Here is a 107858-nt window from a genome sequence, read left to right on the forward strand (position 1 = left end):
GAGCACAGCACTCATAATGCTGGGGTCACAGGTTCGATTCCCGTCGTAGCCACCACATTCAGGGACTGACGCAAAGACTGCGTTAAACCTTAAAAAGAGTTGTTGGGGTATCGCCAAGCGGTAAGGCAGTGGATTCTGATTCCACCATTCCGAGGTTCGAATCCTCGTACCCCAGCCATCTTAAAAGACGTTTGCTTTTGCGAACGCACTTTTGGGGTATCGCCAAGCGGTAAGGCAGTGGATTCTGATTCCACCATTCCGAGGTTCGAATCCTCGTACCCCAGCCACTCAAAACAAAAAAGCTCGCTTCGGCGGGCTTTTTTGTTTTCTGCACTTCCCTGGAGTGGGTAGTGAGTAACGGCTTAAACCGTATGGTAACTTAACGCTCTCTCTCCTTTGAGTCCGCAAGATGAACTATCAAACCACCGCCCTGTTAATATATGCCCCCCTGTATGTGCTCTTTGTTGTCGCCTGCTTCGGCCTCGCCTTTATCGGCCTTTCCGCGCCGATCTTTTATGGTCTCTTTATGGGTCTTGTCTTTCCGGTGTCCATTTCAATGCGTCTGCATACGCTGAGCGAAAGCGGCCAGGCTCTGCTGATGAAAGAAACCACTCACTGGACGGTCTACGTGCAGGGTATTCCGGTGCAGGAAACACGGTCATCGCTGAAAAACCCCTGCTTTCGGACTCCCGAACGCCTGCAGCAATTTCTGTTGCGGGGATTTATCGCCAGGATCTTTTTGCAAGTCGCTGCCGTAGCCCTGCTTGTGCAGCAGGCCAGTGCGGAACCGCTGTTCAGTTATTACGGGCTGGCTGCCCTCGGCGCATTGATTATTCTGCTGGTGCCGCTTTATCGCACAGTGCAACTGCTGCGTAAAATGCGTAACGGCGCACTGGCGTTACAACAGGTTGAGGGGTTTGAGGGTTATCAGGCCTTTTTTATCGACAAAAAGGGCGCGCACACGGCGCTCGATAAGTTGTTATCCGTCCTTTGAGAAAGGCGGGCACTGCGCCCGCCCGCTTTACAGCCCCAGGGCATATTTGAGCGCCTGGCGTTTTAGTACACCCGCGCGGTCAGCCGCCATCAGGCCAATGTTACGCAGCAGGCGTACCGGGCCAAGCGTGTTGCTGAACCCGGCATAGAACAGATCCATCCCGCTTTGCATAATGAAGTTATCTGCCATACGTCGCATCTGGTAGCGTTTTAAAACAGGCAGACTGGCCCAGGCTTCACCGTGGGTACGCGCACTGGCAAGGACATCTAATAGCGCATCCACATCGCGATACCCTAAATTCACCCCCTGCCCGGCCAGCGGATGGATGGTATGCGCCGCATCGCCCACCAACGCCAGTCCAGGACGCACATACTGCAATGCATGCCGACGCGCCAATGGAAATGCCGCCGCCGCAACCGGTTTTACACGCCCCAGCCGTGGCGGGAAATGTCGCGTAATTTCCTGTTCCAGTTGCGCCATACTCATCGCCTGCAACTGGCGAATGCGTGCTGGTTTGTCATACCACACCAGCGATGCCCAGCGGTCAAAGAGCGGTAAAAAGGCATGCGGCCCGTCTGGCGTAAAGTGTTGCCAGGTGCGGTCCCCCGCCTCTTCTTCACACTCCACGGTGATTAACATGCATGACTGATGATACTGCCACGCGTGAATACCAATGCCTGCGGCCTGGCGAACACGTGAATTGCCGCCATCCGCGCCAACCACCAGCTTCGCCAGCAGCGTTGAGCCATCATCGAAGGTTAACTGGTGCTGCTCCTTATGGGCGTGCATTGTGCTGAGCGCGGCAGGTGTGCGCAGCGTTACCTGAGGATGCGTTTCCAGCGCCTCCCACAGCGCGCGCTGCAAAACCGTATTCTCAACCATGTAACCAAGCAGAGGAAGTTTGAGATCCCGGGCATCGAATTCAACATGGGCATTTTCCCACTCCCAGGTTTCCAGTCGTCGGTATGGGTGGCAACGCATCGCCTGAATACGATCCCATACGCCCAGGCCGCGCAATAACCCGACAGACGCGGCACTGATTGCCGAGATCCGCACATCCGGGTGTGCGTGCGCCTCAAAAGGCGAAGGGGCCTGTTGTTCAATCACCGTCACTGAAAAACCCTGCTGTGCCAGCCCCAGCGCCAGTGCCCCGCCGACCATGCCGCCGCCGACAACGGCGACCTCAGTGGATTGATTTATCATGGCTCACTATCCTTAAACGAGAATCCGTTAAGTTTACCGGATTTTTTACCCCTTGAGTCGGACAACCGTCAGACTGGTCAGCACGCGACCAAAGCATTACAATACGCGCCCTGCAATCCTGGCTTATATCCGTTATTTTAGGGTATACGAACCTAAGCAAGAGCAAGTCGATGACAAAAAAACTCCACATAAAAACCTGGGGCTGTCAGATGAACGAATACGATTCATCCAAGATGGCCGATCTGCTGGATGCCACGCACGGGTATCAATTGACCGAAGTGGCGGAAGAAGCGGATGTGCTGCTGCTTAATACCTGCTCCATCCGCGAGAAGGCACAGGAAAAAGTATTCCATCAGTTGGGCCGCTGGAAGTTACTGAAAGAGAAAAATCCCGATCTGATTATTGGCGTCGGCGGTTGTGTGGCTTCGCAGGAAGGCGACCATATCCGCCAGCGCGCGCACTATGTCGACATTATTTTTGGGCCACAGACCCTGCATCGCCTGCCGGAAATGATCAACTCTGTTCGCGGCACCCGCAGCCCGGTGGTGGACATCAGCTTCCCGGAAATCGAAAAATTCGACCGCCTGCCGGAACCACGTGCCGAAGGCCCGACCGCATTCGTCTCGATTATGGAAGGCTGTAACAAATACTGTACCTACTGCGTGGTGCCTTACACCCGTGGTGAAGAGGTCAGCCGTCCGTCTGATGACATCCTGTTCGAAATCGCGCAACTGGCGGCACAGGGCGTACGTGAGGTGAACCTGCTGGGGCAAAACGTGAACGCCTGGCGTGGTGAGAACTTCGACGGCAGCACAGGCACCTTCGCCGAATTGCTGCGCCTCGTGGCGGCGATTGACGGCATCGATCGTATTCGCTTTACCACCAGCCACCCCATCGAATTCACCGACGATATCATTGAGGTTTATCGCGATACGCCGGAACTGGTGAGCTTCCTGCACCTGCCCGTACAGAGTGGTTCCGACCGGGTGCTGAATCTGATGAGCCGCACGCACACCGCGCTGGAATATAAAGCCATTATTCGCAAACTGCGCGCCGCGCGCCCGGATATCCAGATCAGCTCTGACTTCATTGTCGGCTTCCCGGGTGAAAGTCAGGATGATTTTGAAAAAACCATGAAGCTGATTGGCGAAGTCAATTTCGACATGAGCTACAGTTTTATTTTCTCCGCCCGACCGGGGACGCCTGCTGCCGATATGGTGGATGACGTGCCGGAAGAAGAGAAAAAACAGCGTCTGTACATTCTGCAGGAACGCATTAACCAGCAGGCGATGGCCTGGAGCCGCCGTATGCTCGGCACCACCCAGCGTATTCTGGTTGAAGGGACTTCTCGCAAGAATATCATGGAGCTTTCCGGTCGTACGGAAAACAACCGCGTGGTGAACTTCGAAGGCACGCCGGAGATGATCGGTAAATTCGTGGATGTGGAAATTGTCGACGTTTATACCAACTCCCTGCGCGGCGTCGTCGTGCGTACCGAAGACGAAATGGGGCTGCGTGTTGTGGAGTCCCCGGCATCGGTTATCGCCCGCACCCGTAAAGAGAATGACCTCGGCGTTGGCCTGTATCAGCCATAATGCAACAGGCCTGCTATTTCTGGCAGGCCTTGCTTTTCCTCGCACTGACCCCAACATCATCCGCAACGCTTGCGCCTTCCTGCTATGCCGTGAATAATTCCTTAACAGGCATCGCCCTCGACACACCTAAAAGAGGAACAGTTTGAATATAGATACGCGTGAAATAACCCTTGAGCCGGCGGACAATGCACGTCTGCTTAGTCTGTGCGGCCCGTTTGATGACAATATCAAACATCTGGAGCGGCGACTGGGTATCGAAATCAACCGTCGCGATAACCACTTCAAACTCACCGGACGCGAAATCTGCGTCAGCGCCGCTGCGGATATTCTGCGCAGTCTGTATGTCGATACCGCGCCGATGCGCGGCCAGACGCAGGATATCGAACCGGAACAAATCCACCTGGCGATCAAAGAAGCCCGCGTGCTGGAACAGAGCGCTGAGAGTGTTCCGGAGTATGGCAAGGCTATCAACATCAAAACCAAGCGCGGCGTTATTAAGCCTCGCACGCCAAACCAGGCGCAGTACATCGCCAATATCCTCGACCACGACATCACCTTCGGCGTTGGCCCGGCCGGTACCGGTAAAACGTATCTGGCGGTTGCCGCCGCTGTCGACGCGCTGGAGCGTCAGGAAGTGCGCCGTATTCTGCTCACGCGCCCGGCGGTAGAGGCGGGTGAAAAACTGGGCTTCCTGCCTGGCGATCTCAGCCAGAAGGTCGATCCTTATCTTCGCCCCTTGTATGACGCATTGTTCGAGATGCTGGGCTTTGAACGCGTAGAGAAACTGATCGAGCGTAACGTGATTGAAGTTGCGCCGCTGGCTTATATGCGTGGCCGTACGTTGAACGATGCTTTTATCATTCTCGATGAAAGCCAGAACACCACCATCGAACAGATGAAGATGTTCCTTACGCGCATTGGCTTTAACTCCAAAGCCGTGATCACCGGCGATATCACGCAGATTGACCTGCCGCGTAACACTAAATCTGGTTTACGCCATGCCATCGAAGTGCTGGCCAATGTTGACGAAATCAGCTTTAACTTCTTCCACAGCGAAGATGTGGTGCGCCACCCGGTGGTAGCCCGTATCGTGATTGCGTATGAGGCCTGGGAAGAAGCCGAACAAAAACGTAAAGCAGAACTGGCCGCCGAGCGCAAACGCGAAGCCCAGGAGCAGGAGCAGAAATGAGTCAGGTGATCCTGGATTTACAACTGGCATGCGAAGACAACAACGGCCTGCCGGAAGAAGCGCAGTTCCAGAAGTGGCTGGATGCGGTGATCCCGCAGTTCCAGGAAGAAGCAGAAGTCACTATTCGCCTGGTCGACAGCGCCGAAAGCCACGAGCTAAACCTGACTTATCGCGGCAAAGATAAGCCGACCAATGTGCTCTCTTTCCCCTTCGAAGCGCCGCCGGGTATCGAGATGCCGCTGCTCGGCGATCTGATTATCTGCCGCCAGGTGGTTGAACAGGAAGCGCAGGAGCAAGAGAAACCCCTGGAGGCGCACTGGGCACACATGGTCATCCACGGTAGTTTACACCTGCTCGGTTACGATCATATTGCAGACGATGAAGCAGAAGAGATGGAAGGGATCGAGACAGAGATAATGCTTGCTCTGGGCTATGAGGATCCGTACATTTCCGAGAAAGAGTAACCCGTGCGCGACGCAGGTCGCGTACAAACCCCAAAATGCCGTCCGGCGCTGTGTTTACGCGTGACGAGCGACAATTCAACCAACATGAGAACCCACACGACGCCATGAGCGACGATAACTCACACAGTAGCGACAACACCAACAATAAAAAGGGATTCTTTTCCCTTTTGCTGAGCCAGCTTTTTCACGGCGAGCCGAAAAACCGTGATGAATTGCTGGAGCTGATCCGGGACTCCGGGCAAAACGAGCTCATCGACGAGGACACGCGCGATATGCTCGAAGGGGTGATGGACATTGCGGACCAGCGTGTACGCGACATCATGATCCCCCGCTCGCAAATGATCACCCTGAAACGTAACCAGGCGCTGGACGAATGCCTTGATGTCATCATCGAGTCCGCCCACTCCCGCTTTCCGGTGATCAGTGAAGACAAAGATCATATCGAAGGGATCCTGATGGCAAAAGATTTACTGCCCTTTATGCGCAGTGACTCTGAAGCATTCAGCATGGAAAAAGTGTTACGCCCCGCGGTGGTGGTGCCGGAAAGCAAGCGTGTAGATCGCATGCTGAAAGAGTTCCGTTCGCAACGCTACCATATGGCGATCGTTATTGATGAGTTCGGCGGCGTCTCCGGTCTGGTCACTATTGAAGATATCCTTGAGCTTATCGTCGGCGAAATCGAAGACGAATATGACGAAGAAGAGGATATCGATTTCCGCCAGCTCAGCCGCCATACCTGGACGGTGCGAGCGCTGGCGCCGATTGAAGATTTTAACGACACCTTCGGTACCCACTTCAGTGATGAAGAGGTCGACACCATCGGCGGGCTGGTGATGCAGGCGTTTGGTCACCTGCCTGCGCGCGGGGAAGCCATTGAAATTGATGGTTACCAATTCAAGGTCGCGATGGCCGACAGTCGACGTATTATTCAGGTTCATGTCAAAATGCCGGATGATTCCCCGCCACCGAAACTGGATGATTAATGTAAATGGTATTTGCCTCACTGTTTGAGCGTCAGCGCGTACGTTTGCTGCTGGCGCTGTTATTCGGAGCCAGCGGAACGCTGGCTTTTTCTCCTTATGACATCTGGCCTGCTGCGGTTATCTCCCTGATCGGTCTGCAAGGATTAACGTTCAATCGCCGCCCGTTACAGGCTGCCTGGATTGGCTATTTCTGGGGGCTGGGTCTGTTTGGCAGTGGCATCCACTGGGTTTACGTCAGCATCGCGCAGTTCGGTGGCATGCCGGGGCCGGTCAACGTCTTTCTGGTGGTACTGCTGGCAGCCTATATGTCACTGTATACCGGCTTGTTTAGCGGCATCCTTGCGCGTTTATGGCCAAAAACCGACTGGCTGCGTGTGGCAATTGCCGCGCCGGTTGTCTGGCAAATCACTGAATTTTTGCGCGGCTGGGTTCTGACCGGCTTTCCGTGGTTGCAGTTCGGCTACAGCCAGATTGATGGGCCACTCAAAGGTCTGGCACCGATACTGGGTGTTGAAGGCATCAGCTTCCTGTTGATGATGGTCAGTGGTTTGCTGGCACTGGCGCTGATCACGCGCACCTGGCGTCCGCTGGTAGTCGCGATCGTCCTGTTCGCCCTTCCCTTCCCGCTGCGCTATATCCAGTGGTATCAGTTGCTACCGGCACGCACCACCCAGGTATCTCTGGTGCAGGGAGACATCCCCCAGGCGCTGAAGTGGGATGAAAACCAACTGCTGAATACGTTAACGATTTACAGCAACGCAACAGAAAAGATGATGGGGAAATCGCAACTGATTATTTGGCCTGAATCCGCTATTCCGGATCTGGAAATCAATCAGCAGCGCTTTTTAAATGCCATGGACGATCTGCTGCGGGCAAACGGCACGACCCTGGTGACCGGGATTGTGGACGCACGGTTGAACAAACAAAACCGTTACGACACGTACAACACCATCATCACATTGGGTAAAGACAGCGCCTACAGTTACAGTTCAACCGATCGCTATAACAAAAATCATTTGGTGCCGTTTGGTGAGTTTGTCCCGCTGGAGTCGATTCTGCGTCCGCTGGCGCCGTTCTTTGATTTGCCAATGTCCTCCTTCAGTCGCGGCGCCTATGTGCAGCCGCCGCTGCAGGCGCATGGCTTTAATCTGACGCCGGCAGTCTGTTATGAGATCATTCTTGGTGAACAGGTACGCGATAATTTCCGTCCGGATACTGACTTCCTGTTGACCATCTCTAACGATGCGTGGTTTGGCAAGTCGATCGGGCCGTGGCAGCATTTCCAGATGGCGCGGATGCGTTCGCTGGAGCTGGCGCGTCCGTTGTTGCGCAGCACCAATAACGGCATTACCGCCGTGATTGGCCCGCAAGGCGAGATCCAGTCTGTGCTCCCACAATTCACCCGCGATGTGCTTACCGCTCAGGTGACGCCGACCCGGGGGTTAACGCCGTATGCGCGCATGGGCAACTGGGCAATTTGGGGCATTACTGCGCTGCTCGGCTTTGGTGCGCTGGTAATGAGCCTGCGTCAACGCCGTCGTTAATCTTTCTCTGTCATTGGCCCGGTGCTCTCCGGGCCAACAGTTCCTTGCTTTACCTGCCCTTCTGCCACACACCATTATGGCATGCCATTTGCTTATATTTATCAGGTCACTATGAAAGCTGCTTATGCGTTCTGAGATCGCACTGGCAGTGAACATCAGACGCACCAGACTGGTGCAATGTAAGATTTTTGCCTGCTAATGGTGCGGCGCGTCTCGCAAAAATAAACAATGTTGCAGCAAAACCTTTACATTAAGCCATGCTGAATGTAACAAACATACACAACACTGCACGAATATGTAGCAGGCCATAAAAACAACACAACGTACACACAACGGGTATCAACGTGCTTTCGCACTGACGATAAAGGAGTCTGGAAATGCAATTACGTAAACTGGCCGCCGCGATGCTGGTGATGGGACTGTCAGCCGGTCTGGTCCACGCTGAAGATGCTAAACCGGCGGACGCCGCGCCGGCAGAGCAACAGCAATCTACGCTGGATAAAATTGCCAAAAACGGCGTCATCGTCGTTGGTCACCGTGAATCTTCCGTACCGTTTTCTTACTACGACAATCAGCAAAAAGTGGTGGGTTACTCTCAGGACTACTCCAACGCTATCGTTGAAGCGGTGAAGAAAAAACTCAACAAGCCGGATCTGGCTGTGAAGCTGATCCCTATCACCTCTCAGAACCGTATCCCACTGCTGCAAAACGGCACGTTCGATTTTGAGTGCGGCTCGACCACCAACAACGTTGAGCGCCAGAAACAAGCCGCCTTCTCTGACACTATTTTCGTGGTAGGCACCCGTCTGCTGACCAAGAAAGGTGGCTCGATCAAAGATTTCGCCGACCTGAAAGGCAAAGCCGTTGTGGTCACCTCTGGTACCACCTCAGAAATTCTGCTCAACAAGCTGAACGACGAGAAAAAAATGGACATGCGCATTATCAGCGCCAAAGACCATGGTGACTCGTTCCGTACGCTGGAAAGCGGTCGTGCGGTGGCCTTTATGATGGATGACGCACTGCTGGCGGGCGAGCGTGCAAAAGCGAAGAAACAGGATAACTGGGAAATCGTGGGGACGCCGCAGTCCAAAGAAGCCTATGGCTGCATGCTGCGCAAAAACGATCCGGAATTCAAAAAGCTGATGGATGACACCATTGCGCAGTACCAGACTTCAGGCGCGGCGGAAAAATCTTTCGATAAATGGTTCAAAAACCCCATTCCGCCTAAAAACATGAACCTAAGCTTCGATCTCTCTGACGATATGAAAGCGCTGTTCAAAGAACCGAATGACAAAGCCTTGAACTAATTAAAACCATTAGGGGCGGGGTTTCCTGCCCTCTCGATTGTCGAAGCAGCACGGACAGACTATACGTTGAAGGGTCGTTCCCCTTTCAGCAAGAAAACTCGCTCTTCATACAATCTTCGAGGGTAGCGCTGCTACCCTTTTTTTTCCGGAGTAGATTTATGTCCATAGACTGGAACTGGGGAATCTTCCTGCAACAGGCCCCGTTCGGCAACACAACCTATCTTGGCTGGTTATGGAGCGGCTTTCAGGTCACCATCGCACTGTCAGTGACGGCCTGGATTATCGCGTTTCTGGTTGGCTCTCTGTTTGGCATTTTGCGTACCGTACCTAACCGTTTATTGTCCAGTATCGGCACGTGTTACGTTGAGCTGTTCCGCAACGTGCCACTGATTGTTCAGTTCTTTACGTGGTACCTGGTGGTGCCGGAACTGCTGCCTGAAAATCTCGGCATGTGGTTCAAGTCGGAACTCGATCCCAATGTGCAATTCTTCCTCTCTTCAATGATCTGCCTGGGCCTGTTCACCGCAGCCCGCGTTTGCGAACAGGTACGTGCAGCGATCCAGTCACTGCCGCGCGGGCAGAAAAATGCCGGTCTGGCGATGGGGTTAACGCTGCCGCAGACCTACCGTTATGTGTTGCTGCCTAATGCGTACCGCGTGATCGTGCCGCCGATGACTTCCGAGATGATGAACCTGGTAAAAAACTCCGCTATCGCGTCGACCATCGGCCTTGTGGATATGGCGGCACAGGCGGGGAAACTGCTGGATTACTCAGCTCATGCCTGGGAATCCTTCACTGCTATCACCATCGCGTATGTCTTCATCAACGCCATCATTATGCTGGCGATGAACCTGGTTGAACGCAAAATCCGCCTGCCGGGCAATATGGGAGGCAAATAACAATGTACGAATTTGACTGGAGTTCTATCGCGCCCTCCCTGCCCTATTTACTGGCCGGGCTGGTTGTTACGCTGAAAATCACCGTGATCGCCATTGTGGTCGGTATTATCTGGGGAACGCTGCTGGCGGTAATGCGTCTGTCCACGTTCGGGCCGCTGCGCTGGTTCGCCAAAGGCTATGTCAACGTGTTTCGCTCCATCCCGCTGGTGATGGTGCTGTTATGGTTCTATTTGATTGTGCCAGGCTTCCTGCAAAACGTGCTCGGGTTGTCGCCGCAGACCGATATTCGCCTCATTTCGGCGATGGTCGCCTTTTCCATGTTTGAAGCGGCTTACTACTCTGAAATTATCCGTGCGGGTATTCAGAGCATTTCCCGCGGGCAATCCAGCGCAGCGCTGGCATTGGGCATGACCCACTGGCAGTCAATGAAATTGATCATTCTGCCACAGGCGTTTCGCGCCATGGTTCCGCTGCTGTTAACGCAGGGGATTGTGCTGTTCCAGGACACCTCTCTGGTGTATGTCCTGAGCCTTGCGGATTTCTTCCGTACGGCTTCCACTATTGGCGAGCGTGACGGGACGCAGGTCGAAATGATCCTGTTTGCCGGCGCCGTGTATTTTGTTATCAGTCTCAGTGCTTCGCTGTTGGTCAGCTGGCTGAAGAAAAGGACCGTCTAATGATTTCCCTGAAAAATGTTTCGAAATGGTATGGCCACTTTCAGGTGCTGACCGATTGCTCCACCGAAGTGAAAAAAGGCGAAGTGGTGGTCGTGTGCGGCCCGTCCGGTTCCGGGAAGTCGACACTTATAAAAACCGTAAATGGCCTCGAACCGGTGCAGAAAGGCGAGATCACCGTCAATGGCACCATAGTGAACGACAAGAAAACCGATCTGGCAAAATTACGTTCGCACGTGGGCATGGTGTTCCAGCATTTTGAGTTATTCCCGCACTTGTCAATTATCGAAAACCTGACATTGGCGCAGGTCAAAGTACTAAAACGGGATAAAGCCGCAGCGCGGGACAAAGGGCTGAAACTGCTTGAGCGTGTCGGCTTGTCGGCGCATGCCAACAAATTCCCTGCACAGCTATCTGGCGGTCAGCAGCAGCGTGTCGCCATTGCCCGCGCGCTATGCATGGATCCGGTAGCCATGTTGTTCGATGAACCGACCTCAGCGCTCGATCCGGAAATGATCAACGAAGTGCTGGATGTCATGGTGGAACTGGCCAATGAAGGGATGACGATGATGGTCGTTACCCATGAAATGGGCTTTGCCCGTAAAGTGGCCAACCGGGTGATCTTTATGGATGAAGGTAAAATCGTGGAGGACTCCGAGAAAGACGCGTTCTTCAACAACCCGCAATCCGAACGTGCAAAAGATTTCCTCGCCAAGATCCTGCATTAAGCCACGCAATGCCTGCCCTGAACGGGCAGGCGTTTTTCCTTTTACGGTTCAAAAGGCCGACGCTGAAACTGATCATGGCCGCATTTCGGGCAAAGCGGCAACACGTCTGGTGTGTAGACAGCCAGGTGAAAATGGCATTTCTCACAGACCAGATTTCCCAGCCCGACAACCTCGCCGCTGTGATAAACCCCATGGTGATTAAGATCCTGGAATACTTCCCGCCATTCCAGCTGTGTTTTGTCCGTAATATCCGCCAGCTCCTGCCAGATGCTCTCTTTAATCACCCGCATAAACACACTGTCGGCCACTTCTTCCTGGCTTTCGCCGTAGCTGCGGGCGAACTCTTCTAAATCCCGGCGAATGGCCCGCATCAATTCATCAATTTCCGTGCGAGTTAACTCACCGGTCTGCAAGACATGCTGACGTGCCTGGCCGACTAATGCGTCAATATCGCGCTCTCCGTTGCGCAAACGTTCGGTCAACGTGGCGACCAGTTCACGGTAAAAATGAGCAACCTTGTTCATCGTTTCGCCTCCCGGTTAAGTAACCCTCTCTAATGATAGACGTTATTTCTTTGTCGCAGTGTCGACAGCCCGACAGCGTCAACAAAAAGTCACCGTGAAAAAGGCGGGGCTATTTCATCCGCGTCTCGCGGAAAGGCTGTTTTGAGGCGGGCGTTTGGGCTATGCTATGCCTCTTGAAAAACCACGTAACGACGCTACATTCGTAGCGGTATCAAAAACAGGACTACTGGTGCCATGCAAGAGCAATACCGCCCGGAAGAGATAGAATCCAAAGTACAGCTTCACTGGGAAGAGAAGCGCACATTCGAAGTCACTGAAGACGAGAGCAAAGAGAAGTACTATTGCTTGTCGATGCTCCCCTATCCTTCTGGCCGACTACACATGGGCCACGTTCGTAACTACACCATTGGTGATGTGATCTCTCGTTACCAGCGCATGCTGGGTAAAAATGTTCTGCAGCCGATTGGCTGGGATGCATTCGGTCTGCCGGCTGAAGGTGCGGCGGTGAAAAACAACACCGCCCCGGCGCCGTGGACTTACGACAACATCGCCTATATGAAAAACCAGCTCAAAATGCTGGGCTTCGGCTATGACTGGAGCCGCGAGCTGGCGACCTGCACCCCGGAATACTACCGCTGGGAGCAGAAGTTCTTTACCGAGCTGTATAAAAAAGGCCTCGTGTACAAGAAAACCTCGGCAGTGAACTGGTGCCCGAACGATCAAACCGTGCTGGCCAACGAGCAGGTTATTGATGGCTGTTGCTGGCGCTGCGACACCAAAGTTGAGCGTAAAGAGATCCCGCAGTGGTTTATCAAAATCACCGCCTATGCCGACGAACTGCTGAACGATCTGGACAATCTGGACCACTGGCCAGATACCGTGAAAACCATGCAGCGTAACTGGATCGGCCGCTCTGAAGGTGTGGAAATCACTTTCGACGTACAGAACAGCGATCAGAAACTGACGGTTTACACCACCCGTCCGGACACCTTTATGGGCGCCACTTACCTGGCCGTTGCCGCGGGTCACCCGCTAGCACAGCAGGCAGCGGCGAACAACCCGCAACTGGTTGCCTTCATCGACGAGTGCCGCAACACCAAAGTGGCCGAAGCCGACATGGCAACGATGGAGAAAAAAGGCGTCGACACCGGCCTGAAAGCCATTCACCCGCTGACTGGCGAAGCCATTCCGGTATGGGCGGCTAACTTCGTGTTGATGGAGTACGGCACCGGTGCGGTAATGGCGGTGCCGGGTCATGATCAGCGCGATTACGAATTTGCCAGCAAATATAACCTGACCATCAAGCCGGTTATCCTCAATGCTGACGGCAGCGAGCCGGATCTGTCGGCGCAGGCGATGACCGAAAAAGGCGTGCTGTTTAACTCGGGTGAATTTGACGGTCTCGATTTTACCGCTGCTTTCAACGCCATTGCCGACAAGCTGGCGGCCAAAGGCGTGGGCGAGCGTAAAGTGAACTTCCGTCTGCGCGACTGGGGCGTTTCTCGTCAGCGTTACTGGGGTGCCCCGATCCCGATGGTCACGCTGGAAGACGGCACCGTTATCCCAACCCCCGAAGATCAACTGCCAGTGATCCTGCCGGAAGATGTGGTCATGGACGGCATCACCAGTCCTATTAAAGCGGATCCTGAGTGGGCCAAAACCACGGTTAACGGTCAACCTGCACTGCGTGAAACGGATACTTTTGACACCTTTATGGAGTCGTCCTGGTACTATGCGCGCTACACCTGTCCGCAGTACAGCGAGGGTATGCTGGATCCGAAAGCCGCCAACTACTGGCTGCCGGTCGATATCTACATTGGCGGCATCGAACATGCCATCATGCACCTGCTTTACTTCCGCTTCTTCCACAAACTGATGCGCGATGCGGGCATGGTAACTTCCGACGAGCCGGCTAAACAGCTGCTGTGTCAGGGGATGGTGCTGGCAGATGCCTTCTACTACGTCGGTGAAAACGGTGAACGTAACTGGGTTTCTCCGAAAGACGCTATCGTCGAACGCGACGAGAAAGGCCGCATTGTCAAAGCGACCGATCCGGCTGGCCACGAGCTGGTCTACACCGGCATGAGCAAAATGTCCAAGTCCAAAAATAACGGTATCGACCCGCAGGAAATGGTTGAACGTTACGGCGCGGACACCGTTCGTCTGTTTATGATGTTTGCTTCTCCGGCCGACATGACGCTGGAGTGGCAGGAATCCGGCGTTGAGGGGGCAAACCGCTTCCTGAAGCGCGTCTGGAAACTGGTCTACGAACATACATCATTAGGCGCAGTCGCTGCGCTGGATGTGGCCGCACTGAATGAAGATCAGCAAGCCCTGCGTCGTGACGTACACAAAACGATTGCTAAAGTGTCCGATGATATTGGTCGCCGTCAGACCTTCAACACCGCTATTGCGGCGATCATGGAGCTGATGAACAAACTGGCGAAAGCGTCGCAGGAAAGCGAGCAAGATCGTGCGTTGCTGCAGGAAGCGCTGCTGGCAGTGGTGCGTATGCTCAACCCGTTCACCCCGCACGCCAGCTTCACGCTGTGGCAAGCGCTGGGTGGTGAAGGCGATATCGACAACGCGCCGTGGCCAGTTGCTGACGAAAAAGCGATGGTGGAAAACACCACGCTGGTCGTGGTGCAGGTTAACGGTAAAGTGCGCGGTAAAATTACCGTCGCTGTTGACGCGACTGAAGAGCAAGTACGTGAACGCGCGGGCCAGGAACACCTGGTGGCGAAATATCTTGATGGCGTTACCGTGCGTAAAGTGATTTACGTACCGGGTAAACTGCTCAATCTGGTTGTTGGCTAAGCGCGGGAGGAAGCGTGCGACATCTGGCTACATTGTTGTTATCCCTGGTGGTGCTGGTCACCGCCGGATGTGGCTGGCATCTGCGTAGTACCACGCAAGTGCCGGCTGAGATGAAAACGATGATCTTCGACTCCGGGGATCCCAACGGCCCGCTGAGCCGCGCCGTCCGCAGCCAGCTGCGCCTGAATGGCGTTGAGCTGGTTGAAAAAGGTTCGCTGCGTCAGGATGTACCGTCATTGCGCCTTGGCGCGGTGACGTTCTCCCGCGACACGGCGTCGATCTTCCAGGATGGCCGTACTGCGGAGTATCAAATGGTACTGACGGTGAATGCGAGCGTATTGATCCCGGGGCATGACATCTACCCGATCAGCACCAAAGTGTTCCGTTCGTTCTTTGATAACCCGCAAACGGCACTGGCAAAAGATGCCGAGCAGGAGATGATCATTCAGGAAATGTATGACAAGGCCGCAGAACAGCTGATCCGTAAGCTGCCGAGCATCCATACCGCCGATGCTGAGCAAACGCACGCTGCCGGTAAAGCTCCTGCCCCCTCTGTTTCGGCAAAACCGGGTAGCTAATGCTCAGGTTGTATCCGGAACAACTCCGCGCGCAGCTCAATGAAGGGCTGCGCGCGGCTTATCTGCTGTTGGGCAATGATCCTCTACTTCTGCAAGAGAGCCAGGATGCCGTGCGTCAGGCCGCTATCTCGCAGGAGTTTATTGAACACCACACTTTTACGCTGGATGCCAGCACCGACTGGGATGCGATATTTTCCATCTGCCAGGCGCTCAGTCTGTTTGCCAGCCGCCAGACGCTGCTGTTGCAACTGCCGGACAATGGCCCCAATGCGGCAATGAACGAACAGCTTGCAAAGCTGGTCAGCTTGCTGCATAGCGATCTGTTGCTGATTGTTCGCGGTAATAAGCTAACAAAAGCGCAGGAAAACGCAGCCTGGATAAGCCAGCTAAACCAACATGTCGTCCAGGTCAGTTGCCAGACGCCAGAGCAGGCAAACCTGCCGCGCTGGGTTGCCTCCCGCGCGAAGCAGAACAAACTTGAACTGGACGACGCCGCTAACCAATTGCTTTGCTATTGCTATGAAGGCAATCTGCTGGCGCTGGCGCAGGCGCTGGATCGCCTGGCCCTGCTGTGGCCGGACGGCAAGCTGACCCTGCCGCGTGTAGAGCAGGCGGTCAACGATGCCGCGCATTTTACGCCATTCCATTGGGTCGATGCCCTTCTGGCTGGCAAGAGCAAACGCGCGCTGCATATTCTCAACCAGTTACGACTTGAGGCCTGCGAGCCGGTGATCCTGCTGCGAACGGTGCAGCGCGAACTGCTACTACTGGTCACGCTGAAGCGGCAATCGGCGCATACGCCGCTACGCGCGCTGTTTGATAAACATCGGGTCTGGCAAAACCGTCGCGGTATTACCGGCGACGCCCTCACGCGACTGAGCCTGGATCAGTTACGGCAGGCCGTGCATCTGCTGAGCCGCATTGAACTGGTAGTGAAGCAGGACTTTGGTCAGTCGGTATGGGCCGAGCTGGAGAGGCTTTCTCTGCTACTCTGTCATAAGGCACTGGCAGACGTTTTTATTGATGGGTGATATGAATCAGTTGCAGGCATTGTTTGGCGGAACATTTGATCCGGTTCATTACGGGCACCTGAAGCCGGTAGAAGCACTGGCAAATCAGATTGGGCTGTCGAAGGTCATTATTATGCCCAACAACGTGCCGCCGCACCGTTCGCAACCGGAAGCCAGCAGCCAGCAGCGTAAAACCATGGTGGAACTGGCAATTGCCGACAAACCTCTGTTCACCCTTGATGAACGGGAACTTCGCCGGGACACCCCCTCTTATACCGCGCAAACGCTACAAGAGTGGCGGGAAGAGCAAGGTCCACAGCGTTCACTGGCGTTTATTATCGGCCAGGACTCCCTGCTCTCTTTCCCCGGCTGGCACCGCTACGAAACCATTCTGGATAATTGCCATTTGATTGTCTGCCGCCGTCCCGGTTACCCGATGACCATGGCGCAAGAAGACCATCAGCAGTGGCTGGAAAAACACCTCACTACCGATGCCGATGCCCTGCACGCGCTGCCGGCAGGCAAAATTTATCTGGCGGAAACCCCGTGGTTTAACATCTCGGCGACGCGGATACGTGAGCGGCTGGAGCGTGGTGAGCGCTGCGACGATTTATTGCCTGCCGCCGTACTCGACTACATCAACGCGCAGGGGTTGTATCGCTAAGTACGGCATGCAGTGCCGCTATCAGCCGATCGTTTTCTTCCCCGCTACGCACCGCAACGCGAAAATAACGCCCATCCAGCCCCGGATAATTTTCACAACTTCGGATCAGAATATAGTGTTCCAGTAAAGCACGCTGGAGCGCGACCGAGGGCGCATCACAACGCAGGAAAAGGTAGTTCGCCTCCCCCGGCCATACCGTTAATGCAGGCAGCGCCTGCAATGCCGTTAACAGACGTGGCCGCTCGGCCGCCAGCCACTGCCAGCTGGCCTGTTGATAGACGTTGTCGTGCAAAATCACTTCCCCTGCCAGCGCCGCAAAGGCGTTGATTGACCATGGCATCTGTGCCGCTCGCATTCGCGTCACCGTCTCTGCATCACTGCCGAGCACATACCCCAACCGCAGGCCAGGGATGGCGTAAAACTTAGTGAGCGAGCGCAACACCCACAGATGGGGGTTGCCAGCCAGATGGGGGATAAAACCTGTACGATGAGGGATAAAATCCATAAAGGCCTCATCAAGGATCAGCGCGATGCCGAGCGTTTTACAGCGCGCCACAATCGCATGCAGCAAGGCATCGTCAGGGAGCAATCCGGTTGGATTATTGGGCGTGCACAAAAACAGGCAGTCCAGCGAGGGCGTAAGCGCATCCAGCAGACGCGCCGTTATCTGCCAGCCTTCCTCTTCACGCAATGCAAATTCGGTGATGCGGCTCCCGCCCAACGTTAATGCACGGCGATACTCGGCAAAGCCCGGTGTTACCAGCATGGCGTTACGCGGTGCCAGCGTGTTCACCAGAGCGAAGATGGCTTCCGTTTCGCCATTGCCGGCAACCACCCATGAAAGCGGAACCTGATGGTGCTCCGCCAGCTCCTGATGCAGACGCAGGTACTCCACATCCGGGTAACGCTCTGCCAGCGACAAATTATTGCCCAGCGCCTGCCTGAGCGAATCCGGCATCCCTGCCGGATTGATATTGGCGCTAAAATCGAGCAGTTGCTCCGGGGCGATACCCAGTAATGCAGCCGCTTCATGTGTATTACCGCCATGCGCACTATGAAACAAAGCCATCTCCCGCTCCGGCTAAAAGCCGTTATCTTAAACGAAAAAGACAGGTGGATTCAGGATGCAGTGTTAAACTTTGCGCAGAAATCGAGACGGGAGAGAACAATGCGACTCTGGCTGGTACGTCACGGAGAAACAGAAGCAAATGTCGCCGGACTTTACAGTGGTCATTCCCCTACGCCGCTGACGGCGAAAGGGGTGCGCCAGGCGCAAACCCTGTGCGGACTACTGCAACATGTCCCCTTCGACTATGTATTGTGTAGCACGCTGGAGCGGGCGCACATCACCGCGCAGCATGTGCTGGAGGGTCGCGAAATGGCTGTTCACACTACCCCGCTGCTCAATGAGATGTTTTTTGGTGACTGGGAGATGCGCCATCATCGCGATTTGACGCACGAAGACGCGGAAAGTTACGCCGCATGGTGTACTGACTGGCAGAACGCCGTTCCTACCAACGGCGAAGGCTTTCAGGCATTTTCTGCCCGCGTTGAACAGTTCATCGCCCATCTCGCCGGACTGCGCGAGCACCCCAACGTGCTGGTGGTGAGTCATCAGGGCGTACTTAGCGTGCTCATTGCCCGATTGCTCAAGATGTCAGCCTCTTCGCTATGGCATTTTCGGGTTGATCAGGGCTGCTGGAGCGCGATAGATATTCATGACGATTTCGCTACGCTACGGGTGCTGAACAGCCGTGCTATCTGGCAGGCTGACGAAACATAGTCTGTTTTTTCCCCTCTCCTCTTCGCGGTGGTGATGAGGTCATTGACACGCCATGGCAGGCTGCTATCCTCCGCGCGCAGAATTGTTTTACAAAATTGGCAATGCAATCGCGCGCGCGTGATGGGATGATAGCCCGCTTTAAAAGAGTGGGATCGGACATTTGTCCCGACAATCCGCGCAGTTCAGGTATAATGTCAGGCCATTTACTAATAGCTCACTTTTTACTCACCCAGGGGGAACACTTGCAGGGTAAAGCACTCCAGGATTTTGTTATCGACAAAATTGATGACCTGAAAGGTCAGGACATTGTTGCCATTGACGTTCAGGGCAAGTCCAGCATCACCGATTGCATGATTATTTGCACCGGGACATCCACGCGCCATGTTATCTCCATCGCGGATCACGTTGTTCAGGAATCCCGCGCAGCCGGAATGTTGCCGCTGGGTGTGGAAGGCGAAAGCGCCGCCGACTGGGTGGTGGTCGATTTAGGCGATGTCATCGTCCATGTCATGCAGGAAGAGAGTCGCCGCCTGTATGAACTGGAAAAGCTCTGGAGTTAATGCGTGAAGCTGCAACTGGTCGCCGTCGGCACGAAAATGCCGGACTGGGTACAGACAGGTTTTAGTGAGTATCTGCGTCGTTTTCCAAAAGATATGCCCTTCGAACTGGTGGAGATCCCTGCCGGAAAGCGCGGCAAGAACGCAGATATCAAACGTATTCTCGATAAAGAGGGTGAACTGATGCTGGCTGCGGCGGGCAAAAATCGGATTGTCACCCTCGATATCCCTGGTAAACCCTGGGATACACCGCAACTGGCCCTTGAGCTGGAACGCTGGAAGCAGGACGGGCGTGACGTCAGCCTGCTGATCGGCGGGCCGGAAGGATTATCTCCGGCCTGCAAAGCGGCGGCAGAACAAAGTTGGTCCCTCTCTGCGCTGACGCTTCCTCACCCGCTGGTGCGTGTGCTGGTAGCCGAGAGCCTCTATCGCGCATGGAGTATTACCACCAACCATCCTTATCACCGTGAGTAATAACACGTCTTGGGCAGATTAAGCAGCGGATGAAATTACAGAATTCTTTTCGCGACTATACGGCTGAGTCCGCGCTGTTTGTGCGCCGGGCGGTGGTCGCCTTCACCGGGATTTTGCTGCTTTCCGGTGTGCTGGTCGCTAACCTTTATAATCTGCAAATCGTCCGTTTTGCGGACTACCAGACCCGCTCCAACGAAAACCGCATCAAACTGGTGCCAATCCCACCGAGCCGCGGCATTATTTACGATCGCAACGGCACGCCGCTGGCACTCAATCGCACCATCTACCAGGTCGAAATGATGCCGGAGAAGGTTGACGATGTGCAGCAAACGCTGGATGCGCTGCGCGATGTGGTCGATCTGAACGATGACGATATCGCCAACTTTAAGAAAGAACGCGCACGTTCACATCGCTTTACCTCCATTCCGGTTAAAACTAACCTCACGGAAGTGCAGGTCGCGCGTTTTGCCGTTAACCAGTACCGCTTTCCTGGCGTGGAAGTAAAAGGCTACAAACGCCGCTACTATCCGTATGGCTCAGCGCTCACCCATGTTATTGGCTATGTTTCCAAAATTAACGATAAAGATGTCGAAAGACTGGATAAAGATGGAAAACTTGCCAATTACGCCGCTACGCATGATATCGGCAAACTCGGGATTGAACGCTACTACGAAGATGTACTCCATGGCCAGACGGGCTATGAAGAGGTGGAAGTAAACAACCGCGGGCGGGTTATCCGTCAGTTGAAAGAGGTGCCGCCGCAGGCCGGGCACGACATCTATCTGACGCTTGATCTTAAATTACAGCAGTACATTGAAACGTTGCTGGCGGGCAGCCGCGCCGCCGTCGTGGTTACCGATCCCCGTAGCGGTAGTATCCTCGCACTGGTTTCCATGCCAAGTTACGATCCCAACCTGTTTGTCGATGGGATATCGAGCAAAGATTATTCGTCGCTGCTTAACGATCCCAACACCCCGCTGATCAACCGCGCGACGCAAGGTGTTTACCCTCCGGCGTCCACCGTGAAACCTTATGTTGCGGTTTCTGCGCTGAGCGCAGGGGTGATCACGCGTAATACCAGCCTGTTCGATCCTGGCTGGTGGCAGTTGCCTGGTTCTGATAAGCGTTACCGTGACTGGAAAAAATGGGGCCACGGCCACCTGAATGTCACCAAATCACTGGAAGAGTCGGCGGATACTTTCTTTTACCAGGTCGCCTATGACATGGGGATTGACCGCCTGTCCGAATGGATGAATAAGTTTGGCTACGGTCATTACACCGGCGTTGACCTTTCGGAAGAGCGCTCCGGCAATATGCCCACGCGCGAATGGAAACTGAAACGCTTTAAAAAACCCTGGTATCAGGGCGATACCATTCCGGTCGGGATTGGTCAGGGCTACTGGACCGCGACGCCGTTGCAGATGAACAAAGCGATGATGATCCTGATCAACGACGGCATCGTCAAAGTCCCGCATCTGCTGATGAGCACGCTTGAAGACGGCAAACAGGTCCCGTGGCAACAACCAGCGCAACCGCCAGTGGGCGATATCCATTCTGGTTATTGGGAAATCGCCAAAGATGGCATGTACGGCGTGGCAAACCGGGCTAACGGCACAGGTCATAAATACTTTGCGAATGCGCCTTATAAAGTGGCGGCAAAATCCGGTACGGCTCAGGTTTTTGGCCTGAAAGCGAATGAAACCTACAACGCTCACCGCATTGCAGAGCGTCTGCGCGACCATAAACTGATGACCGCATTTGCCCCCTACGATAATCCGCAGGTCGCCGTGGCGATGATCCTCGAGAACGGCGGCGCAGGCCCGGCAGTGGGGACCATTATGCGCCAGATCCTCGACCATATTATGCTTGGCGATAACAACACCGATTTGCCGACGGAAAACCCCTCAACATCGGCAACGGAGGACCAATAATCATGACGGATAATCCGAACAAGAAATCGTTCTGGGATAAAATCCATATCGATCCGGCGTTGCTGCTGATCATTCTGGCGCTCCTGTTTTACAGCGCCATCGTTATCTGGAGCGCCAGCGGTCAGGACATTGGCATGACCGAACGCAAAATTGGTCAGATTACAATGGGCCTGATCATTATGGTGGTGCTGGCGCAAGTTCCACCGCGTGTGTATGAAGGCTGGGCGCCCTACCTCTATATTTTCTGCGTTATTCTGCTGGTGGCGGTAGATGCCTTTGGTGCAATTTCGAAAGGCGCGCAACGCTGGCTGGATCTGGGCATCGTGCGATTCCAGCCCTCGGAGATTGCTAAAATCGCCGTACCGTTGATGGTAGCGCGCTTTATTAACCGTGATGTTTGCCCGCCGTCGCTGAAAAATACCGGCATTGCGCTGGTGTTGATCTTCGTGCCCACGCTACTGGTAGCAGCACAACCGGATCTGGGAACGTCCATTCTGGTTGTGCTCTCCGGGCTGTTCGTGCTGTTCCTCTCTGGCCTGAGCTGGCGGTTGATTGGTATCGCCGTGGTGCTGATTGCTGCGTTTATTCCGGTGTTGTGGTTCTTCCTGATGCACGACTACCAGCGTCAGCGGGTAATGATGTTGCTCGATCCGGAAACCGATCCGCTGGGCGCGGGCTATCATATTATTCAGTCGAAAATTGCGATCGGCTCCGGGGGACTGAGCGGTAAAGGCTGGTTGCACGGCACCCAGTCTCAGCTGGAGTTCTTGCCTGAACGCCATACCGACTTTATCTTTGCGGTGCTGGCGGAAGAGCTCGGTCTGGTTGGCATTCTGATTTTGCTGGCACTCTATTTATTGTTGATTATGCGTGGGCTATGGATTGCCGCCCGGGCACAGACCACATTTGGCCGGGTCATGGCCGGTGGTTTAATGTTGATTTTGTTCGTCTATGTGTTCGTAAATATTGGTATGGTGAGTGGTATCCTGCCGGTGGTGGGCGTACCGTTGCCGCTGATAAGTTACGGGGGGTCCGCCCTGATCGTACTCATGGCCGGGTTTGGTATCGTGATGTCGATCCATACCCACAGGAAAATGTTGTCCAAAAACGTATAACGATATGAGGTGCGCAATGCGTAAGCAATGGCTTGGGGTCTGCATAGCAGCAGGATTACTGGCGGCATGTTCAAATGATGATGGTCAGCAACAGACGACCGTAGCGCCTCAACCTGCGGTGTGCAACGGCCCTGTCGTTGAAATCAGCGGCGCGGAGCCTCACTACGAGCCGCTCAATGCGACGGCGAATCAGGATTACGAACGCGATGGGAAACGCTATAAAGTGGTCCAGGATCCCTCCCGCTTCAGTCAGGCAGGTCTTGCTGCCATTTATGATGCCGAGCCGGGCAGCAACCTGACGGCATCTGGCGAAGCATTTGACCCGATGCAGCTAACGGCAGCCCACCCGACGTTGCCTGTCCCAAGCTACGCGCGTATCACTAACCTGGCCAACGGTCGCATGATTGTGGTGCGCATCAACGACCGCGGGCCGTACGGCAACGACCGTGTTATTTCGCTTTCCCGTGCGGCAGCGGATCGCCTGAATACCTCAAACAACACCAAAGTGCGCATCGATCCGATTCTGGTGGCACAGGACGGTTCGCTTTCTGGTCCAGGCATGGCCTGTACCAAGGTTGCACAGCAAACGTATGTCCTGCCGGCACGCCCTGACCTTGGCGGTGGTTTAGGCAGTGCGACTTCTACGCCTGCTCCGGCTGCACAACCACAGAGCAATGTTCAGGCGATCAGCAACGATACCCTGAAAAGCGACGATACTACCGGCGCACCGGTAAGCGGTGGCGGTTTCCTTGGCGCGCCAACGCCGCTGGCATCCGGTGTTCTTGAAGGGAGCGATGCCGCTAGCGCAACGCAAGCTGGCGCAACAACTCCGTCTACCTCGATGACCCAGACTGTGGCTCCGGCCCAGCAATCCGCAGCAGTCATGCAGACCAGCGCACCGGCAACGCGCAACGCACCGGTCACCGCGCCAGGTTCTGTGCAGGGGCATGTTGCAACCAGCACAGCGACAGCCAGCACTGCAGTCGCTGCAGCCAGCGGCAGTTATATGGTGCAGGTGGGTGCGGTCAGCGATCAGGCTCGGGCTCAGCAATATCAGCAGCGCCTTGCGCAGCAATTTTCCGTTCCAGGCCGTGTCGTACAAAACGGCGCAGTCTGGCGCGTGCAGTTAGGGCCGTTCAGTAATAAAGCCGATGCCAGCGCATTGCAGGGGCGTTTGCAAAACGAAGCGCAACTCCAGTCGTTTATTACTAACGCGCAGTAACCGGGTAAGGCGTCTGACTCTGTCAACTTGTGTAAGCAACATTAACAAAGTCATGCGGAAAGTCAGATGCCTGCCGATATAGCTTTTGCTATAGTAAGGCACTTTTTTTAACTCCATCACGGATGTCGTTGTTCGACCATGAAGACCACTCTCTCCGTTCGTTTTGTGCAGCGCCTGGCGCTCACCACAGCGCTGACCGCAGCCACACTTTCTGCCGCTCACGCTGATGACCTGAATATTAAAACCATGATCCCTGGCGTTCCGCAGATCGATGCGGAGTCTTATATCCTGATCGATTACAACTCCGGCAAAGTGCTGGCGGAACAGAACGCCGATGCGCGCCGCGATCCTGCAAGCCTGACAAAAATGATGACCAGCTATGTTATTGGTCAGGCGATGAAAGCCGGCAAGTTCAAAGACAGCGATCTGGTGACTATCGGTAACGACGCATGGGCAACCGGCAACCCGGTTTTCCGCGGTTCTTCGCTGATGTTCCTGAAACCGGGCATGCAAGTTCCGGTTTCCCAGCTTATCCGTGGGATTAACCTGCAATCCGGTAACGACGCCTGTGTCGCTATGGCGGATTACGTGGCAGGCAGCCAGGATGCGTTTGTCGGTCTGATGAACAACTATGTCAACGCGCTTGGCCTGAAAAACAGCCATTTCCAGACCGTACACGGCCTGGATGCGGACGGTCAGTACAGCTCCGCACGCGATATGGCGCTGATTGGACAGGCTCTGATCCGTGATGTGCCGAACGAATACTCTATCTATAAAGAAAAAGAGTTTACCTTTAACGGTATCCGCCAGACTAACCGTAACGGCCTGCTTTGGGATAACAGCCTGAACGTAGACGGCATCAAAACGGGCCATACCGACAAAGCAGGCTATAACCTGGTCGCATCGGCAACCGAAGGCCAGATGCGCCTGATCTCGGCAGTTATGGGTGGGCGTACCTTCAAAGGCCGCGAAACCGAAAGCAAAAAACTGCTGACCTGGGGCTTCCGTTTCTTTGAAACAGTGAGTCCGCTCAAAGCCGGTAAAGAGTTTGCCTCCGAGCCTGCGTGGTTCGGCGACAGCGATCGTGCTTCGCTTGGTGTGGATAAAGACGTGTATCTGACCATCCCGCGCGGGCGTATGAAAGATTTGAAAGCCAGCTACGTGTTGAGTACCAGTGAGCTGCACGCACCGCTGCAGAAAAATCAGGTTGTGGGGTCAATCAACTTCCAGCTGGATGGCAAAACCATCGAGCAACGCCCGCTCGTGGTGCTGCAGGAGATCCCAGAAGGCAATTTCTTCGGCAAAATCATTGATTACATTAAATTGATGTTCCATCACTGGTTTGGCTAAAAATTGAACACTTGAAAGTGTGATCTTCGCCCCCATATACTAGGTATCCTAAAAAACTCCTGCCCTTGTGGCAGGAGTTGTTATTTTTTACGCCGGAGCTGACATGAAAACCAATCTCAAAGAACTGCTTGAATTCCCGACACCCTTTACCTACAAAGTAATGGGTCTGGCGAAACCTGAGCTGGTTGATCAGGTGGTTGAAGTGGTACAGCGCCATGCGCCAGGTGATTACTCTCCGCAGGTAAAACCAAGCAGCAAAGGCAATTACCACTCGGTATCTATCACCATTACTGCCACCCACATTGAGCAGGTTGAAACGCTGTACGAAGAGCTTGGCAATATCGAAATTGTTCGTATGGTGCTGTAACTCTTAGAGACGTTATCCGGAAACATTCGGGTAACGTCTTCCCTATGATATACTTCCCCCACTCTTTTCTCCCCTGGAGATGCCGTTTTGTCTCAGGATACAATCCTCATCCGCAACCTGGGCTTGCAGCCTTACGATCCCGTGTCCCGGGCGATGCATGAATTCACCGATACCCGCGACGACACCACGCCCGATGAAATCTGGCTGGTCGAACACCCCCCGGTCTTTACCCAGGGTCAGGCAGGCAAAGCCGAACATCTGCTCGCACCTGGCGATATTCCTGTGATCCAGAGCGATCGGGGGGGGCAGGTCACTTACCACGGCCCCGGCCAGCAGGTCATGTACGTGCTGATCAACCTTAAGCGCCGCAAAGTTGGCGTGCGCGAGCTGGTGACATTGCTGGAAAACACCGTGATTAACACCCTGGCTACGCTGGATATTGCTGCGCAGGCCCGCGCAGATGCACCGGGCGTTTACGTCGACGGAAAAAAGATCTGCTCGCTGGGATTGCGGATACGTAAAGGCTGCTCATTCCATGGGCTGGCGTTAAATATTGCGATGGATCTCACGCCATTTCTGCGTATCAACCCCTGTGGTTATGCCGGCATGGAAATGACTCAGGTGAGCCAGTTCAGCGCAGAACCCGATAAGGATAAAATAAGGACAATTCTTATCCGTGAGTTTTTAGCGTTACTAAACAATCCACCACATCAATATATGGGCGCTTAATATATGATGTATTACGACCCGCATTTCGTGCGGGTCGTTATTTATTTGACCTGTTAGCGCTTTACAATAGAGGCCATATTCTCTATTTTCAACCTACCTGCCTTGTCGGGTTAATAAGCATTACGATGCTTTCCCGGGCTTCGTATTCATGCTTATGGCCAAACGTCTTTTGAGTGCTTGTCTGCCATCGCGATGAAAAACCTACGTAATGATGATATGAGACAGGACGTTAACTCAAATTAATAATCAACAAAAAAAACAAATTCAACTATCATTCATATTGCGAATGATTACGGAGCAGAAGCGTGGATAATAATAACCTGCCGGCGAAGCGAATAACCGGGCGACCAGAGGACGACAAACCGCAAATCTTCCGGACACTGCGTAATATTGATCTCAACTTATTGACTATTTTTGAAGCAGTATATGTCCACAAAGGGATCGTTAACGCGGCAAAAGTGCTGAACCTCACGCCTTCTGCTATTAGCCAGTCAATTCAAAAATTGCGCTCAATATTTCCCGATCCGCTTTTCATTCGTAAAGGCCAGGGCGTTACGCCGACGGCTTACGCTTCGCACCTGCATGAATATATTAGTCAGGGACTGGAATCTATTCTTGGCGCGTTGGATCTCACCGGCAGCTACGATAAGCAGCGTACTATAACGATTGGGACTACCCCTTCTATTGGTGCATTAGCCTTACCTGTTATCTACCAGGCAATAAAGGCCAGCGCCCCGCACCTGATGATACGCAATATTCCGGTAAAAGATGGCGAAAGCCAACTGAGTCAGTTTCAGACGGATTTAATTATTGACACCCATCTTCCTGCGTCACGCGCGATTAACAGCCATGTGCTGTATACCGATCGCCTGATGCTGGTGTGCCGTAAAGGGCATCCTTGTTTGAACGGGCCGATTAACGAAGAGGTTTTGCAGCAGTATGAGCACACGATGGTGATGCTGGAAGCGCAAAATCTGAGCGGCTTACGTCAACGGGTGCAGGATCTCTTTCCAGAGCGCCAGATCAGTTTCAGCAGTTACAATATGTTTACTATCGCAGCACTGATCGGCAACAGCGATCTGCTGGGATTGATGACCACGCAGTTGTTCAAATTATTCAGCGATTGCTGGCCACTGGTCGAGATCGACTTCCCGCCTGTTAGCTCAGAAAACCTCGATATTTCTGTGTATTACAACAAGTTGAGTCTGCGGGATCCGGTGCTGGAAAACGTTATTGATGTCATCCGACGGGCTTTTTAAAGCCCGTTTTCACCTGTCCATTGTACTTACCCTTTCTGGTCATTCTGCACAAAACAACAACTATTTTACAAATAGGCAGGTTGTCAGGCTGCTTTCCGCCCGCCATCAATGGTATACTGCGCGCACGTTAATTCAAAAATAGTTGATAAATACAACATTCCCTTGAATTGAAATGCTGACTTCGTTACCCGCAACTGGAACACGCACGCTATGAGTAAACCCATTGTGATGGAACGCGGTGTTAAATACCGCGATGCCGATAAAATGGCTCTTATCCCGGTTAAAAACGTGGCCACAGAGCGTGAAGCTCTGCTGAGAAAACCGGAATGGATGAAAATCAAACTTCCGGCCGACTCTTCCCGTATTCAGGGTATCAAAGCGGCCATGCGTAAAAACGGCCTGCATTCTGTTTGCGAAGAGGCATCCTGCCCGAACCTCGCTGAGTGTTTCAACCACGGTACCGCAACGTTTATGATCCTCGGTGCCATCTGTACACGCCGGTGCCCGTTCTGCGATGTCGCCCACGGCCGCCCTGTCGCACCTGATGCAAATGAACCGCAGAAACTGGCACAGACCATTGCCGATATGGCCTTGCGCTATGTGGTTATTACTTCTGTCGACCGCGATGATCTGCGCGACGGTGGCGCTCAGCACTTTGCCGATTGCATTACCGCGATCCGTGAAAAAAGTCCGTCGATTAAAATTGAAACGCTAGTGCCGGATTTCCGCGGTCGTATGGATCGTGCGCTGGAGATCCTGACCGCAACGCCGCCAGACGTGTTTAACCACAACCTGGAGAACGTGCCGCGCATTTATCGCCAGGTACGCCCGGGGGCGGACTATAACTGGTCCCTTAAGCTGCTGGAGCGTTTTAAAGAAGCGCACCCCTCAATTCCGACCAAATCAGGTCTGATGGTAGGTCTGGGTGAAACCAATGCAGAAATCATTGAAGTGATGCGCGACCTGCGTCGCCACGGCGTGACCATGCTGACGCTGGGCCAGTACCTGCAGCCGAGCCGCCATCACCTGCCGGTTCAGCGCTATGTCAGCCCGGATGAATTTGACGAGATGAAAGAAGAAGCGCTGGCGATGGGCTTTACCCATGCCGCATGCGGTCCGTTCGTTCGCTCCTCTTACCATGCCGACCTGCAGGCAAAAGGTGAGGAAGTGAAGTAACACTTGCTTACACCAAAAACAAAAAAACCGGCTTACTGGCCGGTTTTTTTTCGCCTGTCGGGGGCGGTTACTCTTTGTGAGAGAGTTTTTCTGTCGCGCCTCCGCCTTCGGCGTCTTTTTTCGCGGCGTCATCATCGTTCATGGCTTTTTTGAAGCCTTTGATGGCTGCACCCAGGTCACCGCCCAGCGTGCGCAATTTCTTGGTTCCGAACAGCAGAACAACCAGTGCCGCCACGACCAGCAGTTTGGTAATACTAATCTCACCCATAGATACCTTCTTTCGTAAAACAGGCTGCATAAAGCACCATTATAACCGGATTTCATTAACGGTCATTCGGCGCGCGCACACAATAGCAATCTGTTACGAGATGAATCAAGCATTGTTTAAAAAAACATCACAGCAATTGCGGTGCAGCGAAACGTCGATTCCGTAAAACGGGTAGTTTCTCTCGTGTTTCTGCCAGTCGCTCCGGGTTGACGTCGGCAAAAATCAAAGCAGGGGCTTCTGCCGCAGCGGCAACCGTAACACCCTGTGGGTCAATTACCCGACTTTGCCCGATATTTTTATTGCCACACTCGCCAGCTGCCACCAAATAACAGGTGGTGTCGAGCGCCCGCGCCGACAAGAGCGTCGCCCAGTGCTGCTCTTTTAGCGGGCCACGCACCCACGCTGCCGGTAATACCAACACTTGCGCTCCGCCCAGCGCCAGCTTCATTGCCAGCTCCGGAAAACGAAGATCGTAACAGGTCATCAGACCGACTTTGAAACCGTCCACATCAATCAGCGGCGCGACTTCATTCCCTGCATCCACACGCGCGGACTCCTGTATATTAAAGGCATCGTACATGTGCAGCTTGGCATATTGCGCGATGATCTCCCCGCCGCGCAGTACTACCAGCGTATTTACTGCCCGCCCTTGCGTCGACGGTACATGCACGGTGAGTACCGTCGTCAGCCTATTGCGCCGACTTTCATCAAGCAGTACTCGCAGGAAGCCGCCATTAAGCTCCTGAGCGGATTTCACCGACAGATGAGGGTCATTATCGTCCCGCGCCAGTAAAGCCTCTGGCAGAACCAATAGCGACGCCTGACGGGCAGCGGCTTGCGCCATCAACGATACGCAGGTTTGCGCATTGCTTTCCCATCCGGGCGTGACAACGAACTGCCCAGCCGCAACTATCATCTCGTCTCCTCCACGTTTGCCGTCATAGCCATTAAGAGGCCGTAGCGCTAAACTCACACTCTTACTAATCAAATAGCAGGATTTCACGGTGTTACAACTTCTTTTAGCAGTATTTATCGGCGGAGGCACGGGCAGCGTCGCGCGGTGGATGTTGAGCATGAAGCTTAACCCGGCGCATCAGGCGATCCCGCTGGGTACCCTGACAGCTAACCTGCTGGGGGCTTTTATTATCGGTATGGGGCTGGCGTGGTTTAACCGTATGACGCATATTGACCCGATGTGGAAAGTCTTGCTGACCACCGGGTTCTGCGGTGGGTTGACTACGTTCTCGACCTTTTCTGCGGAAGTGGTGTTTCTGTTGCAGGAAGGGCGTGCAGGCTGGGCATTACTCAATGTTGCCGTTAATTTATTGGGTTCGTTTGCGATGACGGCGCTGGCGATGTGGTTATTTTCAGCGGCGAATGCAAACTGAGACCACAAAAAAAACCCGCCTTTCGGCGGGTTTTGAAATTCTTGCTCAACGCAGCTGATTAGACAGGCATTACGTTAGCAGCAGATGGGCCTTTGGCACCGTTAGTGATTTCAAACTCAACGCGCTGACCTTCAGCCAGAGTTTTGAAACCATTGCTCTGGATTGCAGAGAAGTGTACGAACACGTCTTTGCTGCCATCTTCCGGAGTAATGAAACCGAATCCTTTGGATTCATTAAACCACTTAACGTTACCTTTAATCTTAGACATCAAAATTACCTTTACATGAAAAAACGACACAAATGCTGTGTCGTGTATCAGTACAACAATTGTGACGACTTTTGTCCAGTCGTTATTCAAGAAAAAGTGATAAATGTCGCGAAGTTTTTTTCGATAGCGGGTTTATCCCGCGTTTCGCCACTGTCTAAAAACTGTTCGCCACGTCAAATCACTTGCCTCTCGTGGAAAGCATTAAAACTGAAAACGCATCCAGGCGAAGTAGACGTTCCCATTGTTGTACGTACCAGGGATGTAGGTCATCTGGAACGTTGCCGGGCCATAGCCAATCGATGCCAGCGGCAAAACCAGCGGAATGGGTATGTACTTCCAGTTATCACGCGCAGTCACACCAGCCGTGTACCCCAGGCCAAGGTGAAAGTTGTCGTCAGCCAGAGGACGCCAGGTTTTCTCCCAACCATAGCCACCAATCGGCTCCCATTTGTTGTACGAATCTTTAAACACCATCAAATAGAGGCCATGCCAGTTTCCATCTTCATCCCAACGGGACTGACCAAAACCAGCCCCCCAGGGGCGCTCGTTATAACGATCAGTTTTCTCTTTGTCATAGGCAAAACGCGCATGCCAGGTGATGGCGGGCACATAGAGATCGTAATGCTCAGGTTGCTGCCAGGTTTGCTTTACGTCGTCAGTAAACTCAGAAAACCAGCCCTTTTCTGCTGCGTGTACTGTGTTAACCACCGAAAGCTGACAAAATAAAGATAATAAAATACAAAAAAACTTCTTATTTACAGACACTGTAGTTATTCCATATTACGAAACAGGATATATTCTCGGGTATGCTATCTGAATATTCCCTTAACGAAATCGGATTAATACTGAAAAGATTGGTAAGGAATTTATTTTTTAAGTTATTTCTTAATAATAATGAATGAGCGCCCCGATATTGGGGCGCAAATTAATCTACCGTTTTCTATGCAGCAGCAAATACACTGCGGGGATCACAAACATCGATAGCAACGGGGCAGTGACCATACCGCCAATCATTGGCGCAGCGATACGGCTCATCACTTCAGAACCACTGCCACCGCCCCACATAATAGGCAAAAGCCCCGCCATGATGGTCGCGACGGTCATCACTTTCGGGCGTACGCGCAACACTGCGCCCTCATGAATGGCACGCATCAGTCGGCTATTTTCCTCCCCACCGCCAGGCTGCCGGTATTTTTCCAGCGCCTGGTTAAGATACAGCACCATAATAACGCCGAACTCTGCCGCCACGCCAGCAAGGGCAATAAACCCGACCGCCCCGGCAACAGATAAATTATATCCCAGCAGCCATAACAACCACACACCGCCAATCAATGCGAAGGGTAAAGTCCCCATTATTAATAAGGCATCTGACACACGTTTAAAGGTGATAAATAACAGCACAAAGATAATCATTAGCGTTACCGGCAGGACGACTTTTAATTTTGCCGTGGCTCGCTCCAGGTATTCAAATTGACCTGACCATGACAGCGTCACCCCCTGCGGCAGTTGTACCTGCTGCGCAACCCGCTGCTGCATCTCATCCACCGCTGACTTCAAATCACGTCCGCGCAGATCGACATAGATCCAGTTCGACAGCCGTGCATTTTCACTTTTCAACATGGGCGGGCCTTCCGTCACCACAATATCCGCCAACTCACCCAAGGCGATTTGCTCGCCGTTGGCGGTGATCACCGGTAAATTCCGTAGGGAATCAACACTATCACGCACTTCACGTGGATAGCGCACATTAATGGGGAAACGCTCGCGACCATGTAACACCTCGCCAATGTTTTCTCCACCGACCAGGGTTGAAACCAGCGATTGCAGCTCTTTAACTGATACGCCATAACGTGCGGCTTGCTGGCGGTTAATCGTTATATCGACATAACGGCCACCTGCCAGACGTTCCGCCAGCGCGGAAGTCACGCCCGGAACGCGCTTCACCACCTGCTCAATGTGCTGCGCCACACGCTCAATATCTGCAATGTTATTTCCGTTCACCTTTATCCCCACCGGGCTTTTTATGCCGGTTGCCAGCATATCCAGCCGGTTACGGATCGGTGGCACCCAAACGTTAGCGATACCTGGCACGTTGACGGTTTTATCCAACTCTTCCACCAGTTTTTCCGGTGTCATCCCGGCCCGCCACTGATCGCGCGGTTTAAAACGAATGGTGGTTTCCAGCATGGTCAGTGGCGCAGGGTCGGTGGCACTTTCTGCCCGTCCGGCTTTGCCGAACACGCTTTCCACTTCTGGCACGCTTTTGATAAGCCTGTCGGTTTGTTGCAAGAGACGCCCGCTTTCACGGGCAGAAATCCCCGGCAAAGTCGACGGCATATACAGCAAGTCGCCTTCATTGAGGGGAGGCATAAATTCACTGCCTAACTGGCTTAGCGGCCAGAATGTTGCGATCAACAACGCCAGTGCAACGGCCAGCGTCGTTTTCGGCCATGCCAGCACCCGATCCAGTAGCGGCTCGTAAATGCGGATCAGGAAGCGGTTAATCGGGTTGGCTTTCTCGTCGGGTATATTGCCGCGAATAAACAGCCCCATCAGTACCGGTACCAGCGTGATACCCAGCCCGGCCGCCACGGCCATGGCCCAGGTTTTGGTGAAGGCCAGGGGGGAAAACATGCGCCCTTCCTGCGCCTCCAGCGAAAACACCGGAATAAACGACAACGTGATGATCAACAGACTGCAAAACAGCGCGGGGCCGACTTCAACGGCGGCTTTTTCTGAAAAGCGCCAGTAATCAGCGCCCGTCGGTTGCTGGCCGGGGTTATCATGCCGCCACTGCTCCATCACCTTATGCATGTTCTCAATCATTACAATGGCTGCATCTACCATCGCGCCAATAGCAATTGCAATGCCGCCGAGGGACATAATATTGGCGTTAATGCCCTGATAATGCATCACGATAAACGCACCCAAAATCCCCAACGGCAGAGAGACAATGGCCACCAGCGCTGAACGAAAATGGAACAAAAACAGCGTGCAAACCAGCGCCACGACAAGAAACTCTTCAATCAGTTTATGGGTCAGCGTTCCGACAGCATGTTCAATCAGCGTCGAACGGTCATAGACCGGCACGATTTCAACGCCCGCAGGTAAGGTTTTTTGCACCTCGCGGAGCTTTGCTTTCACTGCATGAAGGGTTTGCAGGGCATTTTTGCCGTAACGCATCACGATGATACCCCCCGCAACCTCCCCTTCCCCGTTAAACTCCGCCACACCGCGACGCAACTCAGGCCCAAGGCGCACCGTCGCCACATCGGACAGCATTACAGGCACTCCGTCGCGACTGGCGATGACTGTCTGGCGAAAATCCGCCAACTGGCGCAAATAACCGGTCGTACGCACCATATATTCAGCTTCGCCCATCTCCAGCAACGCCCCACCACTCTCCTGATTGGCCGCCTGTACCGCACTGACCAGCTGTTCATGCGTAATAGTGAGCGCCCGCATGCGTGCCGGATCGGCGACGATCTGGTACTGGCGCACCATACCGCCCACGCTTGCCACTTCAGCAACGTTCGGCACCGTTTTCAGCTCAAATTTTAGCGTCCAGTCCTGCAACGCCCGCAAATCCGCCAGATTGTGCTTCCCACTGCGATCCACCAGCGCATACTCATACACCCACCCTACGCCGGTCGCATCCGGGCCCAGGCCGACGTTCACCCCGGCAGGCAGAGAAGACTGGATTTGACTTAAATTTTCCAGCACGCGCGAGCGCGCCCAGTAGAGATCGGTATCATCATCAAACAGGACATAGACATAGGCATCGCCAAACATCGAATACCCCCGCACCGTTTTTGCGCCCGGCACGGACAACATGGCGGTTGTCAGAGGATACGTAACCTGATCTTCGATAATTTGCGGCGCCTTGCCTGGATAGCTGGCGCGAATGATAACCTGCACATCCGACAGATCCGGCAACGCATCCAGCGGTGCGCGTTGTAGCGACCACAACCCCCAACCTGTGAGCACCACGGCGGCCAGCAAGATCAGTAAGCGGTTACGCAGCGATGCGCGAATGACAGCAGCAATCATTTCATTGCCTCCTGCACCGGCATCAGATGCGTGATCACCGCCCCTTCCTCATCATCCAGCGTAAAACTGAACATCACCTTGTCTCCAACGTTGATCGCCGGTTGCGGTGCTTTCATCACAAAATCCATGGTCATCGCCCCCCAGTTGAGCGCCGGTACAGGCTGGTGCGCCAGTGTGATACTGCCGTTATCGATGGCCTTCACTACGCCCGTAGCATCATATTCCTGCACGCTTTTTTCCGTTGCAGCCGAAGAGTGCTGAGCCGGCAACGCGCTGCGCAGACTGGCTTCTGAATCAATCAGGAACTGACCCGATGTCACGACACTGTCGCCCTCTTTTAACCCCGACAGGACTTCGACCCAGCCTTGTGCTGTGCGGCCAACAGTGACATTCACAGCCTGGAAATGGCCCTCCCCGGTCGCCAGCAATACTCTGTTGGCCGCTCCGGTGGTAATCAGCGCCTCCTCTGGCATGGCCAGTACTGCGGCCTGCTGCGTGGATTGTGCTGCGGTAACGGTAAGGAACATGCCTGGCTTCAGTTTTTGTTGGCGGTTGTCGAGCACGATACGAGCTTTCAGCGTTCGGGTGGCGGTCTCCAGTTGTGGCAATAATTCACTGACCCGACCGTGGAACTGCTCCCCCGGCCAACTGGCGGAGGTGGCGAAAATTTCACTGCCTGCCGCCAGCGCATATGCCTGCGTTTGCGGGTAATCCACTACCAGCCACACCGGATCGAGGCTCGCCAGTTCAAAAAGACTCTGTGTGGCAACCACCTGCGCCCCTTCACGGGTGTCCAGCTTCACCACATAGCCCTGTTCCCCGGCACGCAGTATCAGGCGGGTTTGTGGTTTCCCGCTGCGCTCAACGGCGCGGATAATTGCCTCCGGCATAAACTGCAAGGCCAGCCGTTCGCGGGCTGCCCGTGTCAACGCGGCATCGCCTAACTGACGCACCGCCAGATATTCCTGCTGGGCCGCCGTCCACTGCGGGATCCACAACTGTGCCAGCGCCTCACCTTTTTTCACCCACTGCTGCGGCGCCCGGACATACAGTTTCTCGACCACGCCTGCCGCTGGCGACGGCACACTACGGACACTGCGTTCATCAGTGGTGACAGTGGCGAAAGCTGAAAACGCGCTACCGAGAGTGCGTTTCTCTACACGGGCGGTGGTCATTCCGAGGTTTTGCTGTTGTTGCGCACTGATACTCACGCCCCCGGTGGCGGGTGCCTCATCGGCGTAGCGCGGCACCAGCGGCATATCCATAAACGGGGATTCCCCCGGCTTATCAAAACGCTGATCCGGTACCATCGGATCGTACCAGTACAGCACCTTACGCTCCGGCGCAGGTGCGCCCGCCGTTGCCGGGACAACATGTTGGCGACCCGCAAAATAGCCAATGCCGGCTGCCGCAACGGCAGCAACCAGGAGCGCTAAAATGGTTTTATTCATGACATTAACTCCTGCGGGATCAACCAGCGGATCGCGGCCCACGTCCGTGCCATGGCTTTTTCAGCCTGGTTAGCAGCAAGCTCACCATCGAGAACATTACGCCGCGCTTCCAGCAACTCCGGTAAGCCGGATTGCCCGGCACGATACTGTGACGCCAGCAAACTGGCGCGTTGGCGTAACAGCGGCAGCACCTCATCACGCTGACGGGTCCACAAGGTTTGAGCGGCATGGTACTCCGCAATCAGCGCGTGCAGTTGCGCCACGTGATCCCGCTCGGTCAGCGCAAGTTGATCATTGGCCTGCAACGTCCGGGAAACATCCGCAGCATGATCCTTGTCCTGACGACGGGACTGGAACAGCGGCAAGTCGACGGTAAACATGACTCCGGCCATATCTTCGTACCCCTCGGCACGCCGGCCATACCATACTTCCACTTCCACATCCGGAATGGCCGCAATAGCAGACTCAGCAGAACGGGCTTTGGCGCTGTTGGCGGCACTCGCAGCGGCCATCACATCTGGATGCCGGGAAATGGCCTGTTCCAGCGTGTTTTCATCGGCGGGTAGTCGTTGATAGCGGGGGATCTCACCGGCCACATCCGTCACGTTTTGCCCGGTCAGTTGCAGCAGGCGGGTTTGCGCCAGTTGCACATCGCGTTCGGCTAGCGTGACTTTGTCGCGCATGGCGCTCAATCCAACCCGAAAGGCAAGAACACTGTCTGGCGCGGCATCGCCTGCACTCACGCTGGCGTGCTGCGCACCCTGCTGTCGTTCCGTCTCCGCCAGTAACTGGCGCGCAGTGTGTAAGGCCTTTTCCGACAACGCGAGTTCCAGCCAGGCCTGAGCGGTATCGCGCTGAAGCGTGGCACGCACCACTGCTGATTTGGCGTTTACACTACGGGCTTCGGCAAGCAGGGTATCGGCTTTGCGATCGCGTTTTTCGGCGCTGACATACTGCTGCATGATGCCCACCCGTTGCATGGTCATGCCTTCTCGGGTTAAACGGCGATCGTTGTTGCCCTGTACCGGGACGTTTTCAATACCGAATTTCAGCTTTGGATCCGGCAGCTGGCGGGCAGAATCCGCCATCGCATCCAGCGCGCGCGCCTCATTGCGATTTGCAGAAAGTTCAGCAGAGTAGCGCTCCGCGGCGGCCAGGGATTGCGTCAGCGTCAGTGGCTCCGCCTGTACGGCAGAGCACATCAACCCGAGCAACACCCCACCAAGCCGCAGGCTCAGTGTGCATCGTTCCATGTCTGCCCCCGGTTACTGTTGCGGCGTCAACGAAACGAGCTGGTAACCGTTCTCGCTTTGCATAAAGGTGAAACTGACATTGTCGCCAGGTTGCACGACGGGCAGGACCTTGCCCTCCGCCAGCGAGAACTGCATCGTCATGGGTGGCCAGTTGAGCGCGGGCACAGACTGGTGCGCGATAGAAATGGATTGCGGGGTGATTTTTTTCACTACGCCCTGGCTTTGGTACACGTCAATGGGCATGACGTTATGCTGCGACATATCGTGCGTGCCGTGCATATCGTGCGGGGTTTGCGCCTGAGCGGCGGAAAAAGAGAACAGCATTGCGCCGGCAAGCGCATAAAGGACATAAGAACGCATAGTAAGACTCCTGTTAATCATAAAATTTTTAAATTCAATGGATTAACAGTTATCTATTCCCGATACCGGCAAAAACGGATCGTTGCCGGCGGGCCTGCGGCGGGCGGGGTTAATGACCATCCCTCTCGGGACATTTCATGACAAACCGGTCTGACGACCGCAACAGAGAGGCTAACCGGCAACGCCACCAGCGGCGGGTGCGGCGTCTCTTTTTGCGCCAGGTCCGGAACACAATGCTTTTCGCACAGCGGCGTTTTCAGGGTGTTTGTTTGCGGCGCGCTGCCTGCCATCATCCTGTGGTCCATATGCTGAACCATAACATTGCCGCTCTGCACGCTTAATGCACAGTCATGGGAAGCGACCGCGACCTGGCTCTGTATCAACAGCCAACCGAATGCTATCAGCAGCATCAAAAGATGCCGCTTAATAAAGCGCAATCGGTATAGCCAGCCTGCGTACATAAAGCACCAGAAGGTGAAAAGAAATTAACGGCGAGTATAAGCAGGCCAATTTTTATTTTTAAAGTTTTTTTTGACAAATTTACGTCCGGCTGCAAACAGAAACCAAATCACCCAAAGCAATTAACTATTTTGCATCATTTAAAAAACAATCACCGTTTTTTAAATCGATGGCCTTTATTGAATGTCTTTTTTTATTTCGTTTCCGGATAATTATTTACCGCGATTATTCCCTCAAAGCGCTGCTTTGTTGATTTTAATCATCTACTGAAAAGGTGTTATTCGGCACATTGCGTTGCTGTTTTTTTACTTACTTATCTTTCGGGCCAACCTGCGGAACCCATAACATGATTTCTATACTCGTTGAACTGCTGATCGGCGTAGTGGTGATTGTCGGCGTTGCACGCTACATCATCAAAGGTTACTCCGCCACCGGCGTGCTGTTTGTTGGCGGCCTGGCACTGTTAATTGTCAGCGCGTTAATGGGGCATAAAATTTTACCCGGTAGCGCCACCAGCACCGGCTATAGCGCAACTGATATTGTCGAGTATGTGAAAATCCTGCTGATGAGCCGCGGCGGCGATCTCGGCATGATGATCATGATGCTGTGCGGTTTTGCCGCTTATATGACGCACATTGGCGCTAACGACATGGTGGTGAAACTGGCCTCCCGCCCGCTGCGTTTTATTAACTCGCCATATATTCTGATGATTGCCGCCTATTTTGTGGCCTGCCTGATGTCACTCGCCGTCTCTTCGGCAACGGGCCTGGGCGTTTTGTTAATGGCGACGCTGTTTCCGGTAATGGTGAACGTCGGTATCAGTCGCGGTGCCGCTGCGGCGATTTGCGCCTCTCCTGCCGCCATTATTCTTTCTCCGACCTCGGGAGACGTGGTACTGGCGGCCAAAGCCGCTGAAATGCCACTGGTGGATTTCGCCTTTAAAACCACCCTGCCTATCTCCATTGCAGCCATTGTGGCGATGGCGGTGGCGCACTTCTTCTGGCAGCGCTATCTGGATAAAAAAGAGCATATCGTCAGTGAAATGCTGGACGTAAAAGACATCACCACCACGGCGCCGACGTTTTATGCCCTCCTGCCGTTTACTCCGATCATAGGGGTGCTGATTTTTGACGGTAAATGGGGCCCGGAGCTGCACATCATCACCATTTTGGTGATCTGTATGTTGCTGGCGGCCGTGCTGGAATTTATCCGCGGGTTTAACACGCAGAAGGTGTTTTCCGGCCTGGAAGTCGCTTACCGCGGCATGGCAGATGCCTTTGCAGGCGTGGTGATGTTGTTGGTTGCCGCCGGGGTCTTTGCCCAGGGTCTGAGCACCATTGGCTTTATTCAAAGTCTGATTTCCATCGCTACCTCGTTTGGCTCAGCGAGCATTATTCTGATGCTGGTGCTGGTGATCCTTACCATGCTGGCGGCCATGACCACCGGTTCCGGTAACGCGCCGTTCTATGCTTTTGTCGAGATGATCCCCAAACTGGCACATGAATCCGGCATTAACCCGGCATATCTGTCGATTCCTATGTTGCAAGCCTCCAACCTTGGCCGCACGATTTCACCGGTTTCTGGCGTGGTGGTTGCCGTCGCCGGGATGGCGAACATCTCTCCGTTTGAAGTGGTGAAACGCACCTCTGTGCCGGTCGTCGTCGGGTTGATAGTGGTGATCATCGCCACAGAACTCCTGGTGCCCGGCGTTGTCGCACATTAAGCCTTTTCACTGATGAAAAAGCGCCTTTACGGCGCTTTTTTTATGGTTTAATAGCCTATGACAATAAGCAGGGCTTACCCATCAGGAATTGAAATGCTTAAAAAGGGACTCGCTATCATCAGCATGGGCATGGTCGCAACGTGGCTTTCCGTTGCTGACGCCGCCCCTCTGCAACCTACACAGTACGGTGACTTTGATCGGTATGTGCTGGCGCTCTCCTGGCAAACCGGGTTTTGCCAGAGTCTGCATGACAGCGGCCGTAGCGAACCCGATGAGTGCCGTCTGCAAAAAGAGCCGGCAAACAAAGCCGATTATTTGACGGTGCATGGCCTGTGGCCGTCGTTACCCAAATCGATTGCCGCCCGCGGTGTCGATAACAATCGCTGGATGCGTTTTGGCTGCGCGACGCGCCCCATTCCCAACATGCCGGAAGCCAAAGCCACCCGAAAATGTGCTGCGGCAGAAACCGGGCTATCGCTGGAAGTTGCCAACAAGCTCAATGCCGTGATGCCCGGCGCGGGAAGCAATACCTGCCTGGAGCGGTACGAATATGCCAAACATGGCGTGTGCTTTGGTTTCGATCCAGACGATTATTTTGGTGCAATGGTACGGATGAACACCGAAATCAAACAGAGTGCACTCGGCGTTTTCCTCGCCGACAACTACGGCAAAACGGTCACCCGCGACGCGTTTAACAACGCCGTGGCACACGCTTATGGCCCTCAGAGCGTAAAAGCCTTCAAACTGACCTGTAGCGGCAATCCGGCCTGGCTCACAGAGATGCAGATCGCCATCAAGGCCGATGCCATCAATGCCCCATTAGCCGCAGGCTCACTGTTGCCACAGCCGCATCCGGGTAACTGTGGCGATCGTTTTGTGATCGACAAAGCGGGTTATTAGCACGCAGAAATCCGGCAAATGTGCGCGGGGTCACTTCACAGTACGTCACAGGGTCAGTATCATCACCGGTAGACAAACCCTCGCTGCCCGTCGGCGAGGGTTTTTCTTTGGATCAATCAAATGTCATGGAGTAACAGATGCCCAGACCTGCCATTATTATTAATGAGCGAGACGCTGAGCGCCTCGACAGCCTGCTTGAGCAACCCGCTTACGCCAGCCTGCCGGTCGCGGATGCGCTAAATGAAGAGCTGGATCGTGCGCAGATGTGCGCGCCGGAAGCGATGCCACATAACGTGGTCACGATGAACAGTACGGTGAAGTTTCGCGAGCTGAAAAGCGGTGAAGAACGCGTGCGCACGCTGGTCTACCCGTCGCAGGTGACAGACAGCGCAACTCAGCTTTCTGTGCTGGCCCCGGTCGGCGCCGCACTGCTGGGCCTGCGCGTGGGCGATACCATTCACTGGACATTACCGGGCGGCACCACAGCCGACCTTGAAGTGCTGGCGTTACTTTACCAGCCTGAAGCTGCTGGCGACTTTATGCTCTAATCCCCGCCGCTGCGCTGTTTAGCAGAGGATGCATCCGCATCCTCTTTCCGCTCTCATCCATTCATCATATTTGCCAGCCAGGCAACAAAATATTTCTCCCCTTTATGCTTCAATCAGATGGACATAATCTACAGGGAGAAGCGTTTATGTATCAGACACTCATTATGCCGGTCGATGTTTTCGAAATGGAGTTAAGCGACAAAGCCGTGCGACACGCTGAATTTCTGGTCCAGAGCGAAGGCGTTATTCATCTTTTGCATGTGTTGCCCGCCTCCGCCAGCCTCAGTCTGCACCGTTTCGCTGCCGATTTGCGCCGTTTCGAAGAACATCTGCAACACGAAGCGCAGACGCGCCTGAGTACCATGATCACTCACTTTCATATCGACTCGTCACGCATTCATACCCATGTTCGCTTTGGTAACGTGCGTGATATGGTCAACGAGCTGGCGGAAGAAAAGCATGCCGATATGGTGGTGATTGCCTCGCGTAACCCGTCTATCTCGACACACTTGCTCGGCTCCAATGCCGCCAATATCGTGCGCCACGCGCATATTCCGGTGCTGGTCGTCAGGTAAGCGGTCAAGTCGCCAGACGCGCAGCGTAAAAAAAGAGGCTACCCGAAGGTAGCCTCTTCATATGTGCAGGTAATGCCTTACTTTCTTATTGTGAGTTATGCCGTTTTCGTGCGAATGAGGTAATCGAACGCACTGAGTGAGGCTTTGGCACCCTCACCGGTAGCAATAATGATCTGTTTGTACGGCACCGTCGTACAGTCGCCCGCCGCAAAGACGCCTTTCACGCTGGTTTCGCATTTGGCATCGATAATGATCTCGCCCATGCGGTTACGCTCAATGGCGCCTTCCAGCCAGGTGGTATTAGGCAGCAACCCAATTTGCACGAAGATCCCGGCCAGCGCGACCTGGTGAATATCGCCGTTCACACGGTCACGGTACTCCAGCCCGGTGACTTTACTGCCGTCGCCTTTCACTTCTGTGGTTTGCGCGTTCAGTACGATATCGACATTTTTCAGGCTGCGGACTTTATCCTGCAGAACCTGGTCTGCTTTCATCTCTGGCGCAAACTCCAGCAAAGTGACGTGCTCAACAATACCGGCCAAATCGATAGCCGCTTCAACACCGGAGTTACCGCCGCCGATCACCGCAACACGTTTGCCTTTAAACAGCGGGCCGTCGCAGTGCGGGCAGTAAGTCACGCCTTTAGTGCGATATTGATCTTCACCCGGCACATTCATGTTGCGCCATTTTGCCCCGGTAGCAATGATAACGCTGCGTGCTTTCAGCACTGCGCCAGAGGCGGTTTCGATCTGATGCAGGCCGCCTTCAACGCTTGCCGGCACAAGCCTGCTGGCGCTCTGACTGTCAATCACATCCACTTCGTAATCCGCAACGTGGGCTTTCAGCGCGCCGGCCAGTTTCTGGCCTTCGGTTTTCGGCACGGAAATGTAGTTCTCAATATCGACCGTATCCAGTACCTGGCCGCCAAACCGTTCCCCCATCAGACCGGTACGAATACCTTTACGCGCCGAATAGACTGCGGCTGCCGCACCCGCCGGGCCGGAACCCACAATCAGAACATCGTAAGTTTCGCGTTTGTTCAACGCTTCCGCCGCGCGTTTTTCTGCACCGGTATCGATTTTGGCGACGATTTCCGTCAGCGTCATACGCCCCTGACCAAACTCTTTACCGTTCACGTACACTGCCGGCACGCCCATCACGTTACGATCGGTGATCTCGTTCTGAAAAGTACCGCCATCAATCGCCGTATGTTTGATACGCGGGTTAAGCACTGCCATCAGGTTCAGCGCCTGCACCACATCCGGGCAGTTATGGCAGGAAAGTGAGTAATAGGTTTCGAATTCAAAATCACCGTCGAGATCGCGGATCTGCGCCAGCAGCTCTTGCGCCTCTTTAGACGGATGTCCACCGGTCCACAGCAATGCCAGCACCAGCGAAGTAAATTCGTGACCCAGCGGCGAACCGGCGAAGCGCGGGCCGTTGTTCGAACCTGGGTTAGTGATCAGGAATGAGGGTTTACGCACCGTAAGGCTGTTGTCTTCTTTAAAAGAGACTTTCTCAGACAATTCAGCGATTTCTGCCAGCAGTTCTTTAATTTCTGCCGATTTCGCGCTGTCATCCAGCGTGGCAATCAACTCAACAGGTTTGGTCAGTTTCTCAAGGTACGCCTTGAGTTGCGTTTTCATTGTGGTGTCGAGCATCGTTATTCCCTCTCGTAAAACATCATCATGCAAGCCGACAGTGTGGCTGCACTAATGCAACTTGCATCATGGTGCTGAATAAAACGGGCGCAAAAAAGCACCCGTATCAGAGACAATTTCCAGCAATTTCGCGACAGAGCAAGGCGGCTAGCGGGTAATTCCCCGGGAGCTTACACAAGTAAGTGACCGGGGTGAGCAAGCAACGCCAACAGCGCTATGGCGCGATATGCGCAGAAATTTAGATTTTGCCAACCAGGTCCAGGGACGGAGCCAGAGTCGCTTCGCCTTCTTTCCATTTAGCCGGGCACACTTCACCTGGGTGAGATGCCACATACTGTGCTGCTTTGATTTTACGCAGCAGGTCAGATGCGTCGCGGCCGATGCCTTCAGCGGTGACTTCGATAGCCTGGATGATGCCCTGCGGGTCAACGACGAAGGTAGCACGATCGGCCAGCCCTTCATCTTCACGCATGTTGTCGAAGTTACGGGTCAGGGCGCCAGTCGGGTCGCCGATCATCGCATATTTGATTTTTGCGATAGTCTCGGAGCTGCTGTGCCACGCTTTGTGGGTGAAGTGAGTGTCAGTAGAAACAGAGTAAACATCCACACCCAGTTTCTGCAGTTCTTCGTAGTGATCGGCCACGTCGCCCAGTTCGGTCGGGCATACGAAGGTGAAGTCAGCCGGGTAGAAGAAGAAGACGCTCCAGCGGCCTTCAGTATCTTTCTCGGTTACTTCAATGAACTCACCGTTTTTGAACGCCTGGTTTTTAAAAGGTTTAATCTTGGTATTAATTAAGGACATCTATACTTCCTCCGTGTTTTCGATGGGGTGTAAGGTAACGAACTTTGTTTGATAGGGCTAATGCGTTTGCTTTATCAAATCAATAAGCGTTAGCTAACAACCCGCAACGAACAACCATGTGAACGGCTGGTATGCCAAAAGTAAAAAGGCCACCGCGACGGGTGGCCTCGATACCTGAAATACCCGTGGGTAACTTCAGCGCCAGCAAGCTGGCAAAGTGTTGCGCTCATAACCTTAGGTCATCAAGCCTGATGATTACACCACTGCTGGCCGCCCGCGACAATGCTCTGAGCTGAGGTCTTACCGATGATTGTAATAGGTTTGCCCTAAGTTCATTTTTATCCGTTGATTTAATAAGGATTTTTATGTGTAAACGCCTGTTAATGCTGACACTGCTCCCGCTTACCCTGCACGCCGAAGAGCTGCCCGCACCGGTCAAGGCCATTGAAAAGCAAGGCATCACTATCATTAAATCCTTCGACGCGCCAGGGGGAATGAAGGGCTATCTCGGCAAATACCAAGAAATGGGCGTTACCATTTACCTCACGCCGGACGGCAAACACGCAATTTCTGGTTATATGTACGATGGCGCTGGCAATAACCTGAGCGAGAAACTGATCGCTAAAGAGATCTATGCTCCGGCGGGTCGCGCATTATGGCAGCAAATGGAAAAAGCCGACTGGATCCTTGATGGTAAAAAAGAGGCTCCGCGCGTGGTTTATGTGTTTGCCGATCCTTACTGCCCGTATTGCAAGCAGTTCTGGCAACAGGCTCGCCCGTGGGTGGAAGCCGGCAAAGTACAGATCCGCACGCTAATGGTCGGGGTGATCAAACCCGAAAGCCCGGCAGTTGCGGCCGCGATCATGAGCGCGAAAGATCCCGCGAAAAGCTGGCACGACTATGAGCAATCGAACGGCAAAATGGCGTTAACTCTGCCAAAAAACGTGCCGCCGGAAATCCTGAAAAAGCTCAACATCAATCAAAAGATCATGGACGATCTCGGCGCAAACGCCACTCCGGCTATTTATTACATGAATGAAGACAACGTGTTACAGCAGGAGGTGGGACTGCCGGATGCAGAAAAACTGCACGCCATAATGGGCGAGAAGTAAGGCGGCGCAGGCAGCACCGCCCGAGGCGCATTACAGTTTACAGAGGCGCTCTGCCGCAGCCAGTAGCGTCGACTCCTGTTTTGCGAAACACAGGCGAATCAGTTTGTGCGGGAACGGATCGGCGCAGAATACCGACAATGGGATGGCCGCCACCCCGACCTCTTTGGTCAGCCACTGGCAGAAACTTACGTCATCAAGATCGGAGATCGCGCTGTAATCCGCCAGCAGGAAGTAGGTGCCTTCACACGGCAAAATCTCCAGCTTGCTCTGACTGAGGGCCGCGATCAGCACATCGCGGCGGGCGCGGTAAAACCCCGGCAAGTCGCGATAATGCTGCGGCTCGGCGCGCAGCATGTCTGCCAGCGCCAGCTGTGCCGGGGTATTAACCGAAAAGGTCAGATATTGATGTACTTTGCGCAGTTCCGCGCTGATGGCGGCAGGCGCCACGCAGTAACCCACTTTCCAGCCGGTCATATGATAAGTCTTACCGAATGACGACACCGCCACCGCACGCTCACGCAGTTGTGGGTGCGCCAGCACGCTGGCATGCCCCTCTTCGGCAAAGCAGATGTGCTCGTAAACCTCATCACTCAGCACGTAAATTTCCTGCCCGGCAATAGCCTGCCACAGCGCGGAAAAATCCGCATTTCGCCATACCGTTGCGGAGGGATTATGCGGCGTATTTAAAATTACCAGACGCGTACGCTCACTCAACAGCCCGGCAAATGCCTGCCAGTCGACGCGAAAGTGCGGCGGCTGTAACGCAATGCGCTTCAGCACACCACCGGAGAGCGCCACCGCTGGCGCGTAGCTGTCGTAACTGGGATCAAAGCAGATCACTTCATCTCCCGGACGCACCAGTGCCGTAATCGCCGCATACAGAGCTTCGGTTGCCCCAGCGGTAACGGTAATGTCGCTGTTAATATCCGGTTTATGGCCGTACAGTGCCTCGGTTTTCTCCGCAATCGCTTCGCGCAACGCTTGTACACCCGTCATCGGCGCGTACTGATTCGCTCCCTGCGCCACATGGAAAGCCAGCCGCTCCTGCAAATAGCGTGGACCGTCAAAATCCGGGAACCCCTGCGACAGGTTAATGGCCTGATGCTGCTGCGCCAGTGCGCTCATTTGCGTGAAGATCGTGGTGCCAAGCGAGGGCAGTTTACTTTGTGGAATCAGTGCGTTATTGCTCATTATCAGCTGCCTGGTTGTTATACGCATGTTGCCGCCACTATAACACGATGCTAGTATTTGGCAATCAAGACGCTTAGACGTCTATACGATAACAATATTCCTTATAAGGAAGCGTTATGACCGACAACCTGCAACTCCATGAACTCGTTTCTGCCTGCCACTGGCTGGGGGCAAAAGGCTGGGCCCCCGCAACCGGTGGCAATATGTCTGTACGTCAGGACGCCGACTGGTGCTGGCTAAGCGAATCCGGCAAAGATAAAGGCAGCCTGACCAGCGCAGATTTTTTGCAGGTTTCTATTGCCGACAATCATGCGCCTTCCGGCCGTAAACCCTCGGCGGAAACCGGGTTGCACACCTTGATCTACCGTCTCTACCCCGAGGCCAGCGCGGTGCTGCACGTACATACCGTTAATGCCACCGTGCTTTCGCGAATCGAAAAATCCGCCGCCCTGTTGCTTGATGGCTACGAAATGCAAAAGTCGCTCAGCGGCCAGACCACACACCTGGATACGGTGCCAGTGGCGATTTTCGATAATGATCAGGACATCGACGCGCTGGCAACACGCATTGAGGACTATGCGCAGACCCACGGCTTACGTTATGGTTTTCTGCTGCGCGGCCACGGGCTGACCTGCTGGGGGCGCAATGTCGCCGAAGCCCGCCGTCATCTGGAAGGGTTGGAATTTTTATTTGAATGCGAACTGCAGCGCCGCCTGCTGGAGAGACTATGATCCGCGCTATCGTTACCGATATTGAAGGCACCACCAGTGATATCCGCTTTGTGCATAACATACTGTTCCCCTACGCCCGTGAACGGCTGGTCGGGTTTGTGACGGCGGAGCAATACAAAGAGCCGGTGAGTACCATCCTGAATAATCTGCGTGAAGAAGTCGCGCAACCGGATGCCAGCACCGCCGAACTCATTGATGTACTGTTCGCGTTTATGGATGAAGACCGAAAATCCACCGCACTGAAAGCGTTGCAGGGGATCATCTGGCGCGATGGTTATGTCAACGGCGACTTTACCGGCCACCTTTACCCGGACGTTTTGCCGCAGCTTGAAAACTGGAAGGCGCAGGGCCTTGATCTGTATGTTTATTCCTCGGGCTCAGTGGCAGCGCAAAAACTGTTATTTGGCTACAGCGACGAAGGTGATATTACTCATTTGTTCAGCGGGTATTTCGATACGCTGATCGGCGCGAAACGAGAGGTGCAGTCATACCGCAATATTGCGACGCAACTGGCACTGCCGCCCTCTTCCATCCTGTTCTTGTCGGATATTCACCAGGAGCTGGACGCCGCAGAAGAGGCCGGTTTTCGCACCGTACAACTGATTCGTGACGATGAAGACCCGGCCAGTCATCATCATCAGGTTTCCTCTTTCAGCACCATTAAGCCGGAGCAGATCCCTTCATGAGCGCACTGACAATTTATACCGATAACGATGCCAGCGCACCGGTGTGGCACAGCACCGACGCTGCAGAGATCCAGCAGCAACTGAATACCAAAGGCGTGCGTTTTGAACGCTGGCAGGCCGACCGCGATCTGGGTGTGAACCCGACGCCAGAAACTGTGATCACCGCTTACCAGCACGCTATCGAGAAACTGGTCGCCGAAAAAGGTTACCAGAGCTGGGATGTGATCAGCCTGCGCGCCGATAACCCGCAAAAAGAAGCGCTGCGCGCGAAATTCCTTAACGAACACACCCACGGCGAAGACGAAGTGCGTTTCTTTGTAGAAGGCGCCGGGTTGTTCTGCCTGCATATCGGCAACGAGGTTTACCAGGTGCTGTGCGAGAAAAACGATCTGATCTCCGTGCCTGCCGGTACCCCGCACTGGTTTGATATGGGCTCAGAGCCAAACTTTACCGCTATCCGGATTTTCGATAACCCCGAAGGATGGATCGCGCAGTTTACGGGTGATGCGATAGCGGACCAGTATCCAAGGTTGCGCTAATGGTTTAAGCCCTCCCCTCCCTGGATTAATGAGGGGAGTAGCTCTTACGTGACAGACATTTTCATTTAATTATCTGCCCCACTGCGTATGCAAAATCAGGCACGTCGCGCGCCGTTTGCGAAATATAGCAACCTGAACACGCCATTATCAGTCCACTTCACTGGCAATACGTTGCGCGGATTGTCTGCCTCACCCTGGAAATAATCCTCACCCCAGGCAACACTCGTTAAGCCGCTTAATGGGAGAAGGAGCGAAACATGTCGGACGATTTTTACTGGATTAACGCGCCGCAAGTCTGGCGCAAAACGCCGGACGGGCTTAGCGTGGTGACCGATGGCAATACCGATTTCTGGCAAACCACCTGGTACGGCTTTGAGCGCTTTAGCGGGCATGGTTTTGTGCGCGACGTAACGGGGGATTTTACCTTTCAGGTGCGGATACGGGCGCGCTTCTCGGCCCTGTACGATCAGGCGGGCATTCTGCTGGTGGCAGACAACCAGCACTGGCTGAAAGCCGGGATCGAGTTTAACGACGGTGCGCCGGCGATGGGCAGCGTGCTGACGCTTGGTCAGTCTGACTGGGCAACAGGTCTGTTTCCTGGCGATGCCGGGGACTTCTGGCTGCGCCTGAGCCGCAAAGGGGATGCGCTGCGGCTGCAGTACTCCACCGACGGGCAGGTGTGGCCGCTGTTACGGCTTTGCCCTTTCCCACATGCGCAATGCGCCGTTGGCATGATGTGTTGCACCCCCGAACGCCAGGGGCTGGAGGTGCATTTTAGCGATATTGCCCTCACGCCCTTGCTGGAGAAAGATCTCCACGATCTCTCCTGAGCGTGAAGGCGCGCCGTAGCCCGTTAACCGCACGGGCTACGGTCAGGCTCAGAAGGTTTCCCAGTCGCCATCACCTGCGGGTGCCGTCGCCTGCGTCACAGGGCGAGCAGTAACTGCACGCGTTTTTGGCGTTTTATCCACGGTGTCGTTGTTCAGTTTAAACAGCGAAACCAGACGGCTTAGCTGGCCGGATTGTTGCTCAAGCGAGCCAGCAGCAGCGGAAGACTCCTGCACCAGCGCGGCGTTTTGCTGTGTTGTGGTGTCCAGCTCACTCATGGCTTTACTGATCTGATCAATACCGCGGCTCTGTTCATCGGAGGCATGAGAAATTTCTGTCATGATGCCACTCACCCCTTCCACGGAAGAGACGATCTCTTTCATCGTTTCCCCGGCTTTGTTGACCATTTCCGAGCCGGAGCTGACCCTGTCGACCGACTCCTGAATTAGCCCTTCAATCTCTTTGGCGGCCTCGGCGCTACGCTGCGCAAGGTTTCGGACTTCTCCCGCCACCACGGCAAAACCGCGCCCCTGCTCGCCAGCGCGGGCGGCTTCGACGGCTGCGTTAAGGGCGAGAATATTGGTCTGGAACGAAATGCCGTTAATAACGGTAATAATGTCTTTAATTTTGTTAGAGCTTTCGGTGATGTTATCCATCGTCGTCACCACATCCGACACCAGTTTGCCGCCTGCCTGCGCGTTTTTCGCAGCAGTCTGCGCAAGGTTGCTGGCCTCGCGGGCATTATCTGCGTTGCGTTTTACGGTAGAGGTGAGCTCTTCCATACTGGCGGCAGTTTCAACGACCGCCGCCGATTGCTCCTCCGTACGGGAGGCAAGATCGGTATTACCCGCCGCAATCTGCGATGACGCCGACGCCACATTCACCACCGAAGCTTTAATCTGCGAAATCAACTCACGCAGTTTCTCATTCATGGCCGCCATAGCGGCACTCAACCGACCCAGCTCATCGTTGGACTCCGCCTCAATCACGGCCGTGAGATCGCCCTGGGCAATGCTTTCTGCCAGCGTCAGGTTATAACGGATCTGCCGCGTCATCTGTCGGGTAATCAGCCATGCGGTAACCATTCCGACCAGCACTGCGCACACAGTGACCACCAGCAAAATGTAAATCACGTTACCGATTGAAGCATTGCTCTTTTCGGTCTGTAATTTTGCCAGACTCGTGGTGGCGCTATTGAGTTTCTCAGCAATGACCGAAAGGGCATCAGAGGTGGATTTGGCTTTTGCCAGTGCGGCAAAATAGGCATCCACCTGACGATCCAGGTTTTGCAACTGGTTGTGCACATCATCCGCCAGCACGGTGTTTGCCGCCCCTTCCCCCTGCTTCATCAGGGCGTGGAGCGCGTTAGCACTTTGCAGCGCCCCGGCGAACATGCTCTTATCTTCTTTACCGCGAGAGTCGACAATACCGTCTGCATCGGCCCGTAATTCCGCCAGTAACATCACGTAATTGACATCATTTTTTTGCGGCGCCTCACTCCCTTTCACCACATCGCGGTATTCGGTGAACACCGGGTGATTCAGCGCTGCCAACACTTGCCTGGACTGCTCTGTGGCGGCATTTTCATCTGCCACCAGCTTATCGCGGGCTTCGGCATACTGCGGCAGCGTGGATTTCAGATTGTCGAATAACAGCCCGGTGTCCTGTTCCCAAACGAAATGGCTACCCTGTTCGATACTGGCCAGCATTTTTTCAATGGCGACATGGTTGGCCTCCATCGTTTTCGGGTCATGGCTAAGCTGAAAAACAAGGCGATTGCGTCGGGCGGTATTCAGATCATCGCTAATCTGGGTGACCAGCCGCGCTTTATCGGAGTGATCGCGAATGACTGATAGCTGATAGATACTTAATACGGATGAAAGAATGATAATGGCGAGCAAAACAGAAAAACCGCCAAATAACTTTGCCGCGACGGACAGATTTTTAAAGAGAGTAAGCTGACGTGCCATCTGATGGTTCCTCGACGCCCTGTATGGGAATGATGACGATAAATAAATGCCAACAACACCAAATTAGCCTGCTTAGCATTATCAGGCTAATTAATGGGTGTTAAGACATTACTGCTGTGTGCTCCGGTGCTATATCTACTATCGGCAATCAGAGATGTTTTAATAAGTCGAAAAACGCATAAAAAAATGCCATTTATGTTTTTCATCATTAAATATAACGATGATCACGCTTTATTTTATATGATATATCATCGCCATGAAATCCGAATATATTATATATAAAATTGACAATTATTAATAAATATTACCCGTTGAATTTTAATACTATTTTTCGCCATTTCCTTATAACCCGAACACAGATCAAAAAAGATCTTTTTTTATCTCGTTCCACGTGAAGATTTTAGTTAGGACGCCGATAAAAATAATGTTCACCTGGATATGGATCGCACTTGAGGCCGTTATGACCATTTTAAAAAAACTGACTTTCGTATTTTCAATCACCTTCCTGGCAATGCTGATACTGGGCGGTTTAAGCATTCGCGCTTTAGATCAGGCTCAGGAACGCTTTGATTATGTTATTGATAATAGCCTGCCGAGTATTAGCAAGCTCAGCGAGGCCGTTCAGCATCGCGAAGAGGCAAGGCGGCAAATTTTAATGTCGCTATTGAACAATGACGAAGCCGTGTTTATCAAACATATGACACAGGCGCGCGATGAGCTGAATAAAACCAATGAGATATTTAAGTATTATCGCGAAAATTTGGTCAGCGACTCGACGGATGCTGAGTTACTGAAAAAAACGCAAGACGCGTTTGATGATTACCGGCAAAAAGCCGAATCCATGGTTGGCGTTTATCACAGCGAGGGGGTAGAAGCCGCGCGGAAAATGGTTTCCGATGGCGGTATCACTGCGAATGCTTCGGTCGCACTGAGCGCGAATTTAAAAGAGATGCTGGCGTTAAACTATAATATAGCGAAACGCTATGCTGAAAATAACCATCAGCAATACCTTAATACGTTCTGGCTGTTACTTGGCACCATTATCTTTTTGCTGGCATTAATTGCCGTATTTGCCACCTCTATTCTTAGCTACTTAAGTAAAGGCTTAAAAAGCCTGCAATCCAGCATGGGCGTTATCAGCAACTCACTGGATTTAACGGTAAAAGTTGATCTGACTAAAAACGATGAACTGGGCGCAACAGCCGCCAGTTTTAACAACCTGATGGATAAAATCCGCGCGGTATTAACCAGCGTAAAAGATGCCAGTAATGAAGTGGATACTGCCGCCAGCGAAATTGCCAAAAGTAATGATGATCTCTCGTCGCGTACGGAATCGCAGGCCTCTTCTCTGGAGCAAACCGCTGCCAGCATGAACCAGTTGTCAGCCACGGTGAAACACAACAGAGATAATGCCCATGAAGCAAACACCTTTATTGGCCGTGTTCAGGCTATGGTCAATGAGAGTCATCGTGAACTGAGCGCACTGCAAAAATCGATTGATGATATCTCCGCCTCGTCGGCAAAAATTTCTGAAATTACAGACATTATTGACGGCATCGCCTTCCAGACGAACATCCTGGCACTCAACGCTGCGGTCGAAGCCGCCCGCGCTGGCGAGCAAGGTAAAGGCTTCGCGGTGGTAGCCGGTGAAGTTCGCTCGCTGTCACAGCGTTCGTCCGTCGCTGCGCGAGACATTCGCGGGCTGATTGATGAAGCCATTAAAAATGTCGGCGATGGGGTCAGTTACGCGGCCAACGTCACCACACGGATGAACGAGGCGCTGGGCGCAGTAGACGAAACCACGGTATTGATCAATCAGGTCAACAACTCCTCCACCGAGCAGAGCCACGGTATTGATCAGGTCAATATAGCCGTCAGCCAGATGGAAGGGAACCTGCAGCAAAACGCCGCAATGGTGGAGGAGATGGCCACCGCCGCCAACTCACTCAGCCACCAGGCCGGTAAGTTGCTCAACGATGTTAATGCCTTCCGCTTGTAACCTTCTCTTACCCGGGGGCTGAAAGAACGTTTTTCTGACAGCCGCCCGCTCTGCAACTTACCCGCAGACCACAGCGAAAAGGAATTGAACTTCCCTCTGAAAGCCGTTCTTATATACCCGGTAAAAATGCGGGTAACGGGACTGACCAACTGATGGATTTCGCAAAAGCAACGGTAATGATTTTGTCGCTGGCAACAGCTAATGCCATGGCGGCAACACTGAATTTGGGGAACGAGGTTAAACATTGCCTCTCTTTGCCAGCCTGGGGTGCAGGCCAGAACCAGGCGCAGTGTAAAGAAGAGGCCATAAAACGCTCGGAAAAATCGTTAAGCGCGACAATCGCCCAACTGCATGCTGTGATCACGCGCGACTACAACACGCCTTATCATCTTAACGATCCGGATGGCGTCAAAATAAACGATATCTTCTGGGAGAAGTTCGCTAAAGCGCAAAAATTGTGGCTCGCATCCCGAGATGAAATGTGCGCGGCCTCCGCCGCTTTAATGGGCGAATGGGCCACCAGCCAGGATGATATTCACACCCAATGCCTTATCGATCAGAATAAAAGCCGCGAACGTTATGTGCATGACACCTGGTTGCAGTAATGCCGCCCGTCGCGGTCATTATGCTACAAAATAACGTGGGTGCCCTGTTCAGGACGCGCTCTGCTGCCGACGTAACTGGCTGAGTTTGCGGTATTTCTGCGGCGGCATACCGACATATTTCTGAAAAGTGCTGTAAAAACGGCTGCTGGAACCAAAGCCGGCGGTCAGTGCAATATCCAGAATGGTTTTGTCCGTGTCGCTGAGCAGCGCGCGCACATGGTTAATGCGCATAGTGGTGATGTACTGCTTCATGGTGAGTTGCATCACCCGCTGAAAAATCCCCATCGCATAATTTGGATTGAGCTTTACATGCTCAGCGATGGCGTCAATGGTCAGCACCTGATCATAATTCAGCGCAATAAATTCCAGCATCTGGCTAACGTAAAACTGCGCATGGCGCGAGACACTGTTTTTATGGGTCCGCGACGTCTTATTTACCAAAATAGGCTGCCAGCCGGAGAGGCTAAAACGCTTGAGCATGAGCGCAATTTCATCGATCGCCAGTTGCCGTAATTGTTCATTAGCGCTGTTAAGCTCATTCTGCCAGCGCTGCACCTCAAAGGCGCTAAGCTGCTGGGCAGCAAGCGATTTAATCACCATGCCGTGGGTAACATGGTTAATCAGTTCGCGATCGAGCGGCCATGAGAGAAACAGGTGCATCGGCAGGTTAAAAATCGCCATCTGCTTGCAGTCACCGGGGCGCGTCAACTGGTGCGGCGTACAGGCCCAGAACAGAGTGATATAGCCCTGTTTAATGCGCACCACTTCGTTATTAATCAGGTACTCCACATCGCCGTCGAACGGCACATTGACTTCCACCTGGCCATGCCAGTGGCTGGCAGACATCGCATGCGGCGCGCGCAGCTCGATCTCCATGCGCTGGTACTCCGAATAGAGCGACAGCGGCCCACGGGTGGTCTTCTCATCGCCACTGCACATATCCGCTCTGATCTGCTCTTTTGCCATCCTGCCCTCGTCCTGAATCATCACTTTTCACGCTTCGCTTTGCGCCATCCTGTTCTATTTTAGTTAAAGGTATTGCCGTTAACTCTGCTTAACTGCTTATTTTTTCCTGGAAACTCAGATTCAGCGCGATGCATAGCGAGATCTGAGTTTTCGGGAATGCACCTGCGGGAAGAAGGCAGATGGCAAACAAGGCGCGTGCCACGCTCAGGACGTACAACCACTCTCAAGGAGAACGCACATGTCTGCCGCAAAAATTACCTTTATCGGCGCCGGCTCTACGGTGTTTGTCAAAAACATCCTGGGCGATGTCTTCCAGCGTCCGGCGCTAAAAGATGCGCATGTCGCGCTGATGGATATTGATGCCACGCGGCTGGAGGAGTCGCACATTGTGGTGCGTAAACTGATGGATTCGGTCGGGGCTTACGGCCAAATCAGTTGCCATACCGATCAAAAAACCGCACTTAAAGATGCCGATTTTGTGGTCGTCGCCTTCCAGATTGGCGGCTATGAACCCTGTACGGTGACAGACTTTGAGGTCTGTAAACGCCACGGTCTGGAGCAGACCATCGCCGATACGCTCGGCCCTGGCGGCATTATGCGCGCGCTGCGCACCATCCCTCATTTGTGGCAGATTTGCGAAGACATGACCGAAGTCTGCCCGCAGGCCACTCTGCTCAACTACGTCAACCCGATGGCGATGAACACCTGGGCAATGTACGCCCGTTACCCGCACATTAAGCAGGTTGGGCTGTGCCACTCCGTACAGGGTACCGCAGAGGAGCTGGCGCACGATCTCGATATCGACCCGGCCCTATTACGCTACCGCTGCGCTGGCATCAACCATATGGCGTTTTACCTGTCGCTGGAGAAAAAACAGCCGGATGGGAGCTATACCAACCTCTACCCGGAACTGCACCAGGCGTATGCCGACAAACGAGCTCCCAGGCCGAACCTTCACGGCAACCCACGCTGCCAGAACATCGTGCGTTATGAAATGTTCGAAAAGCTGGGCTACTTCGTGACCGAATCTTCTGAACATTTTGCCGAATATACCCCGTGGTTTATTAAACCGGGACGTGAAGACCTGATTGAACGCTACCAGGTTCCGCTGGATGAGTACCCGAAACGCTGCGTTGAGCAACTGGCGAACTGGCAAAAAGAGCTCGCCGAATACAAAACGGCCGAACGCATCGACATCAAGCCGTCGCGGGAGTACGCCAGCACCATTATGAACGCCATCTGGACCGGCGAGCCGAGCGTGATTTACGGCAACGTACGTAACGATGGCCTGATCGATAACCTGCCGGAAGGCTGCTGTGTCGAGGTCCCGTGCCTGGTGGATGCCAACGGTATTCTGCCAACGAAAGTGGGCAAACTGCCCGCGCACCTTGCGGCACTGATGCAAACCAATATCAACGTTCAAACCCTGCTGACGGAGGCAATCCTCACCGAGAACCGTGACTATGTGTATTACGCAACAATGATGGATCCGCATACCGCTGCCGTTCTGGGTATCGAAGAGATCTACGCACTGGTGGATGACCTGATCGCCAGCCATGGCGACTGGCTGCCGGGCTGGCTGCACCACTAATGCAGACAGCCGGGCATGCCCGGCTGTTGGCGACCTTCCGACACTGAAAGAGGCAATCGGTACCCTATGAGTATTTCAATGACAACAAAGCTCAGCTACGGATTTGGCGCGTTTGGTAAGGATTTTGCGATCGGTATCGTCTACATGTACCTGATGTATTACTACACCGATATTGTCGGCCTGTCGGTCGGTATGGTCGGCACGCTATTTCTGGTGGCGCGTATTCTCGATGCGCTGGCCGATCCGATTATGGGCTGGATCGTGGACTGTACCCGCTCGCGCTGGGGGAAGTTTAAACCGTGGATCTTAATCGGCACCCTGACAAACTCCGTGGTGCTGTACATGCTGTTCAGTGCTCACCACTTTACTGGCACAACCCAATTGATCTGGGTCTGGGGGACCTACCTGCTGTGGGGCTTCACTTACACCATTATGGATGTGCCATTCTGGTCGCTGGTGCCGACCATCACGCTGGATAAGCGCGAACGCGAACAATTGGTGCCCTACCCGCGGTTTTTTGCCAGTCTGGCGGGCTTTGTCACCGCCGGGATTGCCTTGCCGTTCGTTAATGCCGTGGGCGGCGCGGATCGTGGCTTCGGCTTTCAAATGCTGACGCTGGTGTTAATTGCTTTTTTTGTGCTTTCCACTATTGTCACGCTGCGCAATGTGCATGAGGTTTACTCCTCTGACAAACAGCCCACCGCCGACAACACGCCGATGAGCCTGAAACAGATGGTTCAGCTGATTTTTAAAAACGATCAACTGGCCTGTTTACTGGTGATGGCGCTGGCCTATAACACCGCAGCGAACGTCATTGAAGGGTTCGCGATTTATTACTTCACGTATGTCATTGGCAATGTCGACCTGTTCCCCTACTACATGTCTTACGCCGGGGTCGCCAACCTGCTGATCCTCATTTTGTTCCCGAAACTGGTGAAAGTTTTCTCGCGCCGTATGCTATGGGCTGGCGCATCGGTGTTGCCGATTGTCAGCGGCGGCGTGTTGCTGTGGATGGCCCTTATGGGCTTTACCAACGCCTGGGTGATATTGCTGGCCGGGGTGCTGTTCAGTATTGGCAAAGCGTTTTTCTGGGTGTTGCAGGTGATTATGGTGGCCGACACCGTCGATTACGGCGAATACAAGCTCAATGTGCGCTGCGAAAGCATTGCGTATTCGGTACAGACACTGGTCGTGAAAGCCGGCGCCGCGTTTGCCGCATACTTTATTGCAGTGGTCCTCGGTGTGATTGGCTATGTGCCGAACGTTGCGCAGTCCGCCAGCACGTTAATGGGGATGCAAGTAATTATGCTGGCGCTGCCGGCCTGCTTCTTCCTCATCTCGCTGCTGATCTATTTCCGTTTCTACAAACTCAATGGTGATCTGCTGCGCCGGATCCAAATCCACCTGTTGGATAAGTACCGGCATGTTGACAAACCCACAGCAAAAACCGCCCAGCCGGTAATAGTGGATCAGATTCGCGTGTAAAGGTTGATGATGCCGGGCAAGTCAGCTTGCCCGGCGACTGATGCATCCCTGCCCCCTGCAATCCCTGTTCTAACGCCGTTTCATTGCAATCAGTTTCAAAAACGTCATCGCCACAGGCACAGAAACTTCAATGAGAAACAACACAAGAGTGACGTTAGCGTTACCGTCCCCCCTACGCCAGGTGCCTGACAAGGCTGACACAATAAAAAAAACCACCGCAGAGACAATCATGAACAGGCCATAAAAACGGTTTGCCCGATACCAGATCAGAGGATTGTTTAAAGTGAACGCGGTTCTGACGCCGTACCATCGATTGGGTTTAATTTTTTGTAGCGCAAGAGGAATCGCAATAGCCACCAGGAGCACACTCCCAAAGGTGAGGTAAAAAAAATTCTCGTTCATAGGATCCCTAATTCTCTGTGTGTCTCAATCACGCCCTGGAGTACACCGCTTTTTTAGCCCGGTCAAGAACGGTTATGCCGGGTTTTCATCGGGTCGATTTATTCCCATCGCCATGACCTGGGCAGGATCAAATAACGACAAACTTTCAACCTGCGAGAGTAATAACACTTTGCGAAAATCCAATGCCGAGCGCGGCGTGGAAGACAAGTCGATGTCGTGCGACGCATACCAGGCACTGTAATTGTGCTCAACATGCAGATCGAGTGTGGCGTCATCACGGTAACCGCTCAGCATCGGGATCAGCACAATGTTGTTGGCATCGCCGCTATCGAACGTTGCGGTGTGGATCATGCCAATATAGATGCGCTGCGATTTGAGGGTGATCCAAGCTAAATCGCCCTTTTCCATACATTGATAGATCAGCCCTTCTACGCCATTCGCCCGCGACAAATGTTTATACAACTCCCGGCGACCATTGCTGTCCAGCCGGGCGCTGCCTGCCCAGTTGGAGCGCCAGAGACAGAGAAATACCGCAAAGGCGAGCATGATCACCACCGGCGCCTGGATGCCTAAAAAGCTCCAGTTCATAAAGACCATATGCAAATGGTGATGTTCCGCGCCAAAAAATGACGGCAGCGCATTCATCACCGCAGAGGCGATCAGCAAACCCAGCCACAGCAATGCCGTCGCCAGTATCCCCTGCAGGACAAAGACACAGCCATAAAGGGCCACCAGAAAATAGACATCCCAGCCGAAGCTGCGTTTGAATTTGAATCGCGTGGAGAGATCGTGCGAGGTATACCAATAGCCACACACCATCAACACCATAAAGATAGCTGTTCCCATCGTTAAGCCCTCTTCAGCGCATCAACATGGCGTTTGAAATCGTCCTGCACTCGCTGGCAACGAATATTGACCGAGGTATTACCGTCGGCATCCACCAGGATCCGTTCCCCATCTTCTATCGCATCCTGAATCTCGCCGTGGCTCATCACCTGTAATAATCTGTCGGGACTTGCGAACAATGAATACAGCATTTTTTTCATAGCTTACCTCCGCAGCCAAGTATAGAAACCGCAGGCCCGCTATGCGGAACTTTAACCTTTTTCTTACTAACGAAGCGGCGGAGGCAGTCTCGGTTTTGCCTCGTTTTCCACGCGAGTGCACGCACGTTGTCACTTTTACATACGACATTGTCATCTGCGCGTGCGCACGCCGACGCGTCTCTGTGGAAACTGGAAGCCTACCCCAAGGAGAGACGCATGATGTTAACCAACCCTTCTGAAAAATATGCAGGTCATCCCCCTCTGCCACTGCGCGATCGCCGCTGGCCGGATAACACCCTGACGCAGGCACCGCGCTGGCTTTCAACAGACTTGCGCGACGGTAACCAGGCGCTGGCCGAACCGATGGACGCTGCGCGAAAGCTGAAATTTTGGGATTTACTGCTCGCCTGCGGTTTTAAAGAGATTGAAGTCGCGTTCCCATCGGCCTCGCAGACGGACTTCAATTTTGTGCGCCAGTTGATTAACGAGCAGCGCATCCCGCACGATGTCACCCTTCAGGTATTAACCCAGGCACGGGAAGATTTGATCGCCCGTACGTTTGAATCTCTGCAGGGCGTACACCGCGCCACGGTGCATTTATACAATGCGACAGCGCCCGTGTTTCGCGAGATCGTCTTTCGCCAGAGCCGCAACGAGATCGTGGCGCTGGCGGTGAAAGCCGCCACGCAGATCCGCCGCCAGTGCGAGGAGGCAGCAGGCACCGAATGGGTGTTTCAGTACTCGCCAGAAACGTTCTGCTTTACCGAAGCGGAATTCGCGCTGGAAATTTGCGAAGCCGTGGCCGATGTCTGGGCACCCTGCGCGACACGCCCGATGATCATCAACCTGCCGGCCACCGTCGAAGTCAACACACCCAATGTCTATGCCGATCAGATTGAGCACTTTTGCCGGCATTTCAGCCGCCGCGAACAGGTATGCATTAGCATTCATCCGCATAACGATCGTGGCACGGGCATTGCCAGCGCGGAACTCGCTCTGCTGGCGGGTGCTGAGCGCGTGGAAGGCTGCCTGTTCGGTAATGGCGAACGCACCGGGAACACCGATTTGGTCACGCTGGCGCTAAACCTCTATACCCAGGGGATTCCGCCAGGTCTGGATTTCAGCGAGATGAAAAAAGTCGTGGAGATTGTCGAGGAGTGCAATCAGTTACCCGTTGCGCCCCGCCATCCGTATGCCGGGGAACTGGTCTTCACCGCTTTTTCGGGGTCGCATCAGGATGCGATTAAAAAAGGCTTCGCCGCCCGACAAAACAGCCCGCACGCCTGCTGGGAAGTGCCCTACCTGCCGCTGGATCCTGCCGACATTGGCTGCAGCTACGAAGCGGTGATCCGCGTTAACAGTCAGTCCGGCAAAAGCGGCGCAGCCTGGCTGCTGGAGCAAAACCACGGCCTGACACTACCGCGCAAACTGCAGCAAGCGTTCAGCCAGCTCGTCCAGGAAGCGGCGGACTCAGCGGGAAAAGAGATGTCGCAGATGGCAATCTGGAACCTGTTCCGCCAGCGCTATGGTCTGGTAGAGCAGCCTGCGTTACAGCTGATCGAGTACGCCTGTACCAATCAGCCAGGGCAAAATACGGCGCTGCTGGCCGAGATCCGCTGTGCTGGCAAAACGCTGAAGATCGGAGCAACCGGCAACGGCTTTCTCTCCACGGCCATTACGGCCTTGTGCCGCAATCTGCACATTGAAATCAACATTGAAAGCTACCACGAGCATACGCTGGGGAAACACAGCGACAGCCGTTCTGTGGCGTACATCTGTTGTGAAAATAAACATGGCGATCGTGCCTGGGGTGTCAGCATTGATAGCGACATTACCCGCGCTTCGTTGCAGGCCTTGCTAAACGCTGCGGCCCCGTTTACCGCACCGTAAAGTAATCGCCGGGCGAGACACCCATTACCCGGCGAAACATCGCGCTAAACGCGCTCGGGTTGGCATAACCACACTCCAGCGCCACCTGGATGACCGGCTCGCCATGCGCCAGCCGGGTTAAGGCCACCAGCAACCTTGCCCGGCGGACCCACTCACTAAATTGCAGGCCAGTCTGCTGGTAGAAATGGCGCGACAACGTGCGTCCGCTCATATTGACCTGGCGGGCCGCACTCTCCAGCGACCAGGCCCCGGCAGGCGTTTGCCGTACCGCATCACACAGCTGTTTTAAGCGTGGCGATGTGGGTTCGGGTAAACAAAATGGCAGGATGTTCATCAAACGGATTTCATCGAGGATCAGTTCATAAATACGCTCTGCGCGACTGCCGGCCTGATACGCATGCGGCAGTTCCAGCGCATTAAGGATCAGCGCCCGTAACAGATCGCTGACCTGCACCACCTGGCAAATAACCGGTAAATCCGCCCGCGCCAGCGGTTGAACAAAAACACCACGGGCACGCACATCACCCTCAATATGCAAAGCATGAGAAATGTTCGCCGGGATCCATACGCCCCGCGCGGGCGGCACTACCCACATCCCCTGGCGCGTCTCCACGCGGATCACCCCGCTTAAGGTGAGGATCAATTGATCGCAGGGATGCGTATGCCAGTGCTCATGTTCACCGTGCCGGTAATCATGCGCATAAGGAATCAATGCGCGATGAGAGAAATCTAACGCGAAGGTCTGTTTCACAACGAGGCCGCCCGGGGATAAAAGGTTCTCTTACCTTAAACAGCGCCGCGTTTTCTGTCATCCCTTTGTCTGCGTCGCTGACGGAACGCAGGCCCGGTAAGCGCAGCGCTACCGGGCATGAGGATAAGCATCTACTGCCCGTAGTAGGCCTTTGCACCATGTTTACGCAGATAGTGTTTATCCAGCAGAGGTTGCTGCATATCCGGCAATTGCGGTGCCAGCTGGTGGGAGAACAGCCCCATATACGCGCACTCCTCCAGCACCACGGCATTGTGCACAGCATCGGCCGCATTTTTGCCCCAGGCGAATGGCCCGTGTGAATGCACCAGCACTGCCGGGATCTGCATCGGGTCAATATCGCGCTGCTCAAAGGTGCTGATAATCACCTCCCCGGTTTGATACTCGTAGTCGCCGTGGATCTCCGCGTCGGTCATTAACCGGGTGCAGGGGATCGCGCCGTAGAAATAATCCGCGTGGGTGGTACCCCACGCCGGCAGATCACGCCCGGCCTGCGACCAGATCGTGGCATGGCGCGAATGGGTATGCACAATGCCGCCAATCTGCGGAAAGCGGCGATAGAGCGCCAGATGTGTCGGCGTGTCCGACGAGGGCTTTTTGCTGCCTTCAACCACGTTACCGCTGGCGATTTCCACCACCACCATATCGTCGGCGGTCATCACCTCATACTCCACGCCGGAAGGTTTGATCACCATCAGTGTGCCGCTCGCGTCAACGGCGCTGACATTCCCCCAGGTAAACGTCACCAAATGATGGGCTGGCAGCGCCAGGTTAGCGGCCAGCACCTCAGCTTTGAGTTGCTCTAACATACAAATCCTCCTTCCTGCATACGGGCTTCAATCCAGCGGCGGGCCTGAATAATCTCCAGCACCGGCTCTTTGGCTTTTTCGGTCCACATCTCAATTAAAAAGGCGCCACGATAATTCAGTTGCTGCAGGGCGCGGAACACGCCGACAAAATCGACACATCCTTCGCCAAACGGCACATCACGGAACTGACCCGGGCTTTCTGCGGTGACGGGCTGCGTGTCTTTCAGATGAATAGCGGCAATACGATCGATGCCCAGCGCCAGCTCGGCAGGCACATCATTGCCCCACGCCGTCAGGTTGCCGATATCCGGGTAGACGCTGAACCATGGCGAGGCGAGCATCTCGTCCCACTTTTTCCACTTGCTGATGGAGTTCATAAAGGCGGTGTCCATAATCTCGACCGCCAGCATCACCTGCGCGGCAGCGGCCTGTTCCACGGCCCATGCCAGCCCTTCGGCAAAGCGCTGTTGCGTCCCGTCGTCATGCTCTTCGTAATAAACGTCATACCCGGCCAGTTGAATGGTGCGGATACCGAGGTCGCGCGCCAGGCGAATGGCTTTGGTCATGATCTCCCGCGCCCGTTCGCGTACGCTTTCATCACGGCTGCCAAACGGAAAACGGCGGTGCGCTGACAAGCACATCGATGGAATTGCGACGCCGGTTTCCAGCATTGCCTCGACCAGCGATGCGCGCTGCGTGGTGCTCCACTCCAGTCGTGCCAGGCGCTCGTCCGTTTCATCGACCGACATTTCGACAAAATCAAAACCGCAGCTTTTCGCCAGCACCAGCCTCTCTGGCCAGCTCAGATCTTTGGCCAGCGCCTTTTCGTAAATGCCTAACGGATGGGTACGCATCACTTCTCTCCCCAGGTAGCAGCAATCTGATGATGAAATGCAGCGGCAACCTGCTGGGGGTTATCCGCCCCGGACAACGCGCGCCCGGCAATGAATGCTTTTACGTTAATCTCTTTAAACAGCGGTAAATCAGCAGGCGCCAGTCCGCCAGTCACCGACAGTTCAAGACCGATATCCGACAGCGCTTTCATCCGCGCCAGATCCGCGTCTCCCCATTGCTGGCCACTGGCCTGCGCATCGCGGCCACGGTGATAAATCGCCTGACGCACGCCAATGCGATACCAGTCGCGTGCGTCGTCAAACGTCCAGTTGCCGAATAACTCCATCTGAATTTCACCGTTGTGCGCCTGCGCAATCGCGTGGCCTTTCTCTACCGTTGCCAGCGGTGCGGCGCAGATAATGGTCATCCAGTTCGCCCCGGCGCTCAGCGCCTCCTGCGCGAGCGTTTCCCCGGCGTCAGCGACTTTCCAGTCCGCGACAATGATCTTTTCCGGGCACTGGGCACGCAGCGCGCGCACCGCATTCAGCCCTTCACTCAGGCACAAAATGGTGCCAGCTTCCACGATATCCACATGGTCCTGTAACAGCGCCACATCGCGCTGGGCAGCCGCAAGGCTGGTATGGTCGAGCGCCAGTTGCAGTAATGGTCGGCTCATAACGTCTGCTCCTTAATGCGGGCGTGAAAGCCCTGTAGTGCTTCAATCAAATACTGGTAATGGGTGTACTTGCGCTGGTAGGCGGCATGGGCGGTCATGCCCGGTATAAGAGTGTGGATGTCATGCCGTAGCACCTGCTGCGCATGATGGAAGTCGCGATACTCGCCAGTGCCCACCAGCGCGGCCAGCGCCGCGCCGAAACAGCCGGTTTCTTCGACCTGCGGCAGTTCAACAGGCAAACCGCTGACATCGGCCAGCATCTGCATCCATACCGCCGAATGCGCCGGGCCACCGGTCACGCGCAGCGCTTCAACATGGGTAAAGCGCTCCCGCATGCGGTTGAGATGGGTCATGTGGCTGAACACCACCCCCTCGTAAACCGCCTGCAGCAAATGGGCGCGGGTGTGTAGCGCCTGGATGCCGTAAAAACCGCTGGTCATCTCAAGCCCCGCGTTGCTGCCGTACAAAAATGGCAGGAAAAACAGATCGCTACCGGCTTTGGGCACACTGGCAACGGCCTGGTTGATCTCATCGAAAGTGAGCGTGCCCCACTGGGTAGTCAGCCATTCGAGGTTGCCGGACGAGGTCGGGCTGGCCTCGTGCACAATGTACTGGCCATCATTCACGTAGCGCCCGTACACATAGGCATGGGCTTCGTTATCGCGAATGCCATCTGCTATACCGCTGGCGACTGCCCAGGTGCCCATGACGGCATTCAATCGCCGTTCATCTTTCAGCCCGGCGCAGAGCGCGGTAGAAACCACATCAAACAAACCGCCAACGACAGGTGTTCCTGCCGCCAGACCGGTTATGGCAGCTGCCTGAGCGGTGATTTCCCCGCAAATTTCTGCCGGACCGACAATGGGCGGCAATGCCGCGTCGATTTCGCCTATCCCCAGCCACTGCGACAAGCGCGCGTCGTAATAGCCACGGGACATGTTGTAGAGGTTGGATTCGGAAATGTTGCTCTCTTCGCAGCCTTTGACGCCGGTAAGACACCAGCGCAAATAGTCATGCCCCATCATGACGCAGCCAATTTGCGAATAACGCTGTGGCTGGTTCTCTTTTATCCAGCGCAGCAGCGAAACCGGGTGGCCGGTCCACACTGTCTGGCGGGTGAGTGGGTACAACTGCTGCGGTATGCCATCCTGCTGCCAGCGTCTCACCACCTCCAGCGCACGGCGGTCCGATGACAACATGGCGTTACCCAGCGGTTGATCATGCTTATCCAACAGAAACAGGCCCTTGCCTTGTGCGGAGATCCCGACCCCACGAATTTGCGCGCCCTGCGTTTGCGTGCGTTGCAGCAGGCGTGAAATCGTGTCGGCACAGGCGCGCCACAGAGTGTGCATATCACGCTCGGCATAACCCGGTAGCGGGCTGAGCGTGATCAGCGCGTGGCGTTCAATGCCATGCTCCCTGCCCTGGCTGTCATATAACCCGGCTTTCAGATAAGTACCGCCACAATCGATACCCAGCCAGAAGGTCTCTTTCTCACTCATCGTCATGCTCTCGTTTTATAGCCGGGTAGTGGCAATGCCTTCTCCGGCTGGCTTTGGCCCGGTCGGCGCGATGCCGCCGGGCAGGGTTATCAGGCTTCGCGTTTACGGGTGCTGACCGGGCTGGCGACGGCGTTTCCCGCATCGCATTTCGCGGGGAGCAGCAGTGCCATCAGCGCTGCCAGCGCCAGCGAGATAGCGAGGCAATAGACGCCTGCATCTTTGCTATAGAGGTTGATCAGCACGCCCACCGCATACGGGCCGCAAAAACCGCCGAGGTTCCCCAGCGCGTTGATCACCCCACGTGCGCCGCCTGCCATCTCGGCGCTGAACAGCCGTGCGGGAATGGTCCAGAACACACCCGCCGCCGATTGCAGGAAGAACCCGCAACCCACCAGTGCCGCGTACGACAACCAGATGCTCTCTTTCAGCGCCACGGAGAGGAACATGCACAGCGCAAAACCGAGCAGCGGCACAGAGACGAATAACTTGCGTTTACCGGTACGGTCGGAAAGGGACGAGAAGAGGAACATGCCAGCAATGGCGCCGAGATACGGCAGGATAGCCAGCATGCCCACCTGCCCGATGGTGCTGTGGGTGAGCTCTTTCAGGATGGTAGGCAGCCACAGGGTGTAGCCGTAAATCCCGGTCTGGTAGAAGAAATTGAGAGCAATCAGTTGCCACATGGTCCGGTCAGACAGCACGGCGCTCAGCGAGGCGTTCTTCACCTCTTTACCGGCAATCGCACGCTGCTCGGCAGCCAGTGTCTCCACCAGGTAATTTTTCTCTGCCTCGGAGATCCAACGGGCTTCCTGCGGGCGGTCATAAATCGTCATCGACCACAGCACCAGCACCACCAGCGAGAGCAAACCCTCGATGATAAACAGCCAGCGCCAGTCCAGCGCTGTGATGATCCAGCCTGATAGCGGCGCGGTGACGATACCGGCAATCGGCACGAACATGATCACAATGGCATTGGCGCGGCCACGTTCTGCGTCCGGAAACCAGTTGCTGATCATCGTCAGCACTACCGGTAGCATGCCCCCTTCCGCCACGCCGAGTAAAAAGCGCAGCGCCAGCAGTTGGTACTGGTTAGTAACAATGCCGGTCAGTACGGAAATGACCGCCCAGGCCACCAGCGACCAGCCGATAAATTTCTTGCCGCTACCGTGGACGGCGATTTTGCCGCCCGGCACCTGCAAGAACAGATAACCAATAAAGAAAATGCCCCCGGCGAGACCAGCCATGGAGGCGGAAATACCTAATTCCTGATCCATCCCACCGGGCATGGCAAACGCGATATTTACGCGGTCCATGTACGAAATAATACAAGCGATAAGAATAGGAGGAATTATTCTTAACCAGCGCTGGCGCGGAATATCGGCAGTTGTAGAGTAAGAGGATATGTTCATAATTAGCATCTCGTTAAAAGTAACAGGTATGCGATGTCAGCTATTTTGTATTTATTGTCTGGCTTGATGTAATGCGTTAATGCCGTCGCGCAATATTTCCACGCGATGTTCCACGTTGGCGTTGGCGTCTATTTCAAGTAATTTAATACCGGTAAATAACAGATTTTCGGGTACGGCGGCCTGCAATACCGTTTTGGCGTTATTCACCGTTAACAGGCTTTCGGCGCAAAACGGAGCAAACGGCGCATGCAGATCCTGCCACTCGCCATACGGGCCGCTCTCGCTGGTGCCGGAAAACATCAGACCGCGCAATTTACCAGCCTGTTTCGCCAGTTGGGTATGGGTCAGCGGCAGCGTGGTATTACGCCCTTCGATTGCCGAACGCGCCCAGTTAATGCACACGCCAATCTCATAACCTGCCAACGTTTCCAGGACGTTATTCAGCGGTAAAAACCCCTTACGCGGCGCAGTGGCATTCATGGCATCACAATGTTCAAGCACCAGTTCACACGCCCAGTCCCAACGGGCTATTTCGCTTACTGAACGGGCAAACGCATCGGTAGCCTGCTCAATGCTGGTATTGCCTGCCAGCGGCGCAGCCTGTATTTCCAGGGCGACGACTTTGCCGGGGAAACGGGCATTCAGCGCGCCGATCTTGTCATGCAGATGGCGGTAGTACGCCACGCACACGCGACGCTGTTCCTCATCGCTGGAGGCAAGACCAAAACCGCTGTTGCCATTGCTGCGTCGGCGCATGGTTTCCATGACCGCGGTGACCACAATCTGCCACTCGCCCGGCGTATGGGTTAATAACCACTCGTCTCCCAGCGGGTGCAGATGCTCCAGGCAGGGCTGCTCTATGCCGGCAATGTGTGGCGTATCGGCCAGTTGCCGCCAGAACGCACGCTCCTGCAATTCCCCCTGTTGGTGAAAAGAAGGCGCGCAGGGATACGCGCCGATAATATAACCGGCGTTATTGCTGTTCATATTTTGCTCCTGCTAATTGATAAATTAATTCAATGCGGAAACAGCCACCTTAACGACAATTTTACGAATAGGCGTGGCGCGATATTTATTACAGGCGGGACGGTGAACATCCTGCGGGAAAAATATCGCGTAGCTGCCTGGTACCATTTCAAAAAAAGATTCGTTCTCACTCGACTGGTAAAAAATAATATCGCGCTGCTCAAGTAAATTTTCGGCAATAACGTTATTGCCGGTATCAATAGCAACGCCAATCTCTTCTTCACCCCATGCCATAAACTGGATATCCAGATAGTTACGGTGCACTTCCGGTTTTTGCTCCTCGCGTGGCCGGGTGGTGAGATCGAGGATCTGCGCAAAAATGGTGCGCCCTTCGATTTCGACCACACCAGGCTCAAGCGTGCGGAAATCAGTAGTGCGTAAAAAATCGAGCGCTTTTTCAATCGCTGCCGGTAAGCGGCAGGGATTAGGCTGAGCAATATGACCGAATAGCATGATCCGCTCCTTACAACGCCTGGATTTTCGCCCAAACGCTGTCATCTACCGTAATGCCGTCGCGACGGTTCTCCGCCAGCAGGCGCGTAAATTCGTGTCCTGGCAAACGGACAGGCGTGTCTTCATCCGCACGTTCCGCACTGGTGATGTAATCCATAATGCGTTGCAGTTTGGCATCACGACTTGCGCCATCGATCAACTTGTCGACTTCGATGGCAATAAACACCTGCGAAATGCCATATTCATCGCTGTTCTCTTCGGTCACTTCCGCCACGGATGCCCCGTCCGATAACAGGGTGGCGATCATGTCCAGCACGATAGATAAACCGGAACCTTTCCAGTATCCCATTGGCAGAATGCGGCGATTTTTCTCAATCACGGCGGGTTCTTTCGTTAAATGGCCGTCATCGTCGAAGCCACCGTCAACCGGTAGCTCGCGCCCGGCCAGGCGGTTCACTTCCAGCATGCCGTAAGAGAACATCGACATCGACATATCGACCATGGTGATGGGCGTCGACGGGATCGCCACAATCAGCGGGTTAGTGCCAATACGGCACTCTTTTGCGCCCCACGGCGGCATGACGGCAATGGAGTTGGTCCAGCAAATCCCAATATAGCCCTTTTCCGCTGCCTGCCAGCCGTAGCTGCCGCCGCGCATCCAGTGGTTGGCATTTCGCACCGCCACCAGGCCAATGCCATGATCCGATGCCAGCTCAATGGCACGATCCATCATCTTTTTGGCCGTTAAATTGCCAATCGAACGCTGCGCGTCCCACTGCTCAATCGCGCCGAGGTTAGCAATGCGCTTTGCCTGCGCCTGGGGAATGATGTCGCCAGCATCCAGTTGCTGAATAAAACGCGGGAAGCGATTGACACCGTGTGAATAGACACCCGACTCGGTGGTGCGGGCAAACATCTCCGCGCAGGCATCGGCAGTCTCTTCACCCACATGACGCGAACGCAAAACCCGTTTAAAGGCGTGCTTAAGCTCGTCGAAGGTCACCTTCATTTTTTTCTCCTGATTGCATCGAACTTCTGTGTTGTTTTTATACTCCTGAATTTCAAAATACGAAATAGCATTCCACATATCAAAATACAGATATGTGATCCCCTCTCCACTTTGAATTTCAAAATACATTATTATCAATGAGTTATAAACTTTGACTGATTTTGTGTTGCCCGTTCCATTTTGCGTTAGTATTGAGGCTGGCAAATTTAACGGTGCCGACACGGCAGGAAGCGAGAGCGCATCAATGCAAGAAGAAAAAGAGAAACCGGCAGGCAGCCAAAGCCTGTTCCGGGGATTACAACTGCTGGATATTCTGAGCAATTACCCTAACGGCTGCCCCTTAGCACACCTTTCAGAACTGGCGCAGTTGAATAAAAGTACCGTGCACCGGTTGTTACAGGGTTTGCAGTCCTGCGGTTATGTCAAACCGGCACCCGCCGCTGGCAGCTACCGCTTAACCACCAAATGCCTGGCCATTGGGCAAAAAGCCCTGTCGTCATTAAATATCATTCATGTGGCGGCCCCCCACCTCGAAGCGCTGAATCTGGCGATCGGTGAGACAGTTAACTTTTCCACGCGTGAAGATGATCATGCGATTCTGATTTATAAATTAGAACCGACTACCGGAATGTTAAGAACCCGCGCTTATATCGGCCAGCACCAGGCATTATATTGCTCAGCAATGGGTAAAATATATATGGCTTTCGGTCAGCCGGAATATGTCGAAGCGTACTGGAAAAGCCATCGCGAATATATTAAACCGCTCACCCGTTACACCATCGATAAACTCGATGTGATGCAGCAGGAACTGCAAGCTATTCGCGCGCAGCAGTGGGCAAAAGACAGAGAAGAGAACGAGTTAGGGGTTTCCTGCCTGGCGGTACCGGTGTTCGACATTCAGGGCCGCGTACCCTATGCCGTGTCGATTTCTCTCTCGACGTCGCGTCTCGAATTATTAGGTGAGGAACGCTTACTGGCTGCCCTGCAACATACCGCCAGAGAAATTTCAGCTGAATTGGGTTATTTACCGGAAGACGCGCCGAAATAACGCGCTAGCCTTTTTTCAGTAACGGGCAATTATGGCACTACTCAACCGGCTGCGAGGCTTTGTAATAAAAACAGCAGGTACGGCGGTAACGTACCGCCTGCCCTGCTGCATTTTTTAGCCATCGCCGCTAAAACCGCGTGAACGGGTTCCACTCCGTGCCAAAAAGGGCGGGGTCTGCCTGGTGCCCCCTGGAAGAAAGGTTATTGCCCGATAAGGTTGGCTTCCGACAGGTGTTCAATAAAGGCAGCAATGGTGGACGGCACGGGACGGATGGGTAAGCGTAACAGATGCATGGGCCGCATGGGCGGGGTGTAATCCGGCAGTACGCGCGTGAGCTTACCGGAGAGAATATCGGCTTCGAGGATCACCGCCGAGTTGAACGCAATCCCCAGGCCGGAGAGCGCCGCCTGGCGCACCGCATCGCCGGAATTCACAATCAACCGCGGAATGATCTCAACTTCATAACGCCCGCCTGGCCCGTCCATCTGCCAGAAGTGGTTCGATTGCCACTGCGTAAAACTGATGCAGTTATGCTTCGCCAGATCTTCCGGCACTTGTGGCGCGCCGTAGGTATCCAGGTAAGCCGGGGATGCGGCCAGCATCATGCGATAAGGCGGCATGGGGAGCGCGATCAGCCCTTCGTCGCGCACGTTACCAATGCGGATGGCAATCTGGAAACGCTCTTCGATGAGATCCACGCGTCGGTCGGTAAGCACCAGATCGATATTCACTTCCGGGTAACGCAACATAAACGGGGTGAGCGTGGGTGTCAGCACGCGGTTGCCGAACGCCACCGGCGCGCTGATGCGCAAATCCCCCGCCACTTCATCATTTAACCGGTGAACAATGGTATCGGCTTCATGCACGGCGGACAGGATCTGAATGCCGTGAGCATAGAAGCGCTGCCCTGCCCCGGTCAGCCCCTGACGCCGGGTACTGCGGTGGATTAACTGGCACCCCAACCGCTTTTCGAGTTCGCGGATGTGTTTACCCACCATTGCAGGAGTAATGCACATCACTTCAGCAGCGGCGGTGAAGCTGCCTTTATCAGCAGAAAGGATGAACGCTTCGACACTCTTCAGGTAGTCCATTTTCGATACTCCAGCCGTCATTACCTGCATGATTATAAACTGTGAGTAATAAATCAATAAAAAGAAAGGCTATTTATCCCCTCCTGGTTTTTGCCTAATAATGCCTGCAGCACAAGACGGCGTGGCGGCTCTTGCCACGGTTTATGTGCCACGCATTCCCATCACGATAATCAGTGATATTCACCGCAGTGGTCCGGGGTAAAGCGCATGAGTAAATTTGTAGTATTTAATGGTAGCTCTCGCTACCCAGGCAATAGCTCAATTATCATTGAAAAAGTGTTTAGTGGTTTCGATGCGGAAGCATTCCGTCTGAAAGATTTTACTATTACCCAATATGAAGATTATCGGGAAACCGATCTTAAATATAAGCCCGTCAGCGATGATTATGATTTTTTAATTAATAAGTTTCTGCAAAGTGACGTGGCGGTATTTATCTCACCGGTTTACTGGTATGGGATTTCCGGGACAATGAAGGTCTTTATCGACCGTTTTTCTGAATCATTAAAGAAAATCCCGGACTTTCGCCAACGCTGTAACGGTAAAAAAATTGTGCTGGTGGTAATCGGCGGCGATAACCCGCAACAAAAAGCCGATATTATCACCACGCAATTCCAATATATTTGCGATTTTCTCGGCATGACGTTATGCCACACCTTTAAAGGCGAGGCCGATCGCGTTGGCGAGATTGAAAATCAGCATGAATTTATGTTGTCGATCAAAAATTACCTTGAAAGCAATTTCACTATTTAGACAAGCGAAAAGGAACCATCATGAAAGAGTTTAAATGCCTGACCTGCTCCTCCACCTTTGAAGTTGTTGACGATGTATTAGTAGGTGAAATCGTTGAATGTGGCGCCTGCGGCCAGGAGCACGAATTAGTTAAGGATGGCAACGACTATCGTCTGGAATTTGCTCCTGAGGTGGAAGAAGACTGGGGCGAATAATGGAAAGTAAGACAGCCGTTTTATTATTCGTCACTAAAATCAGGGAAGAAGAAAAACGCATTGTCGAATTTTTGCAGCAATACGGTGCGGACGTTGAGATTATCTCCGAACAATCATCATGGAACGTGCAGGACGTAAAACACTACGATATTGCGCTGGTGCGCTGTCTTTCGCAGAGCTCGGCTCTGTCGCGCGCCCGATATATTGAAGCTGCAGGTGTTAAAGCCATTAATTCACGCCACGCCATCGAGATCTGTACCGATAAGGGATTGCAATCGGTGCTTTTTTCCCGGCACGAAATACCGGTGCCTGCCTGGCGGGTTGTGCATCAGTATGGCGACCTGCAAGGGTTACTGTCCTCATTCGGCAACCGGTTTGTTATCAAACCGGTAAACGCCTCCTGGGGCCGTGGTGTGACGCTGATTGACGGCCCGGCTAGCCTGGCTGTATGGCTCGCTGCCAGGGAGTCGGTGGATATTAAAGGCCAGCACTTACCGGTGCTGGTGCAGGAATATATTGAGAAAGATAACTTCGATGTCCGGGTCGTGATTGTTGGCGACCAGCCCGTGGCAGCCATTAAACGCGTCTCGGAAGATAACTGGAAAACCAATACGCACCTGGGTGCGCACATTATTCCGCTCGACATCGATGACGACATACTTCGCCTCTCCAAAGCCGTGATCAACGTACTTGGGGCGGGTGTTTACGGGCTCGACTTAATGCTTAACACACGCACAGGACAATATGTGGTTTGCGAGGTCAATCAGAACCCTGAATTTGCCAAATCATGGAAAGTTCACAAGGTTGATGTCGCCGCACTTATCGCCAGATACACCATCAACTCTGTTGAGTAAACAAGGTGGAATTATGCAGTCTCAAGGAACTCATGAATTAGCTACACATCATTTCCAGGTCTCATTCGTTTTAGCGAGAGTGTTAACCTCGGGCGTAATTATGAGTATCGAGAAAAATGAAAGTGAGCTGAAAGGGCTGGAGAACATCTTAAAAAAATCATCCGGCAAGAAATATGCAGTGACTTATAACAGCCTCAGCGGCGGTGTTATTGGCGCCCTCTGGGGGCAGGATATTGTCTACGGCGGGAAAACCAATCAGCGCACCCTCGATGAGCAGCAAGGGAAATTACTGAAATGGCTGGGTATCGGTCACGATAATAGCGTCGCAAGACCCTATCTTTTGCATGACGCCAGTTGGGATAACCTCCACGACATTGGCAAATCATGCAGTAACGACGAGCCGGTCAATATTATTGACTTCGCCGCGCTGGGTTTTGGCCCGTGCGCCGTACTGCTCACTGACTCAGAGAGCATTTATAAGAAAGCGGAACGCCTGAAAATATTCGGCGCTTTCGATCTGCGCACCATGTGGACTCAGCAAGAAACAGAAAAAGAAATTCAGCCGGGCCTGCAATTTAATTTCCGGCTCAGTCCGTTGGTGGGTGCCTGCGTCAAAATGTCGCTGATTAAAATGGGGTTAAACAAATGAAGACCGATTTCATTATGACGCCGCTGGCAATGCCTGAAGAGAGCGTGGTTGACCATCGTCTGGCGCTGGACGGCGACGCGCCGGTCATTCCGAAGGCTAACCGTAAAACCATTTTCCCGAACATCACTAAAGAAGATCTGTTCCAGATGATGATTTCTGTGCAGCAGTCGCCGCAGGACGTGGTGGCAGAGTTCGCAGAAAAATACCGGCAAAAAGTAGGCGCAGCTTATGCAATCCCTACTGCCAGTGGCACCTCCAGTTTGCATCTGGCGCTGGTTGGCGCAGGCGTGAAACCTGGTGATGAAGTGCTGGTGCCTGCCTTTACGTTTATCGCAACTGCGCAGGCGATTGTCGCCGCCAAAGCGATACCTATTTTTGTCGATGTTACCCCAGGCACCTGGTGCATCGACCCGGCTCAGCTGGAGAAAAAGCTGACGCCCCGCACCAAAGCGGTGATGCCGGTGCATGTCCACGGCCTGCCTGCCGATCTCGACGCGCTGACGCATTTCTGCCAGCGCCATAACCTGTTGCTGGTGGAAGATGCCTCGCATGCGCATTCGGCCAGCTGGCAGGGTCGTTACTGCGGCACCTTCGGCGATGCCGCCGGGCAGAGCCTGATGGCGGACAAAAACTTCCCGCTGGGCGGTGAGGCAGGGATTGCCTTTTTTAAAGATCACAGTAGCTACCAACGCGCCTGTGCATTTCTTGAGGAGTCCGGTCTTGATTACAGTATGTCCTGGGTGGCAGCGGCGTTCGGTATCAGCCAGTTGGCACGCCTTGATTACTACGACGAGGTTCGCCAGCGCAACGCGCAACATCTGATCGCCGAACTGGCAACCACGCGCCTATTCCGTGGCCCGGCTATTCCGGAAGGGGCGAAACACAGCTTCAATATGTTCCGCATCACCATCAACAGTGACTTGCCGGAGCTGCAAGGGATTGCGGAACACAAAATTAAACAGGCTCTACAGCAGGCGCTGAATGAAGAAGGTGTTTTTGCCCGCGAATGGCAAAACACCCTGCTGCCTTTCCACCTCCCTTTCCTCAATCAGAAAGGGTTTGGTAAAGGCTTCCCGTTCTTCCTCGCGGAGCGCAAAAACTATCAACATGAGGATTTCCCCAACGCGATGAAAATGCTGCGCAGCACGCTGGTGCTGTGCCGTGAGCTGCGCTCGCCGGTGGAGTACGAAAAACTGCGGTCTTATGTGCTGGCCTTTAAAAAGGTCGATCGCCAGCTTTCACGTATCGCGGAAATCGCCCGGCAGATTGACGATGTCCCGCCTTATGAAAAGGATGCACGACTCGGATGAACACTGTCTACTCTGCCGCCATTTTGGGCGGCTCCGGATTCGTGGGCGGCGAGCTGTACCGCTTGCTCAGCGCGCACCCACAGATAGATGTGCAATTTGTCTCGTCGGAGTCAAAAAAAGGGCTGCCGGTTGAACGCCAGTTGCGTAGCTTCCGCCGCCACAACCACAAACCGGGGCTGAAGTTTTCGTCTGTTCACGAGATAAAAGAACACCATTTTGACCTGGTGTTCTCCTGTCTGCCGAACGGCATGCTGCCGCAGATGATCTCGCTGGTCAGCGAGCATTGCTCGCGTCTGTTTAATGTCAGCGGCGACTACCGTTTCACCGAGCAGACGATCAACGAAATCCATTATCCCGCCACGCCAGGTAGCCTTCCGGCGCAGACGGTGTGCCAGTATTTTGTGCCGGAATTCACCCCCCCCGATCCGGCGGCAACGCTTATCAATCTGCCCGGCTGTATGGCGGTGGCATCGTTGTACGCATTGTGGCCGCTGGTTAATAACCAACTGATTGCAGGCAATATTGTCGTCGATGCGAAAACCGGTTCCAGCGGCGCGGGGAAAAAGAGCAGCGAAACCCATGCGGAACGTTCGCATAATTTTCGGCTGCATAAAGCTTTTAATCATCGTCATGCGCCGGAAGTGGCAAAGCTACAGCAACTGACCGCCGACCCGCTCAATATCACCTTTGCTGCGTTCAGTCTCGACACCGCCAGAGGGATTTACGTCAGTGCCTACAGCACGCTCAAACCGGGCTGCACAGCGGTGGATGTGCGCCAGGCATTTTTCTCGCACTATCAGCACACGCCGTTTGTGCACTACCTGAAAAATGGCCAGGTGCCGATGCTGAAAACCGTCTGCGGCACCAATCATGCCGAAGTATCCACCGTGGTGGAGGGCGATAAGTGCCTGAGTCTGTGCTCACTGGACAACCTGATCAAAGGCGCGGCAGGCCAGGCAGTGCAGGCCGCCAATATCTGGCTCGGCCTGGAGTCGTTCGCCGGACTGGATCATCTCAACGAAGCCGGGTGGCCATAATGGATAATCTCTACGTCATCAAAGCAGGAAGCAGCACCTTATACAGCGGTAGCGGTTTTTTCCGCGAAGTAATGGAGATCAGCCGCGCAGGCGGCAAGGTTCTGGTGGTGTGCGGCGGCGCAGAGGCAATCGAGCGGGAATATCGCCAGCAGGGTATCGAGGTGGCTTACCTGCCGCTGGCTAATGGCGATCGGGTGCGCTATTGCAGCCCCGATCATATGAACGTGATCCTCAAAGCTTACAACGACCGCATTGGCAACCTGGTTAACCTCGCGGCGCAGTCACTGGGCTTCTCAGCCTATTATCAGGTCGCTGGCGACAATCAGCTGGTGACCGGGGCGATGGGCAAGCCGCTGAAAATCACCGAAGAGGGGCGCAGCCGCATTGTTCGCGACTCGCTCTACGGCACCTTTAGCGAGGCGAAAACCGCTGTCCTGCATGCCCTGCTGGAGAGCTATAACATTGTGTTTCTCTCGCCGCCCATCTGGGAAAGCCATGCCCGGCAGTACATCAATATCGATGCCGATATGCTGGCTGCACACCTGGCCGTCGCGTTAAAAGCCAACCATTTGCGTTTTGTCACCAGCACGGCGGGCATCCTGCGCGACGTTAACGATCCCGGCAGTACCCTTTCCGACATTTATGCTGACGATGAGGTGGCCGTTGGCGGGCGAATGAAGCAAAAAGTGCGCGCCTGTCGGCTCGCCTTGCAACACGGCGTGTGCGATATCGCCATTAACGGCCCGCACTCTCTCTCCAGCGCCGCAACCTGGTTCTGGCGCGGCACCGGTGTCAGCGAACCAATGCGCCTGCTCAATATGATGGTCAATATCTCGTCAATTTCCGGCGACGAGTCGGTACTGGCGAACTTTCTCTCCCAGCGTCTGGCGGGGACCGGTATCGACGCGCAAATCGATCCGGCGGGCAACCTGGTGCTGAGTAAAGGCAACGGGCCGAACACCTTGCTGATGCTGGGGCATCTGGATACGGTGCCGGGACTATGGCGTAGCGATGCGGGTGCAGACTTTGTCAGCGGTCGCGGCAGTGTTGATGCCAAAGGGTGTCTCGCTAACTTCATAGAAGTGTTGCAGCAGGTAGACGTGCCTCCCCACGCACGTTTGCTGGTTGTGGGTGCCACGGAAGAAGAAGTCTCCTCGTCAAAGGGGGCGTTTTACGTGCGCGACAACTACCCGGCCAATGCGGTGATCATCGGCGAGCCGAGCGGCGTGATGCACGTTGCCATTGGCTACTATGGCCTGCTGAAAATCACCATCACGGCGCGCAAAGGCATGGAGCACACTGCCGCCCGCGATGCTAAGACCTCCATCGAGCATGTGTACGAGGCCGCTGGCGCGCTGCGCGCGGTGATGAACGACTTCGATAGCAACAACATTTCGAACATTATCGGCATTACCCATCGCCATGCGCTTTCTTACGAGGAGTCGCAGCTCACCATTAACTTCCGCGTCTCACCAGAGGCGCGTCCTGGCTATATCGAGTCGCTGCTCGCCCTCAACAGCGAAGGGCTGAGCGTGGAGATCCTGCGCAGTACGCCAGGCTACAAATCCTCACGTACCAACCCGCTCTACCGCGCGCTCACCCAGGCCTTCAACCACGTGCTAACGGACACCACGCCGCGCCCGGTGGTGAAAAAAGGCACCTGCGATATGAACACGCTGGCCACCACCTGGCGCAATGTGCCGTTTATTGCCTATGGCCCGGGCGATTCCGCGCTCGACCATACCGACAAGGAAGTGAACTACACCAACGATGTGTTGCTGTCGCGGCGCATTTTGCAGGAAACCGTCATCAACTGGATGCGACTGAATCAGGGGGAGAGCAATGGCCTCGCTGGATGAATTACCGATCCTCGCCGCGCAGGCGCGCGGTGTGATCATTGATATCGCCGCCAGCGATGTGGGCTGCCACATTGGCGGCTCGTTGTCGGTGATCGACATTCTGCTCTATGCCCTGAACCGCTATCAGGCCGATGAGCATCACTGCGTGGTGTTGAGCAAAGGCCACGCCGCTGCTGCGCTCTACAGCGCACTGTATGTGCTGGGTTACAGCGAAAATAATCCCGCGGAAAGCTATGGTCGCAGCGATTCGTTATTCACCGGGCACCCGAACCACAAAATTCCGCATGTTCGCTTTTCCACGGGCAGCCTCGGTCATGGCATCGGTTATGCCGCCGGCTGGGCGCTGGCACAGCGCCAGTTGAAGCGTAACGGCATTGCAGTGGCCATTGGCGGCGATGGCGAATTGCAGGAAGGGTTGTGCTGGGAGGTGTTGCAGGTGCTCAGCGCGCAGGAAATCAGCAACTTTATTTATGTGATTGATAACAACGGCGCGCAGAACGACGGTTACGTGCGGGATATTTCGCCCCTTGCCGATATGAAAGCGCGTTTTGCTTCCTACCGGATGGATGTGGTTGAAATTGACGGTCATGACTTCGCGCAGCTGGAGCAGGCCTTTTCCGCCCGCCAGAACCGGGGGCTGGTGATCATCGCCAACACGGTCAAAGGCAAAGGGGTTGCAGAGCTGGAAGGCAACCCATCCTGTCACTACGCAAAACTGAAACTTCACCAGGCGATCAAATGGAAAAGGAGGCTCACCGATGCTGTCAGGTAGAGAGGCGTGCAAAGATGAACTGGTGAAATGTGCCGAAAACGACGCGAAGATCCTCTGTCTGGAGGCGGATCTTGGCGGACGCAATCCCCCTTTTCAGCAGCGTTTCCCGGCGCGTTTTTACAATATCGGCATTGCGGAAATGGCGGCGATAGATATGTGTACCGGGCTTGCCGCCGCAGGGTTCAAACCGTTTTTCACTACCTTTGCGCCGTTCGCAGCGCTGCGCTGTGCCGAAGCGCTCAAACTCTCGCTGGGGTACATGAACCAGCCAATCACGGTGATTGGCGCTTACGGCGGCGTGTCCGGCGGCTGGTTTGGCACCACTCACCACAGCCTGGAGGATGTTGGCGCGGTCAGGCTGTTTCCGGGGATCCGCATCGCCTGCCCTTACGGCGAAGCCGAAACCCGGCTGGTCGTGCGCGAAGCCGCTCAGGGGAATGCTCCGTGCTATATCCGCCTGGGGCGTAACGACAGCTACCCCGATCTTGAACGCAGCAGCGCGTTCGACACGCTGATCATGGAACAGGATTACCACCCCAGCCGCCCTGTCACGCTGGTGTCAGTGGGTGAAAAAGCCACGCAACTCTGCGTGGCTGCCAAAAAAACGTTGGGTGAGGTCAATCACCTGCACTTGTGCTACGTCGACAACGCGTCGTTGCAGCAAATTATGCCGGAAATTGCCCAACTCCCCGGCGTGCTTATCGTGGTGGAAGAGCACCGTCGTGCCGGCAGCGTGGCCGCGGAACTGGCGCTGAGCCTGCCGCACAAACGGGTGGTGGCTTACACCCCTAATGATGAATGGCCACAGTATGGCGGCACGCAGGATGAGGTGCTGGCTGGCCTGAATTTCTCGCTGGAAAGGTTACTCACCACGATAAAAGACACTGTTTATGCCAAGGAGCATATATGAGCACGAGCTTTGCCATTCTCAAAGATCCGCGATTCCGATCGTTTTTTCTCTCTGACATCGTGTCAGGGTTTGGCGTCGGCATGGCGACCATCGGGGCCAACTGGTTTGTGCTGATGAAAACCGGGTCGAACCAGTACGTAGGGATCCTGTTGGCGGTTAACGTCATCGCTGGTTTTGTCGCATCGCTGTTTTCCGGCGTGATCACCGACAAGTACAACCGAAAAACGGTGATCTTTTTCACCCACGCGATCCGCGCCGTCTTTTTGTTGTTGCTGTTCGTGGTGCTGGCGAATTTCGATTTCAATATGTACTACCTCTACGCGTTCGCCATTATTAATGGCGTCGGCTGGACGGTGTATATGTCGGCCTCGCGCAGTTTCCTTCAGGAAATTCTCGAAGAAAAAAAATACGTCACCGGCAACTCCCTGCTGGAGATCAGCCTGCAAGTGGGGATGTTTCTTGCAGCGGCGGCATCCGGGTTTATTTATAAATACTTCAGTTTCAACGCCATTCTGCTGGTTAATGCGCTGATGTTCGTTTTCAGCGCCATTGTCATCAACCTGATCAAATACCAGTCTGTCACACGTGAGACTACCGGTGAGAATTACACCCTGATGCTACGCCGCGGCTGGGCGTTTCTCTTCGAGAACAAAGGGATTTTTGTGCTTGGCGTTGTATCGATCGTGCCGCTGATTGTCACCATGATCTTTAACGTGGTGCTACCAGACTATGTCAATAACACCCTGCAACGCGATAGCGTGACCTTTGGCTTTGCTGACATGTCTTACGGCATTGGTGGGCTGTTGTCCGGCATTCTGATGTCGTCGCTGGCGATGAAACTGGATGCCCGTAAACTGATTGCCGGGTTCTTTGTTCTTGCCTGCATCAATTTGCTGTTCCTCAGCCAGAACAGCATCGTCTTTAACTTATATCTGTGCAGCCTGCTGCTGGGTCTGTGCAACTCGTCGCTGCGAATTTTAATGAACTCCCTGCTGATGCACACCGTGCCGAAGGATTACATGGGGCGTTCGATGGCGGTGTGGATCGGGATTTCGCTGATCTGCCAGTGCCTGTTCTCACTGTTTATTGGGTCCTACCTCGATCAGCATGGCGCCATGATTGGCATTGTCATCATGGCGCTGATGATGGGGGCGGGATTCGTCATGTTTGTTCTTAATCAACTGTTGCTCTCAAAAAAGCATCCTGAAAATTTACAGGGGTAACGACTATGTCAGATAAAAAGGTCATCTTTTTGGTCGAGCCGAGTTTCTTCGGCGTCAGTTTTGCACGCGAAGCACACAAACAGGGTTTTTACGTTGTGGTGCTGGTTTCAGCGAAAGACAATCCACAGCTCTATGGTTACGAAGGCGAATACGACGATTTACTGGTCTGCGATATTCGCGACGCGGATTCTATCTACCACGCCATCCACAACAGCAAATATCAGCATGTGGATGCGATGATTTCGGCCACAGATTACGCCATGGCCACCACCGCCGAGGCGGCGCAGCGTTTAAATATTCCCTGCATCAGCCACGAAACCGCAACCCTGGCGCGCAACAAAGACCTCGCCCGCATTCGCTACAGCGAGCGCGGCGTGCCCAGCGCACAGTTCAAAATTGTCCATACCCGTGGCGAAGCCGAAGATGCGGCCTCCACCATTGGTTACCCGGTGGTGCTCAAACCGACCAACACCGCCAGCAGCCAGAACGTCTTTTTTATTAACGATGTGCAGCAACTGCGTGACGCATTCAACGTGCTGGAGAACTTTACCACCAGCTATATGGGCTTCAGCGTCCGTAAAGAGTACCTGGTGGAAGAGTATCTTGAAGGGCCGGAGTTTAGCGTCGAGATCTTCTTAAACCACAATGAGGTGGTGTTCGCCGAAGTGACGGAAAAAGTCACCTCCCCGCTGCCTTACTTTGTCGAAATGTTCCATATTTTCCCCACCTCGATCCTTGAAGATAAAAAACCGCAGATCATTGAGGTCGCTCGTCAGGCATTGCAGGCGATTGGCTTCACCAACGGCCCGGCGCACGTGGAGGTGAAATACACCAAAACCGGCCCGCGCATTGTAGAGGTCAACGGCCGTCCCGGCGGCGATAACATCACCTCAGACCTGATCCCAGGCGCTTACCGCATCAATATTTTCCGCCAGGCGGTGCTGAATGCGCTGAAATTGCCGGTGGACTTCACGGTAGAAAACCCGATGAGTTGCGCTGTGGGGTATATCTGTGCGGATCGCGATGGCGTGCTGGAGTCGATAGAGAACCTCGCCAGCGTGCAGCACGATCATGCAGTGCTGCGTTCGGCAATCAGCGTTCGTCCTGGCGATAATGTGGTGGTACCAAAAAGCTCTGACGATCGACTGGGCTATTTCATCGTTCAGGCCGACACGCCGGCCAACGCAAAAGCCAAAATCATCGAACTTATCGGCAAGTTAAAAATCACTTATCGCAATTAATCTGCTGACGTCGAAGCCACTCAGGGCTTCGACGTCCTTTTCTGTTGTCCCACCATTCTTTGACTACCCTTTAACAAGCACATTTTGTGGCGCGCCTTACGGTCACCGCCTGATGATTTGCCCATCCCAACAGGAAAGGCTTATGCAAAACACCTCCGGACCTTCGCGCGTGGCACTTGCGCTCTATGAACTGCTCAATCCGCTGCCGATCGGCTTTTTCGTTGCCGCCTGGATTTTCGACATTCTCTATCTGAAAACCGTTCAGATCATGTGGACCGACGCAGCAAGCTGGCTTATCGCTATCGGACTGATTATTGCCATCCTCCCCCGGCTCATCAATCTGGTGCAGGTCTGGTTTACCCAACGAACCGCGGCGGAACCCGGGGTGAAAACCCATTTCTGGTTGTCGCTGTGCGCCATCGTGCTGGCTATTGTTAACGCCTTTGTGCACAGCCGCGATGCTTATGCCGTTGTGCCGCTGGGGGTGGTGCTGTCGACGGTCGTCGTGGCTCTGCTGCTGATTGCGAATGTTCAACTCGCGCTGCGCTCTCGCGTCAGCTAAGGGGAAGGCCATGAAAAACTGTCGCAACACACTGCTCACCGCGCTCATGACGACGCTTCTTTTCGGGTGCGATCAGGGAGCCAATATCGATCCGGTAAAACAGGTTGGCCCGGATCCTGAACTGCCCTCCGCACAGAATTTTTTGTTACCGCCCATGCAGGTGCCGGAAGGTGTGCCGTGGAAAAATGGCGAGATGCCGAAAGTCCCGCAGGGAATGAAAATTGAGAAGGTCGCCGACGGCTTGCTGCACCCACGCCAGCTGTATGTCTTACCCAATAACGACATCCTGGTGGCAGAGGCAAATGGCCCGGCAAAGCCGACGACACGCCCCAAGCAGCTGATCATGAGCCTGGTTCAACAGGCTTCTGGTAAAGGGGGACCGGGCGGCAATAGAATCACCCTGTTACGTCATGTCGACGGCAAATGGCAAAAGCACACCTATATTGAAAACCTGCATTCGCCGTTTGGTATTCAGTTGACAGGCAATACCCTATGGGTGGCAAACGCCGACAGTCTGGTCAGGTTTCCCTATCAGGAGGGGGAAACCCGCATAACTACGCCTGGCGAGACGGTCACAGAATTGCCCGGCGGCCCGATCAACCATCACTGGACCAAATCGCTGCTTGCCAGTCCGGATGGCAGCAAACTGTATGTGGGCGTCGGCTCCAACAGTAATATTACGGAAAATGGAATCGGTGCGGAGTATCGCCGGGCGGCGGTACTGGAAGTGGATGCCGCCACGGGTGCCAGCCGTATCTATGCCAGCGGGCTGCGAAATCCCACCGGGTTGCAATGGGAACCGCAAACCGGCGCATTATGGGCGGTGGTTAACGAACGCGATGAAATTGGCTCCGATCTGGTGCCAGATTATCTGACCTCGGTAAAAGAGCTTGGCTTTTACGGCTGGCCTTACAGCTACTTTGGTCAACACGTGGATGAACGGGTTAAGCCCCCACGCCCGGACCTGGTCAAACAGGCGATCAAACCCGATTATGCGCTCAGTTCACATGTCGCACCGCTGGGGTTGCTGTTCTATACCGGCGATGATATGCCGCAATACCGTGGTGGGGCCTTTATTAGTGAACACGGTAGCTGGAACCGCAAACCCTTGAACGGATATCAGGTGGTGTGGGTGAAATTCGAAAACGGCAGGCCGGTTGGTCAGCCGTTACCGGTGGTCACGGGTTTTCTTACCGACGATCAAAAACAGGTGCGCGGGCTGCCGGTGGGTCTGGCGATGGATAAACAAGGCGGCGTATTGATCGCCGACGATGCCAGCAACACGATCTGGCGGCTGAGCGCCCGCTAGCTTTACTGCTGCCGCGCTTTAGCTCAATAACGTATAAAAATAATCAAAAGGTTACATTCAAATGGACAACAGGTTATACGACGCCATTGCCCTGCGCCAACAGGGCGAGCATCAACAAAGTCGCCAGCAGTTGCAGGCGCTGACGCAAGTGCCGGAACTGCGCGCCCGCGCATTGTTGAATATGGCCTGGTCTTACGATAACGAAGGTAAAGAGCAGGAAGCAGAACAGCACTATCTTGCGGCGCTGGAAGCCGGCCTGGAGAACGATGACGACAGGTTTGAGGCGCAGTTTGGTCTTGCCTGCACCCTGCGCTGCCTGGGTAAGTATCAGCAAGCGAAAGCACTGTTTGAAGCGATCATGATCGACTGGCCACAGGCGACGGAAGTCAGACCGTTTTACGCACTGTGCCTGTATAACCTGGGCGAATATGAATGTGCAGTCAGCCTGCTTCTGACGGCGGTCGCGCAACATCCCGATCCGCGTACGGCCCCTTATCAGCAGGTGCTGCACTATTATGCCCAGAACCCCAATCAGCGCGGGTAAATCTCCCCCACCTAAACCGTGGGGGAAACCTTTAGCGGTGCTGTTTTTGCGTTTGCCACAGCGCAATTACGCTGAGGAACACAGTCACCATCAGATATAAGCCCGGGGCAAAGTGGCTACCGGTCGCGCTGATCAGCAGCGTACAGATAAACGGCGCAAAACCGCCAAATACGGTGACCGCGACGTTATAGCTGATCGACATACCGCTGGCGCGGGTCGACACCGGGAAGATATCTGCCATTAACGACGGAATGGTGGAAAAGTAGATCGATTTCAGTAACGCCATCCAGCCTACCAGCAGAGCCAGCGACAGTGGCGTCACGTTCAGGCTGGTCAGCCAGAATGCGGGCAACAAGGTAAAGGCCATCAACACCAACGCCACCCACAATAACCGAACCCGGCCAACGCGCTCTGCCAGCAAACCGCCTATTGGCGTCACCACGGTGAGGATCACGCCGGCGAGCAGCGTCGCGCTGTAGGCGGAAGACGGCGGCAGCCCCAGATTTTTCGTCGCCCAGGTTGGCACATAGTTGAGCATATAGTTGATCGCCGTTGAGACAATCATCAGCCCAATTGCCAGCCCCACCAGCCGCTTTTGCGATCCCAGCAATAACTTCACCGGATGGCGCGGTTTCTCGGCTTCGGCATACGCCGCTGGCTCATGCACATGGCGACGGATCCACATTCCTACCGGGCCAATCACCAGACCAAAGGCGAACGGAATGCGCCAGCCCCAGTCGGAGAGCTGCTCCGGCGTCAGCCACTGCGCCAGCCCCAGGCCAAACGCAGACGCCATCAGCGTGCTGGCTCCCTGAGTAGCGAACTGCCAGCTGGCGATAAAGGCTTTCCGCTCCGGAAAGTGCTCCACCAGAAATGCCGTCGAACTGCCGAATTCGCCGCCCGCAGAGAAGCCCTGAATCAGCCGCGCCCCCAGAATAAGCAACGGTGCGGCTACGCCCAGCGTTGCATACCCTGGCATAAAGGTGATGATCGCCCCACCCAGCATCATTAAATTAATGGAGAGCAACAGCGACGCCTTGCGGCCATGTTTGTCGGCGTAGGCTCCCAGCACCACCGCGCCCAGCGGACGGATGAGAAACGCCACGCCAAAGCTGCCAAAAGCCAGCAGGAGCGACACCGTCGGGTTGGCCGTCGGGAAAAATGCCTGGGCGATATAGCTGGCGAAAAAGCCATACACCGCAATATCAAACCACTCCAGCGCATTCCCAACACAGGTGGCAAACAGCGTCTTGTATAAGCTCGGGCGTACGCCGCTGTCTTCGATGTCCCGCGTGAGGGTACTCATTGTTCACCTCCGCTCTGATGCTGGTGATGGCGAACCAGCAGATCCTGCCCCTGCTCGCCCAGGTCCCAGAACAGCCGGGTCATGATCGCCAGCCCTTCGCGGGCAATCGCCACCGGTAAGTGCTCATCCGGCGCATGCTGGCCGCAGGCCGGATAGGAGTGCGGCACCCACAGCGTTGGCAGGCCTAAAATTCCGGCAAAAACATCATTCGGCAGCGAGCCGCCGAGGTTCGGCAATAGCGCCGGTTTGTTTTCGCTGGACTGCGCCATCACGTCCAGCGCCCAGTGCACCAGCGGATCGGTAGGATCGAAGCGCGTTGCCGGCGTACCCCGCACCTCGCTGACTGTCACCATCGGGAAACCGTGCGCATCCAGGTGGGCACGCAGCGCCTGTTGTAACTGCGACCACTCCGTGCCGACCACAAAACGCAACTGGCACACGGCAGTGGCCTGGCCAGGTATGGCATTCATCGGCTGAGCCGGGTTACCCGTGAGAAACGACAGCACTTCCAGCGTATTCCAGCCAAACAACTTTTCGGCGGCAGATAAGCCCGGCTCGCCCCACTGCGGATCGGTAGCGGGGTCATGTTGACCGCGCGCCGGGGTGATATCCGCCAGAATTGTTTTCAGCGCAGGTGTCAGCGCAGGCGGCTTAAGGGCCGGAATGCGGATTTCGCCTTTGCCATCCACCAGGCTGGCAATGGCGTTTGCCAGCTGCGTGCCTGGGTTACTGAGCAGGCCGCCCCAGTTGCCGGAGTGGTAATCTTTATCACGTGCGTGAATGGTCAGGCGGAAATTCACACAACCACGCGAGCCGAGAAACAGTGTCGGGCGATCCGCGCTCAGACGCGGGCCATCGGAGGCGATAAACAGATCGGCTTTCAGCCGGGGTTTCAGTTGCTGGCAGACTTCCGCCAGTCCTGGCGAACTCATCTCTTCGCCCATTTCGCACAGCCAGACACAGTTGAAACCTAAGCGCCCATTGCGGGCGTGGTAAACCTGTGCCAGCGCCGCAAGATTCACCGAGTGCTGACCTTTATTGTCTGCGGTGCCGCGTCCATACCAGTTGCCGTCGCGCTCAACCAGCGTCCATGGCGATAACCCCTCCCCCCAGCGGGCATCATCGCCAAACACCACATCGCCATGCCCGTAACACATCACGGTCGGCAAAGCAGGATCTTCCTCGTAACTGGCGAGCAAAAAAGGGCGAGCGGCATTTACCGGGTTGGCGATGATTTCGGTACGAAAACCCATCTCCCGGAAGGCAGGAATAAAGGCTTCGTGGTAGTAACGCAGGAGTTGATCGTCACGATCGCTGCGCTGACTTTCGCTGGCAATCGCCACCCTGCTGGCGAGCATGTTTTTGAAATGGCCGCTGTCGAACCACGCCAGCGCCTGGGCGATAAGTTGTTGTGTTGCCATAGTGTTTACCCTGTTCAATTTGCTGCCTGTGGCGCAAATATCTGTTGTTGTCTTTTTGTTCTAAACCAGAACAGAGCCTTGCCACAATAATAATAATTGCAACTAGGCGTTGCCTTTTTGATAAGGGTAAACTGCACAATCTCAGGGCAATGCACAGGACCCCCCATGCTGACCAATGAACTGCGTTACTTCCTGGCGGTGGCGACATCCGGCTCGCTTAGCACGGCCAGCGAACAACTGTTTGTGGCGGGTTCCGCCATCAGTCGACAGATCCAAAAACTGGAGTCGCGGCTTGGCGTGACGCTGTTCGAACGCCACGCGCGCGGTATGGTGCTCACCGATGCCGGGCAAATTCTTGCTCATCATGTGCGCAAAAGCATGCGTGATATGGAATACGCCCTGGCGGAAATTCAAGGGTTAAAAGCAGTACGTAAAGCGCTGGTGCGTATCGTCTGCACCGACGGTATGGCCTTTGATCTGCTGCCTGGCCTGCTGGCACGCTTTCGTCTGCGCCATCCGGGGGTGAGTTTCGATTTACAGGTGGGTAGCGCAATGCAGGTGGCGGAGTGGATCCGCCGCAGCGAATGCGATGTTGCCTTCCAGTTTAGCCTCGCGCCGGAACGGGAAGTGGAGATCATTGCCGCATGGCCTGCGCCGGTATTGCTGTTACTGGACTCCGCCCATCCGCTGGTGCAACAGCAGAGCGTTGCTATTAGCGATTTACACCACTATCCGCTGGTGCTGCCGGAAACCGGAACCACGCTCCGCCAGCTGTTCGATCTCTCGTGCCGCATGGCGGGCACGTTTCTCGAACCGGCCTTCAGCAGTAATAACTTCTCCGCGCTGTATGACTTTACCCGCCATACGCCGCACGCCATTACCGTGTGCAGTCACTTTAGTGTGTTGTGGCGCGCCGGGCGCGAGGGGATGACGCTGAAAACCATCAATAATACTTCGCTGAGCCAGCGCACGCTGCAAATTCAGGCGCCGGGCAGTAAACATCGCCCGGCGGCGGTGACGGCATTTTTGGAAATGGCGGCCGGGACGCTTAATGAGGAGCACCAGCAGTGGATGGTGCGTATGCGCTAGCTCGCCTGCCGGGTTAAACCGTCGATAATGACCTGTTTCATCCCCTGCGAGCACGGCTCAACGCGCCCGCGCACACCATAGACCTGCGCCAGCGTGGGCGGTGTGATCACCTCATCCGGCTCACCATTGGCGACCAGCGCGCCGTTTTTCAGGATCAGGACATGATCGCCGTGGCGCAGCGCGATATTGATATCATGAACCACCACCACAGTGACGATATTGCGGCGTTGCGTTTCGCGTTTCACCAAATCCATGACGTGGAACTGGTAGTTCAAATCCAGCGCGCTTAACGGCTCATCCAGCAACAGTAACGATGGCTGACGGATCAGCGACTGCGCCAGCCCAACCAGCTGTTTCTGCCCGCCGGAGAGCTGGTCAAGAAAATGCAGTGCCAGATGCTCAATGCCAAGCTGACGCAGCAGCCCCATTACCTCCGCCTGTTTCGCCGCGCTGTGCAGCCCACCGGAAGCGCGTTGCGCCACAATGATCGACTCGAGCACATGCAAATGCACCCCCGCAGGCAAGGACTGGGGCAGATAAACCACCTGCTCTGCCCGCTTCGCAAACGGCTGACTCAGCAGATCGCTGCCATCCAGCAGCAGCTCACCCTGCGCGGTATTCAGCCCGGCCATTGCGCGCAGCAGGGTGGATTTACCGCTGCCGTTTGGCCCCAGCAGAATAGTCACCTTGCCGCGCGGTAACAGCGGAATGGAGAGATCCTTGATAATGTGCCGTTTGTGGTAACCGGCGGCAAAACCGCGCAGCGTCAGGCCGCTTTGCTGATTCATACACTCCCCCGGTGGCGCACAATAATGGTGATAAAGAACGGCACTCCCACCAGTGAGGTGACAATGCCCACCGGGATAATGACGCCGGAGATCAGGTTTTTGGAAACAATAGAGGCCAACGACAGCACCAGTGCGCCCAACAATGCGCTGGCGGGCAGATAAAAGCGGTGATCTTCGCCAAACATCAGGCGCGCAATGTGCGGTGCCACCAGGCCGATAAAACCAATTGGCCCCACAAACGCCACCGACAACGCCGACAAAATGCTGATGCGTAAAAGGGTCGCCAGCCGCAAACGGCGGACATTGATACCAAAGCTAATAGCGCGATCTTCGCCTAAACGCAGCGAGGTCAGCTTCCATGAACTGAGCATGGAAAACGGGACGATGATCGCCAGCGCCAGCAGCAGAATACCCAGTTTCTCCCACGAGGCGCGGGCAATGCTGCACATGGTCCAGAACACCAGTCCCTGCAACGTATCTTCATTGGCGATAAATTGCAGCATCGACACCAGAGCGTTAAAGGTGAACACCAGCGCAATACCAAACAACACTACGCCGGAGGTCGCAACCTGTGTCCAGCGGGTGATGCCATCCAGCAACAACGCCGCCAGTAGCGCAAAGAAAAAGGCATTGGCCGAAATAAACCATTGCGCCGGGATGCCCGGAATACCAATGCCGAGCACAATCGCCAGCGCAGCGCCAAACGCCGCGGCAGAGGAGACACCAAGCGTAAACGGACTGGCCAGCGGGTTATTAAGGATGGTCTGCATCTCTGCGCCTGCCAGCCCCAGCGTCAGGCCAACAATGATCGCCATTAACGCATACGGCAGGCGGATATCCCAGACAATCACTTGTGTGCCGGCATTCACACTGGTGGGATCGACCAGCGTTTGCCACAGCACATCCAGCGGCAGACCGGACGGCCCAAGAGTAAAATCCAGCAGCATCGACGCCATAATCAACACCACCAGCACGACCAGCAGGCTGATGCGTTTGCGGATAATCCCACGGTAACGGTGCATCAGGCTGTCTGCCGGTGCATCAGTTCCCTGCTCATGTGACTCAATTGCAGTACTCATTACGTCTATTCGCCCTGCTGCCAGCTGTACACAAAGTGGTTGTCCGGCAGTTTGGTGAAGTTTTTGATGATGTAATGGTACGTCTCATCCGGGTTCAGAGCCGCAAACGCCTGGGGGTAAATATCTTTCGCCAGGTATTCCATGCCGACAATATTGTAGGGATGGTTGTAGAAATGGTGATAAACGCCATAAACATGTTTCGCCGCGACCGCCGGGATCTGACGGATACCGGTACGTTGCAGCAATACTTGCGCCTGTGCGTTCACCTCTTGCGGTGACACATCCAGCCCCAGCGGCAGCACCTGGCTATTGCCGCGCTTCGAGCCGGTCATAATATAGACATCCGGATTGACGCTAATCAGCTTCTCCAGCGCAACAAAACCGCTGGCGCCTGGCAGCAGATCGGAGCCGATATTCTTTGCGCCGACAGCTTCAACCAGCCCGCCCCAGCCGCTGTGGCCGTGAGTGAAACAGCAGCTATCTGCATTTCCGGCCAGCGCTTCAACAAACACTTTCGGTTGCGGGCGGATAGCGGCCGTTTTCTGCTCAATGTGATGTAATTGCTGACGATACCAGCTGGAGTACGCCGTCGCATTACTCTCGCGGTTCACCACTTTTCCTAGCAAATCGATACTGTCGGCCGTGTCTTTCGCCGGATCGACTTCATAATCGATAAATATCACCGGGATGTTCAGCGCGGTGAGCTTACCCAGCACGCCGCTTTCGATCAGCGCTGGTTTGGCGCGCAGCTGCGCAACCATCAGATCCGGTTGTTTCGCCAGCACACTTTCCAGGTCTACGTTGCCTTTATCGCTAAAGCCCATATCCATCACTGTGGTCGATTCGGGCCAGCGGGTTTTCAGCATCTGCCAGGTGGCAATGTCCTGTTTTTTCGCCAGATTGTTCCAGGCTACCAGCCGTTTAAATGGGTTATCGCGATCCAGTAGCGCCATCGCCATGATGTCGCGGCCGTCCTGCAAAATAATGCGCTGAGGTTCGTGTTCAACGGTGACGTTACGGCCGGCAAAGTCGGTCACGGTAATGGGATATTGCGTCGCATGAGCGAGTAAAGGCACGGCGAAAAAAGCGGAGAGAACGAACCTGACGATGGATTTTGCTGGCATAAACAACCCTGCGCAGAAAGACATGAATGATTTTGATAATTATTATCATGTTAAGCTAAACAAAACATATACAGAAAGCAGAAAACTCTTGTCTGCCCTTCTGCTTAACATCCTGATTCGCTTTATGTTTCTCTGACATAGTTTGTTACGAGTGTTCACCGGCGCGATTGATTATTCTCGTGTTTTGCCTGATTTTTCCGGAAGCCTGTCGATGAAATTTTCCCTGCTGTTACTGCTGCTCAGCGCAATCTCTACGGCCCGCGCCGATGATGCCATAAAACTCATCTGCCCGACGCGCGGCGCACTGACGGTATCGTTTTTTAACTATCACCTGATCACCATGAAATGGGGCGACCATTTCCAGGTGGCCTCCGGCAAAGAGCAAAACCATACCAAAGCTGGCGTGCCGTTCTGGAGTACCACCTTTGGCAATGGCGATGACCTCGCCTTTTTTCCGGATTCGGGCCAGTACTATCTTTTTTATGCCGGGGCAGAAAACCCGGAGCGGTGCAGCGAAGTGGGGAGCTATGTCTACCCCGTTATCACCCCGCCGCGCTATGAAAATAACGGCAGCAGCGTTGCGGGGAGCCAGGCAAAACAAACAGACGACGATGTCGTGCTACTGCACCCGGCGGCCTGAACCTGAGAAAGCACCTGAGATAACCCCGGGCAGTAGCCACGCCCTGCCCCGGGGTACGACGCGGGCATAACTTACTGGAATATTCCCTGCGCCACATCCGCTGGCGTAACCACGCCGCTGTCGAGTACCCAGCCGCTGATCAGCGCTGCGGGGGTGACGTCGAAGGCCGGGTTATAGACCTGTGCCGTTTCTGGTGCCCACTGAACTGCGCCAAAACTGCCTGCAACGCCAGTAACTTCTGCGGCTGCACGCTGCTCAATAGGAATGGCGTCGCCATGAGGGCAATGCCGATCAAGGGTGGTTTGCGGTGCCGCCACATAAAACGGTACGCCGTGGAATTTTGCCAGTACCGCCAGGGAATATGTGCCGATTTTATTCGCCACGTCCCCGTTGGCCGCAATGCGATCCGCCCCGACCCACACCGCATCCACCTGCCCTTTTGCCATCAGGCTGGCAGCCATCGAATCGGTGATCAGCTGGTAAGGTACGCCCAGCTCCCCCAACTCCCAGGCTGTCAGTCGCCCGCCCTGCAACAGCGGCCGGGTTTCATCGACCCAGACATTCGCTACCCGGCCCTGTTGATGCGCGCGCGCAATCACTCCCAGTGCTGTTCCCACGCCCGCCGTTGCCAGACCGCCCGTGTTGCAATGGGTCAGCAAACGGCTGCCGGGCGTCACCAACGCCACACCGGCACGGGCAATGTCATCACAGAGTTTTTTGTCTTCTTCAATAAGCCGCAGCGCCTCGGTAGCCAGCGCGGAGACCCTGTCTTCCTGCGCCAGCGCCAGGCGCATTCTGTCGAGGTTATTCATCAGGTTCACCGCCGTCGGGCGGGCGGCGCGCAGCGTTTCCAGCGCCTGTGCAAGTTGCTCTCGGTTTGCACCCTGCTCGGCGAGCAACGCCAGGAGAAGACTGGCGGAGAGGCCAATCAGCGGTGCGCCGCGTACGCGCAGGGCATGAATGTGGCCGACCAGTTCTTCTACCGTACTGGCCGGCAGCCAGCATTTCTCCTGCGGTAACGCCTGCTGATCGAGAATAAATAATTGATTTTCGGCGACGCGCAGACTGGTGGTCTGTAATGACTGCATATCGTTAAATCCCTGTTGCGTTATTGTATCGTATTGTGTCAGGATGAAATCCGGATGTATAGACGTCTAAATGGCTTTATTCGCAAAATAAGAGGATCGAGGCAATGTCGCAATACCATACCTTTACCGCCCAGGATGCGGTGGCTTACGCCCAACAATTTGGCGGTCTGGCAGATCCGACCGAACTGGTTGATGCGCAGGAGGTGGGCGACGGTAACCTCAACCTGGTGTTTAAAATCTTCGATCGTCAGGGCGTCAGCCGCATTATTGTGAAACAGGCCCTGCCTTATGTGCGCTGCGTTGGGGAGTCCTGGCCGCTCACGCTGGACCGGGCCCGCCTGGAAGCACAAACGCTGGTTGAGCATTATCAACATTGCCCGCAGCATACCGTTCACATTCACCACTTCGACCCCGAGCTGGCGGTAATGGTGATGGAAGATCTCTCCGACCATAAAATCTGGCGCGGAGAATTGATCAACAATACCTATTATCCGCAGGCTGCAACGCAACTCGGTGAATACCTCGCGCAAACGCTGTTTCATACCAGCGATTTTTACCTCCACCCGCACAGCAAAAAAGCCCGGGTCGCGCAGTTTATTAATCCGGAGATGTGTGAGATCACCGAAGATCTGTTCTTTAACGATCCTTATCAGATCCACGAGCGTAACAATTACCCTGGAGCGCTGGAGGCCGATGTCGCTGCACTGCGCGAGGATGCACAACTGAAGCTGGCGGTCGCGTCTCTGAAGCATCGCTTCTTCTCTCAGGCTGAAGCGTTGCTGCACGGCGATATTCACAGTGGCTCGATCTTTGTCGCCGAGGGCAGCCTGAAGGCCATCGATGCGGAGTTCGGTTATTTCGGCCCGATCGGCTTCGACATCGGCACCGCCATTGGCAATCTTCTGCTGAACTACTGCGGCCTGCCAGGGCACCTGGGTATTCGCGATGCGGCCGCAGCACGCGAACAGCGCTTGAGCGACATCCAGACGCTGTGGACCACATTCTCCACGCGCTTTCTGGCGCTGGCCGCAGAGAAGACCCGGGATGCCGCCCTGGCGCAACCGGGTTACGCCGGTGCGTTTTTGCAAAAAGTCTGGGTGGACGCCATTGGCTTCTGCGGCACCGAGCTAATTCGCCGCACGGTGGGGCTGTCTCATGTGGCGGATATCGACACCATCGCTGATGAAGACATGCGCCATGCCTGCCTGCGCCACGCCATTTCACTGGGCAAAGCGCTGATCGTGATTGCCGGACGTATTAACAACGTCAATGAGTTAATTGCACGGGTACGCCAGTATTCGTAGTACGAATTTATTCTGCGCCATAGGGGAACGCCCGATGGCGCGTTAGGTAACCGGCCGACAACACCTATCCCAGGTATTCAATGATCGAAAGCCCGCCGTTGTAATCCGTGCTGTAAATAATGCCCTGTGCATCCACAAACACATCACATGACTGGATCACCTGCGGGCGCCCTGGTCGGGTATCCATCATTTTTGCCGGTGCAGCCGGTACCAGAGCCCCGGTTTCGACCGGGCGGTACGGGTTGGAAATATCGTAAGCGCGCACCCCTGCATTCTGATACGTTGCAAAAATCAGCGTCGAACTGATAAAGCTGCCAGGGCGGTTCTCATGCAGATTATGCGGGCCAAAATGCGCCCCTTTCGCCACGTAATCTCTCTCGTCTGGCTGCGGGAAAGTTGAAATGCTGACCGGGTTTGACGGCTCCCGAATATCAAACAGCCAAATCAGTTTCTCGCCATCTTCCTGATGGTCGAGCACCGCTTCATCCAGCACCACCAGCAGATCGCGATCAGGTAAGGGTAACGCGGTATGTGTGCCGCCCCCAAACGGTGGGCTCCAGTTACGATGGCTTATGAGCTTCGGCTGGGTACGATCTTTCACATCCAGCAGCGTCAGGCCGCCATCGCGCCAGCTACCGTAAGCCGTGTCACCTGCGATAATCGCATGATGCAGCGCATAACGTTTGCCTTCCGGCCATGCGGGCGTTTCTCCTGCTGCCTGATTCATCCCGGGCAGCCACCAGCGCCCGGCAACCTGCGGTTTACGCGGATCGGCCAGATCGATAGTCAGAAAAATATAGTCCGTGAAGCCGTCGATCAGTGCCGAGACATAAGCCCAGCGCCCACCAACATACCAGATGCGGTGAATGCCAATGCCGCTCAGCGACAAAAAGCCGATCTCACGTGGCTTATCGGGCGTGGAGATATCAAATACCCGCAACCCGGCGCTCCAGCCTTTATTCTGCACATCGCTAACCGTGTCACCCACCGAGCGGGTGTAATAGACTTTTTCGTCGGCGAATCGCGCATCGGCGAACAGATCGCGGGCGTTGATCACCAGCAGCAGATCGTCGTGCGCCTGCAAGTGCACATTCCAGGTGCCTGGCGGTGCGGGCACATAGCCTGCGTCTTTAGGGTTTTTCGGGTCGCGCACATCAACAATGGAAAAGCCCTGCGACACCATATGTCCAATGTACGCGAAGCCGCGATGCACCATTAACTGGACGCCATCCGGGCGTCCTCCCTGGTCGCTGTGACCGATCAGCCGCATATTGCGGCTGTATTCCGGGGGCGGAAGTTCAGTTGTCATGAGTCATCCTGTCTTCAGACGCAAAGCGATTCGCAGGCCACTATGTGGCCTGCGGTTTCGCCCTGTGCATTATTTGTTTTTCGCTTCCAGCGTGGCGAACCACGGCGCGATAAAGTCTTCAGTCTGGCCCCAGCCCGGAATGATTTTACCCAGCGAAGCAACGTTTACCGCACCAGGCTGGCTGGACAGCAGCGCCTGCGGGATCGCCGCCGCTTTAAAGTCATACGTCGCTGGCGTCTGCTCACCGGCAATCTTGTTGGCGATCAGGCGAACGTTGGTTGCACCAATCAGTTTCGGATCCACCGCCACGCTCACTTTCCATGGGCTGTTGGCTTCGCGCATCAGTTGCAGATCCTGGTTAGAGACATCGATGCTGTAGAGTTTGATCTCGGTGCGTCCATTCTCTTTCAGCGCCTTATACGCCCCCTGGCTGAACGCATCCCAGGTGCCCCAGATAGCATCGATTTTGCCTTTCGGGTATTTCGCCAGCACAGCGCCGACTTTATTAGCCGTATCGCCCTGCACATCGGAAGAGACGGCACCAATGGATTCCAGCTCTTTAATACCTGGGTTAGCTTTCAGCAATTCTGCATACGCGGCCTGGCGGCGCTCCATTGGCGGGAAGCCAGCCACCCACAGTTTGATAATGTTGGCTTTGCCGTTGAAGTCTTTCACCAGTTCGCCAAAAGAGAGTTTGGTCAGCGAAGCGTCATCCTGCTGGGTGACGGTCACGCCCGGGATTTCACCGTTCACGGCAGTATCGAACACCGACACTTTAATCCCGGCGGCAACGGCTTTTTTAATCAGATCGGTCGAGTACGGATCGCGCCCCTGCGAGAGAATAATGCCGTCATATTTCTGGCTAATCGCCTGGTTAACGAAGTCCTGGAATTTCGCGTCATCGCCGTTGCTGAGGAATGTGCTGATTTTAAAGCCCAGCTTCTTCCCTTCCTGCAACGCGCCAGAGACAAATTGGGTGGTGTTATCATCGGAACCGAGGTTGCGGATAAGCGCAATACGTACCGGCCCGTTATGATTAGCAATAGCGTCCGGCACCGGTGCAGGCGTAGCCGCGTGGCCCGGTAGCGCGCTCAGTAACCCCAGCGCCAACAGCGAGAGTGCAATTTTTTTCATGTCTGTTTCCCCTGAATAATTAACGACGCTGGAAGTAAGTCAACGCAAGAGCACCGGCCAGCACCAGCCCCTTAATAATGTCCATCGCGTAATACGGCACCGACAGCATCACCAGCCCGTTTTGCAGCACGCCGAGGATCACCGCCCCCACCAGCGTACCCAGCGCGTTAGGTTTGCCGGAGCCTGCCAGTGAAAAGCCGATCCACGCTGCTGCCACGGCATCCATCAGGTAACCGCTCCCGGCGTTGACCTGCGACGATCCAATGCGCGACGCCAGTAAAATGCCACCTGCGCCTGCCAGCAGTGACGAGATGACATAAGCGGCCACTTTGTAGCGCGTGGTGCGAATGCCAGACAGCCGCGCCGCTTCCGGGTTGCCGCCAATGGCGTACATCCGCCGGCCGTGCGTGGTCAGCGACAGCCCCAATTGCGCAACAATGGTCACCACCAGCATGATGATCACAATAATGGGTACCTGACCCAGCAGGCTGAACACGGCCGGGATTGTTCCTTCCGCCATCTCCCCGCTCGGTAACACCATATTTTCAGTAATGGAGCCGCCGTAGCTGTAGGTCATCGCCACGCCCTGGATCACAAACAGGCTGCCCAGCGTTGCCAGCATGTCGGGAATGCGCAGCACAACGATCAGGAAGGCATTAAACAGCCCGACCAGCGTACAAAGCAGCAGGGTAACGATGATGGCTTCGGTCGTGCCAAAGCCGTGCCAGACAAACAGCGAAATCACCAGCGCATTAGCCAGCGACGCGGTTGAACCGACAGAGAGATCAAAACCGCCAATGGTCAGCGAAATAGAAACGCCAATCGCAATCACCGTCACGATGGCAATCGAGCGCAGAATATTGATGATGTTGAACGGATCGAGGAAGTTGTCGGACGATAAACCGAAAATCGCAACCAGCGCGACCACGGTCAGCAACATGCCCCATTTATACAAAAAATCAAAAAACTGCTGGCGCGGCGAGGCCGCCGCATTGACTGACAGGGCCTTACTCACGGCGCCGTTCCTCCGGTGGAATAATAAAGTAGTGTCTCTTCGCGGGCATCCAGACCCGGCACTTCTGCCACAATGCGCCCGTCCCACAGCACACAAATCCGATCGCACAAACCCACCAGTTCGGCAAATTCGCCCGAGGCGTAAATCACACCCTTGCCTTCCCGCGCCAGGCCATCAATAAGCTGGAACAGATCGGTTTTTGCTTTGACGTCCACCCCTTTTGTCGGCTCGTCAAAAATCAGCACGTTGGCGTTACCACGTAGCCATTTACCAATCGCCACTTTTTGTTGATTCCCGCCCGAGAGGCGGCGCAGCGCTTGCCCCGGCCCACTGGTGCGTACACCGACGCGGGCAATCACTTCCTGCGCCCAGCGCCAGGCCTGGCGGTGACTAAACAGGCTCCAGCGCGAAAAGCTGTTATCTGCGCTGATGGATAAATTCATGCTGATGGGCTCGTCGATAAAAACGCCCTCTTTGCGCCGCTCTTCCGGTACCAGCGCCAGCCCACGCGTCACTGAATCCGCCGGATCGCGGGGCCGCCACGGCTGGTTGTTCAATTCACCACGGGTTATCCGGCTTTTGCTGGCACCAAACAACGCTTTACAGAGTTCCGTTTTTCCGGCACCGGCTAACCCGGCAATGCCAAGGATTTCGCCTTTACGCAGCCGCAGCGAAATATCTTTCAGCACGCCATCATCGTGCAAACCGTCAATGCTGAGCAGCACCTCATCGCTGTGTGGCGGGCGTGCCGGGGGATAAATATCGCTCAGTTCATGCCCGAGCATCTTTTCAACAATCTGTTCGCCGCTCAGCCCGTCCATCGGACCGGACTCAATCCGTTTGCCGTCGCGCAGTACGGTTAAGGTGTCGCAAATCGCTTTCAGTTCGTGAATGCGATGCGAGATAAATACCACGCCAATGCCTTGTTGCTGCAGGCGTCGGACGACGGTGAATAAGCGCTCACTTTCATGTTGATCGAGCGGTGCGGTAGGCTCATCGAGGATCAAGAAGCGGCAATGATGGGAGAGCGCGCGGGCCAGCAAAATGTGTTGTTTCTCTGCCAGGGTGCAGGTATCAATGATGCGTTTCACATCCATGACCACATCCAGTTGCGCGAGTGCCTGCTGCGCCTGCTGGCGGATGGCGCCCCAACGGTAGCGATGCCCCTCGTCTGCCAGCTTATCGAGCATGATGTTTTCAGCAATACTGAGGCCGGGTATCAGTGCTACATCCACTTCCTGCTGCACCAAATGGATACCGAGCTGTTTGGCATCACGCGGGGAGCGGATCGACACGACCTGGTTATTAATGCTGATTTCGCCTTCGTAGTGATCGTGCGTGCCGCACAACACCGCCATTAACGTCGATTTCCCCGCACCATTGGCGCCGGTTAAGGCATGCACAGAACCGCCACGCAACGTGAAATCGACCTGCGACAACGCCTTAAAGCCGCCAAAGGCCAGGCTTATGGTACGCATTTCGAGATGGTGGTTGCTCATGCTGCGGAAATTCCTGCCATTAATAGGTTGATTTAACGAATTTTTCACAGCCTCGCTTGACTGGCAACGACAGAAAAGGCATAAGATAAAGCGAAATATTATTAGCCATCCGGATGTCCAGACATAACATCGGGTTAGCATTCTGCACAAGGACACCACTCATGAGCAACACAGATATTCGCGTCGTCGCCGGTCCGGCTAACTACTACTCTCACGCGGGCAGCCTTGCGCGATTGCACGACTTCTACACCGCAGAGCAGCTCTCCCGCGCGGTCTGGATCTACGGTGAGCGCGCGTTTGCGGGCGCAAACGCGTTCCTGCCGGAAGGGTTTAACGCACCGGGGGCAAAACACATTCTGTTTAAAGGCCACTGCAGCGAGCGTGATGTGAGCGAACTGGTGCAGCAGGCCGGCGGTGACCGTGCGGTGGTGATCGGTGTTGGCGGCGGCGCATTGCTGGATACCGTCAAAGCCGTCGCACGCCGTCTCGCTTTACCGGTGGTCGCTATTCCGACTATCGCTGCGACCTGTGCCGCGTGGACACCGTTGTCGGTGTGGTACAACGATGCCGGTCAGGCGCTGCAATTTGAGATTTTCGACGACGCCAACTTCCTGGTACTGGTGGAGCCGCGCATTATCCTTAATGCCCCGGCGGAATACCTGCTGGCAGGCATCGGCGATACGCTGGCGAAATGGTACGAAGCGGTGGTACTGGCGCCACAACCGGAAAATCTGCCGTTAACGGTGCGTCTGGGCATTAACGGCGCGCTGGCGATCCGTGATGTGTTGCTTGAGCGCAGTGAAGAGGCGTTGGCCGATCAACAACGTGGGGAAGTGACACAGGCGTTTCGCGATGTGGTGGATGCGATTATTGCCGGCGGTGGGATGGTCGGCGGGCTGGGCGAGCGTTATACCCGCGTCGCTGCCGCACACGCGGTGCACAACGGGCTAACGGTGCTGCCGCAAACGGATAAATTCCTTCACGGCACGAAAGTGGCGTATGGCATTTTGGTGCAGAGCGCGCTGCTCGGCCAGGAGGATGTGCTGGCGCAATTGATTAACGCCTATCAGCGTTTTCATCTGCCGACCTCGCTGGCAGCGCTGGATGTCGACATCACAAACCGCGCCGAACTGGACAAGGTGATTGCCCACACGCTGCGCCCGGTCGAGTCGATCCACTATCTCCCGGTTGAGTTGTCTGCCGACACGTTGCGCGCGGCGTTTGAAAAAGTCGAAACACTCTCGCGGTGATGCCAGGCCCGGTGCTGCGAAGTGCAGCACCGGACGGGATCCTTTCCACCTCAGCGTCCTTGTAGTAACGCTAACTGGATTTCTGCAAAAATTCCCTTCTGGCATCCTCCAGGCTTAATGCATTTGCTCCGCCAGCAAAAGCGGGGTCGGATGATTGAACAGGATCATCCTCCCAGTCACAGACAGGGCAAACCTCATAGCATCCAGGTTCGCTTATTGTTTTGTGGCCACAACATGGGCATGAATTTAAGTCGTCTTCTGTCATTGTTTATTCCAGTATTCCATCGCTTTTTCGGGCCTGAACATGGTTCTGGGCACGCCATTCGCATCTTTAGCGGCAAAAGTATTGCTTGCCGGATTGTAATACAAGGTGTCGCCATTAGGCCGCGTTTTCGTGAGTGTTCCCTCAGGTGGCCTCGTAACAAAATCATGCGTAGCATTCACATATTGGGTTGCGTTTTGGTACTCAGGAAACTCAGATTTGTGTTTATCCCAGTGCTCATACGCATTGGTCACCGGATCGCTTTTTTTAGTGCCAGTCCATATTTGCGTATCTTTATTTTTTCCTGAGGCCTGGGCACTACTCTCCTGCGTATAAGGCAGCCCGTTACCATCATATTTACCTGTCGGATGCTCAACCGTGGTAACGCCATTTTGCGTTTCGCTGTAGTCACCTTTACCGGCTTTCCAGTCACCAGCGCTCAGTTCGGGCTGCGGACTTTCCTCCGGGGGCATGTTTTTACTGCCAGTTTGACTCTCTTTCCCCGACGTGGCTTTGGACGGGCCGCGTTTGCCACCGCCAACCAGGTTCGCCCCCGCAGCGTCGGCCATGGCATCCAGCAAGTCTCGCGCCGACCCGCCGTTACGCACGGCCATCAATGTGACCCTTTGCAGATCCGCCCCGGTACTGCGCAAGTACATTAATTCCTGGAACTCGGCATCCGTGAGGTGGCGTCCTTCATGCCAGGCGTTCATCAGTTCTTCGGAACGTTCCGCATAGTCTGATGTGATGTCCTGCATCTCCTTAATTTTTTCCCGGCACTCTGCCCCCTTGCAGTTCGCCACGCTGGCTTCCTGCTCTTTGGAGATTGCCGCATACTTTTTGGTGACCTCTTTGCGGCAAGTGTCATCTTTGCATTCATTGAGTTGCTTGAATAATTCCGTGGCGTCTTTTCTTTTCAGGGCATTATTTTCGACCGTTGTTTGCCCGACCTTCGCCGCCGCGGCTGCCGTTTCCGTGTTGCCGCCCATCAATCCGCCAGACAGCCCGGACACCAGCGTAGAGAGCGCCGCAACGGTCTGTTTTTCGGTATCCGTCAGCGCGGCAGGATCTTTGCCGTACACCTGCTTCGCCAGCAAAATGCCCGTGGCTTCACCCACTACCGCGCCAGAAGCGCCGACCAGTGCATCCTGACCCTGCACTTTCGCCAGCACAGCATTGACGACCGCATGGGCCATAATCCCCGCTGCGGTATTCTGGTCGGTGATGTTTTTACCGATTTCATTGGCGATATACGGTGCCGCAGCCCCCGCCAACGCCGCATTGATATTGCCGCCCGCCAGCCCGCTGATAGCAGCGGTTGCAGCGGTGATCGCACGCTGCACATCACTGCCGGTACCGGTGTTATCGGCCACCTTTTTGTACTCTGGCGTATTGCGTAATACCGCCAGTTTTTGCAGGCGCTCTTTCTCCGGCAGCCCCTCAAGCGACGTGCCGGTTTTGGCGATCGCCGCTTTCAGACCATCGATATCGCTCTGGGTGCGCACAATATCCGCCACTTGATTGCCAATATCGCTGACCATCTGTACGGCCTGCAGGCGATTCTGCTCCTTCTCTTTGTTAAAGATCGGGCTGATGGCGTCGTTGGCCTGGGTCACATCCCTTTGCAGCCCGCTGACATCCTGCTGCTGGTTCGCCGTATTGCGAACCGTGATTGTGCCGTCTGAAACTGCCGCCTGGGTGGTGCCCTGTGCATGCCCCGAACCGCCCACGCTCGACATCAGCGTACTGGCTGCATTTAATGCAGCCTGCGCCCCCATGCTCGCGGAGGAGCTGAAGCCACCGCCGGAGTGCGAAACCTTGTAGTCCGCTTTGTTGGTGATATTGCTGTAGCCCAGCGTACCGGTATCAAGGCTGTTTTTATCTGCCGTGGCCGTGCTGCCAATAGCCCCGCCATTGAGTTGAGTATGGTTGCCGACCGTAACATCAAAGCCGCCCGCACCGGCAAATATCCCGCTCTGCTCGGCGACACTGTCGAAGGTGCTGTGCATTTTGTCCTGGCTAACGTTGACATAGCCCGAACCCGTCATGCTGCCGAAGGTGAAGCTGCCACCTGCGCTGACGCTGCTTTGCTTCGAGTCGTAGTTATTGCTGTTCTGCAGGCTGGTGACGGTCAGGTTACGCCCAACGTCCGCCGTTACCTGGTTACCGCTGACCTGCGCGCCAGTCAGCGATGTATCCTGCCCACTGTGCAGCAACACCTTACCCCCGCTGTCCAGCGTGGTTTCGGTCCAGTCGGTACCGTCGCCTTTTTCATGACCTTTTGCCGCATTGACATTGGCAAAGACGCTGAGACCTGCGCCTCCCTGGCCGACGCCAAAGCTGACGCCCACACCGCCACCGCTGCTGCTGTTACTGCCGGTGGTTTTCTGCGTACTGGCCGCGCCGGTCAGGAGAATATCCCGCGCCGCGTTCAGGCTGGCATCGCCGCCCGCTTTCATGCTGCTGCCAGCAACCAGAATGTCGCCGCTGTTGGCTTCATGATTTTTACCGGTGGCGTTAATCGACAGATCACCGCCGGCATTCAGCGTCGAACCGCTGACCTGATCCGATACCTGGTGCTGCTCAGATTTCGATTTCTGCGTGGTCAGTGAAACGCTGACCCGGATACCGGAATTGGGCTCGCCAGTGGTGTCCGCCATCTCTTTGCCCTGCATAGCCTGATAGCCGGAAAGCACCGATTTGGTGGCCTGCAATGCAGCCAGACGGGAATCACTTTGTTTGCTTGCCGCCTGGGCGGTTGTGACGGCACTGTTGACTGCATCGACCATCGCACCGGTTAGCGCGACTGTCAGGCCACTGCTCTTCTGCTCAAATTTCTGGTCTGTTGTGCGTTTGTCATGTCCCGGATCGATCACCACGCTGTCACCGGTCAGGGTGAGCGCATCTTTGGCGATAACGTCCGAGCCGCCAACGTGTAACTGATTACCGGCAGTGATGCTTACGTCTCCGCCATTGCTGCCAATGGTACTGGTGCTCTGGCTCTGGGTTGTGCCTTTCTGCTTCAGATCCTGCTTCGTTTTACTGCTGCCGATGGTAAAGCCGATGCCGCCGGAACCCATCAGGCCGCTCTTTTTCTTTTCTTTCAGTTGCCAGTTGGCATCGGTGTTGGTCGCCGCCGTAATATCAACGTTGTGACCCGCATTCAGCGCCACATCACTGTCGCCCACCACAGCAGAGCCTTTCACCTGCAGGTCATTACCTGCTTTGACTGTCACGCTGTCTCCGCTCAGCAGGGTTCCTGCTTCGCGCGTAGCGCTCTGCTCTGAAATGGTGTGCGTCGTGCTTTTACTCAGGAAACCTTTTTTGGTTTTGGTCTCTTCTTTGTAGTGGTAATCGCTTTCGGTAGCCGTCGTCAGGTTAACGTCGCGCCCGGCCAGTACACCGATGTTACCTTTTGTTGTCACCTGCGCCGCTTCGGCGTTCACATCCCGGCCAGCAATGATTAACGTGTCAGTACCGCTGGCAATCTCTGTGCCCTGCTGGCGCACCTGCTCATTAATTACGGTTTTCTTTTTGGCCTGGAAACGATGACTTTCGGTTGCCGCCGCAGCCTGCAAATGCACGTCGTTACCCGCAGCAAGGGTAACCGCCTTCTCTGCATTCGCCTTGCTTGCGCTGAGTGTAATGTCCTTGCCCGCTTTAACATTCAGATCGCCACCCGCGAGGATCGCGCTCCCCTGTTGCGAAGCAGAAACATTCCGCACGGTTTTCCCGTAGTAACCGGCCTGGCTGACATTGTTATTCACTTGATTCGCGGTGATGGAGACATCGCCATAAGCGTTTAACAAGAGATCACTACCGGCTGACAATGCGGCGCCTTTCACTGAAATGTCTTTCCCGGCAAGAATGCCCAGCGAATCCTGCGCGACAATGGACGCCGTATTTCCCAGCAGGGTTTCCTTAACGTTGACGGTACGCCCGCCACGTGTGTTGTTCAGTTCAAACTCTTTCGCCAGTGTGACGTTATTCACACTGCCGTTCTGACTCTCCAGGCCAACCGTTTTGCCGTTGATGGTTGAACTGATGTTATTAATATCGCCGATTGCGCTTAAATTGAGGCTCCCGCCGGCTTTCAGCGCGCCGTCACTGAGGTTGTTAATTGCCCCCTGGCTCTCAAGGCTGAGTGCATTTTTGGCAATCAGCGTACTGCCACTGTTGGTGACACTGCCGCCTTTCAGGCTGACATTATTACCGGCAATGACGCTGCCGTTGTTGACCGTCACGTCTTTTGGCGACAGGTAAACTTTGGGGATCATCACCGTTTCGCCGTTAATCGTGGCAGCTTCCCACCACAGAATGCTGTGATCGAGCGAAGCGATTTGATCGGCGGAAAGCGCCACACCAAACTTCAGCCCCAGCGACTGCTGGGCACTGGCGGCGTTATCCATCAGGTAACGCATCTGGTCGAGATCGGTACCGATGCCGTTAAGGTAGCGGCTGCCGGTCTGGTTCAGCACCACGTTACTGACATAACGGGTGTCGAATGCCGCATCGCCGAGGAAACGGTAGTCGTAGTCCGGGTTCAGTTTGATGCGACTCAGCATGTACGAGGAGCCGAGGAATTTTTTCTCGTCGGTATAGGCGCTGTTGGTTTCGCGCGGAGCGGACGGCGGGGTGATGCCGAGCAGTTTGTTCAGATCGCCAAACAGGTTCGGGTCAAGCTGCCCGAGGCCGTCGAGTTTCGGGTTAATGGTAATGAGATACGGGCTTTTCGGGTTATCCGACACCACAAAATAGCCGTTATTACCGGACGGCAGCGGATAAGCGCTGGTGTCGACAGATTTACCCTGATGCTGGCTCAGGGTGCCATTACTGATGTTTTTCAACGCCGCACTGGTGACGCCCGCACTGGCGAGACTGCCAAGACTGGCACTGCCTTTTTGTTGCGTGCGGATGCCGCCCATCTCCGCCCCGGCAGCGCCGCCACTCTCCAGCGCGCCGCCACCGTTGATGTGTTGCAGGGCGTTGTGCAACTGGTCCTGCCACTGCGGAGAGTTGACTGTCAACACACTGCCGTTATTCAGGCTCTGTTTTTGTACCCCGGAGCCAATGGCCTGATTGCTCAGGCTGTTCAGCGAAGGGGCTGCAATGGCATGGGTTATTCCCCCACCATTTGATGTCGTCGCGGTATTACTGATATTGCTCGAAAAGTTGGCGTTAACCCTACCGCCAGCCTGAATCACCGAGCGAAAGACCTGATCGGTATTATGCGTGTCATACTCCGGTGCACCGTCCAGTGTATACGTCACGACACGGTTTTTATTTTTTACCGAAGTAGGCGTTCCATCGATACTGGATGCTTTGCCTGTTTTCCCGTGGTATCGGTAAGTCCTGTATTCATCCTCTGAATAGCCAAAATAAGACTGGTTATTCAGTGTGGTCCCCGCGAGGTTTACCTCATTGCCAGCCATTAAATTACTGGCCTGGTTATTCAGCGTGGCGGCATTCACGTTAAGATTGTGTCCCGCAGAAATTTGCGAGGCGCCCCCCTTCGCCGTGACGTTAACCACGGTGGAACCGACTAAGTAGCGTTTCACACTGCCTTTGGCCATTGGCACGACATCACCAATCGCACCACCACCGCCCGCGTTATTGATAATCGTAAAAATGTATCCCCATTCGTCCGGGGGAAGATCCCGGACTCTCACCTGGATCGAGCTGGCACCGCCTGCCGCAGGACTCCCTGCCGCCGCCTGATAGCTGCGCGACTCACTGATCCCCTCGCGTTCATTGAGCAATTTCGCGGTGCGGATGGTGATATCACCGTTCGTGGTCTCGATATTGCCGGAGGTGTTGACCACCTCGC

101 protein-coding genes, 2 tRNA genes and 1 pseudogene are annotated in these 107858 nt (G+C 54.7%); 61 read left to right on the forward strand and 43 right to left on the reverse strand.

Going from position 1 to position 107858, the window contains the following annotated elements; translation table 11 throughout:
* Window positions 1–103: 103 nt before the first annotated feature.
* From RTX30_RS17150 to RTX30_RS17160, 3 genes are all read left to right on the forward strand, one after another.
* Window positions 104–178 (forward strand) — tRNA-Gln (locus tag RTX30_RS17150).
* Window positions 179–212: 34 nt separating this feature from the next.
* Window positions 213–287 (forward strand) — tRNA-Gln (locus tag RTX30_RS17155).
* A gap of 122 nt (window positions 288–409) precedes the next feature.
* The gene (locus RTX30_RS17160) at window positions 410–994 is read left to right on the forward strand and encodes a hypothetical protein (protein ID WP_312691375.1); all 585 of its coding nucleotides are present in this window, start codon (window positions 410–412) and stop codon (window positions 992–994) included.
* A 27-nt stretch (window positions 995–1021) separates the two neighbouring features.
* Here RTX30_RS17160 and ubiF read toward each other — a convergent pair whose 3' ends face one another.
* Window positions 1022–2197 carry a 3-demethoxyubiquinol 3-hydroxylase gene (gene ubiF, locus RTX30_RS17165; protein ID WP_312691376.1) on the reverse strand — a complete coding sequence of 392 codons (1176 nt, stop codon included), beginning with the start codon at window positions 2195–2197 and terminating at the stop codon, window positions 1022–1024.
* Window positions 2198–2367: 170 nt separating this feature from the next.
* Here ubiF and miaB point away from each other — a divergent pair, with 170 nt between their 5' ends.
* From miaB to RTX30_RS17210, 9 genes are all read left to right on the forward strand, one after another.
* Window positions 2368–3792, forward strand: a complete 1425-nt coding sequence (gene miaB, locus RTX30_RS17170; protein WP_312691377.1) for a tRNA (N6-isopentenyl adenosine(37)-C2)-methylthiotransferase MiaB — start codon at window positions 2368–2370, stop codon at window positions 3790–3792.
* Between the two features lie 142 nt (window positions 3793–3934).
* Window positions 3935–4981, forward strand: coding sequence for a PhoH family protein (locus tag RTX30_RS17175; RefSeq protein WP_312691378.1), 1047 nt, complete (start codon window positions 3935–3937; stop codon window positions 4979–4981).
* Window positions 4978–5445 (forward strand): rRNA maturation RNase YbeY, encoded by a 468-nt coding sequence (gene ybeY, locus RTX30_RS17180; protein ID WP_312691379.1) that lies wholly within the window; start codon window positions 4978–4980, stop codon window positions 5443–5445. Before RTX30_RS17175 ends, ybeY begins: the two co-directional genes overlap by 4 nt.
* A gap of 104 nt (window positions 5446–5549) precedes the next feature.
* Window positions 5550–6428, forward strand: coding sequence for a CNNM family magnesium/cobalt transport protein CorC (gene corC, locus RTX30_RS17185; RefSeq protein WP_312691470.1), 879 nt, complete (start codon window positions 5550–5552; stop codon window positions 6426–6428).
* 5 nt (window positions 6429–6433) lie between these two features.
* Complete coding sequence (gene lnt / locus RTX30_RS17190) at window positions 6434–7972, forward strand: apolipoprotein N-acyltransferase (RefSeq protein WP_312691380.1); 1539 nt, start codon at window positions 6434–6436, stop codon at window positions 7970–7972.
* Window positions 7973–8349: 377 nt separating this feature from the next.
* Window positions 8350–9279 (forward strand): amino acid ABC transporter substrate-binding protein, encoded by a 930-nt coding sequence (locus tag RTX30_RS17195; RefSeq protein WP_312691381.1) that lies wholly within the window; start codon window positions 8350–8352, stop codon window positions 9277–9279.
* A gap of 158 nt (window positions 9280–9437) precedes the next feature.
* On the forward strand, window positions 9438–10178 hold the full coding sequence (locus RTX30_RS17200; RefSeq protein ID WP_312691382.1) for an amino acid ABC transporter permease: 741 nt from the start codon (window positions 9438–9440) through the stop codon (window positions 10176–10178).
* Between the two features lie 2 nt (window positions 10179–10180).
* Window positions 10181–10855 (forward strand): glutamate/aspartate ABC transporter permease GltK, encoded by a 675-nt coding sequence (gene gltK, locus RTX30_RS17205; RefSeq protein ID WP_312691383.1) that lies wholly within the window; start codon window positions 10181–10183, stop codon window positions 10853–10855.
* Entirely contained in the window at window positions 10855–11580 is a 726-nt protein-coding gene (locus tag RTX30_RS17210) for an amino acid ABC transporter ATP-binding protein (protein WP_312691384.1), read from the forward strand. The genes gltK and RTX30_RS17210 overlap by 1 nt, the downstream gene beginning before the upstream one ends.
* A 41-nt stretch (window positions 11581–11621) precedes the next feature.
* Here the strand turns inward: RTX30_RS17210 and RTX30_RS17215 are convergent, their stop codons facing one another.
* Window positions 11622–12104 carry a zinc ribbon-containing protein gene (locus RTX30_RS17215; protein WP_312691385.1) on the reverse strand — a complete coding sequence of 161 codons (483 nt, stop codon included), beginning with the start codon at window positions 12102–12104 and terminating at the stop codon, window positions 11622–11624.
* Window positions 12105–12338: 234 nt separating this feature from the next.
* Here RTX30_RS17215 and leuS point away from each other — a divergent pair, with 234 nt between their 5' ends.
* From leuS to nadD, 4 genes are read left to right on the forward strand one after another with little or no spacing between them, the layout of a single operon-like run.
* Window positions 12339–14921: a leucine--tRNA ligase gene (leuS, locus tag RTX30_RS17220; RefSeq protein WP_312691386.1), complete on the forward strand. Its 2583-nt coding sequence runs from the start codon at window positions 12339–12341 to the stop codon at window positions 14919–14921.
* Between the two features lie 14 nt (window positions 14922–14935).
* Window positions 14936–15499: an LPS assembly lipoprotein LptE gene (lptE, locus tag RTX30_RS17225; protein ID WP_312691387.1), complete on the forward strand. Its 564-nt coding sequence runs from the start codon at window positions 14936–14938 to the stop codon at window positions 15497–15499.
* The gene (gene holA, locus RTX30_RS17230) at window positions 15499–16530 is read left to right on the forward strand and encodes a DNA polymerase III subunit delta (RefSeq protein ID WP_312691388.1); all 1032 of its coding nucleotides are present in this window, start codon (window positions 15499–15501) and stop codon (window positions 16528–16530) included. Before lptE ends, holA begins: the two co-directional genes overlap by 1 nt.
* Window positions 16523–17173, forward strand: a complete 651-nt coding sequence (gene nadD, locus RTX30_RS17235; RefSeq protein WP_312691389.1) for a nicotinate-nucleotide adenylyltransferase — start codon at window positions 16523–16525, stop codon at window positions 17171–17173. Before holA ends, nadD begins: the two co-directional genes overlap by 8 nt.
* Here nadD and cobD read toward each other — a convergent pair.
* Window positions 17148–18242, reverse strand: a complete 1095-nt coding sequence (cobD, locus tag RTX30_RS17240; RefSeq protein WP_312691390.1) for a threonine-phosphate decarboxylase CobD — start codon at window positions 18240–18242, stop codon at window positions 17148–17150. The genes nadD and cobD overlap by 26 nt on opposite strands.
* Window positions 18243–18341: 99 nt before the next feature.
* On the opposite strand from cobD, the gene RTX30_RS17245 reads away from it, so the two are divergent.
* From RTX30_RS17245 to lipA, 11 genes are all read left to right on the forward strand, one after another.
* On the forward strand, window positions 18342–18956 hold the full coding sequence (locus RTX30_RS17245) for an adenosylcobalamin/alpha-ribazole phosphatase (RefSeq protein ID WP_312691391.1): 615 nt from the start codon (window positions 18342–18344) through the stop codon (window positions 18954–18956).
* 242 nt (window positions 18957–19198) lie between these two features.
* Entirely contained in the window at window positions 19199–19516 is a 318-nt protein-coding gene (gene rsfS / locus RTX30_RS17250; protein WP_312691471.1) for a ribosome silencing factor, read from the forward strand.
* A 3-nt stretch (window positions 19517–19519) separates the two neighbouring features.
* On the forward strand, window positions 19520–19987 hold the full coding sequence (gene rlmH / locus RTX30_RS17255; protein ID WP_312691392.1) for a 23S rRNA (pseudouridine(1915)-N(3))-methyltransferase RlmH: 468 nt from the start codon (window positions 19520–19522) through the stop codon (window positions 19985–19987).
* A 29-nt stretch (window positions 19988–20016) separates the two neighbouring features.
* Window positions 20017–21918 carry a peptidoglycan DD-transpeptidase MrdA gene (gene mrdA, locus RTX30_RS17260; RefSeq protein WP_312691393.1) on the forward strand — a complete coding sequence of 634 codons (1902 nt, stop codon included), beginning with the start codon at window positions 20017–20019 and terminating at the stop codon, window positions 21916–21918.
* Window positions 21919–21920: 2 nt separating this feature from the next.
* Window positions 21921–23033: a peptidoglycan glycosyltransferase MrdB gene (gene mrdB / locus RTX30_RS17265; protein WP_312691394.1), complete on the forward strand. Its 1113-nt coding sequence runs from the start codon at window positions 21921–21923 to the stop codon at window positions 23031–23033.
* Between the two features lie 16 nt (window positions 23034–23049).
* On the forward strand, window positions 23050–24255 hold the full coding sequence (gene rlpA / locus RTX30_RS17270; protein WP_312691395.1) for an endolytic peptidoglycan transglycosylase RlpA: 1206 nt from the start codon (window positions 23050–23052) through the stop codon (window positions 24253–24255).
* Between the two features lie 138 nt (window positions 24256–24393).
* Entirely contained in the window at window positions 24394–25605 is a 1212-nt protein-coding gene (dacA, locus tag RTX30_RS17275) for a D-alanyl-D-alanine carboxypeptidase DacA (protein ID WP_312691396.1), read from the forward strand.
* Window positions 25606–25708: 103 nt separating this feature from the next.
* On the forward strand, window positions 25709–25972 hold the full coding sequence (gene ybeD / locus RTX30_RS17280) for a DUF493 family protein YbeD (RefSeq protein WP_312691397.1): 264 nt from the start codon (window positions 25709–25711) through the stop codon (window positions 25970–25972).
* An 87-nt stretch (window positions 25973–26059) separates the two neighbouring features.
* Window positions 26060–26701, forward strand: coding sequence for a lipoyl(octanoyl) transferase LipB (gene lipB / locus RTX30_RS17285; protein WP_312691398.1), 642 nt, complete (start codon window positions 26060–26062; stop codon window positions 26699–26701).
* A gap of 305 nt (window positions 26702–27006) precedes the next feature.
* Window positions 27007–27960: a YbeF family transcriptional regulator gene (locus RTX30_RS17290; protein WP_312691399.1), complete on the forward strand. Its 954-nt coding sequence runs from the start codon at window positions 27007–27009 to the stop codon at window positions 27958–27960.
* Window positions 27961–28170: 210 nt separating this feature from the next.
* Window positions 28171–29136 carry a lipoyl synthase gene (gene lipA / locus RTX30_RS17295; RefSeq protein WP_312691400.1) on the forward strand — a complete coding sequence of 322 codons (966 nt, stop codon included), beginning with the start codon at window positions 28171–28173 and terminating at the stop codon, window positions 29134–29136.
* Between the two features lie 67 nt (window positions 29137–29203).
* On the opposite strand, the gene tatE is transcribed toward lipA, so the two are convergent.
* The gene (gene tatE, locus RTX30_RS17300) at window positions 29204–29404 is read right to left on the reverse strand and encodes a twin-arginine translocase subunit TatE (RefSeq protein WP_312691401.1); all 201 of its coding nucleotides are present in this window, start codon (window positions 29402–29404) and stop codon (window positions 29204–29206) included.
* Between the two features lie 127 nt (window positions 29405–29531).
* Window positions 29532–30320, reverse strand: coding sequence for a deaminated glutathione amidase (locus RTX30_RS17305; RefSeq protein ID WP_312691402.1), 789 nt, complete (start codon window positions 30318–30320; stop codon window positions 29532–29534).
* Window positions 30321–30408: 88 nt separating this feature from the next.
* On the opposite strand from RTX30_RS17305, the gene crcB reads away from it, so the two are divergent.
* Window positions 30409–30792, forward strand: a complete 384-nt coding sequence (gene crcB, locus RTX30_RS17310) for a fluoride efflux transporter CrcB (protein ID WP_312691403.1) — start codon at window positions 30409–30411, stop codon at window positions 30790–30792.
* Between the two features lie 58 nt (window positions 30793–30850).
* Here the strand turns inward: crcB and cspE are convergent, their stop codons facing one another.
* From cspE to RTX30_RS17345, 7 genes are all read right to left on the reverse strand, one after another.
* A complete protein-coding gene (gene cspE / locus RTX30_RS17315; RefSeq protein WP_007373839.1) occupies window positions 30851–31060 on the reverse strand; it encodes a transcription antiterminator/RNA stability regulator CspE in 210 nt (69 codons plus the stop codon).
* 201 nt (window positions 31061–31261) lie between these two features.
* Window positions 31262–31825, reverse strand: a complete 564-nt coding sequence (gene pagP / locus RTX30_RS17320) for a lipid IV(A) palmitoyltransferase PagP (protein ID WP_312691404.1) — start codon at window positions 31823–31825, stop codon at window positions 31262–31264.
* A gap of 165 nt (window positions 31826–31990) precedes the next feature.
* The gene (locus tag RTX30_RS17325) at window positions 31991–35110 is read right to left on the reverse strand and encodes an efflux RND transporter permease subunit (RefSeq protein WP_312691405.1); all 3120 of its coding nucleotides are present in this window, start codon (window positions 35108–35110) and stop codon (window positions 31991–31993) included.
* Window positions 35107–36561 carry an efflux RND transporter periplasmic adaptor subunit gene (locus RTX30_RS17330; protein WP_312691406.1) on the reverse strand — a complete coding sequence of 485 codons (1455 nt, stop codon included), beginning with the start codon at window positions 36559–36561 and terminating at the stop codon, window positions 35107–35109. Before RTX30_RS17330 ends, RTX30_RS17325 begins: the two co-directional genes overlap by 4 nt.
* Window positions 36558–37814 (reverse strand): TolC family protein, encoded by a 1257-nt coding sequence (locus tag RTX30_RS17335; RefSeq protein ID WP_312691407.1) that lies wholly within the window; start codon window positions 37812–37814, stop codon window positions 36558–36560. Before RTX30_RS17335 ends, RTX30_RS17330 begins: the two co-directional genes overlap by 4 nt.
* Window positions 37815–37826: 12 nt before the next feature.
* Complete coding sequence (locus tag RTX30_RS17340; protein WP_312691408.1) at window positions 37827–38174, reverse strand: copper-binding protein; 348 nt, start codon at window positions 38172–38174, stop codon at window positions 37827–37829.
* Window positions 38175–38227: 53 nt separating this feature from the next.
* Window positions 38228–38584, reverse strand: a complete 357-nt coding sequence (locus RTX30_RS17345; RefSeq protein ID WP_312691409.1) for a DUF2946 domain-containing protein — start codon at window positions 38582–38584, stop codon at window positions 38228–38230.
* Between the two features lie 395 nt (window positions 38585–38979).
* Between RTX30_RS17345 and dcuC the strand changes: the two genes are divergently transcribed.
* From dcuC to uspG, 4 genes are all read left to right on the forward strand, one after another.
* The gene (gene dcuC, locus RTX30_RS17350) at window positions 38980–40356 is read left to right on the forward strand and encodes an anaerobic C4-dicarboxylate transporter DcuC (RefSeq protein WP_312691410.1); all 1377 of its coding nucleotides are present in this window, start codon (window positions 38980–38982) and stop codon (window positions 40354–40356) included.
* A gap of 123 nt (window positions 40357–40479) precedes the next feature.
* Window positions 40480–41256, forward strand: coding sequence for a ribonuclease I (gene rna, locus RTX30_RS17355; RefSeq protein WP_409429828.1), 777 nt, complete (start codon window positions 40480–40482; stop codon window positions 41254–41256).
* Window positions 41257–41393: 137 nt separating this feature from the next.
* Entirely contained in the window at window positions 41394–41804 is a 411-nt protein-coding gene (gene rnk / locus RTX30_RS17360) for a nucleoside diphosphate kinase regulator (protein WP_312691412.1), read from the forward strand.
* A gap of 146 nt (window positions 41805–41950) precedes the next feature.
* Window positions 41951–42379 (forward strand): universal stress protein UspG, encoded by a 429-nt coding sequence (uspG, locus tag RTX30_RS17365; protein ID WP_312691413.1) that lies wholly within the window; start codon window positions 41951–41953, stop codon window positions 42377–42379.
* 95 nt (window positions 42380–42474) lie between these two features.
* On the opposite strand, the gene ahpF is transcribed toward uspG, so the two are convergent.
* On the reverse strand, window positions 42475–44040 hold the full coding sequence (ahpF, locus tag RTX30_RS17370) for an alkyl hydroperoxide reductase subunit F (protein WP_312691414.1): 1566 nt from the start codon (window positions 44038–44040) through the stop codon (window positions 42475–42477).
* Between the two features lie 238 nt (window positions 44041–44278).
* On the reverse strand, window positions 44279–44842 hold the full coding sequence (gene ahpC / locus RTX30_RS17375; protein WP_002894394.1) for an alkyl hydroperoxide reductase subunit C: 564 nt from the start codon (window positions 44840–44842) through the stop codon (window positions 44279–44281).
* Between the two features lie 365 nt (window positions 44843–45207).
* Between ahpC and dsbG the strand changes: the two genes are divergently transcribed.
* Window positions 45208–45954, forward strand: coding sequence for a thiol:disulfide interchange protein DsbG (gene dsbG, locus RTX30_RS17380; RefSeq protein ID WP_312691415.1), 747 nt, complete (start codon window positions 45208–45210; stop codon window positions 45952–45954).
* 30 nt (window positions 45955–45984) lie between these two features.
* Here dsbG and RTX30_RS17385 read toward each other — a convergent pair whose 3' ends face one another.
* A complete protein-coding gene (locus RTX30_RS17385; RefSeq protein ID WP_312691416.1) occupies window positions 45985–47145 on the reverse strand; it encodes a pyridoxal phosphate-dependent aminotransferase in 1161 nt (386 codons plus the stop codon).
* 116 nt (window positions 47146–47261) lie between these two features.
* Here RTX30_RS17385 and RTX30_RS17390 point away from each other — a divergent pair, with 116 nt between their 5' ends.
* From RTX30_RS17390 to RTX30_RS17405, 4 genes are all read left to right on the forward strand, one after another.
* Window positions 47262–47876 carry a methylthioribulose 1-phosphate dehydratase gene (locus tag RTX30_RS17390; RefSeq protein WP_312691417.1) on the forward strand — a complete coding sequence of 205 codons (615 nt, stop codon included), beginning with the start codon at window positions 47262–47264 and terminating at the stop codon, window positions 47874–47876.
* Window positions 47873–48562 (forward strand): acireductone synthase, encoded by a 690-nt coding sequence (gene mtnC, locus RTX30_RS17395; RefSeq protein ID WP_312691418.1) that lies wholly within the window; start codon window positions 47873–47875, stop codon window positions 48560–48562. Before RTX30_RS17390 ends, mtnC begins: the two co-directional genes overlap by 4 nt.
* Entirely contained in the window at window positions 48559–49101 is a 543-nt protein-coding gene (locus RTX30_RS17400) for an acireductone dioxygenase (protein WP_312691419.1), read from the forward strand. The genes mtnC and RTX30_RS17400 overlap by 4 nt, the downstream gene beginning before the upstream one ends.
* Before the next feature lie 257 nt (window positions 49102–49358).
* A complete protein-coding gene (locus RTX30_RS17405) occupies window positions 49359–49931 on the forward strand; it encodes a DUF1349 domain-containing protein (RefSeq protein ID WP_312691420.1) in 573 nt (190 codons plus the stop codon).
* 48 nt (window positions 49932–49979) lie between these two features.
* Here the strand turns inward: RTX30_RS17405 and RTX30_RS17410 are convergent, their stop codons facing one another.
* Window positions 49980–51899, reverse strand: coding sequence for a methyl-accepting chemotaxis protein (locus RTX30_RS17410; RefSeq protein WP_312691421.1), 1920 nt, complete (start codon window positions 51897–51899; stop codon window positions 49980–49982).
* 460 nt (window positions 51900–52359) lie between these two features.
* On the opposite strand from RTX30_RS17410, the gene RTX30_RS17415 reads away from it, so the two are divergent.
* Window positions 52360–53898: a methyl-accepting chemotaxis protein gene (locus RTX30_RS17415; protein WP_312691422.1), complete on the forward strand. Its 1539-nt coding sequence runs from the start codon at window positions 52360–52362 to the stop codon at window positions 53896–53898.
* A 152-nt stretch (window positions 53899–54050) separates the two neighbouring features.
* A complete protein-coding gene (locus tag RTX30_RS17420; protein ID WP_312691423.1) occupies window positions 54051–54503 on the forward strand; it encodes a lysozyme inhibitor LprI family protein in 453 nt (150 codons plus the stop codon).
* Between the two features lie 48 nt (window positions 54504–54551).
* Here RTX30_RS17420 and melR read toward each other — a convergent pair whose 3' ends face one another.
* Entirely contained in the window at window positions 54552–55469 is a 918-nt protein-coding gene (gene melR, locus RTX30_RS17425; RefSeq protein ID WP_312691424.1) for a transcriptional regulator MelR, read from the reverse strand.
* 238 nt (window positions 55470–55707) lie between these two features.
* Here melR and RTX30_RS17430 point away from each other — a divergent pair, with 238 nt between their 5' ends.
* Together RTX30_RS17430 and melB are read left to right on the forward strand one after the other, a co-directional pair.
* On the forward strand, window positions 55708–57060 hold the full coding sequence (locus RTX30_RS17430; protein ID WP_312691425.1) for an alpha-glucosidase/alpha-galactosidase: 1353 nt from the start codon (window positions 55708–55710) through the stop codon (window positions 57058–57060).
* A gap of 66 nt (window positions 57061–57126) precedes the next feature.
* The gene (gene melB, locus RTX30_RS17435) at window positions 57127–58545 is read left to right on the forward strand and encodes a melibiose:sodium transporter MelB (protein WP_312691426.1); all 1419 of its coding nucleotides are present in this window, start codon (window positions 57127–57129) and stop codon (window positions 58543–58545) included.
* A 69-nt stretch (window positions 58546–58614) separates the two neighbouring features.
* On the opposite strand, the gene RTX30_RS17440 is transcribed toward melB, so the two are convergent.
* From RTX30_RS17440 to RTX30_RS17450, 3 genes are all read right to left on the reverse strand, one after another.
* On the reverse strand, window positions 58615–58947 hold the full coding sequence (locus RTX30_RS17440; RefSeq protein WP_312691427.1) for an SdpI family protein: 333 nt from the start codon (window positions 58945–58947) through the stop codon (window positions 58615–58617).
* 72 nt (window positions 58948–59019) lie between these two features.
* Entirely contained in the window at window positions 59020–59793 is a 774-nt protein-coding gene (locus RTX30_RS17445) for a hypothetical protein (protein ID WP_312691428.1), read from the reverse strand.
* A 2-nt stretch (window positions 59794–59795) separates the two neighbouring features.
* Entirely contained in the window at window positions 59796–59993 is a 198-nt protein-coding gene (locus RTX30_RS17450; RefSeq protein WP_312691429.1) for a hypothetical protein, read from the reverse strand.
* A gap of 219 nt (window positions 59994–60212) precedes the next feature.
* Between RTX30_RS17450 and leuA the strand changes: the two genes are divergently transcribed.
* Entirely contained in the window at window positions 60213–61883 is a 1671-nt protein-coding gene (leuA, locus tag RTX30_RS17455) for a 2-isopropylmalate synthase (protein ID WP_312691472.1), read from the forward strand.
* Here the strand turns inward: leuA and RTX30_RS17460 are convergent.
* The 9 genes from RTX30_RS17460 to yiaK all read right to left on the reverse strand — a co-directional run bounded on the left by RTX30_RS17460 (window position 61870) and on the right by yiaK (window position 70370).
* The gene (locus tag RTX30_RS17460; protein WP_312691430.1) at window positions 61870–62634 is read right to left on the reverse strand and encodes a helix-turn-helix transcriptional regulator; all 765 of its coding nucleotides are present in this window, start codon (window positions 62632–62634) and stop codon (window positions 61870–61872) included. The two genes, leuA and RTX30_RS17460, sit on opposite strands and share 14 nt — an antisense overlap.
* A gap of 131 nt (window positions 62635–62765) precedes the next feature.
* Window positions 62766–63461, reverse strand: a complete 696-nt coding sequence (gene araD / locus RTX30_RS17465; RefSeq protein WP_312691431.1) for an L-ribulose-5-phosphate 4-epimerase — start codon at window positions 63459–63461, stop codon at window positions 62766–62768.
* Entirely contained in the window at window positions 63455–64315 is an 861-nt protein-coding gene (locus tag RTX30_RS17470) for an L-ribulose-5-phosphate 3-epimerase (protein ID WP_312691432.1), read from the reverse strand. The genes araD and RTX30_RS17470 overlap by 7 nt, the downstream gene beginning before the upstream one ends.
* Window positions 64315–64971 (reverse strand): 3-keto-L-gulonate-6-phosphate decarboxylase UlaD, encoded by a 657-nt coding sequence (gene ulaD / locus RTX30_RS17475; RefSeq protein ID WP_312691433.1) that lies wholly within the window; start codon window positions 64969–64971, stop codon window positions 64315–64317. The genes RTX30_RS17470 and ulaD overlap by 1 nt, the downstream gene beginning before the upstream one ends.
* Window positions 64968–66473 carry an FGGY-family carbohydrate kinase gene (locus RTX30_RS17480; protein ID WP_312691434.1) on the reverse strand — a complete coding sequence of 502 codons (1506 nt, stop codon included), beginning with the start codon at window positions 66471–66473 and terminating at the stop codon, window positions 64968–64970. Before RTX30_RS17480 ends, ulaD begins: the two co-directional genes overlap by 4 nt.
* An 89-nt stretch (window positions 66474–66562) precedes the next feature.
* On the reverse strand, window positions 66563–67882 hold the full coding sequence (locus RTX30_RS17485; protein WP_312691435.1) for an MFS transporter: 1320 nt from the start codon (window positions 67880–67882) through the stop codon (window positions 66563–66565).
* A gap of 51 nt (window positions 67883–67933) precedes the next feature.
* Window positions 67934–68869 (reverse strand): DUF4862 family protein, encoded by a 936-nt coding sequence (locus tag RTX30_RS17490; RefSeq protein WP_312691436.1) that lies wholly within the window; start codon window positions 68867–68869, stop codon window positions 67934–67936.
* Between the two features lie 24 nt (window positions 68870–68893).
* Window positions 68894–69361, reverse strand: a complete 468-nt coding sequence (locus RTX30_RS17495) for a YhcH/YjgK/YiaL family protein (protein ID WP_312691437.1) — start codon at window positions 69359–69361, stop codon at window positions 68894–68896.
* A gap of 10 nt (window positions 69362–69371) precedes the next feature.
* On the reverse strand, window positions 69372–70370 hold the full coding sequence (gene yiaK, locus RTX30_RS17500; protein WP_312691438.1) for a 3-dehydro-L-gulonate 2-dehydrogenase: 999 nt from the start codon (window positions 70368–70370) through the stop codon (window positions 69372–69374).
* A 244-nt stretch (window positions 70371–70614) separates the two neighbouring features.
* Here yiaK and RTX30_RS17505 point away from each other — a divergent pair, with 244 nt between their 5' ends.
* Window positions 70615–71418, forward strand: a complete 804-nt coding sequence (locus RTX30_RS17505) for an IclR family transcriptional regulator (protein ID WP_312691439.1) — start codon at window positions 70615–70617, stop codon at window positions 71416–71418.
* A gap of 37 nt (window positions 71419–71455) precedes the next feature.
* On the opposite strand, the pseudogene RTX30_RS17510 reads toward RTX30_RS17505, so the two are convergent.
* Both RTX30_RS17510 and RTX30_RS17515 read right to left on the reverse strand, forming a co-directional pair.
* Window positions 71456–71512, reverse strand: a pseudogene (locus tag RTX30_RS17510) ((2Fe-2S)-binding protein); the annotation flags it as partial.
* 106 nt (window positions 71513–71618) lie between these two features.
* Window positions 71619–72509 (reverse strand): LysR family transcriptional regulator, encoded by an 891-nt coding sequence (locus tag RTX30_RS17515; protein ID WP_312691440.1) that lies wholly within the window; start codon window positions 72507–72509, stop codon window positions 71619–71621.
* 207 nt (window positions 72510–72716) lie between these two features.
* Here RTX30_RS17515 and RTX30_RS17520 point away from each other — a divergent pair, with 207 nt between their 5' ends.
* From RTX30_RS17520 to RTX30_RS17585, 14 genes are all read left to right on the forward strand, one after another.
* Window positions 72717–73259, forward strand: coding sequence for a flavodoxin family protein (locus RTX30_RS17520; protein WP_312691441.1), 543 nt, complete (start codon window positions 72717–72719; stop codon window positions 73257–73259).
* A gap of 20 nt (window positions 73260–73279) precedes the next feature.
* A complete protein-coding gene (locus RTX30_RS17525; RefSeq protein ID WP_312691442.1) occupies window positions 73280–73453 on the forward strand; it encodes a lysine biosynthesis protein LysW in 174 nt (57 codons plus the stop codon).
* On the forward strand, window positions 73453–74307 hold the full coding sequence (locus tag RTX30_RS17530; RefSeq protein ID WP_312691443.1) for a RimK family alpha-L-glutamate ligase: 855 nt from the start codon (window positions 73453–73455) through the stop codon (window positions 74305–74307). Before RTX30_RS17525 ends, RTX30_RS17530 begins: the two co-directional genes overlap by 1 nt.
* A 100-nt stretch (window positions 74308–74407) precedes the next feature.
* On the forward strand, window positions 74408–74956 hold the full coding sequence (locus RTX30_RS17535; protein WP_312691444.1) for a hypothetical protein: 549 nt from the start codon (window positions 74408–74410) through the stop codon (window positions 74954–74956).
* A complete protein-coding gene (locus RTX30_RS17540; RefSeq protein ID WP_312691445.1) occupies window positions 74953–76266 on the forward strand; it encodes a DegT/DnrJ/EryC1/StrS family aminotransferase in 1314 nt (437 codons plus the stop codon). Before RTX30_RS17535 ends, RTX30_RS17540 begins: the two co-directional genes overlap by 4 nt.
* On the forward strand, window positions 76263–77303 hold the full coding sequence (gene argC / locus RTX30_RS17545) for an N-acetyl-gamma-glutamyl-phosphate reductase (protein WP_312691446.1): 1041 nt from the start codon (window positions 76263–76265) through the stop codon (window positions 77301–77303). Before RTX30_RS17540 ends, argC begins: the two co-directional genes overlap by 4 nt.
* Window positions 77303–79162 carry a M20/M25/M40 family metallo-hydrolase gene (locus RTX30_RS17550; protein WP_312691447.1) on the forward strand — a complete coding sequence of 620 codons (1860 nt, stop codon included), beginning with the start codon at window positions 77303–77305 and terminating at the stop codon, window positions 79160–79162. The genes argC and RTX30_RS17550 overlap by 1 nt, the downstream gene beginning before the upstream one ends.
* Complete coding sequence (locus RTX30_RS17555; RefSeq protein ID WP_312691448.1) at window positions 79146–79934, forward strand: 1-deoxy-D-xylulose-5-phosphate synthase N-terminal domain-containing protein; 789 nt, start codon at window positions 79146–79148, stop codon at window positions 79932–79934. The genes RTX30_RS17550 and RTX30_RS17555 overlap by 17 nt, the downstream gene beginning before the upstream one ends.
* Window positions 79921–80844: a hypothetical protein gene (locus tag RTX30_RS17560; protein ID WP_312691449.1), complete on the forward strand. Its 924-nt coding sequence runs from the start codon at window positions 79921–79923 to the stop codon at window positions 80842–80844. The genes RTX30_RS17555 and RTX30_RS17560 overlap by 14 nt, the downstream gene beginning before the upstream one ends.
* A complete protein-coding gene (locus tag RTX30_RS17565; RefSeq protein WP_312691450.1) occupies window positions 80841–82067 on the forward strand; it encodes an MFS transporter in 1227 nt (408 codons plus the stop codon). The genes RTX30_RS17560 and RTX30_RS17565 overlap by 4 nt, the downstream gene beginning before the upstream one ends.
* Before the next feature lie 5 nt (window positions 82068–82072).
* Window positions 82073–83308: an ATP-grasp domain-containing protein gene (locus RTX30_RS17570; protein WP_312691451.1), complete on the forward strand. Its 1236-nt coding sequence runs from the start codon at window positions 82073–82075 to the stop codon at window positions 83306–83308.
* A gap of 142 nt (window positions 83309–83450) precedes the next feature.
* A complete protein-coding gene (locus tag RTX30_RS17575) occupies window positions 83451–83870 on the forward strand; it encodes a DUF2231 domain-containing protein (protein WP_312691452.1) in 420 nt (139 codons plus the stop codon).
* 10 nt (window positions 83871–83880) lie between these two features.
* The gene (locus RTX30_RS17580) at window positions 83881–85179 is read left to right on the forward strand and encodes a sorbosone dehydrogenase family protein (protein ID WP_312691453.1); all 1299 of its coding nucleotides are present in this window, start codon (window positions 83881–83883) and stop codon (window positions 85177–85179) included.
* Between the two features lie 61 nt (window positions 85180–85240).
* Entirely contained in the window at window positions 85241–85723 is a 483-nt protein-coding gene (locus tag RTX30_RS17585; protein WP_312691454.1) for a tetratricopeptide repeat protein, read from the forward strand.
* Between the two features lie 31 nt (window positions 85724–85754).
* Here the strand turns inward: RTX30_RS17585 and RTX30_RS17590 are convergent, their stop codons facing one another.
* Complete coding sequence (locus RTX30_RS17590) at window positions 85755–87029, reverse strand: MFS transporter (protein WP_312691455.1); 1275 nt, start codon at window positions 87027–87029, stop codon at window positions 85755–85757.
* Window positions 87026–88450, reverse strand: coding sequence for a M20 family metallopeptidase (locus RTX30_RS17595; RefSeq protein WP_312691456.1), 1425 nt, complete (start codon window positions 88448–88450; stop codon window positions 87026–87028). The genes RTX30_RS17590 and RTX30_RS17595 overlap by 4 nt, the downstream gene beginning before the upstream one ends.
* A 165-nt stretch (window positions 88451–88615) precedes the next feature.
* On the opposite strand from RTX30_RS17595, the gene RTX30_RS17600 reads away from it, so the two are divergent.
* Complete coding sequence (locus tag RTX30_RS17600; RefSeq protein WP_312691457.1) at window positions 88616–89539, forward strand: LysR family transcriptional regulator; 924 nt, start codon at window positions 88616–88618, stop codon at window positions 89537–89539.
* Here the strand turns inward: RTX30_RS17600 and RTX30_RS17605 are convergent.
* From RTX30_RS17605 to RTX30_RS17615, 3 genes are read right to left on the reverse strand one after another with little or no spacing between them, the layout of a single operon-like run.
* Complete coding sequence (locus RTX30_RS17605; protein WP_312691458.1) at window positions 89536–90327, reverse strand: ABC transporter ATP-binding protein; 792 nt, start codon at window positions 90325–90327, stop codon at window positions 89536–89538. The two genes, RTX30_RS17600 and RTX30_RS17605, sit on opposite strands and share 4 nt — an antisense overlap.
* Window positions 90324–91352, reverse strand: a complete 1029-nt coding sequence (locus tag RTX30_RS17610; RefSeq protein WP_312691473.1) for an iron ABC transporter permease — start codon at window positions 91350–91352, stop codon at window positions 90324–90326. The genes RTX30_RS17605 and RTX30_RS17610 overlap by 4 nt, the downstream gene beginning before the upstream one ends.
* A 59-nt stretch (window positions 91353–91411) precedes the next feature.
* Complete coding sequence (locus tag RTX30_RS17615) at window positions 91412–92530, reverse strand: ABC transporter substrate-binding protein (protein WP_312691459.1); 1119 nt, start codon at window positions 92528–92530, stop codon at window positions 91412–91414.
* Window positions 92531–92741: 211 nt separating this feature from the next.
* Between RTX30_RS17615 and RTX30_RS17620 the strand changes: the two genes are divergently transcribed.
* The gene (locus tag RTX30_RS17620) at window positions 92742–93170 is read left to right on the forward strand and encodes a hypothetical protein (protein ID WP_312691460.1); all 429 of its coding nucleotides are present in this window, start codon (window positions 92742–92744) and stop codon (window positions 93168–93170) included.
* Between the two features lie 71 nt (window positions 93171–93241).
* Here RTX30_RS17620 and mtnA read toward each other — a convergent pair whose 3' ends face one another.
* A complete protein-coding gene (gene mtnA, locus RTX30_RS17625) occupies window positions 93242–94258 on the reverse strand; it encodes an S-methyl-5-thioribose-1-phosphate isomerase (protein WP_312691461.1) in 1017 nt (338 codons plus the stop codon).
* A gap of 104 nt (window positions 94259–94362) precedes the next feature.
* Between mtnA and mtnK the strand changes: the two genes are divergently transcribed.
* Window positions 94363–95562 (forward strand): S-methyl-5-thioribose kinase, encoded by a 1200-nt coding sequence (gene mtnK, locus RTX30_RS17630; RefSeq protein WP_312691462.1) that lies wholly within the window; start codon window positions 94363–94365, stop codon window positions 95560–95562.
* A gap of 64 nt (window positions 95563–95626) precedes the next feature.
* Here the strand turns inward: mtnK and RTX30_RS17635 are convergent, their stop codons facing one another.
* The 4 genes from RTX30_RS17635 to RTX30_RS17650 all read right to left on the reverse strand — a co-directional run bounded on the left by RTX30_RS17635 (window position 95627) and on the right by RTX30_RS17650 (window position 100519).
* On the reverse strand, window positions 95627–96871 hold the full coding sequence (locus RTX30_RS17635) for an LVIVD repeat-containing protein (RefSeq protein WP_312691463.1): 1245 nt from the start codon (window positions 96869–96871) through the stop codon (window positions 95627–95629).
* Window positions 96872–96940: 69 nt separating this feature from the next.
* Complete coding sequence (locus RTX30_RS17640) at window positions 96941–98005, reverse strand: sugar ABC transporter substrate-binding protein (RefSeq protein WP_312691464.1); 1065 nt, start codon at window positions 98003–98005, stop codon at window positions 96941–96943.
* Window positions 98006–98024: 19 nt separating this feature from the next.
* Complete coding sequence (locus RTX30_RS17645; protein ID WP_312691465.1) at window positions 98025–99020, reverse strand: ABC transporter permease; 996 nt, start codon at window positions 99018–99020, stop codon at window positions 98025–98027.
* A complete protein-coding gene (locus RTX30_RS17650) occupies window positions 99017–100519 on the reverse strand; it encodes a sugar ABC transporter ATP-binding protein (protein ID WP_312691466.1) in 1503 nt (500 codons plus the stop codon). Before RTX30_RS17650 ends, RTX30_RS17645 begins: the two co-directional genes overlap by 4 nt.
* A 161-nt stretch (window positions 100520–100680) precedes the next feature.
* Between RTX30_RS17650 and RTX30_RS17655 the strand changes: the two genes are divergently transcribed.
* A complete protein-coding gene (locus RTX30_RS17655) occupies window positions 100681–101769 on the forward strand; it encodes an oxidoreductase (RefSeq protein WP_312691467.1) in 1089 nt (362 codons plus the stop codon).
* Between the two features lie 70 nt (window positions 101770–101839).
* Here RTX30_RS17655 and RTX30_RS17660 read toward each other — a convergent pair whose 3' ends face one another.
* Both RTX30_RS17660 and RTX30_RS17665 read right to left on the reverse strand, forming a co-directional pair.
* Window positions 101840–102034: a CPCC family cysteine-rich protein gene (locus RTX30_RS17660; RefSeq protein ID WP_312691468.1), complete on the reverse strand. Its 195-nt coding sequence runs from the start codon at window positions 102032–102034 to the stop codon at window positions 101840–101842.
* Window positions 102031–107858: hemagglutinin repeat-containing protein (locus RTX30_RS17665; RefSeq protein WP_312691469.1), on the reverse strand; the 5828-nt coding region annotated here is incomplete at its 5' end. The genes RTX30_RS17665 and RTX30_RS17660, both read right to left, overlap by 4 nt.

Origin of the sequence: Kosakonia sp. (genome assembly GCF_032052965.1) — a bacterium.
Classification (GTDB): domain Bacteria; phylum Pseudomonadota; class Gammaproteobacteria; order Enterobacterales; family Enterobacteriaceae; genus Kosakonia.

Coding starts and splice junctions, on each gene's coding strand:
- RTX30_RS17485 (WP_312691435.1), bottom strand. CDS start 67,882: ATGAACATATCCTCTTACTCTACAACTGCCGATATTCCGCGCCAGCGC.
- mrdB (WP_312691394.1), top strand. CDS start 21,921: ATGACGGATAATCCGAACAAGAAATCGTTCTGGGATAAAATCCATATC.
- RTX30_RS17530 (WP_312691443.1), top strand. CDS start 73,453: ATGGAAAGTAAGACAGCCGTTTTATTATTCGTCACTAAAATCAGGGAA.
- RTX30_RS17520 (WP_312691441.1), top strand. CDS start 72,717: ATGAGTAAATTTGTAGTATTTAATGGTAGCTCTCGCTACCCAGGCAAT.
- holA (WP_312691388.1), top strand. CDS start 15,499: ATGCTCAGGTTGTATCCGGAACAACTCCGCGCGCAGCTCAATGAAGGG.
- RTX30_RS17560 (WP_312691449.1), top strand. CDS start 79,921: ATGCTGTCAGGTAGAGAGGCGTGCAAAGATGAACTGGTGAAATGTGCC.
- RTX30_RS17640 (WP_312691464.1), bottom strand. CDS start 98,005: ATGAAAAAAATTGCACTCTCGCTGTTGGCGCTGGGGTTACTGAGCGCG.
- RTX30_RS17325 (WP_312691405.1), bottom strand. CDS start 35,110: ATGATTGCTGCTGTCATTCGCGCATCGCTGCGTAACCGCTTACTGATC.
- RTX30_RS17505 (WP_312691439.1), top strand. CDS start 70,615: ATGCAAGAAGAAAAAGAGAAACCGGCAGGCAGCCAAAGCCTGTTCCGG.
- RTX30_RS17490 (WP_312691436.1), bottom strand. CDS start 68,869: ATGAACAGCAATAACGCCGGTTATATTATCGGCGCGTATCCCTGCGCG.
- RTX30_RS17480 (WP_312691434.1), bottom strand. CDS start 66,473: ATGAGTGAGAAAGAGACCTTCTGGCTGGGTATCGATTGTGGCGGTACT.
- RTX30_RS17195 (WP_312691381.1), top strand. CDS start 8,350: ATGCAATTACGTAAACTGGCCGCCGCGATGCTGGTGATGGGACTGTCA.
- tatE (WP_312691401.1), bottom strand. CDS start 29,404: ATGGGTGAGATTAGTATTACCAAACTGCTGGTCGTGGCGGCACTGGTT.
- ahpF (WP_312691414.1), bottom strand. CDS start 44,040: ATGCTCGACACCACAATGAAAACGCAACTCAAGGCGTACCTTGAGAAA.
- lnt (WP_312691380.1), top strand. CDS start 6,434: ATGGTATTTGCCTCACTGTTTGAGCGTCAGCGCGTACGTTTGCTGCTG.
- RTX30_RS17305 (WP_312691402.1), bottom strand. CDS start 30,320: ATGATAGTTGCGGCTGGGCAGTTCGTTGTCACGCCCGGATGGGAAAGC.
- RTX30_RS17210 (WP_312691384.1), top strand. CDS start 10,855: ATGATTTCCCTGAAAAATGTTTCGAAATGGTATGGCCACTTTCAGGTG.
- RTX30_RS17620 (WP_312691460.1), top strand. CDS start 92,742: ATGAAATTTTCCCTGCTGTTACTGCTGCTCAGCGCAATCTCTACGGCC.
- RTX30_RS17540 (WP_312691445.1), top strand. CDS start 74,953: ATGAAGACCGATTTCATTATGACGCCGCTGGCAATGCCTGAAGAGAGC.
- yiaK (WP_312691438.1), bottom strand. CDS start 70,370: ATGAAGGTGACCTTCGACGAGCTTAAGCACGCCTTTAAACGGGTTTTG.
- RTX30_RS17345 (WP_312691409.1), bottom strand. CDS start 38,584: ATGCTGCTGATAGCATTCGGTTGGCTGTTGATACAGAGCCAGGTCGCG.
- RTX30_RS17635 (WP_312691463.1), bottom strand. CDS start 96,871: ATGACAACTGAACTTCCGCCCCCGGAATACAGCCGCAATATGCGGCTG.
- ybeD (WP_312691397.1), top strand. CDS start 25,709: ATGAAAACCAATCTCAAAGAACTGCTTGAATTCCCGACACCCTTTACC.
- RTX30_RS17400 (WP_312691419.1), top strand. CDS start 48,559: ATGAGCGCACTGACAATTTATACCGATAACGATGCCAGCGCACCGGTG.
- RTX30_RS17200 (WP_312691382.1), top strand. CDS start 9,438: ATGTCCATAGACTGGAACTGGGGAATCTTCCTGCAACAGGCCCCGTTC.
- RTX30_RS17655 (WP_312691467.1), top strand. CDS start 100,681: ATGAGCAACACAGATATTCGCGTCGTCGCCGGTCCGGCTAACTACTAC.
- miaB (WP_312691377.1), top strand. CDS start 2,368: ATGACAAAAAAACTCCACATAAAAACCTGGGGCTGTCAGATGAACGAA.
- cobD (WP_312691390.1), bottom strand. CDS start 18,242: ATGGCTTTGTTTCATAGTGCGCATGGCGGTAATACACATGAAGCGGCT.
- RTX30_RS17445 (WP_312691428.1), bottom strand. CDS start 59,793: ATGGGAACAGCTATCTTTATGGTGTTGATGGTGTGTGGCTATTGGTAT.
- mtnA (WP_312691461.1), bottom strand. CDS start 94,258: ATGCAGTCATTACAGACCACCAGTCTGCGCGTCGCCGAAAATCAATTA.
- melB (WP_312691426.1), top strand. CDS start 57,127: ATGAGTATTTCAATGACAACAAAGCTCAGCTACGGATTTGGCGCGTTT.
- dcuC (WP_312691410.1), top strand. CDS start 38,980: ATGATTTCTATACTCGTTGAACTGCTGATCGGCGTAGTGGTGATTGTC.
- RTX30_RS17440 (WP_312691427.1), bottom strand. CDS start 58,947: ATGAACGAGAATTTTTTTTACCTCACCTTTGGGAGTGTGCTCCTGGTG.
- rnk (WP_312691412.1), top strand. CDS start 41,394: ATGCCCAGACCTGCCATTATTATTAATGAGCGAGACGCTGAGCGCCTC.
- RTX30_RS17590 (WP_312691455.1), bottom strand. CDS start 87,029: ATGAGTACCCTCACGCGGGACATCGAAGACAGCGGCGTACGCCCGAGC.
- RTX30_RS17580 (WP_312691453.1), top strand. CDS start 83,881: ATGAAAAACTGTCGCAACACACTGCTCACCGCGCTCATGACGACGCTT.
- RTX30_RS17565 (WP_312691450.1), top strand. CDS start 80,841: ATGAGCACGAGCTTTGCCATTCTCAAAGATCCGCGATTCCGATCGTTT.
- RTX30_RS17515 (WP_312691440.1), bottom strand. CDS start 72,509: ATGGACTACCTGAAGAGTGTCGAAGCGTTCATCCTTTCTGCTGATAAA.
- RTX30_RS17585 (WP_312691454.1), top strand. CDS start 85,241: ATGGACAACAGGTTATACGACGCCATTGCCCTGCGCCAACAGGGCGAG.
- RTX30_RS17570 (WP_312691451.1), top strand. CDS start 82,073: ATGTCAGATAAAAAGGTCATCTTTTTGGTCGAGCCGAGTTTCTTCGGC.
- ulaD (WP_312691433.1), bottom strand. CDS start 64,971: ATGAGCCGACCATTACTGCAACTGGCGCTCGACCATACCAGCCTTGCG.
- ybeY (WP_312691379.1), top strand. CDS start 4,978: ATGAGTCAGGTGATCCTGGATTTACAACTGGCATGCGAAGACAACAAC.
- RTX30_RS17605 (WP_312691458.1), bottom strand. CDS start 90,327: ATGAATCAGCAAAGCGGCCTGACGCTGCGCGGTTTTGCCGCCGGTTAC.
- RTX30_RS17245 (WP_312691391.1), top strand. CDS start 18,342: ATGCGACTCTGGCTGGTACGTCACGGAGAAACAGAAGCAAATGTCGCC.
- argC (WP_312691446.1), top strand. CDS start 76,263: ATGAACACTGTCTACTCTGCCGCCATTTTGGGCGGCTCCGGATTCGTG.
- RTX30_RS17595 (WP_312691456.1), bottom strand. CDS start 88,450: ATGGCAACACAACAACTTATCGCCCAGGCGCTGGCGTGGTTCGACAGC.
- RTX30_RS17415 (WP_312691422.1), top strand. CDS start 52,360: ATGACCATTTTAAAAAAACTGACTTTCGTATTTTCAATCACCTTCCTG.
- gltK (WP_312691383.1), top strand. CDS start 10,181: ATGTACGAATTTGACTGGAGTTCTATCGCGCCCTCCCTGCCCTATTTA.
- rna (WP_409429828.1), top strand. CDS start 40,480: ATGGGCATGGTCGCAACGTGGCTTTCCGTTGCTGACGCCGCCCCTCTG.
- RTX30_RS17575 (WP_312691452.1), top strand. CDS start 83,451: ATGCAAAACACCTCCGGACCTTCGCGCGTGGCACTTGCGCTCTATGAA.
- RTX30_RS17405 (WP_312691420.1), top strand. CDS start 49,359: ATGTCGGACGATTTTTACTGGATTAACGCGCCGCAAGTCTGGCGCAAA.
- nadD (WP_312691389.1), top strand. CDS start 16,523: ATGGGTGATATGAATCAGTTGCAGGCATTGTTTGGCGGAACATTTGAT.
- rlpA (WP_312691395.1), top strand. CDS start 23,050: ATGCGTAAGCAATGGCTTGGGGTCTGCATAGCAGCAGGATTACTGGCG.
- RTX30_RS17615 (WP_312691459.1), bottom strand. CDS start 92,530: ATGCCAGCAAAATCCATCGTCAGGTTCGTTCTCTCCGCTTTTTTCGCC.
- corC (WP_312691470.1), top strand. CDS start 5,550: ATGAGCGACGATAACTCACACAGTAGCGACAACACCAACAATAAAAAG.
- lipA (WP_312691400.1), top strand. CDS start 28,171: ATGAGTAAACCCATTGTGATGGAACGCGGTGTTAAATACCGCGATGCC.
- melR (WP_312691424.1), bottom strand. CDS start 55,469: ATGGCAAAAGAGCAGATCAGAGCGGATATGTGCAGTGGCGATGAGAAG.
- RTX30_RS17215 (WP_312691385.1), bottom strand. CDS start 12,104: ATGAACAAGGTTGCTCATTTTTACCGTGAACTGGTCGCCACGTTGACC.
- RTX30_RS17410 (WP_312691421.1), bottom strand. CDS start 51,899: ATGGCACGTCAGCTTACTCTCTTTAAAAATCTGTCCGTCGCGGCAAAG.
- RTX30_RS17390 (WP_312691417.1), top strand. CDS start 47,262: ATGACCGACAACCTGCAACTCCATGAACTCGTTTCTGCCTGCCACTGG.
- leuA (WP_312691472.1), top strand. CDS start 60,213: ATGTTAACCAACCCTTCTGAAAAATATGCAGGTCATCCCCCTCTGCCA.
- RTX30_RS17450 (WP_312691429.1), bottom strand. CDS start 59,993: ATGAAAAAAATGCTGTATTCATTGTTCGCAAGTCCCGACAGATTATTA.
- mrdA (WP_312691393.1), top strand. CDS start 20,017: ATGAAATTACAGAATTCTTTTCGCGACTATACGGCTGAGTCCGCGCTG.
- RTX30_RS17335 (WP_312691407.1), bottom strand. CDS start 37,814: ATGGAACGATGCACACTGAGCCTGCGGCTTGGTGGGGTGTTGCTCGGG.
- ubiF (WP_312691376.1), bottom strand. CDS start 2,197: ATGATAAATCAATCCACTGAGGTCGCCGTTGTCGGCGGCGGCATGGTC.
- mtnC (WP_312691418.1), top strand. CDS start 47,873: ATGATCCGCGCTATCGTTACCGATATTGAAGGCACCACCAGTGATATC.
- RTX30_RS17535 (WP_312691444.1), top strand. CDS start 74,408: ATGAGTATCGAGAAAAATGAAAGTGAGCTGAAAGGGCTGGAGAACATC.
- RTX30_RS17650 (WP_312691466.1), bottom strand. CDS start 100,519: ATGAGCAACCACCATCTCGAAATGCGTACCATAAGCCTGGCCTTTGGC.
- uspG (WP_312691413.1), top strand. CDS start 41,951: ATGTATCAGACACTCATTATGCCGGTCGATGTTTTCGAAATGGAGTTA.
- RTX30_RS17385 (WP_312691416.1), bottom strand. CDS start 47,145: ATGAGCAATAACGCACTGATTCCACAAAGTAAACTGCCCTCGCTTGGC.
- RTX30_RS17660 (WP_312691468.1), bottom strand. CDS start 102,034: ATGACAGAAGACGACTTAAATTCATGCCCATGTTGTGGCCACAAAACA.
- RTX30_RS17525 (WP_312691442.1), top strand. CDS start 73,280: ATGAAAGAGTTTAAATGCCTGACCTGCTCCTCCACCTTTGAAGTTGTT.
- RTX30_RS17600 (WP_312691457.1), top strand. CDS start 88,616: ATGCTGACCAATGAACTGCGTTACTTCCTGGCGGTGGCGACATCCGGC.
- RTX30_RS17550 (WP_312691447.1), top strand. CDS start 77,303: ATGGATAATCTCTACGTCATCAAAGCAGGAAGCAGCACCTTATACAGC.
- RTX30_RS17430 (WP_312691425.1), top strand. CDS start 55,708: ATGTCTGCCGCAAAAATTACCTTTATCGGCGCCGGCTCTACGGTGTTT.
- RTX30_RS17495 (WP_312691437.1), bottom strand. CDS start 69,361: ATGCTATTCGGTCATATTGCTCAGCCTAATCCCTGCCGCTTACCGGCA.
- RTX30_RS17555 (WP_312691448.1), top strand. CDS start 79,146: ATGGCCTCGCTGGATGAATTACCGATCCTCGCCGCGCAGGCGCGCGGT.
- RTX30_RS17340 (WP_312691408.1), bottom strand. CDS start 38,174: ATGCGTTCTTATGTCCTTTATGCGCTTGCCGGCGCAATGCTGTTCTCT.
- RTX30_RS17470 (WP_312691432.1), bottom strand. CDS start 64,315: ATGCGTACCCATCCGTTAGGCATTTACGAAAAGGCGCTGGCCAAAGAT.
- mtnK (WP_312691462.1), top strand. CDS start 94,363: ATGTCGCAATACCATACCTTTACCGCCCAGGATGCGGTGGCTTACGCC.
- RTX30_RS17420 (WP_312691423.1), top strand. CDS start 54,051: ATGGATTTCGCAAAAGCAACGGTAATGATTTTGTCGCTGGCAACAGCT.
- ahpC (WP_002894394.1), bottom strand. CDS start 44,842: ATGTCCTTAATTAATACCAAGATTAAACCTTTTAAAAACCAGGCGTTC.
- RTX30_RS17330 (WP_312691406.1), bottom strand. CDS start 36,561: ATGAATAAAACCATTTTAGCGCTCCTGGTTGCTGCCGTTGCGGCAGCC.
- leuS (WP_312691386.1), top strand. CDS start 12,339: ATGCAAGAGCAATACCGCCCGGAAGAGATAGAATCCAAAGTACAGCTT.
- araD (WP_312691431.1), bottom strand. CDS start 63,461: ATGTTAGAGCAACTCAAAGCTGAGGTGCTGGCCGCTAACCTGGCGCTG.
- dsbG (WP_312691415.1), top strand. CDS start 45,208: ATGTGTAAACGCCTGTTAATGCTGACACTGCTCCCGCTTACCCTGCAC.
- cspE (WP_007373839.1), bottom strand. CDS start 31,060: ATGTCTAAGATTAAAGGTAACGTTAAGTGGTTTAATGAATCCAAAGGA.
- dacA (WP_312691396.1), top strand. CDS start 24,394: ATGAAGACCACTCTCTCCGTTCGTTTTGTGCAGCGCCTGGCGCTCACC.
- RTX30_RS17160 (WP_312691375.1), top strand. CDS start 410: ATGAACTATCAAACCACCGCCCTGTTAATATATGCCCCCCTGTATGTG.